110 protein-coding genes, 2 tRNA genes and 1 other RNA gene (1 of these 113 running past the window's edge) are annotated in these 112,382 nt (G+C 57.4%); 54 read left to right on the top strand and 59 right to left on the bottom strand.

What is annotated here, in order from left to right:
- Positions 1–315: 315 nt before the first annotated feature.
- The gene (locus AC2CGQ_RS06080) at positions 316–960 is read right to left on the bottom strand and encodes a YchE family NAAT transporter (RefSeq protein ID WP_015378089.1); all 645 of its coding nucleotides are present in this window, start codon (positions 958–960) and stop codon (positions 316–318) included.
- Positions 961–1,491: 531 nt separating this feature from the next.
- On the opposite strand from AC2CGQ_RS06080, the gene adhE reads away from it, so the two are divergent.
- Positions 1,492–4,164, top strand: coding sequence for a bifunctional acetaldehyde-CoA/alcohol dehydrogenase (adhE, locus tag AC2CGQ_RS06075; protein WP_342578917.1), 2,673 nt, complete (start codon positions 1,492–1,494; stop codon positions 4,162–4,164).
- 119 nt (positions 4,165–4,283) lie between these two features.
- On the opposite strand, the gene AC2CGQ_RS06070 is transcribed toward adhE, so the two are convergent.
- The gene (locus tag AC2CGQ_RS06070; protein WP_154870282.1) at positions 4,284–4,868 is read right to left on the bottom strand and encodes a thymidine kinase; all 585 of its coding nucleotides are present in this window, start codon (positions 4,866–4,868) and stop codon (positions 4,284–4,286) included.
- A gap of 700 nt (positions 4,869–5,568) precedes the next feature.
- Here AC2CGQ_RS06070 and hns point away from each other — a divergent pair.
- Positions 5,569–5,976, top strand: a complete 408-nt coding sequence (gene hns, locus AC2CGQ_RS06065; RefSeq protein WP_004932170.1) for a histone-like nucleoid-structuring protein H-NS — start codon at positions 5,569–5,571, stop codon at positions 5,974–5,976.
- Positions 5,977–6,162: 186 nt separating this feature from the next.
- Here hns and AC2CGQ_RS06060 read toward each other — a convergent pair whose 3' ends face one another.
- The 5 genes from AC2CGQ_RS06060 to rssA all read right to left on the bottom strand — a co-directional run bounded on the left by AC2CGQ_RS06060 (position 6,163) and on the right by rssA (position 11,717).
- Positions 6,163–7,173, bottom strand: coding sequence for an NAD-dependent epimerase (locus AC2CGQ_RS06060; RefSeq protein WP_015378092.1), 1,011 nt, complete (start codon positions 7,171–7,173; stop codon positions 6,163–6,165).
- A gap of 9 nt (positions 7,174–7,182) precedes the next feature.
- Complete coding sequence (locus AC2CGQ_RS06055) at positions 7,183–8,526, bottom strand: UDP-glucose dehydrogenase family protein (protein ID WP_004932175.1); 1,344 nt, start codon at positions 8,524–8,526, stop codon at positions 7,183–7,185.
- A 40-nt stretch (positions 8,527–8,566) separates the two neighbouring features.
- Complete coding sequence (galU, locus tag AC2CGQ_RS06050; protein WP_004932177.1) at positions 8,567–9,484, bottom strand: UTP--glucose-1-phosphate uridylyltransferase GalU; 918 nt, start codon at positions 9,482–9,484, stop codon at positions 8,567–8,569.
- A gap of 213 nt (positions 9,485–9,697) precedes the next feature.
- Complete coding sequence (rssB, locus tag AC2CGQ_RS06045; RefSeq protein ID WP_004932178.1) at positions 9,698–10,711, bottom strand: two-component system response regulator RssB; 1,014 nt, start codon at positions 10,709–10,711, stop codon at positions 9,698–9,700.
- Positions 10,712–10,814: 103 nt separating this feature from the next.
- Positions 10,815–11,717, bottom strand: coding sequence for a patatin-like phospholipase RssA (gene rssA, locus AC2CGQ_RS06040; RefSeq protein WP_015378095.1), 903 nt, complete (start codon positions 11,715–11,717; stop codon positions 10,815–10,817).
- A 118-nt stretch (positions 11,718–11,835) separates the two neighbouring features.
- Here rssA and AC2CGQ_RS06035 point away from each other — a divergent pair, with 118 nt between their 5' ends.
- The 8 genes from AC2CGQ_RS06035 (at position 11,836) to AC2CGQ_RS06000 (ending at position 15,940) form a co-directional block, all read left to right on the top strand.
- Positions 11,836–12,300, top strand: coding sequence for a YchJ family protein (locus AC2CGQ_RS06035; RefSeq protein WP_265260785.1), 465 nt, complete (start codon positions 11,836–11,838; stop codon positions 12,298–12,300).
- Between the two features lie 68 nt (positions 12,301–12,368).
- Positions 12,369–13,217 (top strand): formyltetrahydrofolate deformylase, encoded by an 849-nt coding sequence (gene purU / locus AC2CGQ_RS06030; protein WP_016927485.1) that lies wholly within the window; start codon positions 12,369–12,371, stop codon positions 13,215–13,217.
- Between the two features lie 175 nt (positions 13,218–13,392).
- Positions 13,393–13,477: transfer RNA gene (locus tag AC2CGQ_RS06025), tRNA-Tyr, on the top strand.
- 97 nt (positions 13,478–13,574) lie between these two features.
- Positions 13,575–13,659 (top strand) — tRNA-Tyr (locus tag AC2CGQ_RS06020).
- Between the two features lie 48 nt (positions 13,660–13,707).
- Positions 13,708–13,835, top strand: a non-coding RNA gene (locus AC2CGQ_RS06015) — RtT sRNA.
- Positions 13,836–14,014: 179 nt separating this feature from the next.
- Positions 14,015–14,587, top strand: coding sequence for an LOG family protein (locus AC2CGQ_RS06010; protein WP_004932190.1), 573 nt, complete (start codon positions 14,015–14,017; stop codon positions 14,585–14,587).
- Positions 14,588–14,688: 101 nt separating this feature from the next.
- The gene (gene xthA, locus AC2CGQ_RS06005) at positions 14,689–15,495 is read left to right on the top strand and encodes an exodeoxyribonuclease III (protein WP_004932192.1); all 807 of its coding nucleotides are present in this window, start codon (positions 14,689–14,691) and stop codon (positions 15,493–15,495) included.
- Positions 15,496–15,538: 43 nt separating this feature from the next.
- Entirely contained in the window at positions 15,539–15,940 is a 402-nt protein-coding gene (locus AC2CGQ_RS06000) for a pyrimidine (deoxy)nucleoside triphosphate diphosphatase (protein WP_021503849.1), read from the top strand.
- A gap of 21 nt (positions 15,941–15,961) precedes the next feature.
- Here AC2CGQ_RS06000 and AC2CGQ_RS05995 read toward each other — a convergent pair whose 3' ends face one another.
- The 5 genes from AC2CGQ_RS05995 to AC2CGQ_RS05975 all read right to left on the bottom strand — a co-directional run bounded on the left by AC2CGQ_RS05995 (position 15,962) and on the right by AC2CGQ_RS05975 (position 21,050).
- Positions 15,962–16,258 (bottom strand): YnjH family protein, encoded by a 297-nt coding sequence (locus tag AC2CGQ_RS05995; protein ID WP_033632870.1) that lies wholly within the window; start codon positions 16,256–16,258, stop codon positions 15,962–15,964.
- Positions 16,255–18,180, bottom strand: coding sequence for a DNA topoisomerase III (locus AC2CGQ_RS05990; protein WP_380691675.1), 1,926 nt, complete (start codon positions 18,178–18,180; stop codon positions 16,255–16,257). Before AC2CGQ_RS05990 ends, AC2CGQ_RS05995 begins: the two co-directional genes overlap by 4 nt.
- Entirely contained in the window at positions 18,180–19,289 is a 1,110-nt protein-coding gene (mnmH, locus tag AC2CGQ_RS05985) for a tRNA 2-selenouridine(34) synthase MnmH (protein WP_380694152.1), read from the bottom strand. The genes AC2CGQ_RS05990 and mnmH overlap by 1 nt, the downstream gene beginning before the upstream one ends.
- Positions 19,290–19,297: 8 nt before the next feature.
- The gene (selD, locus tag AC2CGQ_RS05980; RefSeq protein ID WP_004932201.1) at positions 19,298–20,341 is read right to left on the bottom strand and encodes a selenide, water dikinase SelD; all 1,044 of its coding nucleotides are present in this window, start codon (positions 20,339–20,341) and stop codon (positions 19,298–19,300) included.
- A gap of 157 nt (positions 20,342–20,498) precedes the next feature.
- Entirely contained in the window at positions 20,499–21,050 is a 552-nt protein-coding gene (locus AC2CGQ_RS05975) for an NAD(P)H nitroreductase (RefSeq protein WP_004932204.1), read from the bottom strand.
- Between the two features lie 160 nt (positions 21,051–21,210).
- Here AC2CGQ_RS05975 and sppA point away from each other — a divergent pair, with 160 nt between their 5' ends.
- The 4 genes from sppA to chiD all read left to right on the top strand — a co-directional run bounded on the left by sppA (position 21,211) and on the right by chiD (position 26,343).
- Entirely contained in the window at positions 21,211–23,067 is a 1,857-nt protein-coding gene (gene sppA, locus AC2CGQ_RS05970) for a signal peptide peptidase SppA (RefSeq protein WP_484593513.1), read from the top strand.
- 93 nt (positions 23,068–23,160) lie between these two features.
- Positions 23,161–24,177, top strand: a complete 1,017-nt coding sequence (gene ansA, locus AC2CGQ_RS05965) for an asparaginase (protein ID WP_016927477.1) — start codon at positions 23,161–23,163, stop codon at positions 24,175–24,177.
- 22 nt (positions 24,178–24,199) lie between these two features.
- The gene (gene pncA, locus AC2CGQ_RS05960; RefSeq protein WP_015378100.1) at positions 24,200–24,832 is read left to right on the top strand and encodes a bifunctional nicotinamidase/pyrazinamidase; all 633 of its coding nucleotides are present in this window, start codon (positions 24,200–24,202) and stop codon (positions 24,830–24,832) included.
- Between the two features lie 233 nt (positions 24,833–25,065).
- Positions 25,066–26,343, top strand: a complete 1,278-nt coding sequence (gene chiD / locus AC2CGQ_RS05955; protein ID WP_164122430.1) for a chitinase ChiD — start codon at positions 25,066–25,068, stop codon at positions 26,341–26,343.
- Between the two features lie 43 nt (positions 26,344–26,386).
- Here chiD and AC2CGQ_RS05950 read toward each other — a convergent pair whose 3' ends face one another.
- Together AC2CGQ_RS05950 and msrB are read right to left on the bottom strand one after the other, a co-directional pair.
- Positions 26,387–26,659, bottom strand: coding sequence for a YeaC family protein (locus AC2CGQ_RS05950; RefSeq protein ID WP_004932218.1), 273 nt, complete (start codon positions 26,657–26,659; stop codon positions 26,387–26,389).
- Between the two features lie 63 nt (positions 26,660–26,722).
- Complete coding sequence (gene msrB, locus AC2CGQ_RS05945; RefSeq protein WP_004932219.1) at positions 26,723–27,136, bottom strand: peptide-methionine (R)-S-oxide reductase MsrB; 414 nt, start codon at positions 27,134–27,136, stop codon at positions 26,723–26,725.
- Positions 27,137–27,484: 348 nt separating this feature from the next.
- Here msrB and gapA point away from each other — a divergent pair, with 348 nt between their 5' ends.
- Together gapA and AC2CGQ_RS05935 are read left to right on the top strand one after the other, a co-directional pair.
- Positions 27,485–28,480, top strand: coding sequence for a glyceraldehyde-3-phosphate dehydrogenase (gene gapA, locus AC2CGQ_RS05940; RefSeq protein ID WP_004932222.1), 996 nt, complete (start codon positions 27,485–27,487; stop codon positions 28,478–28,480).
- An 83-nt stretch (positions 28,481–28,563) separates the two neighbouring features.
- A complete protein-coding gene (locus AC2CGQ_RS05935; RefSeq protein WP_021503854.1) occupies positions 28,564–29,439 on the top strand; it encodes a D-hexose-6-phosphate mutarotase in 876 nt (291 codons plus the stop codon).
- 94 nt (positions 29,440–29,533) lie between these two features.
- On the opposite strand, the gene AC2CGQ_RS05930 is transcribed toward AC2CGQ_RS05935, so the two are convergent.
- Complete coding sequence (locus AC2CGQ_RS05930; RefSeq protein WP_015378103.1) at positions 29,534–30,298, bottom strand: MipA/OmpV family protein; 765 nt, start codon at positions 30,296–30,298, stop codon at positions 29,534–29,536.
- Between the two features lie 426 nt (positions 30,299–30,724).
- Between AC2CGQ_RS05930 and yeaG the strand changes: the two genes are divergently transcribed.
- The 3 genes from yeaG to AC2CGQ_RS05915 all read left to right on the top strand — a co-directional run bounded on the left by yeaG (position 30,725) and on the right by AC2CGQ_RS05915 (position 34,628).
- A complete protein-coding gene (yeaG, locus tag AC2CGQ_RS05925) occupies positions 30,725–32,659 on the top strand; it encodes a protein kinase YeaG (RefSeq protein ID WP_004932230.1) in 1,935 nt (644 codons plus the stop codon).
- A 132-nt stretch (positions 32,660–32,791) separates the two neighbouring features.
- The gene (locus AC2CGQ_RS05920) at positions 32,792–34,060 is read left to right on the top strand and encodes a YeaH/YhbH family protein (protein ID WP_004932234.1); all 1,269 of its coding nucleotides are present in this window, start codon (positions 32,792–32,794) and stop codon (positions 34,058–34,060) included.
- Between the two features lie 337 nt (positions 34,061–34,397).
- Entirely contained in the window at positions 34,398–34,628 is a 231-nt protein-coding gene (locus AC2CGQ_RS05915) for a hypothetical protein (protein WP_004932237.1), read from the top strand.
- 181 nt (positions 34,629–34,809) lie between these two features.
- Here AC2CGQ_RS05915 and AC2CGQ_RS05910 read toward each other — a convergent pair whose 3' ends face one another.
- A complete protein-coding gene (locus AC2CGQ_RS05910; RefSeq protein ID WP_004932239.1) occupies positions 34,810–35,499 on the bottom strand; it encodes an alpha/beta hydrolase in 690 nt (229 codons plus the stop codon).
- Between the two features lie 826 nt (positions 35,500–36,325).
- Between AC2CGQ_RS05910 and AC2CGQ_RS05905 the strand changes: the two genes are divergently transcribed.
- Positions 36,326–36,502, top strand: coding sequence for a GhoT/OrtT family toxin (locus tag AC2CGQ_RS05905; RefSeq protein WP_015378105.1), 177 nt, complete (start codon positions 36,326–36,328; stop codon positions 36,500–36,502).
- A 264-nt stretch (positions 36,503–36,766) separates the two neighbouring features.
- Here the strand turns inward: AC2CGQ_RS05905 and AC2CGQ_RS05900 are convergent, their stop codons facing one another.
- Positions 36,767–37,060 (bottom strand): hypothetical protein, encoded by a 294-nt coding sequence (locus AC2CGQ_RS05900; RefSeq protein ID WP_015378107.1) that lies wholly within the window; start codon positions 37,058–37,060, stop codon positions 36,767–36,769.
- 225 nt (positions 37,061–37,285) lie between these two features.
- Here AC2CGQ_RS05900 and AC2CGQ_RS05895 point away from each other — a divergent pair, with 225 nt between their 5' ends.
- The 3 genes from AC2CGQ_RS05895 (at position 37,286) to AC2CGQ_RS05885 (ending at position 39,906) form a co-directional block, all read left to right on the top strand.
- A complete protein-coding gene (locus tag AC2CGQ_RS05895) occupies positions 37,286–37,768 on the top strand; it encodes a hypothetical protein (protein ID WP_004932246.1) in 483 nt (160 codons plus the stop codon).
- Positions 37,769–38,074: 306 nt separating this feature from the next.
- Positions 38,075–38,635: a 3'-5' exonuclease gene (locus AC2CGQ_RS05890; protein WP_033632864.1), complete on the top strand. Its 561-nt coding sequence runs from the start codon at positions 38,075–38,077 to the stop codon at positions 38,633–38,635.
- Between the two features lie 77 nt (positions 38,636–38,712).
- Positions 38,713–39,906, top strand: coding sequence for a multidrug effflux MFS transporter (locus AC2CGQ_RS05885; RefSeq protein WP_015378110.1), 1,194 nt, complete (start codon positions 38,713–38,715; stop codon positions 39,904–39,906).
- A gap of 8 nt (positions 39,907–39,914) precedes the next feature.
- Here the strand turns inward: AC2CGQ_RS05885 and dadX are convergent, their stop codons facing one another.
- Positions 39,915–40,988, bottom strand: coding sequence for a catabolic alanine racemase DadX (dadX, locus tag AC2CGQ_RS05880; protein ID WP_015378111.1), 1,074 nt, complete (start codon positions 40,986–40,988; stop codon positions 39,915–39,917).
- A gap of 76 nt (positions 40,989–41,064) precedes the next feature.
- Positions 41,065–42,369 carry a D-amino acid dehydrogenase gene (locus AC2CGQ_RS05875; RefSeq protein ID WP_028127472.1) on the bottom strand — a complete coding sequence of 435 codons (1,305 nt, stop codon included), beginning with the start codon at positions 42,367–42,369 and terminating at the stop codon, positions 41,065–41,067.
- A 538-nt stretch (positions 42,370–42,907) separates the two neighbouring features.
- Between AC2CGQ_RS05875 and AC2CGQ_RS05870 the strand changes: the two genes are divergently transcribed.
- The gene (locus AC2CGQ_RS05870) at positions 42,908–43,225 is read left to right on the top strand and encodes an antibiotic biosynthesis monooxygenase family protein (RefSeq protein ID WP_015378113.1); all 318 of its coding nucleotides are present in this window, start codon (positions 42,908–42,910) and stop codon (positions 43,223–43,225) included.
- 46 nt (positions 43,226–43,271) lie between these two features.
- On the opposite strand, the gene zinT is transcribed toward AC2CGQ_RS05870, so the two are convergent.
- Complete coding sequence (zinT, locus tag AC2CGQ_RS05865; RefSeq protein ID WP_021503861.1) at positions 43,272–43,922, bottom strand: metal-binding protein ZinT; 651 nt, start codon at positions 43,920–43,922, stop codon at positions 43,272–43,274.
- 298 nt (positions 43,923–44,220) lie between these two features.
- Between zinT and AC2CGQ_RS05860 the strand changes: the two genes are divergently transcribed.
- On the top strand, positions 44,221–45,756 hold the full coding sequence (locus AC2CGQ_RS05860) for a SpoVR family protein (RefSeq protein WP_015378115.1): 1,536 nt from the start codon (positions 44,221–44,223) through the stop codon (positions 45,754–45,756).
- Between the two features lie 57 nt (positions 45,757–45,813).
- Here the strand turns inward: AC2CGQ_RS05860 and fadR are convergent, their stop codons facing one another.
- The gene (gene fadR, locus AC2CGQ_RS05855; protein ID WP_004932271.1) at positions 45,814–46,533 is read right to left on the bottom strand and encodes a fatty acid metabolism transcriptional regulator FadR; all 720 of its coding nucleotides are present in this window, start codon (positions 46,531–46,533) and stop codon (positions 45,814–45,816) included.
- A gap of 243 nt (positions 46,534–46,776) precedes the next feature.
- Here fadR and nhaB point away from each other — a divergent pair, with 243 nt between their 5' ends.
- The 3 genes from nhaB to AC2CGQ_RS05840 all read left to right on the top strand — a co-directional run bounded on the left by nhaB (position 46,777) and on the right by AC2CGQ_RS05840 (position 50,457).
- Complete coding sequence (nhaB, locus tag AC2CGQ_RS05850) at positions 46,777–48,342, top strand: sodium/proton antiporter NhaB (protein WP_033632859.1); 1,566 nt, start codon at positions 46,777–46,779, stop codon at positions 48,340–48,342.
- Between the two features lie 120 nt (positions 48,343–48,462).
- On the top strand, positions 48,463–48,993 hold the full coding sequence (gene dsbB / locus AC2CGQ_RS05845; protein ID WP_004932277.1) for a disulfide bond formation protein DsbB: 531 nt from the start codon (positions 48,463–48,465) through the stop codon (positions 48,991–48,993).
- 702 nt (positions 48,994–49,695) lie between these two features.
- Positions 49,696–50,457 (top strand): aspartyl/asparaginyl beta-hydroxylase domain-containing protein, encoded by a 762-nt coding sequence (locus tag AC2CGQ_RS05840; protein ID WP_166445181.1) that lies wholly within the window; start codon positions 49,696–49,698, stop codon positions 50,455–50,457.
- 113 nt (positions 50,458–50,570) lie between these two features.
- On the opposite strand, the gene AC2CGQ_RS05835 is transcribed toward AC2CGQ_RS05840, so the two are convergent.
- The 4 genes from AC2CGQ_RS05835 to AC2CGQ_RS05820 form a co-directional block, all read right to left on the bottom strand.
- The gene (locus AC2CGQ_RS05835; protein ID WP_004932284.1) at positions 50,571–51,017 is read right to left on the bottom strand and encodes a YcgN family cysteine cluster protein; all 447 of its coding nucleotides are present in this window, start codon (positions 51,015–51,017) and stop codon (positions 50,571–50,573) included.
- 122 nt (positions 51,018–51,139) lie between these two features.
- A complete protein-coding gene (locus tag AC2CGQ_RS05830) occupies positions 51,140–51,796 on the bottom strand; it encodes a fumarylacetoacetate hydrolase family protein (protein ID WP_004932286.1) in 657 nt (218 codons plus the stop codon).
- Positions 51,797–51,854: 58 nt separating this feature from the next.
- Positions 51,855–52,817, bottom strand: coding sequence for a lytic murein transglycosylase (locus tag AC2CGQ_RS05825; RefSeq protein WP_228392594.1), 963 nt, complete (start codon positions 52,815–52,817; stop codon positions 51,855–51,857).
- An 88-nt stretch (positions 52,818–52,905) separates the two neighbouring features.
- Complete coding sequence (locus tag AC2CGQ_RS05820) at positions 52,906–53,178, bottom strand: YcgL domain-containing protein (RefSeq protein WP_004932294.1); 273 nt, start codon at positions 53,176–53,178, stop codon at positions 52,906–52,908.
- 136 nt (positions 53,179–53,314) lie between these two features.
- Between AC2CGQ_RS05820 and minC the strand changes: the two genes are divergently transcribed.
- From minC to minE, 3 genes are read left to right on the top strand one after another with little or no spacing between them, the layout of a single operon-like run.
- Positions 53,315–54,010: a septum site-determining protein MinC gene (minC, locus tag AC2CGQ_RS05815; RefSeq protein WP_004932297.1), complete on the top strand. Its 696-nt coding sequence runs from the start codon at positions 53,315–53,317 to the stop codon at positions 54,008–54,010.
- A gap of 25 nt (positions 54,011–54,035) precedes the next feature.
- The gene (gene minD, locus AC2CGQ_RS05810) at positions 54,036–54,848 is read left to right on the top strand and encodes a septum site-determining protein MinD (RefSeq protein WP_004932300.1); all 813 of its coding nucleotides are present in this window, start codon (positions 54,036–54,038) and stop codon (positions 54,846–54,848) included.
- Between the two features lie 3 nt (positions 54,849–54,851).
- Positions 54,852–55,121, top strand: coding sequence for a cell division topological specificity factor MinE (minE, locus tag AC2CGQ_RS05805; protein WP_004932303.1), 270 nt, complete (start codon positions 54,852–54,854; stop codon positions 55,119–55,121).
- Positions 55,122–55,358: 237 nt separating this feature from the next.
- Here minE and rnd read toward each other — a convergent pair whose 3' ends face one another.
- The 5 genes from rnd to yoaA form a co-directional block, all read right to left on the bottom strand.
- Positions 55,359–56,480: a ribonuclease D gene (rnd, locus tag AC2CGQ_RS05800; RefSeq protein ID WP_015378121.1), complete on the bottom strand. Its 1,122-nt coding sequence runs from the start codon at positions 56,478–56,480 to the stop codon at positions 55,359–55,361.
- Positions 56,481–56,561: 81 nt separating this feature from the next.
- Positions 56,562–58,250 (bottom strand): long-chain-fatty-acid--CoA ligase FadD, encoded by a 1,689-nt coding sequence (fadD, locus tag AC2CGQ_RS05795; protein ID WP_004932309.1) that lies wholly within the window; start codon positions 58,248–58,250, stop codon positions 56,562–56,564.
- Between the two features lie 209 nt (positions 58,251–58,459).
- A complete protein-coding gene (locus AC2CGQ_RS05790) occupies positions 58,460–59,050 on the bottom strand; it encodes a Slp family lipoprotein (protein ID WP_075684569.1) in 591 nt (196 codons plus the stop codon).
- Between the two features lie 101 nt (positions 59,051–59,151).
- On the bottom strand, positions 59,152–59,853 hold the full coding sequence (gene tsaB / locus AC2CGQ_RS05785) for a tRNA (adenosine(37)-N6)-threonylcarbamoyltransferase complex dimerization subunit type 1 TsaB (protein WP_021503868.1): 702 nt from the start codon (positions 59,851–59,853) through the stop codon (positions 59,152–59,154).
- 79 nt (positions 59,854–59,932) lie between these two features.
- A complete protein-coding gene (gene yoaA / locus AC2CGQ_RS05780; RefSeq protein ID WP_004932318.1) occupies positions 59,933–61,849 on the bottom strand; it encodes a DNA repair helicase YoaA in 1,917 nt (638 codons plus the stop codon).
- 133 nt (positions 61,850–61,982) lie between these two features.
- Between yoaA and AC2CGQ_RS05775 the strand changes: the two genes are divergently transcribed.
- Complete coding sequence (locus tag AC2CGQ_RS05775; protein WP_015378124.1) at positions 61,983–62,327, top strand: RidA family protein; 345 nt, start codon at positions 61,983–61,985, stop codon at positions 62,325–62,327.
- Between the two features lie 62 nt (positions 62,328–62,389).
- On the opposite strand, the gene mdtI is transcribed toward AC2CGQ_RS05775, so the two are convergent.
- The 4 genes from mdtI to zwf form a co-directional block, all read right to left on the bottom strand.
- Positions 62,390–62,719 carry a multidrug/spermidine efflux SMR transporter subunit MdtI gene (mdtI, locus tag AC2CGQ_RS05770; protein ID WP_004932324.1) on the bottom strand — a complete coding sequence of 110 codons (330 nt, stop codon included), beginning with the start codon at positions 62,717–62,719 and terminating at the stop codon, positions 62,390–62,392.
- Complete coding sequence (gene mdtJ, locus AC2CGQ_RS05765; RefSeq protein WP_004932327.1) at positions 62,706–63,074, bottom strand: multidrug/spermidine efflux SMR transporter subunit MdtJ; 369 nt, start codon at positions 63,072–63,074, stop codon at positions 62,706–62,708. The genes mdtI and mdtJ overlap by 14 nt, the downstream gene beginning before the upstream one ends.
- A gap of 552 nt (positions 63,075–63,626) precedes the next feature.
- Positions 63,627–64,268: a bifunctional 4-hydroxy-2-oxoglutarate aldolase/2-dehydro-3-deoxy-phosphogluconate aldolase gene (locus tag AC2CGQ_RS05760; RefSeq protein WP_075684568.1), complete on the bottom strand. Its 642-nt coding sequence runs from the start codon at positions 64,266–64,268 to the stop codon at positions 63,627–63,629.
- Positions 64,269–64,421: 153 nt separating this feature from the next.
- Positions 64,422–65,897 carry a glucose-6-phosphate dehydrogenase gene (gene zwf / locus AC2CGQ_RS05755; RefSeq protein WP_004932333.1) on the bottom strand — a complete coding sequence of 492 codons (1,476 nt, stop codon included), beginning with the start codon at positions 65,895–65,897 and terminating at the stop codon, positions 64,422–64,424.
- Positions 65,898–66,344: 447 nt separating this feature from the next.
- Here zwf and AC2CGQ_RS05750 point away from each other — a divergent pair, with 447 nt between their 5' ends.
- From AC2CGQ_RS05750 to AC2CGQ_RS05740, 3 genes are all read left to right on the top strand, one after another.
- A complete protein-coding gene (locus AC2CGQ_RS05750; protein WP_021503871.1) occupies positions 66,345–67,217 on the top strand; it encodes a MurR/RpiR family transcriptional regulator in 873 nt (290 codons plus the stop codon).
- Between the two features lie 189 nt (positions 67,218–67,406).
- Positions 67,407–68,849, top strand: a complete 1,443-nt coding sequence (gene pyk / locus AC2CGQ_RS05745) for a pyruvate kinase (RefSeq protein ID WP_004932339.1) — start codon at positions 67,407–67,409, stop codon at positions 68,847–68,849.
- Between the two features lie 85 nt (positions 68,850–68,934).
- Positions 68,935–69,816 carry a leucine-rich repeat domain-containing protein gene (locus AC2CGQ_RS05740; protein ID WP_015378126.1) on the top strand — a complete coding sequence of 294 codons (882 nt, stop codon included), beginning with the start codon at positions 68,935–68,937 and terminating at the stop codon, positions 69,814–69,816.
- A gap of 49 nt (positions 69,817–69,865) precedes the next feature.
- Here AC2CGQ_RS05740 and lpxM read toward each other — a convergent pair whose 3' ends face one another.
- The 3 genes from lpxM to znuA form a co-directional block, all read right to left on the bottom strand.
- Positions 69,866–70,834 carry a lauroyl-Kdo(2)-lipid IV(A) myristoyltransferase gene (lpxM, locus tag AC2CGQ_RS05735; protein ID WP_015378127.1) on the bottom strand — a complete coding sequence of 323 codons (969 nt, stop codon included), beginning with the start codon at positions 70,832–70,834 and terminating at the stop codon, positions 69,866–69,868.
- Positions 70,835–70,983: 149 nt separating this feature from the next.
- Positions 70,984–72,306, bottom strand: coding sequence for a murein DD-endopeptidase MepM (gene mepM, locus AC2CGQ_RS05730; RefSeq protein ID WP_004932347.1), 1,323 nt, complete (start codon positions 72,304–72,306; stop codon positions 70,984–70,986).
- 21 nt (positions 72,307–72,327) lie between these two features.
- Complete coding sequence (gene znuA / locus AC2CGQ_RS05725) at positions 72,328–73,272, bottom strand: zinc ABC transporter substrate-binding protein ZnuA (RefSeq protein ID WP_041922343.1); 945 nt, start codon at positions 73,270–73,272, stop codon at positions 72,328–72,330.
- A 78-nt stretch (positions 73,273–73,350) separates the two neighbouring features.
- Between znuA and znuC the strand changes: the two genes are divergently transcribed.
- Positions 73,351–74,109: a zinc ABC transporter ATP-binding protein ZnuC gene (gene znuC, locus AC2CGQ_RS05720; protein WP_380691713.1), complete on the top strand. Its 759-nt coding sequence runs from the start codon at positions 73,351–73,353 to the stop codon at positions 74,107–74,109.
- The gene (gene znuB / locus AC2CGQ_RS05715; protein WP_015378131.1) at positions 74,106–74,891 is read left to right on the top strand and encodes a zinc ABC transporter permease subunit ZnuB; all 786 of its coding nucleotides are present in this window, start codon (positions 74,106–74,108) and stop codon (positions 74,889–74,891) included. The genes znuC and znuB overlap by 4 nt, the downstream gene beginning before the upstream one ends.
- Before the next feature lie 61 nt (positions 74,892–74,952).
- Here znuB and ruvB read toward each other — a convergent pair whose 3' ends face one another.
- The 7 genes from ruvB to AC2CGQ_RS05680 all read right to left on the bottom strand — a co-directional run bounded on the left by ruvB (position 74,953) and on the right by AC2CGQ_RS05680 (position 80,542).
- Positions 74,953–75,957: a Holliday junction branch migration DNA helicase RuvB gene (gene ruvB / locus AC2CGQ_RS05710; protein WP_004932364.1), complete on the bottom strand. Its 1,005-nt coding sequence runs from the start codon at positions 75,955–75,957 to the stop codon at positions 74,953–74,955.
- Positions 75,958–75,976: 19 nt separating this feature from the next.
- Positions 75,977–76,591, bottom strand: coding sequence for a Holliday junction branch migration protein RuvA (gene ruvA, locus AC2CGQ_RS05705; RefSeq protein WP_004932365.1), 615 nt, complete (start codon positions 76,589–76,591; stop codon positions 75,977–75,979).
- Between the two features lie 112 nt (positions 76,592–76,703).
- Complete coding sequence (ruvC, locus tag AC2CGQ_RS05700) at positions 76,704–77,225, bottom strand: crossover junction endodeoxyribonuclease RuvC (protein ID WP_004932367.1); 522 nt, start codon at positions 77,223–77,225, stop codon at positions 76,704–76,706.
- 57 nt (positions 77,226–77,282) lie between these two features.
- The gene (locus AC2CGQ_RS05695; RefSeq protein ID WP_004932370.1) at positions 77,283–78,026 is read right to left on the bottom strand and encodes a YebC/PmpR family DNA-binding transcriptional regulator; all 744 of its coding nucleotides are present in this window, start codon (positions 78,024–78,026) and stop codon (positions 77,283–77,285) included.
- Between the two features lie 19 nt (positions 78,027–78,045).
- On the bottom strand, positions 78,046–78,492 hold the full coding sequence (gene nudB / locus AC2CGQ_RS05690; RefSeq protein WP_004932373.1) for a dihydroneopterin triphosphate diphosphatase: 447 nt from the start codon (positions 78,490–78,492) through the stop codon (positions 78,046–78,048).
- Entirely contained in the window at positions 78,492–80,276 is a 1,785-nt protein-coding gene (gene aspS / locus AC2CGQ_RS05685; protein ID WP_166445186.1) for an aspartate--tRNA ligase, read from the bottom strand. The genes nudB and aspS overlap by 1 nt, the downstream gene beginning before the upstream one ends.
- Positions 80,277–80,350: 74 nt before the next feature.
- On the bottom strand, positions 80,351–80,542 hold the full coding sequence (locus AC2CGQ_RS05680) for an FmdB family zinc ribbon protein (RefSeq protein WP_033632845.1): 192 nt from the start codon (positions 80,540–80,542) through the stop codon (positions 80,351–80,353).
- A gap of 254 nt (positions 80,543–80,796) precedes the next feature.
- Between AC2CGQ_RS05680 and AC2CGQ_RS05675 the strand changes: the two genes are divergently transcribed.
- From AC2CGQ_RS05675 to cmoB, 5 genes are all read left to right on the top strand, one after another.
- On the top strand, positions 80,797–81,375 hold the full coding sequence (locus AC2CGQ_RS05675; RefSeq protein WP_004932381.1) for a hydrolase: 579 nt from the start codon (positions 80,797–80,799) through the stop codon (positions 81,373–81,375).
- A gap of 53 nt (positions 81,376–81,428) precedes the next feature.
- Positions 81,429–82,244 (top strand): DUF72 domain-containing protein, encoded by an 816-nt coding sequence (locus tag AC2CGQ_RS05670; RefSeq protein WP_031299685.1) that lies wholly within the window; start codon positions 81,429–81,431, stop codon positions 82,242–82,244.
- Between the two features lie 102 nt (positions 82,245–82,346).
- On the top strand, positions 82,347–82,742 hold the full coding sequence (locus AC2CGQ_RS05665; RefSeq protein ID WP_004932387.1) for an MAPEG family protein: 396 nt from the start codon (positions 82,347–82,349) through the stop codon (positions 82,740–82,742).
- A 102-nt stretch (positions 82,743–82,844) separates the two neighbouring features.
- Positions 82,845–83,588, top strand: coding sequence for a carboxy-S-adenosyl-L-methionine synthase CmoA (gene cmoA, locus AC2CGQ_RS05660; protein ID WP_015378133.1), 744 nt, complete (start codon positions 82,845–82,847; stop codon positions 83,586–83,588).
- Positions 83,585–84,556 (top strand): tRNA 5-methoxyuridine(34)/uridine 5-oxyacetic acid(34) synthase CmoB, encoded by a 972-nt coding sequence (gene cmoB / locus AC2CGQ_RS05655; protein WP_015378134.1) that lies wholly within the window; start codon positions 83,585–83,587, stop codon positions 84,554–84,556. Before cmoA ends, cmoB begins: the two co-directional genes overlap by 4 nt.
- A 36-nt stretch (positions 84,557–84,592) precedes the next feature.
- Here cmoB and AC2CGQ_RS05650 read toward each other — a convergent pair whose 3' ends face one another.
- Together AC2CGQ_RS05650 and AC2CGQ_RS05645 are read right to left on the bottom strand one after the other, a co-directional pair.
- A complete protein-coding gene (locus AC2CGQ_RS05650; RefSeq protein ID WP_230857991.1) occupies positions 84,593–86,566 on the bottom strand; it encodes an FKBP-type peptidyl-prolyl cis-trans isomerase N-terminal domain-containing protein in 1,974 nt (657 codons plus the stop codon).
- A complete protein-coding gene (locus AC2CGQ_RS05645; protein WP_015378136.1) occupies positions 86,563–86,967 on the bottom strand; it encodes a hypothetical protein in 405 nt (134 codons plus the stop codon). Before AC2CGQ_RS05645 ends, AC2CGQ_RS05650 begins: the two co-directional genes overlap by 4 nt.
- Positions 86,968–87,405: 438 nt before the next feature.
- On the opposite strand from AC2CGQ_RS05645, the gene AC2CGQ_RS05640 reads away from it, so the two are divergent.
- Positions 87,406–89,226, top strand: a complete 1,821-nt coding sequence (locus AC2CGQ_RS05640) for an exopolysaccharide biosynthesis protein (protein ID WP_484593512.1) — start codon at positions 87,406–87,408, stop codon at positions 89,224–89,226.
- A 131-nt stretch (positions 89,227–89,357) separates the two neighbouring features.
- On the opposite strand, the gene cutC is transcribed toward AC2CGQ_RS05640, so the two are convergent.
- Positions 89,358–90,116, bottom strand: a complete 759-nt coding sequence (gene cutC / locus AC2CGQ_RS05635) for a copper homeostasis protein CutC (protein ID WP_015378138.1) — start codon at positions 90,114–90,116, stop codon at positions 89,358–89,360.
- A 101-nt stretch (positions 90,117–90,217) separates the two neighbouring features.
- Between cutC and AC2CGQ_RS05630 the strand changes: the two genes are divergently transcribed.
- The gene (locus tag AC2CGQ_RS05630) at positions 90,218–91,366 is read left to right on the top strand and encodes a MalY/PatB family protein (protein ID WP_118891960.1); all 1,149 of its coding nucleotides are present in this window, start codon (positions 90,218–90,220) and stop codon (positions 91,364–91,366) included.
- Here AC2CGQ_RS05630 and AC2CGQ_RS05625 read toward each other — a convergent pair.
- Positions 91,363–91,929, bottom strand: a complete 567-nt coding sequence (locus AC2CGQ_RS05625) for a VOC family protein (protein WP_004929646.1) — start codon at positions 91,927–91,929, stop codon at positions 91,363–91,365. The genes AC2CGQ_RS05630 and AC2CGQ_RS05625 overlap by 4 nt on opposite strands.
- An 830-nt stretch (positions 91,930–92,759) precedes the next feature.
- Between AC2CGQ_RS05625 and argS the strand changes: the two genes are divergently transcribed.
- Positions 92,760–94,490: an arginine--tRNA ligase gene (gene argS / locus AC2CGQ_RS05620; protein ID WP_015378141.1), complete on the top strand. Its 1,731-nt coding sequence runs from the start codon at positions 92,760–92,762 to the stop codon at positions 94,488–94,490.
- Between the two features lie 62 nt (positions 94,491–94,552).
- Here the strand turns inward: argS and murJ are convergent, their stop codons facing one another.
- From murJ to rimJ, 4 genes are all read right to left on the bottom strand, one after another.
- A complete protein-coding gene (murJ, locus tag AC2CGQ_RS05615; protein ID WP_015378142.1) occupies positions 94,553–96,088 on the bottom strand; it encodes a murein biosynthesis integral membrane protein MurJ in 1,536 nt (511 codons plus the stop codon).
- A 106-nt stretch (positions 96,089–96,194) separates the two neighbouring features.
- On the bottom strand, positions 96,195–97,115 hold the full coding sequence (locus AC2CGQ_RS05610) for a Gfo/Idh/MocA family protein (RefSeq protein WP_004929639.1): 921 nt from the start codon (positions 97,113–97,115) through the stop codon (positions 96,195–96,197).
- Positions 97,108–97,755 carry a YceH family protein gene (locus AC2CGQ_RS05605; protein WP_099982279.1) on the bottom strand — a complete coding sequence of 216 codons (648 nt, stop codon included), beginning with the start codon at positions 97,753–97,755 and terminating at the stop codon, positions 97,108–97,110. The genes AC2CGQ_RS05610 and AC2CGQ_RS05605 overlap by 8 nt, the downstream gene beginning before the upstream one ends.
- Positions 97,756–97,764: 9 nt before the next feature.
- Positions 97,765–98,349 (bottom strand): ribosomal protein S5-alanine N-acetyltransferase, encoded by a 585-nt coding sequence (rimJ, locus tag AC2CGQ_RS05600; RefSeq protein WP_004929636.1) that lies wholly within the window; start codon positions 98,347–98,349, stop codon positions 97,765–97,767.
- A gap of 346 nt (positions 98,350–98,695) precedes the next feature.
- Here rimJ and mdtH point away from each other — a divergent pair, with 346 nt between their 5' ends.
- The 5 genes from mdtH (at position 98,696) to AC2CGQ_RS05575 (ending at position 103,387) form a co-directional block, all read left to right on the top strand.
- The gene (gene mdtH / locus AC2CGQ_RS05595) at positions 98,696–99,901 is read left to right on the top strand and encodes a multidrug efflux MFS transporter MdtH (protein ID WP_033632833.1); all 1,206 of its coding nucleotides are present in this window, start codon (positions 98,696–98,698) and stop codon (positions 99,899–99,901) included.
- A 73-nt stretch (positions 99,902–99,974) separates the two neighbouring features.
- Positions 99,975–100,223 (top strand): hypothetical protein, encoded by a 249-nt coding sequence (locus AC2CGQ_RS05590; RefSeq protein WP_004929632.1) that lies wholly within the window; start codon positions 99,975–99,977, stop codon positions 100,221–100,223.
- A gap of 127 nt (positions 100,224–100,350) precedes the next feature.
- Complete coding sequence (gene grxB / locus AC2CGQ_RS05585) at positions 100,351–100,998, top strand: glutaredoxin 2 (protein ID WP_021503889.1); 648 nt, start codon at positions 100,351–100,353, stop codon at positions 100,996–100,998.
- 32 nt (positions 100,999–101,030) lie between these two features.
- Complete coding sequence (locus AC2CGQ_RS05580) at positions 101,031–102,671, top strand: ABC1 kinase family protein (protein ID WP_172574769.1); 1,641 nt, start codon at positions 101,031–101,033, stop codon at positions 102,669–102,671.
- Between the two features lie 152 nt (positions 102,672–102,823).
- Positions 102,824–103,387 (top strand): lipoprotein, encoded by a 564-nt coding sequence (locus AC2CGQ_RS05575; protein ID WP_004927555.1) that lies wholly within the window; start codon positions 102,824–102,826, stop codon positions 103,385–103,387.
- A 57-nt stretch (positions 103,388–103,444) separates the two neighbouring features.
- Here AC2CGQ_RS05575 and yebF read toward each other — a convergent pair whose 3' ends face one another.
- The 5 genes from yebF to cspE all read right to left on the bottom strand — a co-directional run bounded on the left by yebF (position 103,445) and on the right by cspE (position 106,375).
- A complete protein-coding gene (gene yebF, locus AC2CGQ_RS05570) occupies positions 103,445–103,804 on the bottom strand; it encodes a protein YebF (RefSeq protein ID WP_015378148.1) in 360 nt (119 codons plus the stop codon).
- A gap of 71 nt (positions 103,805–103,875) precedes the next feature.
- The gene (gene yqfB, locus AC2CGQ_RS05565) at positions 103,876–104,184 is read right to left on the bottom strand and encodes a N(4)-acetylcytidine aminohydrolase (RefSeq protein ID WP_021503892.1); all 309 of its coding nucleotides are present in this window, start codon (positions 104,182–104,184) and stop codon (positions 103,876–103,878) included.
- Between the two features lie 39 nt (positions 104,185–104,223).
- Positions 104,224–104,547, bottom strand: a complete 324-nt coding sequence (locus AC2CGQ_RS05560; protein ID WP_004927565.1) for a YebG family protein — start codon at positions 104,545–104,547, stop codon at positions 104,224–104,226.
- An 88-nt stretch (positions 104,548–104,635) separates the two neighbouring features.
- Positions 104,636–106,018, bottom strand: coding sequence for an ATP-dependent RNA helicase DbpA (gene dbpA / locus AC2CGQ_RS05555; RefSeq protein WP_031299688.1), 1,383 nt, complete (start codon positions 106,016–106,018; stop codon positions 104,636–104,638).
- 147 nt (positions 106,019–106,165) lie between these two features.
- Positions 106,166–106,375: a transcription antiterminator/RNA stability regulator CspE gene (gene cspE, locus AC2CGQ_RS05550; protein ID WP_004927572.1), complete on the bottom strand. Its 210-nt coding sequence runs from the start codon at positions 106,373–106,375 to the stop codon at positions 106,166–106,168.
- Positions 106,376–106,621: 246 nt separating this feature from the next.
- Between cspE and purT the strand changes: the two genes are divergently transcribed.
- Positions 106,622–107,800 carry a formate-dependent phosphoribosylglycinamide formyltransferase gene (gene purT, locus AC2CGQ_RS05545; RefSeq protein ID WP_075684559.1) on the top strand — a complete coding sequence of 393 codons (1,179 nt, stop codon included), beginning with the start codon at positions 106,622–106,624 and terminating at the stop codon, positions 107,798–107,800.
- Positions 107,801–107,834: 34 nt separating this feature from the next.
- Here the strand turns inward: purT and AC2CGQ_RS05540 are convergent, their stop codons facing one another.
- Together AC2CGQ_RS05540 and AC2CGQ_RS05535 are read right to left on the bottom strand one after the other, a co-directional pair.
- Positions 107,835–108,074 (bottom strand): YoaH family protein, encoded by a 240-nt coding sequence (locus AC2CGQ_RS05540; RefSeq protein WP_015378151.1) that lies wholly within the window; start codon positions 108,072–108,074, stop codon positions 107,835–107,837.
- A 70-nt stretch (positions 108,075–108,144) separates the two neighbouring features.
- The gene (locus tag AC2CGQ_RS05535) at positions 108,145–109,146 is read right to left on the bottom strand and encodes a glycosyltransferase (RefSeq protein WP_015378152.1); all 1,002 of its coding nucleotides are present in this window, start codon (positions 109,144–109,146) and stop codon (positions 108,145–108,147) included.
- 521 nt (positions 109,147–109,667) lie between these two features.
- Between AC2CGQ_RS05535 and pabB the strand changes: the two genes are divergently transcribed.
- From pabB to sdaA, 3 genes are all read left to right on the top strand, one after another.
- The gene (pabB, locus tag AC2CGQ_RS05530) at positions 109,668–111,041 is read left to right on the top strand and encodes an aminodeoxychorismate synthase component 1 (RefSeq protein ID WP_160125563.1); all 1,374 of its coding nucleotides are present in this window, start codon (positions 109,668–109,670) and stop codon (positions 111,039–111,041) included.
- Positions 111,038–111,616 (top strand): CoA pyrophosphatase, encoded by a 579-nt coding sequence (locus AC2CGQ_RS05525; protein WP_099982275.1) that lies wholly within the window; start codon positions 111,038–111,040, stop codon positions 111,614–111,616. The genes pabB and AC2CGQ_RS05525 overlap by 4 nt, the downstream gene beginning before the upstream one ends.
- A gap of 446 nt (positions 111,617–112,062) precedes the next feature.
- Positions 112,063–112,382 carry the start of an L-serine ammonia-lyase gene (gene sdaA / locus AC2CGQ_RS05520; protein WP_380691737.1) on the top strand. The gene runs 1,045 nt beyond the window's last position, so 320 of the gene's 1,365 nt are visible here — the first part of the coding sequence; its start codon is at positions 112,063–112,065; the stop codon falls past the right edge of the window.

Raw genomic sequence — 112,382 nt, 5'->3', positions numbered from 1 at the left:
CTGCCTATGGTCGGTTAATCACTAATAACACCTGGATGAAAGTGAGACAAGCCCCACAGAATGATGTGATTAATTTAACAACAGCTTTACCGTTGAGCGGGGGCAAAACGCGCGGAAATGGGGGAAGAAAAGTGTCTGAAATAACGCTTAGCGTTTTTTTTGCACAGCAACATGAGATTTATGCAACATAAGAGTGCAACCGCATAAATTTTATTCATCCTGTGCACTATAACAATGCGAACCAATAAATAATTTAAACTTTAAAATTAATTTTAGCCGCGCCAAGGCGAAAGGTGCGCGGCTAAACAAAGGGTATTACAACAGGCCGGGGAATATCGCCTTAATGCCGGTAACGATAAACTCGATCCCGAGCGCCATCAGCAACAGACCCATGATACGGGTGATCACGTTGATGCCGGTCTGCCCAAGCAAACGCACCAACAGCGGCGCGGCGCGGAACAACAACCAACAGCAAAAGGCGAACAAGGCGATCGCGACCGTAAAGCCGAGCAGGCTTTGCCAGTTGTGATAACGGGAACTCCACACGATGGTGGAACTGATCGCCCCCGGCCCCGCCATCAGCGGCAGTGCTAACGGCACCACGCCGATGCTCTCGCGGATCGCGCTCTCCGATTTTTCCTGTTTGTTCTGTTTGTCTTCTCCCAGCTTGCCGCTGATCATCGACATGGCGATGGTCACCACCAGAATACCGCCGGCGATGCGGAACGAATCGATGGAGATGCCGAACATCCGCAAGATCCCTTCGCCCAGGAACAGCGATGTCCACAAAATAATGGCGACCGACAGGTTAGCGGTCAGGTTGGTTTTATTGCGCCCTGCTTCCGCCTGGTAGCTGGTCATGCTGATAAACACCGGCAAGATGCCCACCGGGTTGACCAGTGCAAACAGACCGACAAAGAACTTGATAAAGCCGGAAAGATCCAACAGAGATTGGCCCACAGATGGCTCCGCGTTAAGTGCTATAAAAAGGTGTGCTGCCTATGCGCGCTAATGTAATGGAATTGCCGCGGGTAATCCATCCAGCCAGAGCAGCATTTTTGACTACCAGCAAGTTAGGCAACAAAACAAATGCCCTTTGTTAAAGTGATGTATGGCCTTTTGATTTTTTATGTTGAAAAAAGAGTCATCGATCACAGTTATTGATAATCACTCTCAACACCGTCAAGCTGAAAGGTGTCAGCTTGCACTTTTCATGATTTAGATCACAAATCAACTACCCAACAGTGGGTAAGCTCTTAGTCGTAGTCAGGGAGTAGAACAAAGTCGGTGGCAATCCAGCCGGTTCCGTTCTCTTCACTGCCTGCCCCTCAGGTTGGCGCAGGGTAAAGCTCTTTAAGCAAATCAGCAGCATGCGAAGAAATAACGCGGGAAACCCCCGGTATTCGAATCACCGTTTATTCCCGTTATGACTATACTAGTGGCTCGCACGGCTTATTTACTGAAAGAGTTTAACATTATCAGGAGAGCATTATGGCTGTAACGAATGTCGCTGAACTGAACGAGCTTGTCGCACGTGTCAAAAAAGCCCAGCGCGAATATGCCAACTTCACTCAAGAGCAAGTGGATAAAATCTTCCGCGCTGCCGCCCTCGCCGCTGCTGATGCCCGTATCCCGTTGGCCAAAATGGCCGTGGAAGAATCCGGAATGGGTATCGTCGAAGACAAAGTGATCAAAAACCACTTCGCTTCCGAGTACATCTACAACGCCTATAAAGATGAAAAAACCTGTGGCATCCTGTCTGAAGATGACACTTTCGGTACCATCACCATCGCCGAACCTATCGGCCTGATTTGCGGTATCGTCCCTACCACCAACCCAACTTCTACCGCGATCTTCAAAGCGCTGATCAGCCTGAAAACCCGTAACGGCATCATCTTCTCGCCGCACCCGCGTGCGAAGAATGCCACCAATAAAGCCGCCGATATCGTGCTGCAAGCCGCTATCGCCGCCGGCGCACCAAAAGACATCATCGGTTGGATCGACCAACCTACCGTCGAGCTGTCCAACCAGCTGATGCACCATCCTGACATCAACCTGATCCTGGCCACCGGTGGCCCGGGCATGGTGAAAGCCGCCTACAGCTCCGGCAAACCGGCCATCGGCGTCGGCGCCGGTAATACGCCGGTCGTGGTAGACGAAACCGCAGACATCAAGCGCGTGGTCGCCTCTATCCTGATGTCCAAAACCTTCGACAGTGGCGTTATCTGCGCTTCCGAACAGTCGGTCATCGTCGTTGACGCTATCTATGATGCGGTACGCGAACGCTTCGCTTCCCACGGCGGCTATCTGCTGCAGGGTAAAGAACTGAAAGCGGTGCAGGACATCATCCTGAAAAACGGCGGCCTGAATGCGGCCATCGTCGGGCAATCCGCACCGAAAATCGCCGAAATGGCAGGCATCAAAGTGCCGGCCAACACCAAAGTGCTGATCGGTGAAGTGAAGCTGGTCGACGAGTCCGAACCTTTCGCACATGAAAAACTGTCGCCTACCCTGGCGATGTACCGTGCCAAAGACTTCGAAGACGCCGTCGCCAAAGCCGAAAAACTGGTCGCCATGGGCGGTATCGGCCACACCTCCTGCCTGTACACCGACCAGGATAACCAAACGGCTCGCATCGCCTACTTCGGCGATAAAATGAAAACGGCTCGCATCCTGATCAACACCCCGGCTTCTCAGGGCGGTATCGGCGACCTGTATAACTTCAAACTCGCGCCTTCGCTGACGCTGGGTTGCGGTTCCTGGGGTGGCAACTCCATCTCTGAAAACGTCGGACCTAAACACCTGATCAACAAGAAAACTGTAGCGAAGCGAGCAGAAAACATGTTGTGGCACAAACTTCCGAAATCGATCTACTTCCGCCGTGGCTCGCTGCCTATCGCGCTGGAAGAAGTGGCGACCGACGGGGCGAAACGCGCCTTCATCGTGACCGACCGTTTCCTGTTCAACAACGGCTATGCTGACCAGATCACCAAGGTTCTGAAGTCTCACGGCATCGAAACCGAAGTGTTCTTCGAAGTGGAAGCCGATCCGACGCTGAGCATCGTGCGCAAAGGCGCCGAGCAGATGAACTCCTTCAAACCGGACGTCATCATCGCGCTGGGCGGCGGTTCGCCGATGGACGCCGCGAAAATCATGTGGGTGCTGTACGAACATCCTGAAACCCACTTCGAGGATCTGGCGCTGCGCTTCATGGACATCCGCAAGCGTATCTACAAATTCCCGAAAATGGGCGTGAAAGCGAAAATGATCGCCATCACCACAACCTCAGGTACCGGTTCAGAAGTCACGCCGTTCGCGGTCGTGACCGACGACGCCACCGGGCAGAAATACCCGCTGGCCGACTATGCGCTGACCCCGGACATGGCGATTGTCGACGCCAACCTGGTGATGAACATGCCGAAATCCCTGTGCGCCTTCGGTGGCCTGGATGCGGTGACCCACGCGCTGGAAGCCTACGTCTCGGTGCTGGCGAACGAATACTCCGACGGCCAGGCGCTGCAGGCGCTGAAACTGTTGAAAGAGTATCTGCCGGCCAGCTACAAAGAAGGCGCGAAAAACCCGGTTGCCCGTGAACGCGTGCACAACGCCGCCACCATCGCCGGTATCGCTTTCGCCAACGCCTTCCTCGGGGTTTGTCACTCCATGGCGCACAAACTGGGTTCGGAGTTCCACATTCCGCACGGCCTGGCCAACGCGATGCTGATTTCCAACGTCATTCGCTACAACGCGAACGACAACCCGACCAAGCAGACGGCCTTCAGCCAGTACGACCGCCCTCAGGCGCGCCGCCGCTACGCTGAAATCGCCGACCACCTCGGCCTGAGCGCACCGGGCGACCGCACCGCGCAGAAGATTGAGAAACTGCTGGCCTGGCTGGACGAGCTGAAAACCGAGCTGGGCATCCCAACCTCCATCCGTGAGGCGGGTGTGCAGGAGGCAGACTTCCTGGCGAAAGTCGACAAGCTGTCGGAAGACGCGTTCGACGACCAATGCACCGGCGCCAACCCGCGCTATCCGCTGATTGCCGAACTGAAGCAAATCATGCTGGATACCTTCTACGGCCGCGAATTCAACGAAGCAGTCGAAGAGGAAGCGGCAGCTCCGGCTGCAGCCAAAGCCGCGGTAAAGAAGCCCAAGAAATAACGGTTTCGTGAACCGATAAAAAAACCCGCCAAACGGCGGGTTTTTTATTGCGCCGGAGGCGCTGCATTTCGACTCACGCCGCCAAAACGCCTCAGCGGGCTTTGGCGGCGTTTTCTCCCCTACTCCTGGGAGTGAATCGCCTCTTTATAATGCTTGCGGCAGACGGAGACATAGCTCTCGTTACCGCCAATCACCACCTGCTCACCGGCGTGCATCGCCTGGCCGTTTTCATCCAACCGCAACACCATATTGGCTTTGCGCCCACAGTGACAGATGGTTTTCAATTCCACCAGCTTATCGGCCCAGGCCAGCAAATATTGGCTGCCGGTAAACAGCTCACCGAGAAAATCGGTACGCAGGCCGTAGCACAATACGGGAATGTCCAGTTGGTCCACCACATCGCACAATTGCTCAACCTGCGCCTTGGTCAGGAACTGGCTTTCATCCAGCAGTACACAATGCACCGGCTGCTGTTGATGCTCTTGCTGAATCATGGCGTACAGCATCGAGTCGTTGTTATAGAGCTGGGCCTGCGAGGATAAACCGATGCGCGAGCTGACCTTACCTACGCCAAAGCGGTGATCGATCTCCGCAGTGAACACCAGCGTGCGCATACCACGTTCTTGATAGTTATATGAAGACTGTAGCAGCGCAGTGGACTTGCCGGCATTCATCGCAGAGTAATAAAAATAAAGTTGAGCCATGGCCCCGCAACTCCGATGGTATAAGAAATATTCAAATGTCGATTAGGACGGTAAGTGTACCATAAGCCGCCCCCCAGGCTCAGCCCAAAGCGAACGAATATTGCGTTCGCCGTAATAATGCGCTTTCAAGCGAAACATATCGTTCTGTCGGCCCGTTCTTTTTACAGCTATTTACAGGATAATGTATGCCTGTCATCACTATTAATTCTTGCTAATGGTTAACCGCGATCATTTGCCCATTAATGCATAATCACCCTTTCGCCGCGGCGGGTGCCGCAACCGCAACGGCGCGCCAGTCTATTATACACAGGGCCAATACAGGGCATTTAATCACCTCCACTGTCCCCGAGGTTTCCTGACGCAATCTTTACCTATATACCCCTATTGTTTACAATGTCTGCCTTGCCATGACGTGATTAAGCCCACAGAACCCATTGTAATATTGATATAAATTACGGCGATAACTTATCGATGAAAGCCTTGCGACACGCGCCTTTTAAAGCATGCCTGCTGAAATTTTGACTTAAGTGCGACAAGGGTAATAGTTAACAGCCCTTCCTATATTAGTCGGACAGATCCGATTAACGGTTTTTTAAAAGGTAAATTTGAGTATTCAAGTCAATTTGGCTATTGCAGAAAAGAAAATAGCGCTCTATTATTATCGAGACGCCCCCCACCAATATAATTTGAGACTAGGACAATGAGCGAAGCATTAAAGATTTTGAACAACATCCGCACTCTGCGCGCCCAGGCAAGAGAATGCACACTGGAAACGCTGGAAGAAATGCTCGAGAAACTGGAAGTTGTTGTGAACGAACGTCGCGAAGAAGACAGCCAGGCTCAAGCAGAAATCGAAGAACGCACCCGTAAACTGCAGCAATACCGCGAAATGCTGATTGCTGACGGTATCGATCCGAATGAACTGCTGCAAACCATGGCTGCCAACAAGGCTGCCGGTAAAGCAAAACGCGCAGCACGTCCTGCTAAATACCAATATAAAGACGAAAACGGCGAATTGAAAACCTGGACCGGCCAAGGCCGTACTCCAGCGGTGATTAAGAAAGCTATCGAAGAGCAAGGTAAATCTCTGGACGATTTCCTGCTGTAATAGCGATTCAGCCCGTATCTGAAAGGCTCCCTGCGGGGGGCCTTTTCATTTTAAAGCTTATCGCCGCGATCCTGCCTCATCCCTTTCCTTTTAGTAAATATCCTAATTCGCATTTTGTTCCTTGCATGAGGTTCCAGCGATAAAAAAGGGCCCTAAGGCCCCTTTGTCGCATATACCCTCGTTCAATTATTGAACCTGGTAGAATGCCTTATACCAATCAACAAAGCGCTTCACACCCTCTTCAACGCTGGTTTCCGGCTTAAAACCAATGTCACGATAAAGCTCCGCGGTATCCGCGCTGGTATCCATCACGTCGCCAGGTTGCATTGGCAGCATATTCTTGCGGGCAGTTAGCCCCAAAGCCTGCTCCAACGCCGTGATATATTCCATCAGTTTAACGGGGGTGTTATTGCCGATATTATAAACATGATACGGCGCGGAACTGGTCGCCGGCGATCCCTGTTCAACGGTCCATGACGGATCTGCCTGCGGAATAACCGCCTGCAGCCGCACAATCGCCTCGGTGATATCATCAATGTAAGTAAAGTCACGGTGCATTTCACCGTGGTTATATACATCGATACTCTCCCCCGCCAATATGGCCTTGGTAAACTTGAACAGCGCCATATCCGGACGCCCCCAGGGACCATATACGGTAAAGAAGCGTAGCCCCGTCGTCGGGAGACCGTATAAATGAGCGTAACTGTGTGACATCAGCTCATTGGCTTTTTTGGTTGCCGCATACAGTGACACAGGGTGGTCGACCGAATCTTCGGTAGCAAACGGCAACTTGCGATTGAGGCCATAAACAGAGCTGGAGGAAGCGTAAAGTAAATGCTCGACCTTATTATGACGGCAGCCTTCCAGAACGTTCAAATGACCGATCAGGTTAGCGTCCGCATAAGCCAACGGGTTGACCAGCGAATAACGCACGCCGGCTTGGGCACCCAAATGAATGACTCGTTGGAACTGATGCTCGGCGAACAATGTCGCCATGCCTTCACGATCGGCCAAATCCAACTTGATGAAGCGGAATCCCGGCTTATCCGCCAGTCTGTCCAGACGGGCCATTTTCAGGCCCACGTCATAATAGTCATTCAGGTTATCGATGCCGACAACCTGATGCCCGGCGGTCAACAAACGCTCTGCAACGTGATAACCAATAAACCCTGCGGCGCCTGTAACCAGGAATTTCATGCCCACTCCTTAAATAACCGGTTTAATCGAGGCACCGCGGCCAATCGCATAGTAGGTAAAGCCGCGATTCGCCAAACGCTCAGGATCGTACAGGTTACGTCCATCGAAGATCACCGGCTGCTTCAACGCGCCCTTGATCACATCAAAGTCCGGCGCGCGGAAATTCTGCCATTCGGTGCAGATCACCAGAGCATCGGCGCCGTGCAACGCAGCCTCTTTGGTACCCATCAGCTTCAAGTCGTCGCGCTGGCCATAGATGCGCTGAACTTCGTTCATCGCTTCCGGATCGTAGGCCTGAACGGTGGCGCCGGCAGCCCACAGCTGCTCCATCAGCACACGGCTGGACGCTTCACGCATGTCATCGGTATTCGGCTTGAACGCCAGACCCCACAGTGCGAAGGTTTTGCCCTTCAAATCGCTGCCGAAATAGTCTTTGATAAAGCTGTTCAGCTTGTCTTTTTGTTGGTAGTTGACCTGCTCTACCGCCTGCAACAGCTTCGGTTGGTAACCGATCTGCTCCGCCGTGCGGATCAGCGCCTGAACATCTTTCGGGAAGCAAGAACCACCGTAGCCACAGCCAGGATAGATGAAGTGATAACCGATGCGTGAATCGGAACCGATGCCCTGACGCACTTTCTCGATGTCCGCGCCCAACATTTCCGCCAGGTTGGACATTTCGTTCATAAAGCTGATTTTGGTCGCCAGCATGCAGTTGGCGGCATATTTGGTCAGCTCCGCGCTGCGGATATCCATCATGATCATACGATCGTGATTGCGGTTAAACGGCTCGTACAGCTCGCGAATAGGCTCGATCACTTCTTTATTATCGGTGCCGATCACGATGCGCTCAGGGCGCATGCAGTCAGCCACCGCAGCGCCTTCCTTCAGGAATTCAGGGTTGGACACTACGTCGAACGGCACGTTGCTGCCGCGTTTTGCCAGCGTTTCCGCCATCACCTGACGCACTTTGTCCGCCGTACCGACCGGCACGGTAGATTTGTCGATCACCACTTTGCGATCGGTCATGTGCTCGGCGATAGTGCGCGCCACTGCGGTGACATATTTCAGATCGGCGGAACCGTCCTCATCCGGCGGCGTACCAACGGCGATAAACTGGATATTCCCGTGCGCCACGCCCGCTTTGGCATCGGTGGTGAAATGCAGGCGGCCGGCCTCATAGTTTTGCTGTACCAGCGGCGTCAGGCCCGGTTCAAAAATCGGGATATTCCCTTTTTTCAGGTTCTCGACTTTTCGTTCGTCAACATCGATGCACATAACGTCATGGCCAACTTCAGCCAGCACGGCGGCCTGTACCAGCCCCACATAACCAATACCAAAAACTGTTACTTTCATGTGAAAATCCTAGTTTTTCAAATTAAGACGAAAGATCAAATTACTTCTTGTCAGCGGCAACAACCTGTTGCAGCCACTGAGAAAACTCTTTGCCCAGGCTGGCATGACGCATGCCGTACTCCACGAAGGCCTGCATGTAACCCAGTTTGTTACCGCAGTCATGGCTCACGCCTTTCAGGTGATACGCTTCCACCGTTTCCTGCTGCATCAGCATTTCGATGCTGTCAGTCAGCTGAATTTCATCGCCGGCGCCAGGAGGCGTTTTCGCCAACAGCGGCCAAATATCGGCGGACAACACATAACGACCAACAATCGCCAGGTTGGAAGGGGCTTTATCCGGTGACGGTTTCTCAACCACGCTGACCATCGGCGCGCTTTCGCCCGGTTGCAAATCAACGCCCTTACAGTCGGCTACGCCGTAGTTTCCGACATCCTTATGCGGCACGGGTTCAACCATGATCTGGCTGACGCCGGTGGCTTCGAAGCGCTGCAGCATTTCGTGCAGGTTGTCTTTTTGCGGATCGGCGCTGTATTCGTCGAGGATCACGTCCGGAAGCACCACCGCGACCGGTTCATCGCCCACCATCGGGTAGGCACACATAATCGCGTGCCCCAGGCCTTTGGCATTACCCTGACGAACCTGCATCACGGTAACGCCTTTCGGGCAGATCGACTGCACTTCGTCCAGCAATTGGCGCTTGACGCGTTTTTCCAGCATCGCTTCGAGTTCGAAACTGGTATCAAAATGGTTTTCGATCGAGTTCTTGGAGGAGTGGGTGACCAGCACAATCTCGTTAATCCCCGCCGCAATGCACTCATTGACGACGTATTGGATCAGAGGTTTATCAACCAGCGGCAGCATTTCTTTCGGAATGGCTTTGGTGGCCGGCAACATCCGCGTACCCAAGCCTGCAACCGGGATCACGGCTTTTCTGACTTTGCGATTTACAGCAGGCATTATTTCCTCTCTTAAAGCTAAAGCGCTCATTTTATGAGCTTGGGCTCGATATAAAAAAACCTTCGGAGTATACCAGCTTATGCGCGCCGAGCATTAACCAGAACACAAATAGAAAACATTTAGGACTATTACCCGTTCGGATAATCCGGAGAATAAATAAACGGTTTAATTACAGATAAGTAAATAGCTTAAGATCGCGCCGATCGCTGCCTGCTATTCAGCGCTGAGCATCAGTCGCAATCGGCCACCGCTGCCCCATACCTGACATTGCCAGGCGGTACAACGCTGGCTGATCTGATTCATGTAGGTAGCCCCCAGCGTCCCCAGTGGCACGCCGTTGCTCAGCTGGATTTGATTGTCACCGGTATTGACGTTGGCATGCAGCCCGGCGGAAACCAGAATCAGGTTTTTATTTTCGGCGTGATAATATCCCAACAACAGAGGGAATTGACCGTCTAATTTCCCCTGCCGCAATAATTGATTAACCTGCTTTAACAATGCCGACATTTGCGGCAAACGATGCTGTTGATTAGCCAGATGGTCCTGCAGCAGCCCATTAAATAATGCGCGCAACAGCAGCGCCGCCAATACGCCATTATCGCCGGCGCGCGTGACGTCCAGACAATAGAATGCCAGATCCTTTTCTGACAAGGCGGCGATATCCAGCACCAGGCCGGGATTTTCGCCGGTGGTTAACTGCCGATAGTTGATCCGGCAATGCGCAATGGTCTGCTGTACCGGCGGCTGCAGTTGCTTAAGCAGTTTGACGGCTTCGGAAGGATTTTTGCTCAACGCATCCCAATCCTGAAACAGTTCAACCTCTTCAATCGCCTGGGAGGTGAACATATTGGGGTATAAGCACGCCAGCACCGCTTCACGCAGGCGATTGAGATCGGTCAGCGGCTTGAGCAGCACATCCTGCACGCCCAACCGCAGCACCTTGGCGATGTCCGCCATCTTGTCGGTGGCCGAGATCACCAGCACCGGGATCTGCAGCCCCTGCAAACGCAGGTGTTCAACGAATTCGATACCGCCCATTTCCGGCATCGCGAGATCGCACAGAATCAGATCCGGCTTGAAGTCATCGACGGCACTCAGCGCCTGTAAACCGTTGGTCGCCTCGCCGGTTTCAGCGCCCAGCGAGGTCAGATAACCGACCAGCACGGAACGAAAAACCTGTTCGTCCTCAACGATCAAGATGCGCTTGTGAGTGAGTGGTAATGCCATCAGCCGAGCCTCGTCCCTTTCCATAGTGTAATAGTGGCTCAAAAAGGTCACTTATGCTCGTCTGAAACAGACCAACTGCGCATTGCCAACCAAGAACCGAGAATTATCTATTTTTTATCAACGGCAACAACCGATCCAGTTGTTTTTCAACCGCCAGCAACCCCGCCTCGATCGCTTCATCGGCGCGATGGAAATCCAGCGTTGAGATTTGCGGGCAAAAAGGCTGGATCAAGACATCCGGCGGATCGCTCGCCATCCGGTTGCGCTTCAGGCGATTCTCCAGCATTTGAATCGATGTGCTCATAATCTCCATCGCCGTCGGCGCCGTCGCCGGTTTGCGCTTGCGCATTCTGCCAACGCGTTCCCGCAGACGCCCGCGCCAGGTAGCCGCAGGCGCATCGTCCGGGCTTTCTTCCTCGATACGTATCGAGAACAGATCCTGCTGCATCAGGTGCGCGTCATGCTGCAGATCGACCGCAATGACGATATCGGCACCCATGGCGCGGCAAAGCGACACCGGCACCGGATTGACCACCGCGCCATCCACCAGCCAATAGCCGTCGGCCCATACCGGCGCCAACAGGCCGGGCATGCTGCAGGAGGCGCGTATCGCCTGATGAATATCGCCTTCGGTCAGCCACAGCTCACGCCCGGTGCTGAGATTGGTCGTCACGGCACCGAACTTCAACGCACAATCGGCGATATCATTGATCTTCAGCAGCTGTCCAACGGCGTTAAACACCCGCTCGCCGCGCAACAGGCCGCCGCGCTGCCAGGAAAAATCCATCAGGCGAATCACGTCCCAATAGCTGAACGATCGCACCCACTGCTCCATCGCCGGCAGGCGATGGCTGGCGAACGCGGCGCCCACCAACGCGCCGACAGAGCAGCCGGCAACGATATCGACCTCAATCCCCAGCTTCTTTAACGCATTGATCACGCCGATGTGCGCCCAGCCTTTAGCCGAGCCCGCTCCCAACGCCAGTCCGATCTTGATTTGCCGCATCGCGTCATCCTCTCGGTAAACGGTGTTCTCTGCTTTCAGGGTAGATTGTCACTGACGAATATTGTTAGGTAACATATGCGCTAAATTCATTTTCAGCCTCGTTTTCTCAGGAGTCATTTTGCCCGAATCATGCCCATGCGGCAGCGGACTGGCGTATAACACGTGCTGCGCCCCTTTTATCAGCGGCAGTCAGCTGGCGCCAACGCCCGGCCAACTGATGCGTTCACGCTTCACCGCCTACGTGAATCATAACGTCGACTATCTGATCGCCACCTGGCACCCCGACTGCGGCGCCGAAGCGTGGCGCAATGCCATCGTCGACAGTTTTAAGAATACCGAATGGCTGGGCCTGACGATCGTGGAAGAGAAAGCCGGTCATGAGCCGGATGAAGGCTTCGTCGAATTCATCGCCCGTTTCACCGATGGCGAAAGCGGCGAGCCGCAGGCGATGCATGAGCGCTCGCGCTTCCTTCGTCGCGATCAACGTTGGTATTATATCGATGGCACCAAACCCCAGCCCGGCCGAAATGCGATGTGTCCCTGTGGCTCAGGGAAAAAATACAAGAAGTGCTGCGGGCGCTAACCGGCCGGCGCTTCACGTTTACGCCTGCGCAGACAGGCCGTTCAGTATCAGACAGGATCCTCAAACCCATGCCACACCAAAATGTACAACGGAAAGTGTTACGCACCATCTGCCCGGACGCCAAAGGGCTGATCGCCAAGATCACCAACATCTGTTACAAGCACGAACTCAATATCGTCCAGAACAATGAGTTCGTCGATCACCGCACCGGGCGTTTCTTCATGCGCACCGAGCTGGAAGGCATTTTCAACGACAACACGCTGCTGGCCGATCTGGACAGCGCCCTGCCGGAAGGTTCGCTGCGTGAACTGCACAGCACCGGGCGCCGGCGCATCGTGGTGCTGGTCACCAAAGAGGCGCACTGCCTGGGCGATCTGTTGATGAAAAGCGCCTATGGCGGCCTCGACGTTGAGATCGCCGCCGTAATCGGCAACCACGACACGCTGCAATCGCTGGTGGAGCGTTTCGATATTCCTTTCCATCTGGTGAGCCACGAAGGCTTGACGCGCGAACAGCACGACCGCGAAATGACGGCCAAGATCGATCAATATCAGCCGGATTACGTGGTGCTGGCCAAATATATGCGCGTGCTGACCCCGGCCTTCGTGCAACATTATCCGAATCAGGTAATCAACATTCACCATTCGTTCCTGCCGGCGTTTATCGGCGCACGGCCTTATCACCAGGCCTACGAGCGCGGGGTAAAAATCATCGGCGCCACCGCCCATTACGTTAACGACAATCTCGACGAAGGCCCGATCATCATGCAGGACGTGATCCACGTCGATCACACCTATTCCGCCGAGGATATGATGCGCGCCGGCCGCGACGTGGAGAAAAACGTGCTCAGCCGCGCCCTGTATCAGGTGCTGGCGCAGCGCGTCTTCGTCTACGGCAACCGCACCGTTATTCTGTAATCGTTCAATAAATCGGTGCATTTCGTTCAGGGATGCACCGCCAAGAATAAAAAAACGGCAAACGATTCATTTTCTGCATTTCAATACTTTACACATCCGCTTCATTTGATATGATGCGCCCCGCTTACCGAGACAGCGCTCTCGCAAGCAAGGCCAGTTAAATAGCCATGTATATGGTGGGGTTCCCGAGCGGCCAAAGGGAGCAGACTGTAAATCTGCCGTCACTGACTTCGAAGGTTCGAATCCTTCCCCCACCACCATCTTTTCTCCGCCAGGAGCGAAGACGCAGTAAAAGAAACCGGCCAGGTTTCTTCCGGATAAAACCGGAACAACAATTTGTAAATCCATGAATACCATGGTGGGGTTCCCGAGCGGCCAAAGGGAGCAGACTGTAAATCTGCCGTCACAGACTTCGAAGGTTCGAATCCTTCCCCCACCACCATCCCTTGCAGAAAATCCCCGAACCTAATTAAAAGCACATCACTTACATAATGCTCCGCATTGGGGAAGGATGAGAAGCTTCGACCAAGGTTCGAGTCTCACGCAGTGAGACAACGCGCTTCAGCGCGGCCCGCAGGGTGAGTCGCGCAGCGACGAATCATCCTTCCCCCACCACCATCCCTTGCAGAAAATCCCCGAACCTAATTAAATAACCCTCGTATCAATAAACTCAATTTATCTCCCCTTATCGCCGCTTTCACCTTGATGTTTTATCTCCTCACTCCCAGCCGTAACTTGAACTCCGGCCGACAATTCGCTATACCACTGGCTTCTTTAGTGCAGTAAGGAACAGGTGGATGCGAAACAATATTTGCGTTTTTTGTGGCGCCAGCGAAGGCGTCAATCCCGCTTATGCCGAGCAGGCTCGTCAACTGGGGCAACTGCTGGCCGCACAGGGGCGCCGTTTAATCTATGGCGGCGGCAAAAAAGGATTGATGGGGATCGTGGCGGACGCGGTGTTGGCCGCAGGCGGTGAAGCGGTCGGCATTATCCCCGAGCGTCTGGTTGAAGCGGAAACGGCGCATCGCGGCCTGACTGAATTGGAAGTGGTGCCAGACATGCATACGCGCAAAGCCCGTATGGCAGCGCTGGCGGACAGTTTTATCGCCCTGCCCGGCGGCATCGGCACGCTGGAAGAGCTGTTTGAAATCTGGACCTGGGGGCAAATCGGCTATCACAACAAGCCGGTCGGCCTGCTGAACGTCAACGGATTCTACCGACCGCTGAGCCAGTTCCTCGAGCACGTCGCCGATCAGGGCTTTATGCGTCACGACTATCTCGGCACCCTGCACATCAGCGAATCGGCACAGACGCTGCTGCAACAATTTGACGACTATCAACCTAAAAATTACGACCGCTGGGCGAAATAAACCCGCTGCGCAGTCAGCGGTCCTGCCGCTGTCTGCGTTACATTTCCCGCCAAACTCTGCTACTATCACAGCACATTTTTCTCGTGAAAACGGCACCGCTCATGAAGTTTGTCTCTTTTAATATCAATGGACTGCGCGCGCGTCCGCATCAGCTGGCGGCAATTATCGAACAGCACCAGCCCGACGTGATCGGTCTGCAGGAAACCAAAGTTCACGATGACATGTTCCCATTGGAAGAAGTCAGCCAGCACGGCTATCACGTGTTCTATCACGGGCAAAAAGGCCATTACGGCGTGGCGCTGCTGACCAAAGCGGAGCCCCTAGCCGTGCGCCGCGGTTTCCCAACCGATGAAGAAGACGCGCAGCGTCGCATCATCATGGCCGATCTGGCTACGCCACAGGGCACGCTGACGGTGATCAACGGCTACTTCCCGCAAGGTGAAAGCCGCGACCACCCGATCAAATTCCCGGCTAAAACACGCTTTTATCAGGATCTGCAAAACTACCTGGAGCAGCAGCTGTCGGCGGAATCCCCGGTGCTGATCATGGGCGACATGAATATCAGCCCGAGTGATTACGATATCGGCATCGGCGAAGACAACCGCAAACGCTGGCTGCGCACCGGCAAGTGCTCCTTCCTGCCGGAAGAGCGCGAATGGATGGATCGCCTGCTGAACTGGGGCCTGGTGGATACCTATCGCCACGCCAACCCGGGGCGCAACGACGAGTTCTCATGGTTCGACTACCGCTCCAAAGGGTTCGACGACAACCGCGGCCTGCGTATCGATCTGCTGCTGGCCAGCACCCCGCTGGCTTCTCGCTGCATCGCCACCGGCATTGATTACCAAACCCGCGGCATGGAGAAACCTTCCGACCATGCGCCGGTCTGGGCGGAATTCACGCTGTAACCCCATCCCCCGGCGCTCGCCGGGGTTTTATTCTGTGAAGCCAATGAAAATTATCGACGTAGTAGCCGCCATTCTGGAACAAAATGGGCGTATTTTGCTGGCCCAGCGCGGCGCAGGCAGCGATCAAGCCGGCCTGTGGGAGTTTCCCGGCGGCAAGGTTGAAACCGGCGAAAGCCAGCCGGAGGCGCTGACGCGCGAGCTGGATGAAGAATTGGGGATTAGCGCCCGTATCGGCAACTATGTGGGCAGCAATCAGTGGCGGCAAGGCGAACGCATCATCCGACTGCATGCCTGGCGAGTCGCGGAGTTCTCCGGTGAACTGCAACAGCGCTGCCATTCGGCGCTGGTCTGGGTCACGCCGCAACAGGCGCAGGAATACCCCCTGGCGCCCGCTGACGTTCCACTGCTGGCGGATTATCTCGCCGCGCAAGGCGAGGCGCGCTGAGCACGGTGACAGGTTACATCGTCACTTCTTTAATCGTACCCAAATCAAGGGGTTGGTGCCGATAGTATTAGGCTCACGCACGCACTGCAGCACTTCCCCTTCGACTTTGAGCACCGCCCCCTCGGAATAGTTCTGATTCTGGTAGACGCAACAACGGCTGCAGGGCTGCGCCGGCGGCGGATTATCGCCGCTTTTGGCCGCGCCCCAGATCTCCGGCGAAACCGGTAGCACCACGTCCACATCGCCGCGATTGGCGGCTGCCAGGCCGGAAAACATCAGGGCCGCGGCAGCCAATACACCAGTGAGTCCACGCTTCATTCACTCTTCTCCTGCGCCTTGCCGGCGCTTTTCCTGCGTTTTTTGCCTCCGCTGGAGGGCGGCGGCGGCAATCCACGAAACGCCATGCTCGCCCGGCTCTGCTTGGCCTGATAAATCAGCTCTTGCAGCGTGCCGACCAACGGCTGCATAAAGTCCTGATAGCGGCAGGATTTCTCGCTGATTTGCGTCAGCGTGGCTTCCCAGTTGGCCGTCATATCAGGGCGTGCAGCAAGATCCGGTAGCGAGTGAATCAATGCGCGCCCGGTTTCGCTGGAGTGAATATAGCGTCCCTTCTTGTACAGAAACGCCCGCTTGAACAGCAATTCGATGATCCCCGCTCGCGTCGCTTCCGTACCTAAACCATCGGTCGCCCGCAGGATTTTCTTTAGCGCTTTATCTTGTACGAACCGCGCGATACCGGTCATGGCCGACAACAGGCTGGCGTCAGTAAACGGCCGCGGCGGCTGCGTCTGGCGCTCCACCACTTCACCGCGCTCGCACAACAGCTCATCATCTTTAGCCACCACCGGCAGCGGCGCACCTTCGTTCTCCTCGTCGCGCTCCTTGCTGCCCAGCAGCGTACGCCAGCCGGCTTCCGCCAGGAATCGCGCCTTGGCGATAAATTTGCCGCCGGCGATATCCAGCTCGATCACGCATTTGCGGAATACCGCATCCGGACAGAACTGCATCAGATACTGGCGCGCCACCAGCCCATACACGTTCCGCTCATCCTGCGTCAGATTAATCTTGCCGGCGCGGGCGGTGGGAATGATGGCGTGGTGCGCGTCGACCTTTTTATCGTCCCAGCAACGGTTGCGGCGATCGCTGTCGATCACCGGCTGCGGATACAGCTCGGGCTGGTGCACGCTGATGGCGTTCAGCACCGCGTGGCGGCCGGCGAAATGCTCTTCCGGCAGGTAGCGACAGTCGGAACGCGGATAGGTAATCAACTTGTGGGTTTCGTACAGCCGCTGGCAAACGTCCAGCACCTGTTGCGCGCTGAGGTTATAACGCCGGGCCGCTTCGATTTGCAGCGTGGAGAGCGAAAACGGCAGCGGCGCGGTATCCGATTCCCGTTTATCATTATAAGACGTGACCAGAGCCGGCTGGTCTTCAATGCGCTTGACCACATGCTCCGCCAACGGCCGGTGCAGCAAACGCCCCTCTTCGTCCTGATAAGGCTCACAGGACTCACTGGGCTGCCACAGCGCCACGAAGCGTTCTTCTTTCGGCGTGACGATGTGCGCCTTGACCTCAAAGAAGTCTTTTGGCACGAAGTTTTCGATCTCTTCATCACGCCGTACCACCAATCCGAGCACCGGCGTCTGTACCCTGCCTACCGACAGCACGCCGTCGTAACCGGCGTTGCGGCCCAGCAGCGTGTAGGCGCGGGTCATATTGATGCCGTACAGCCAGTCGGCGCGCGAACGCGCCAGCGCAGACACGCACAGTGGGATGAAGTCACGGTTGTCGCGCAGGCGTTCAACCGCGCGCTCCACCGCCTGCGGGTTGAGATCGTTGATCAGACAGCGGCGCACGTTCTGGCGCTTTTCCGCCGTCAAATCCAGGTAGTCCAGCACCTCATCCACCAGCAGTTGCCCTTCGCGATCCGGGTCGCCGGCGTGAACCACTTCATCGGCTTCGAGCAGCAACTTTTTAATGGCGTTGAGCTGTTTGCTGACCGAAGGCCGCGGCTGCAACCGCCATTTTTCGGGAATGATCGGCAGGTCTGCCAACGACCAGCGCGCATAGCGGCTGTCATAGGCGTCAGGCTGGGCCTGCTCCAACAGGTGGCCGACGCACCAGGTCACCACGTCGTTGTTGCCACAGGCGATATAACCGTCGCCGCGGCGATGCGGCTTGGGCAAGACGTCGGCAATGGCGCGCGCCAAACTCGGTTTCTCGGCTATGAACAGTCGCATTAATCACCGTTTTTCTGGCTGAACGTCATCAAGAATTCTCTTACTTCTGCATAGTTACCACGGAAGACGATCCGCCGGGCTTTCTTTTCCAACTGATAGCAATACATCGGATCGTAGTACTGCTGCAACAAGGGCGCCAACCACTCGCGGTGCGCGTCACCCTGGCCGCTGAGACGCTGTGCCCGCAACGCCGCTTCCAGCCGCTGCGTCAGCTGCTGGAAGCGCTCCAGGCCCAGCCGGCGGCGAATGGCGAACAGGCCGTGATGCAGATAGTCGTCGTACTGCCGCCAGCCTTCTTCCACGCCATAGGCCTGTTCGAACTGTTCACGCATCCCGTCGATATATTCGGCCTGCAGGCGTGCCAGGCGAATATCAAACGGATCGTCGATCACCGCCACCGGCGCCTGCTGCATGCCGTTGAACAACGGCAACGGCAGATTGTTGCTGCCGATGATCCGCCCTTCGTCTTCCAGCACCCAACGGCGGCTGCCACCATGCTGTTTTTTCAGCAATAACACAGCCAGACGATTCTCAAAATCGATCTGTGAGCTTTGCCCCGCCAGCGTTCGGCCAAAAGATGAACCGCGATGGCGCGCCGCGCCTTCCAGATCGACGCCGTCGGCCAGTTCGTTGACCAGCAACGTCTTGCCGCTGCCGGTATTGCCGCCCACCAGGGCCATCGGCAATGCCGCGCTTTGCGCCAACACGCCGAGCAGATAATTGCGCAGCGCCTTATAACCGCCAGTGATACGCGGGTACTCGACGCCGGCCTCATGCAGCCATTGCTGCACCAGCTGTGAGCGCAGCCCGCCACGGAAGCAGTAAATATAACCTTCGGGTCGCTGCGCACAGGCCGCCAGCCAGGCGGCGGTACGCTGTTCGCGCAGTTTGCCGTTCACCAGGCTGTGGCCGAGCGCAATCGCCGCTTGCTGACCATGCTGCTTATAGCAGGTGCCCACCGCCTGCCGCTCGCTGTCGACCATCAGCGGCAGGTTCACAGCCTGAGCGAAGGCGCCCTGCTGAAACTCGATCGGCGCACGCACGTCAATCAGCGGCACGTCGTGCAGAAAAATGCGTTGATAATCGGCGCTGTCCGGCCTGCCTTGCATCTTGGACACTACACAACCTCGATCAGCGGTTTACCTGCCTGTGCGGCATGCAGCTCACCGATAGGATTGAGCGTGATGCCGTGCTGCTCGGCAATCGCCAGCACCTGCGCCTGCGCCTCCGGCAATACCGCCAACAGCAAACCGCCGGAGGTTTGCGGATCGCACAGCAGCTGACGCTGCAAATCGCTCATCTCGCCCACCAGATGGCCGTAGCTGTCGAAGTTGCGCCCGGTGCCGCCCGGCACGCAGCCCTCGGCGATGTACGCCTCGACATCCGGCAGTTTCGGCACCCGATCGAACCAGACCGTCGCCTGCAGACCGGAGCCCTGACAAACCTCGCTCAGGTGGCCCAACAGGCCAAAGCCAGTGATGTCGGTCATCGCCGTGACGCCCGCCACTTCGGCAAAGTCGGCGCCCGGCTTGTTAAGACGACACATCACGTCCGTCGCCAGCCCTTGATGTTCAGGGCGCAGCTTGCTTTGCTTCTCGGCGGTCGTCAGCACGCCAATGCCCAGCGGCTTGGTCAGATAGAGTTGCGCCCCGGCCTGTGCGGCGCTGTTCTTTTTCACTCGCTCGGTATTGACCACGCCGGTGACCGCCAGGCCGAAGATAGGTTCCGGCGCATCGATGGAATGGCCGCCGGCCAGCGCGATCCCCGCCTGCTGGCAAGCGAAACGTCCGCCGTCGATCACCTGCTGCGCCACCTCCGGCGGCAGTTTGGCGATTGGCCAGCCGAGAATGGCGATCGCCATGATCGGTTTGCCGCCCATGGCGTACACGTCGCTGATGGCGTTAGCGGCGGCGATACGGCCGAAATCAAACGGATCGTCGACGATCGGCATGAAGAAGTCGGTAGTGCTGATGATGCCGACGCCGTTGCCGATGTCATACACCGCCGCGTCGTCGCGGGTTTCATTGCCGACCAACAGACGCGGATCGACAAATTTCTCCCGCTCGCTGTGCAGGATGGTTTCGAGAACTTTCGGTGAGATTTTGCAGCCGCAGCCAGCGCCATGGCTGTACTGGGTTAAACGGATCGCTGGCGATGTCATAGTCCACTCCCTTCGATAACGGCACTCAAGATAACATAGGGTAGCGCTTGCCGAGGGGATTGATAAGAGCGGGCCGCCGATAAGCGAACGGCCTGCTCAGAAACCATGCAATTTTGCGGGGTTTGGCGCATTTTCGCCGCGCCCCGTTGGATAATACTTAGAAATAGCTGACGAAAGGCGTGCTGTCCGGCGGCGTCACTTTAGTGGCGGCCTTCAGCTGCGGCGTGCCCAGATAGAGGAAACCGACGATCTCGTCCTGCTCGCGGCAACCGAAGGCTTCACGCACCAGCGCATGCTCGGTCCAGGCGCCGGTGCGCCAGATGCCGTTAAAGCCCTGCGCCAGCGCCGCCATCTGCATCGCCTGCACGGCGCAACCGGCGGAAACCACCTGCTCCCAGCGCGGCACCTTGGTCTCTTCAGTGCAATGCGCGATGACGGTGATGATCAGCGGTGCGCGGAACGGCGCCTTGGTGGCTTTTTCGATCGCCGCTTCATCCAACTGATCCTGCTTCGCCGCCGCCTGCAGCAGCTGACTGAAGCGCTCCAGGCCCTGATTCTCGATCATCACGAAACGCCACGGCTGCAGCGCACCGTGATCGGGCGCACGCAGGCCCGCGTTGATGATGTTTTGGCGCACTTCCCCCGCCGGCGCCGGTTCCGCCAGGCGCGAAGCCGAGCGACGATTCAATAAAAGATCCAGAGCATCCATCGTAAACTCCTGATAACAATTTTCATTCCGGCCACGTTAACATAGCTAAACGGCGAGTTACAGCCTCGGCGATAGCGTCTGTGTGCCACGATTTAAAGCTGACATTTACCCGGCCGCTCATTAGGATAGCGGAACATTCTCGACTCTTGTTGGAGAGCACATGCGCACATTGTGGCAAATTATTGCCGGCATTTTCCGGTGGACATGGCGTCTGCTGAATTTTATCAGGGAACTGATCCTTAACCTGTTCCTGGTCCTGCTGATCCTGGTTGGGGTCGGCATCTATCTGTCCTTCCAAAGTTCCTCCACCTCGACGGCCCCGGCGCGCGGCGCGCTGTTGGTCGATTTAAGCGGCGTGGTGGTCGATCAGCCTTCGGTAAACAACCGGGTGCGGCAATGGGGGCGTGAACTGTTGGGCGCCTCCAGCAGCCGCCTGCAGGAGAACTCGCTGTTCGACGTGGTGGACAGCATCCGCAAGGCCAAAGACGACAAAAACATTACCGGCATGGTGTTGCAGCTGAATGACTTCGCCGGCGCCGATCAGCCGTCGCTGCGCTATATCGGCAAAGCGCTGCGCGAGTTCCGCGACAGCGGCAAACCGATCTTCGCCATCGGCGACAGCTACAACCAAACGCAATACTACCTGGCCAGCTACGCCAACAAGGTCTTCCTGTCACCGCAGGGCGCGGTCGATCTGCACGGTTTCGCCACCAACAACCTGTACTACAAGTCGTTGCTGGACATGCTCAAGGTCACCACCAATATCTTCCGCGTCGGCACCTATAAATCGGCGGTCGAACCGCTGATCCGCGACGATATGTCCCCGGCGGCGCGCGAAGCGGACAGCCGTTGGATCGGCGGCCTGTGGCAGAACTACCTGGAGACCGTGGCCGCCAACCGCCAACTGACGCCGCAGCAGCTGTTCCCGGGCGCAGCCGGCGTGCTGAACGGCCTGCAGGCGGCCGGTGGCGACACCGCCCGCTATGCGCTGGACAATAAGCTGGTGGACGAGCTGGCGTCGCGCACCGCGATCGAAAATCAGCTGGTCAAGACCTTCGGCTGGGACAAACAGGCGAACGATTTCAACGCCATCAGCATCTACGACTATCAGCCGAAGCCGGACGCCAACCAGGGCGGCAAGATCGCCGTGGTGTTCGCCAACGGCGCCATCATGGACGGCCAGCAGACGCCGGGCAACGTCGGGGGGGACACCACCGCCGCCGAGCTGCGCCAGGCGCGTCTGGATCCGGCCGTCAAGGCCGTGGTGTTCCGCGTCAACAGCCCAGGCGGCAGCGTCAGCGCGTCCGAAGTGATCCGCTCCGAGCTGGCCGCCGTGCGCGCCGCCGGCAAACCGGTGGTGGTGTCGATGGGCGGCATGGCCGCGTCGGGCGGCTACTGGGTCTCGACGCCGGCCGACTATATCATCGCCAGCCCGAGCACCCTGACCGGTTCTATCGGCATTTTCGGCATCATCAATACCTACGAGAAAACCCTGGATACGCTGGGTGTGCACACCGACGGCGTGGCGACCTCGCCGCTGGCCGATATCGCGGTCACCAAGGCGCTGCCGCAGGAGTTCTCGCAGATGATGCAGCTGAATATCGAAAACGGGTATAAGAACTTCCTCGAGCTGGTCGCCAAATCACGCAAGATGACCCCGCAGCAGGTTGACCAAATCGCACAGGGCCACGTCTGGCTCGGCAGCGACGCCAAGGCCAACGGCCTGGTCGATCAGTTGGGTGATTTCGACGACGCGGTGAAGAAAGCCGCCGAGCTGGCAAAGCTGCAGCAGTGGCAGCTCGACTGGTTCGTCGATACCCCAAGCCTCAGCGATATGGTGCTCAGCCAGTTTGGCGTTTCCATTCACGCCATGCTGCCGGCCGCGATTCAGGCCATACTGCCCGCCCCGCTGGCTTCGGTCGCCAACGCGGTGAAAGAGCAGCCGGGTTTGTTCAATAACCTGAACGATCCGCAGAACCGTTACGCGATCTGTCTGACCTGCGGAGAAGTCCGCTAACAAATAATTCTGCAGCCCGGCCACCGCCGGGCTTTTTTTCTGCCGCCATGTCCCTATAATTCAGCCCATCTTATCTTTGTTAAAATCATAACCATGCAAAAGAAATCCATTTACGTCGCCTACACCGGCGGCACCATCGGCATGCAGCGTTCCGATCACGGCTACATCCCGGTTTCCGGCCACCTGCAGCGCCAGCTGGCGCTGATGCCCGAATTCCATCGGCCGGAGATGCCGGATTTCACCATTCATGAATACGCGCCATTGATTGACTCTTCAGACATGACGCCGGAAGACTGGCAGCACATCGCCGACGACATCAAGCAGAACTACGATCGCTACGACGGCTTCGTGATCCTGCATGGCACCGACACCATGGCGTTCACCGCCTCGGCGCTTTCCTTCATGCTGGAAAACCTGGCCAAACCGGTGATCGTCACCGGCTCGCAGATCCCGCTGGCGGAGCTGCGCTCCGATGGCCAAACCAACCTACTCAACGCGCTGTATCTGGCGGCCAACCATCCGGTGAACGAAGTCAGCCTGTTCTTCAACAACAAGCTGTTCCGCGGCAACCGCACCACCAAAGCGCACGCCGACGGCTTCGACGCCTTCGCTTCCCCCAATCTGCCGCCGCTGCTGGAAGCCGGCATCCATATTCGCCGCCAGCAAGGCATCGACAGCCCGGCTTGCAACGGCGCGTTGCAGGTGCATGACATCACGCCGCAGCCGATCGGCGTGGTCACCATCTATCCGGGCATTTCCGGCGCGGTGGTGCGTAATTTCCTGTTGCAGCCGGTCAAGGCGCTGATCCTGCGCTCCTACGGCGTCGGTAACGCGCCGCAAAAGGCCGAGCTGATCGACGAGTTGCGTGCGGCCTCTGAACGCGGCATCGTGGTGGTCAACCTGACGCAGTGCATCTCTGGGCGCGTCAATATGGAAGGCTACGCCACCGGCAACGCGCTGGCGCATGCCGGGGTGATCAGCGGTTTCGACATGACGGTGGAAGCCGCCCTGACCAAGCTGCACTATCTGTTGAGCCAGCCGCTGACGCCGGAACAAATCCGCGCCCTGATGCAGCAAGATCTGCGCGGCGAGCTAAGCATCAACGGTTAACCTACTGAACTCTGGAGCGGCGATGAAAACGGCCCTGTTGTTGATCGATCTGCAAAACGATTTCTGCCCCGGCGGCGCGCTGGCGGTCACGGAGGGCGACGCCGTCATTCCGGTCGCCAATCAGGCGATCGCCGCCTGCCTGGCGCGGGGCGAGCCGGTGGTGGCCAGCCAGGACTGGCATCCCGCCAATCACCGCAGCTTTGCGGTGAACTCCCATGCGCAGGTCGGCACCCTCGGCGAGCTGGAAGGTCTGCCGCAGGTGTGGTGGCCGGTGCACTGCGTGCAAGGGAGCCACGGCGCCGATTTTCATTCTCAATTGCAGCGGCAACACATCGATGCCGTTTTTCGCAAAGGGCAGGATACGAGCATCGACAGCTACAGCGCGTTCTTCGATAACGGCCACCGGGCGCAGACCGAACTGCACGATTGGCTGCAATCGCAGGGCGTCCGGCGGCTGGCGATCATGGGCCTGGCGACCGACTACTGCGTGAAGTTCAGCGTGCTGGATGCACTGGCTGCCGGCTATCCGACGCAGGTGATCGTCGACGGCTGCCGCGGCGTGAATCTGCAGCCGGGCGACAGTGAGCAAGCGCTGCAGGACATGGCGCGCGCCGGCGCACAGCTAGTTACCCTGTCACAGTTTCTCGCCAACTAAATCCTCTCGGGCGCCACCGGCGCCCTCTCTACGCAGCGGCGAAATTATCGACGCCGCTCACAATACCACCTTTCTTCTTCCCCAACGGCTTGTGACCGGCAGGCGCTTTTGCTGTTATGGCTGCGACGCTTTTGGCGTCAATCGGTTATACGCATCCGGGGCCCACTGAGCCCGGCTTTATTGTGCCCGCCCCTGGCGGTACGGTCGGCCTTGCCGACCACAAGGAGACAGACATGAAAATAACCCGAAAACTGCTGCCTTTGCTGGCGGCGGTGCAATTGGCTATGGCCGGCGCAAGCACGGCCCAGGCGGCCTATCTCTCCGTCGGCTACTTCAACGGCGGCGGCGACGTTACCGCCGGCCCCGGTGGTGACATCGACAAGCTGGACGTGACGCAAATCACCCATCTCAACTATTCGTTTGGCCTGATCTACAACGACGAGAAAGACGAAACCAATGCGGCGCTGAAAGACCCCGCTCGCCGCCACCAGATCTACCTGTCGCCGAAAGTCACAGCCGATTTGCAACGGCTGCCGGTGCTGCGCAAACAGAACCCCGAGCTGAAAGTGCTGTTGTCGGTCGGCGGCTGGGGCGCACGCGGTTTCTCCGGCGCTGCCGCCACCGCGGGAAACCGGGTGATTTTCATTCGCTCCGCGTTGCAGGTGATCGAGCAGTACGGGCTGGATGGGATCGATCTGGACTGGGAATACCCGGTAAACGGCGCCTGGGGTTTGGTGGAAAGCCAACCGGCAGACCGCGACAACTTCACCCTGCTGCTGAGAGAGCTTCATCAGGCGCTGGGTAAAGGCAAGCTGTTAACCATCGCCGTCGGGGCCAACGTCAAAAGCCCGCAGGAATGGGTCGATGTGAAAAGCATTGCCCCTTACCTCAACTACATCAATCTGATGACCTACGACATGGCTTACGGCACGCAGTACTTCAATGCCAACCTGTACGATTCAAAGCGCTGGCCAACCGTAGCCGCCGCCGACCGCTACAGCGCCGATTCCGTGGTAAAACATTATCTGGCCGCCGGATTAAAACCGGCGCAGATGAACCTGGGTATCGGTTTCTACGGCCGGGTGCCGAAACGAGCGACCGAGCCGGGCATCGACTGGGACAAGCCGGACGCCGCCAAACATCCGGTGACGCAGCCTTATTTCAGTGCGCGAGAAACCGCTCTGTTCCGCACGCTGGGGTTGGATCTCAGCAAAGACACTTACTTTAAATACCACGATATCGTCAGCAAATTGCTCAACGATCCGCAGCAGCGTTTTCGCGAACACTGGGATGACGACGCCAAAGTGCCATACCTGACGCTGCAATCCGCCGAAGGCAAACCGCTGTTCGCCATCTCCTACGAGAACCCGCGTTCGGTGGCTATCAAAGCCGAGTACATCAAAAGCCAGGGATTGGGGGGAGCGATGTTCTGGGAGTACGGCGCGGACGACAATAACCGGCTGGCGCAACAGCTGGCGGAGTCGCTGGGAATAAAAGGCGAGAAACGGTAAATCGACGGGGGCGATGGCGACATCGCCCCGCTTTAGGGACAGCTTACTGCGGTTTAAGTTTGACCAGCGGCTCGGCAACAAACTGCTGCTTCAGTTCTTGCTTGCTCTTCATCACGATCTGCCCGTCGGTGCCGATGCTCATGTGCTGCGGATCGACGTTGTTCATCGACTGCCACAGCATCACCGCCTGCAGGCTGTTTTCCTTCTGCTCAGGCGTCAGCGCCACGCCGTCCGGCCACTTGCCCAGCTCAACCGCCTGCACCAGGCGCTGGTATATCTCGGGCGTCATCGCCGCAATCAGATCTTTCACGTCCATCAGAGCCCTTCTCGCTTACAGATGAATAATTAGCTGAATCGATTTTGTTGATTAAATTACCACTTAACCAGCCGTTTGGTCGCCATTTTCGCCATCGGTGAAACTCAGCGAGGCGGAGTTGACGCAGTAGCGGTCGCCAGTCGGCTGCGGGCCATCAGGGAAAACGTGCCCCAGATGCGCGTCGCAGTGGCCGCAGCGGATTTCAACACGATGCATATTATGTGAATTATCATCAAGATAACGGATTGCATCGGCGGAAACCGGCTCATAAAAGCTCGGCCAGCCGCAGCCGGAATCGTATTTGGTTTCGGAATAGAACAGCGGCTGGTTACAGCACAGGCAATGGTACACGCCCTCGCGCTTGTTGTGCAGCAATTTGCCGCTGAACGGCGCTTCGGTGCCACGCTGTTGCGTCACATAACGTTGGATTTCATTCAGTTCCGTGACCGGATGACCGGGGGTTGTCTCTTTAGCCATTTGTGCTTATCTCTGAATGTGGATAATGTCAACGAAAACAATGATTAATAATAACAAAAAATTAACACCGCTGCAGGGGTTTTTGGCCTAAACTGTAGCCCATAAAGGCCACGTCACGATGATATGTGATAACGATCACACATCTTGCGTATGCTGACTTTATACTTGGCGGCTTGTCCCCATATAACGGATGAGGCCGAGCGCAAATGGACTGTGCAATAAGCGTGCAAAACCACCCTTCCGGTTTGACTTGCCGCAAGTATTGACACGATTCCGCTTGACGCTGGGTAAGGTTTTTGTAATTTTACAACCAACCTTTTATTCACTAACAAATAGCTGGTGGAATATATGACTATCAAAGTAGGTATCAACGGTTTTGGCCGTATCGGTCGCATTGTTTTCCGTGCTGCTCAAGAGCGTTCTGACATCGAGATCGTTGCAATCAACGACCTGTTGGACGCAGAGTACATGGCTTACATGCTGAAGTATGACTCTACTCACGGCCGTTTCAACGGTACGGTAGAAGTTAAAGACGGCCACCTGGTTGTTAATGGCAAAACCATCCGTGTTACCGCAGAGAAAGACCCGGCTAACCTGAAGTGGAACGAAGTGGGTGTTGATGTGGTTGCTGAAGCGACCGGTATCTTCCTGACCGACGAAACCGCGCGTAAACACATCACCGCCGGCGCTAAAAAAGTGGTTCTGACTGGCCCATCCAAAGATGCGACCCCAATGTTCGTTCGCGGCGCCAACTTTGACAAATATGCCGGCCAGGACATCGTGTCCAACGCCTCTTGCACCACCAACTGCCTGGCGCCACTGGCTAAAGTCATCAACGACAACTTCGGTATCGTTGAAGGCCTGATGACCACCGTTCACGCCACCACCGCTACTCAAAAAACCGTTGATGGCCCGTCTCACAAAGACTGGCGCGGCGGCCGCGGCGCATCCCAGAACATCATCCCTTCTTCTACCGGCGCAGCGAAAGCGGTTGGCGTGGTTCTGCCAGAGCTGAAAGGCAAACTGACCGGCATGGCGTTCCGCGTACCGACCCCTAACGTGTCCGTTGTTGACCTGACCGTGCGTCTGGAAAAAGCGGCTACCTACGAAGAAATCAAGAAAGCCATCAAAGACGCCGCTGAAGGCTCTATGAAAGGCGTTCTGGGCTATGTTGAAGACGACGTGGTTTCCACCGACTTCAACGGCGAAGTACTGACTTCCGTGTTCGATGCCAAAGCCGGTATCGCACTGAACGACAACTTCGTGAAACTGGTTTCCTGGTACGACAACGAAACCGGCTACTCTAACAAGGTTCTGGATCTGATCGCTCACATCTCCAAGTAATGGCATGATGTTAAGCTGATAATGAGGGCGACATTTTTGTCGCCCTTTTTTATTTGTATCTCCGGCAAACAATAGGTCATGAAATGAACGAGAAAATTTTCACCCTGCCCGTTTCCGAACAAATTTCTCCTTATATCAGCCAGCGGCAACTCGATGAGCTGGGCGTGGTTGTGGTGTCGCACCCGAAAGTGCGCGCGGCCGTCGCGCTGCAAGGCGCGCATTTGCTGGCCTGGCAGCCCAGCGGTGAGCAGCCGGTGATTTGGCTCAGCAACAACACGCCTTTCGCCACAGGCAAGGCCATCCGCGGTGGCGTGCCGATCTGCTGGCCGTGGTTCGGCCCGGTGGCGCAACCCTCCCACGGCTTTGCCCGCAACCAGCCCTGGAGCCTGACGGCGCACGATGAAGATGAGAACGGCGTCATCCTGACCTTTACGCTGAAAGACAATGAGCAGACCCGCAAACTGTGGCCGCACGCCTTCACGCTGATTGCTCGCTTCAAGCTGGGTGAAGAGTGCGAGATCGAGCTGGAATCGCACGGCGATTATCAAGCCACGGCGGCGCTGCACAGTTACTTCCAGGTCGGCGACATCGATCGGGTCAGCGTGGCGGGCCTGGGCGAGCCTTATATCGACAAGGTGGCGGGCGGCGCAGAGGCGCATCAGACGGGTGAAGTGACATTCATCGGCCAAACCGACCGCGTCTATACCCGCCCGGAAGCTTTCAGCCAGATCCGCGATCCGGCACTCGCTCGCACCATCGAGGTTCACCACCATCATATGAGCGACGTCATCGCCTGGAACCCCGGCGTGGAACTCTCCTGCAGCATGGGGGATATGCCGAACGACGGTTACAAGACCATGGTCTGCATCGAGACCGGGCGCGTCAGCAAACCGCTGGTCGCTGCCGGCGAGCAACCCGCCCGTTTGGGTGTCACCTTCCGCAGTCGTAAGAAGGCCTGAGGAACCGTGCGCGGAAGCGCACTACAGATGTGCAAAAGGGGCGCCAGCGCCCCTTTTTGATGCACGACACGCACGATAATTGTGCAATGCGTGATTAGAAGGTGTAGCTCACACCCGTCATCAATAAACCGGTGTAAGATTTATCCACCATCGGGCTGTCTTTCACTTCATCCGACAATTTCACATAGCGGCCGACGAAGAAGGCGTTCCAGCTTTTGTTGATCTGATAATTGGCGCTCAGCTCGAGATACGGAGCCCAGCTATCGCCAGGGGTGTAGCTGTCCAGGCCGCTGCGGCGTGATTCATTGGCGCTGACGCCGTAGTAATATTTGTTCTGGTTCTTACTGTTCCACATCACGCCCACGCCCGGGACCAGCGTCAGCGCGTCCAGATCAAACTTGTACAGATAAGCGACATCGCCCACCAGCCCGTTGCTGTTGTTCAGCGTGTCGCCGGTGAACGTGGTACGAAGGGTGCCCCACTCTGCGTTGTGTGAATAGGCCAGGCCGGCCATCAGCGTGCCGCGACGCTTGTCGAGACGCTTCATGCGATCGTCGTCGCTGTCGCCCGGACGGTAGCCCCATGGCGTGTAATACCCCATGATGCTCAGCTGATTTTCTTGATCTTTCCACAGGTAGTAACCGGCGGTCAGAGTACGGAAGTAGAAGTCGTCACCTTCATAGTCGATGACGGGCACCGGATAAACGCGGTCCTGATAACCGCGATACGCGTCCGGGCTAACCAGCGCGGCAGCACCGAGTGACCAGGTCCCCGCCTGAGCACTTTGCGCACAAACCATTGCGGAAGCGATAATTGCTAGCGTTTTGAGTTTTGAAATCTTCACTGGTTCTTTTTCCATAAATTACAGGGTTAATAGCCGCGATAGTTTATGTGAAAATTTAGTTGCGCGCCTAATCTTTACAATAGAAAACGACCAAGATCGAATAACTTATAGCGGAATTATGAATTAATCATGGCGGAACGATGACGATTCATGCCGCAGGCCGCGCCAGACAAGGCATTTGGTTATCCCGGCAATAACTGAGTCATTGATATGACTTAAAAAAAGCTTTTTCTACGGCAGGAAATTTTCCGGCAAGCAAACTAAGCTTAAATCAGAAGGTGAATTTATCCTGGGCCCAGTGGCATACAGCGCAACTCGCGATAATAAGCGCACCAAGTTGGCATACGGGTTGCTGTACTCAGGCGTATTCTCATCTTTCGGGAGCCAGAACACTATCACACGCTCTCTTTAACCTGTGCTAATAACGAAAGGACGGGCATCATGAACATATTTGACCACTATCGCCAGCGCTACGAAGCTGCCAAGGACGAAGAGTTCACACTGCAGGAATTTCTTACCATTTGCCGGCAAGATCGCAGTGCCTATGCCAACGCGGCCGAACGTCTGCTGATGGCTATCGGTGAACCTGTGATGGTCGACACTGCGCTAGAATCACGCCTGTCGCGCCTGTTCTCCAACCGCGTGATCGCACGCTATCCGGCCTTCGAAGAATTCTACGGCATGGAAGAGGCCATCGAACAGATCGTCTCTTACCTGAAGCACGCCGCGCAGGGCCTGGAAGAGAAGAAACAGATCCTTTACCTGCTGGGCCCGGTGGGCGGCGGTAAATCCTCGCTGGCAGAACGCCTTAAAGCGTTGATGCAGCGCGTGCCCATCTACACCCTCAGCGCCAACGGCGAACGCAGCCCGGTCAACGATCATCCGCTGTGCCTGTTCAACCCTCAGGAAGATGCCTCAATCCTGGAAAAAGAGTTCAACATCCCAAGTCGCTATCTCGGCACCATCATGTCGCCGTGGGCGGCGAAGCGCCTGCACGAGTTCGGCGGCGATATCACCAAGTTTAAAGTCGTGAAGGTGCGCCCTTCCATCCTGGAGCAGATCGCCATCGCCAAAACCGAACCGGGCGATGAGAACAACCAGGACATCTCGGCGCTGGTCGGTAAAGTGGACATCCGTAAGCTGGAGAACCACGCGCAGAACGATCCGGACGCCTACGGCTATTCCGGCGCACTGTGCCGCGCCAACCAGGGGATTATGGAATTCGTCGAGATGTTCAAAGCGCCGATCAAAGTGCTGCATCCGCTGCTGACGGCGACTCAGGAAGGTAACTACAACGGCACCGAGGGCATCTCCGCCCTGCCGTTCAACGGCATTATTCTGGCGCACTCCAACGAATCCGAGTGGGTGACCTTCCGTAACAACAAGAACAACGAAGCGTTCCTCGACCGCGTGTACATCGTCAAGGTGCCTTACTGTCTGCGCGTGTCGGAAGAGATCAAGATTTACGACAAGCTGCTGGATCACAGCGAGCTGACTCACGCGCCCTGCGCGCCGGGCACCCTCGAAACGCTGGCGCGCTTTAGCGTGCTGTCGCGGCTGAAAGAGCCGGAAAACTCGAGCATTTACTCGAAAATGCGCGTGTATGACGGCGAAAGCCTCAAGGATACCGATCCGAAAGCCAAGTCCTATCAGGAGTACCGCGACTACGCCGGGGTTGACGAAGGCATGAACGGCCTCTCCACCCGTTTCGCCTTTAAAATCCTCTCGCGGGTATTCAACTTCGATCACGCCGAGGTGGCAGCCAACCCGGTGCACCTGTTCTATGTGTTGGAGCAGCAGATCGAACGCGAACAGTTCCCGCAGGATTTGGCCGAGAAATACCTCGAACATCTGAAAGGCTATCTGATCCCGAAATACGCCGAGTTTATCGGCAAAGAGATCCAGACCGCCTATCTGGAATCCTACTCGGAATACGGACAGAACATTTTTGACCGTTACGTGACCTACGCGGACTTCTGGATCCAGGATCAGGAGTATCGCGACCCCGACACCGGTCAGCTGTTCGACCGCGAGTCTTTGAACGCCGAACTGGAGAAAATTGAAAAACCGGCCGGTATCAGCAACCCGAAAGATTTCCGCAACGAAATCGTGAACTTCGTGCTGCGCGCCCGCGCCAACAACAACGGCCGCAATCCGAACTGGACCAGCTACGAGAAGCTGCGCACCGTGATCGAGAAGAAAATGTTCTCCAATACCGAAGAGCTGTTGCCGGTGATTTCATTTAACGCCAAAACCTCGACAGACGAGCAGAAAAAACACGACGACTTCGTCGACCGCATGATGGAGAAAGGCTATACCCGCAAGCAGGTGCGCCTGTTGTGTGAATGGTATCTGCGGGTCAGAAAATCCTCATAACGCCTCAGGTAAGCGGCATTATCAGGGCCATGTCCACAGTCATGGACGTTGCAGCGCAGCCCAAGGAGGGGCTTACACATTGCGCTGTCGCGACCGGGACATGAAGAGTTGGCAACGTCGTTTGGGGGAAGTATGGCCTATTTCATTGACCGACGGCTGAACGGCAAAAACAAGAGCATGGTGAACCGCCAGCGCTTCTTGCGCCGTTACAAGTCGCAAATCAAACAGTCGATTGCCGAAGCCATCAACAAGCGTTCGGTCACCGACGTAGACAGCGGGGAGTCGGTCTCCATCCCCACTGACGATATCAACGAACCGATGTTTCATCAGGGGCGCGGCGGCACACGCCATCGTGTTCACCCAGGCAATGACCACTTCGTGCAGAACGATCGCGTTGAGCGGCCTCAGGGCGGCGCAGGCGGTGGCGGCGGCCAGGGCAACGCCAGCCAGGACGGTGAAGGCCAGGATGAATTCGTCTTCCAGATCTCCAAAGACGAGTACCTCGATCTTTTGTTCGAGGATCTCGCCCTGCCCAATCTGAAAAAGAATCAGTACAAGCAGTTGACCGAGTTCAAAACCCATCGTGCCGGCTATACCGCCAATGGCGTGCCGGCCAACATCAGCGTCGTGCGTTCGCTGCAGAATTCGCTGGCGCGACGAACCGCCATGACCGCCGGTAAAAGACGCGCGTTGCACGAGCTGGAAGATGCGCTGACCCAGTTGGAAAATACCGAGCCGGTGCAATTGCTGGAAGAGGAGCGGCTGCGCAAGGAAATTGCCGAACTGCGCAAGAAAATCGAAAGCGTGCCGTTTATCGATACCTTCGACCTGCGCTACAAAAACTATGAGCGCCGGCCGGAGCCCTCCAGCCAGGCGGTGATGTTCTGCCTGATGGACGTGTCCGGCTCGATGGACCAGGCGACCAAAGACATGGCCAAGCGTTTTTACATTCTGCTCTATTTGTTCCTGAGCCGAACCTATAAAAACGTCGAGGTGGTCTACATTCGCCATCACACCCAGGCGAAAGAGGTGGACGAACAGGAGTTCTTCTATTCGCAGGAAACCGGTGGCACCATCGTTTCCAGCGCGCTGAAGTTAATGAATGACGTAGTCGAAGAACGTTATGACCCGGCGCAATGGAATATCTATGCCGCGCAAGCGTCGGACGGCGACAACTGGGCCGACGATTCACCGCTGTGTCATGAGCTGTTGGCGAAAAAGATCCTGCCGATGGTGCGTTATTACAGCTACATAGAAATCACTCGCCGCGCTCACCAAACGCTGTGGCGCGAATACGAGGATCTGCAGGCGAAATTCGACAACTTCGCCATGCAGCATATCCGCGAACCGGACGATATCTATCCGGTATTCCGCGAACTGTTCCGTAAACAGACCGTGTGAATAACGCCGCGTGAATGTCACCACAGCCGGAAAGCACCGTTTTCCGGCTGTTTCTTTTTCGCATTATACATTTGCAAAACCCATGTTTATTTTTTAAACAATGGCAACAACAATAATAAGTCAGATTCCCCAGAACGGTTCTCTCTATTATTTGTTCTTCTGAGGTTATTCCTAAACATCCGCCGCTACCCCCGCACGGCTTGATAGGAATATTCCCATTCAGTTATCGTTACCCCATCGCTTAAGTCTCTTCCTAAGCGAAATTTGCATCATTTTATTTTTCTATGGCTTCTCAGCCCGCTGCGGCGGGCATTTACCTGTCAGCAGGTTAGACATCATGATCGACTACACCCTCTATGGCCTCAACAAGCACGATGTTGATGAATACCATAAGCAAATATGTTGCCTGCTCGGCAAAAACGTGCTGCTGGTGTTGACCGCCAACAAGCCGATAACCAAACAGAACCTGCTCGCCAGCCTTATCCAGGAGATAGAAAAGCAGCCCGATGACTATTTTCAGCGGCTGCATCGCGCGGCAATAGAAATGATCGGCGTTAACGGGCGCTAAGGCGATATGCGTAAGGCAGACCTCTACGCCATTATTACCGCCGCCGTCGTGTTGATGATGCTGTTATAACGATATCAGCGCTTATCCCTAATTAGCGCCTATTACGCCGGCTCTTTCGTCCGGCGTAATAGGCAGCGAAGGGATAATCTGCCGCAGAATGTCGAGCCTTCCTGCCCCTGCTTTATTTCAAACCTGCCGCTTCGTCAATCAAACCCGCCACCTCATCGGCATGGGAAACCAGCGAGGCATGGCTGGCATTCAGCACCATCACTTTCTTGGCCTGCAGCCGCTGCGCCATGCGCCGCTGATTCTCCGGCGCTATCATGCGATCGTCGCTGGAAAGTTGATACCATGACGGCTTATGTTTCCAGGCGGGCTCGCCGATGGTGTTGCCAAAGGTATCGGCCAGCGGGGCCTTCTGCGCCACCGCCATCACCAATGCCTCGTCGGCGGTCAGATCCTGGCAAAAGCTTTCGTGAAACTTGTCGGTTTTAATCCACAGATAACCGTCGCTGTCCGGGGCCAGATTCTCGACTGCCGCAGGAGGATGCGCTTGCGTAATACCGCCGGCACTTTCACCGGCATCCGGCGCAAACGCGGCGATGTAGACCAGGCCAACCACGTTAGGCTGGTTGCCCATTTCCGTGATCACGGCACCGCCGTAAGAGTGCCCGACCAACAATACCGGTCCCGCTTGCTGCGCGACCATCTTACGCGTACGTTCCGCATCCTCAGCCAGCGACGTCAACGGCATTTCCACCGCATGAATCGCCGTATATCCCCTGCGCGACAACTCGATGATGACCTTACTCCAGTGCGCGGCGCCGCCCCAGAATCCGTGTACCAGCACGATAGTTGGTTTTGTGCTCATTGCCGACTCCTTCATCTCATAGGAAAGCGCCGCAGGCAGATGAACGGCCCCGCAAGGGGCGAGCCTGGCTGCCTTCGACGCCACGCAGTCCCCCTTTTATATAGTCAGCCTCATGGCGTTCAGCAATAGCTACGACGAGTTAACGTCCCCGATTTCCCACCGCCGCCACGGCTTATCGAAGCGGCTTACGCCGCAAGGCCGGGAAAAAACAGGATTAAAACTAGGATTTTTACCCATACCGATCTAAAATTTCGCGCAAAAACAAAGAGAAGTAAATTTGGCTCACCGGGAAAAGGAATGAAGTTGTGAAGGAAATGATCTCCATCGTTTTTATGGCATGCCTGCTGGCGCTGCTGTTTTCGTGGCTGTTCGTCTACGGTCTTAACATTCATTAAACCCGTAACGACAACCATCCCCCTCCCTGGCGGGCAAGCGGCGCATCGCGACCGATGCGCTAAAACCGGCGCCTGAAGGGTTCACGTACCGCCAAACCCGACGCCACCTCACCTTAGCCTTGCCGTCCGCAAATACATCATTAATTTTTATGAGTCATAACCCCACCGCGTTTCCCCCTTCACCGACTCTTTAACTGCTCAGCGGAGTTCACTCCAGAGGGATGGCTTGCCTGACGCAAGATGTTACCGGTAACTATGCTGTTGATTTCTTTTGGCAATAAACATAAAGCCGCTAATAACCCTACGTTCTTTATAGAAATAAATTATGCATACTTATGGATAAAGGTTTGAATAAAGGGCCTTTGGTCATTGATTATCACCCGCCAAGCTCCTAGAATTCGCGCGTAAAAATACAACTGGGATCGGGTTTCATGTCGCCGCTGTGGGTTGCAACGCAATACTGTTATTTTATTGGTCTGTTAGTTTCTATGGTTTTCACCTACCTGGTTAGCCGGGACACCGTCAAAATTCGCTGTATCAGCGCACTGACCATCGGGTTAACCTGGCCGTTGAGCCTGCCGGTGGTGTTGCTGTTTTCGCTGTTCTAACGCCCCAATGCCGCGCGCTGGCTTTTAAACAGTCATATTAATGAAAAGAGGCTGACCACCGGCGTCATGGTTTTTGGCGTGGGATAAAAAAGTGCCAGCGCAAGGCTGGCATGAAAACGGGAAGCAATGTGAGCAATGTCGTGCCGGATCGGGGGGCACAGAAGGAGACAACCCTTTTCCCCTCACCGGCGAATAAAATGATAATACGTCTCATTATTGAATGCAAAGTCATTTCCCCAGGCAACTTTCCCCTTTGAGAAACTATCAGCCGCGCGGCGATCGCCAGCGCTGATACAATCGCCCCGCCCCCCACACCAGCAGCCAGAGCAAAGCGTTCAACCCCAACCATAGCATCAGCAAGTAGAAGAAAGTCTGATAGCCGGGTATGCCCCGATCGGCCAAAAACGGGTTGAAGTGAAAAAATTTGACGATCGCGAACGGATTAAGATTGAAACGGTTGAACACGACCGCCGTCAGCAACGGTGGCAATAGCGTATAAAACGCCAGGCTGAACAGCAGCAGAATTTTTGTGCCCGAAGTGTTTTTATAATCTTTCATATCAATAAATTATATCTGTCATCATAATGCAAAAACCGCCAGGCATTCGTACGCCAATCGACCCCGCGGGCGCAAAAGAGTTCCAGGCCAACGCGGAAATAAAGCCGATCCCGCGTTTAATTGTCATTTAGCGCTCGGGTGATATATACCCTGTGGATTTTAAATTACGATGTCGCCGCGCCGTCTTCAAGCACAGCGTTTACATGGCATCATCAGGAGGCATTAATGAAACCGGACGCACTCTCCCTGCCGCCGACCCCGAAAAAGCTCAAGGTCATCTACGGCTGGTATATTTATGTGATCTATATCCTGCTGGTTTTCAACATTTATATGGCGGTCTACAACGTCTGCGTTCGGCACCCGATCGAGGCCCCGCTGCTGTCGCTGTTTCACAGCCTGTTTCTCGCGTTGATGCTGCAGCAGGTGCTCAAGAAGAACGTCGTTTTCGCCTGGATCTTGCTGAGCTATTTTATTCTGATGCGCCTGTATTACGCCAATGTGCTGCATGTTGAGTTCACGTTGGTGAGCCGTTGCCTGGTGCTGCTGATTCTGACGCTGCTGCTGACCGGCGCCGTAGCCGTCGGGCAACTGTCCACGCCGCCGCAGCGGCATGACTGGCTGGCGCGGCTGGGCTGGCGGCAATGGGGGGCGCTCACGGCGCTGGCGGCCATCCTGACGCCGCTGATTACCACCGACTATCTGGGATAAACTGGGGGCTATTTGGGAATATGAGGTTCGGAAATGTCTACGACGCGGCATATTTTGGTGTAGTTACCCGCCTTCTCACAGATCTTGTCCGTGACGAACATGCTAAGGTAGCCCAGCAACAGCAAGTAGCCGGCCATGCACAGAATAAAGATAAGCGTTCTCACCGATAGCGACCAACCTGACAAGAGTATCACGAGCATCATAACCTGAACGAGGCGCTTTAAAAGGATTTCATGTGCGCACCGGCCGCATCGGCGCACGTTCTGTAGTAACATTAAGCCACCACGCCCACCACCGGAAACGCCGATGCACCATCTGATGTTAGACATTGAAACCCTGGATATAAAACCCAGCGCCGTCATTCTGGTGGTTGCGGCGGTGTTTTTCGATCCCCGGACCGGGGCGCTGGGCGCCGAATTCGAAACCGCCGTCAGCAGTCAGAAAGACCAACCGGGCCGTACCATCAGCCTGGACACGGTCGCCTGGTGGGCGAAACAGTCCGATGAAGCGCGCAAACAGGCCTTCGGCGGCACCGAGAGCCTGAAGCGCGTGCTGAGCAGCCTCAGCCGCTTTATCCATATGAACAGCACCGACACGGTGAAAGTCTGGGGCAACGGCAAAGAGTTCGACTGCGCGATCCTCGAACACGCCTTCCAGCAGTTGGAAATGCCCTGCCCGTGGAAGTTTTGGGATACTCAGGACGTGCGCACGGTGATCACGCTGGCGGAACTGCATGGCTTTAACCCGAAAAAGGCTCGCCCGTTCGAAGGTATGCCGCATCGTGCGCTGGATGATGCTCGCCACCAGGCCCGTTATGTGGCCGATACCGTCTCAGCGCTCTATTATCGTCAGGGGGCGCAGCGCTGACCCGCTTTGCCCCTTTTCATTTGCCGCCAGAGTCTCTACTCTAGCCCTCTTTGTCACTCGGACGTGCCTTTTCTGTTATGCAAAAGTTTCTGTTTATGCTTCTCAGCCTGGTGCTGCTCGGCCCATTAGGCATCGATCTTTATCTGCCGACGATTCCCGCTATTGCCGTCGGTCTGGGCAGCAGCGAAGCGCTGATCCAATCCACCATATCGCTATTTATTCTGGTGCTTGGCCTCGGCCAGGTCATCGCCGGCCCGCTGGTGGATAACTATGGCCGCAAACCGGTGGCGCTGGCCGGCATTATCCTCTACATGATCGGCGCCGCGATGGCGGCGCTGGCCACCAGCCCGACGATTTTCATCGCTTCGCGTCTGCTGCAAGGGGTGGCCGTTTGCTGTACCGCCGTCGTCGCCTTCAGCGGCGTGCGCGATCGCCTGAATGGCGATGACGCCGCCCGCGCTTTCGGCTTTCTTAACGGCACGCTGAACATCATCCCGGCGCTGGCGCCGCTGCTCGGCGGCCTGCTCGCCGAAGCCTTCGGCTGGCGCGCGCCCTTCTGGTTCCTGGTCGGCTACGCGCTGCTGGTGTTGGCGCTCATCGCGCTGCGCCTGCCGGAAACTCGCCCCGCCGACACCGTGCCGGTCAAGGGGTTGCCGGTGCGTCAATACGCGCGCATCCTCAGCGAACGGCGTTTCCTCTCTTTTGCGGTGGTGAACTCCGGGGCGATGGGCATGGCGCTGACCTACGTTTCTCTGGCACCGAACGTGCTGATGGGCACCGCCGGCCTGACGCCGCTGCAATTCTCGCTGGTGTTCGGCGCCAACGGTTTCTGGATCATGCTGGTCAGCTTCTTCGCCAACCGCATCATCCACAAGGTCGGCCGCCCGGTTTGTCTGGCGACCGGCGGCATGTTGATGGGACTGGGCTGTCTGGGCCTGCTGCTGGGCGTCATGCTGCTGCCCGCGACGGCGCAAACGCACTGGCTGACGTATATGCTGCCAGTCGCCAGCGCCTGCGCCGGGTTGGCATTCGTGATGGGCCCGGCCACCAGCTACGCGTTGGAACCCTACTCCAATGAGGCCGGCGTCGCGTCCGCGCTGGTCGGTTTCGTGCAGATGGCGGGCGGCGCCGCGCTGGGTCTGGTGGCGATGGCGTTGCCGCTGCAACCCAAGCTGTCGCTGGCGCTGGTGATGCTGGCGGGCTGCCTGCTGGCGCTACACGCGCGGCGGCTCAGCAAGCAGATTAAAGGGCAGATCAGAAAAGTCGCCTGAGCCCCGGCTCAGGCTTCGATGGCGACCGGCACTCGCGCCGCTAACGCCGACAGCAGTTCATAGCCTAACGTCCCTGCCGCCGTGGCCACCTCATCCACCGGCAGGCGTTTCCCCCACAGCTCGACTTCGGCGCCCAGTTCGACTTGCGGACAGGGCGTCAGATCCACCGCCAGCATATCCATCGATACCGTTCCCAGGGTGCGCGTCAGCACGCCGCCAACCCATACCGGCGTACCGGTCGGCGCATGACGCGGATAGCCGTCGGCGTAACCGCAGGCCACCACACCGATACGCTGTGCGCCTGCGGCGCTGTAACGGCCACCGTAACCCACACGATCGCCAGACTTCAGCTGCTGAATGCCGATGATTTCACTGCTCAGCGTCATCGCGGGCTGCAGCCCCGTCGCCGCAATGTCATTCCAGCAACCGCTCGGCGAAGCGCCATAGAGAACGATCCCAGGACGGATCCAACTGCCGTGGGTCGAAGGGTGCCACAGCGTGGCGGCCGAGTTGGCCAAGCAGCGCGGCAACGGTATATCGTTAGCCGCCGCCTCGATGGTGGCCATCTGCTGCGTCACGCCTTCGGGGCCGTCGGCGGTGGCGAAATGGCTCATCAGCGTAAGCTCGGCAATGTTGGCTACCGCCTGCGCCCTGCGCCACACCTCATGCAGCCGCTCGGGTGCGAACCCCAGCCGATTCATGCCACTGTTCACTTTCAGATAGACATTGAGCGGCGCGTTCAGCGTGGCGTCGGCGATCGCCGCCAGTTGCCAGTCGCTGTGCACCGCCGTCGTCAGGCGATAACGGTCAAGCAACGCCAGATCCTGCGGCTGGAAGAAGCCTTCCAACAACAGGATAGGCCCTTGCCAACCCGACTCGCGCAGCAGCACCGCTTCGGCCAGATCCAGCATGGCGAAGCCGTCGGTTTGCGCCATGCTGCGCCAAACGTGTTTGATGCCGTGGCCATAGGCGTTAGCCTTGACCACCGCCCAGACTTTGGCGCCGGGGGCGAAACGGCGCACCACCTGCAGGTTATTTTCAATCGCGCCGAGATGCATCGTGGCGGTTATGGGACGGGGCATCGCTTCTCCTTGGGGCAGCGTACGGCGGCCACGCGCGCCTGCGCGTGGCCGGGAAAGTCTATGACAGAGTCAACGATTAACGTGCGGGATGCACGTCGTTCAGCGGAACCGCGTGTTGCTGACGAAACCCGGCGCTGTAACGCGCCACCGCCAAGTCATCGGAAGGGATCGCCGGCGTAATGCCGGACATCAGATCGGACAACAACTGCCCGGAGCCACAGGCCATCGTCCAGCCCAACGTGCCATGCCCGGTATTGAGATACAGGTTCTTCAGCGAGGTGCGGCCGACAATTGGCGTACCGTCCGGCGTCATCGGCCGCAGGCCGGTCCAGAACGTTGCCTCTTCCACTCGGCCGCCGTTCGGGTAGAGATCGCGCACCACCATTTCCAGCGTTTCGCGCCGTTTTTGCTCCAGCTGCGTATTGAAACCGACGATCTCCGCCATGCCGCCAACGCGAATGCGCTGGTCGAAGCGTGTGATGGCGATTTTATACGTCTCATCCAATACCGTAGAGAACGGCGCCGCCGCTTCGTCGGTGATAGGAATGGTCAACGAATAGCCCTTCAGCGGGTAAACCGGAATGGACACCAGGCCGCGCAGCAGTGCCGTGGAGTATGAGCCGAACGCCACCACATAGCTGTCGGCCTTGAACACTTCCTCGCCGCACTGCACGCCGGCGATCTTGTCGCCCTCCACCAGCAGACGATCGACGCTGCGGTTGAACAGGAAGGTGACGCCCGCCTGCTCTGCCATCTTCGCCAACTGTTGCGTAAACAGCTGGCAATCGCCGGTTTCGTCGTTCGGCAACTGCAGGCCACCGGTCAGCTTGTGCGCCACCTGCGCCAGCGCCGGCTCGACGCTGCCGAGCTGGCCGGCTTCCAGCAATCTGTAAGGCACGCCGGCATCTTCCAATACCGCAATGTCTTTCGCGGCGTTTTCGAACTGTTGTTGAGTGCGAAACAGCTGCAGCGTGCCGCCCTGACGACCTTCGTACTGGATGCCGGTTTCCTGACGCAGCGCCTTGATACAATCGCGGCTGTATTCCGCCAGGCGCACCATGCGGCCTTTGTTGGTCATGTAGTGTTCGGTGTTGCAGTTTTTCAACATCTGCCACATCCAGCTCAGCTGGAAGCTGCTGCCGTCGAGGCGGATGGCCAACGGCGCATGGCGCTGGAACATCCACTTGATGGCCTTCAGCGGCACACCCGGCGCCGCCCAGGGGGCAGCATAACCCGGTGAAATCTGCCCGGCGTTCGCCGCGCTGGTTTCCAGTGCGGGGCCTGGCTGACGATCGATCACCGTCACCTCATGCCCCGCCTTCGCCAAATACCAGGCACTGGCTACGCCCACCACTCCACTACCTAAAATTACCACTCGCATCGCTGACTCCAGCCCAAGGCTTCACAAAGCATAATCTTCTGCTTACAGGAAATTAACTCAGTGAAAAAATCCGTCCAACAACTTCGTCATCAAACGTGACAATATTCACAATTAATTTATCGTCGATGGGTCATGTATTTGCAATAGCCGTCTGCAAATAGCGATAAGATGCGGTTTAGAGGGGATTATGGCGTCATACCGCCACTGAATTGATATCAACGCTATCAATGATAGCACTCAAAAAAGGCGTAATAAGCAACATTGATTTAACAGAATATAAAAATACCAGCCAACATTTAAATAGAATAAAAATCTAATAAAATAAAAAATACCAACATAACAAACAAAGAGAGCCCCCTCCCTCCGCAGCAGAAAAATCGCGCAAAATTTCAGCTGCCGTTAACCTTGCTTTCAGTGCCGGAATAAAACACCCGAGCCCTTGGCCCGCCGTTTATGTTGAACGCTGCAGCACGATATGAACGTTAAAGCCAGAAGCAGCGCCTAAAGTTCACACTGTCGCTATTGTGGAGAACGTCTTATGTTCATCGCCATCTACCAGTTTTCAGTCAAACCCGGACACGAGCACGCCTTTCGCCAGGCTTGGCTAGCGTTGACCCAAGGTATCTATCTGCAGCGCGGCAGCCTTGGCTCGCGCCTGCATCGGGATGTGGGCGGGCAGTTTATCGGCTATGCGCAATGGCCAAGCCGAGTCGCATGGGAAAGCGCCGGTGATATTCAGTTGGATGAACGCTACCTGCAAGCCCGGGAACGAATGCGTGCGACCTTGTTGGCAGATAAAACGCTATTTGAAATGGAAGTGACGGACGATTACCTGCAAATCAGACCGTTTGACTGAGCACAAGCCCACACAGGCGGGCTTGTGGTTGCGGGAACGAGCAGCATCAATGATGCAGCATCTCATCCACGACTTCTTTGGTTTGCAGTTGGAATGGGTAGTAAGTCGGCCAGTTATCCATCTCTTTCAGCAACGCTTCCTGCGACGTGTTGCCCATAAAGATATGGAAATGCGCCGATTTGCGCGGGCCGATAATGTGATCGCTGAACTGCACGAATTTCGGCGCCAGGCTGCCGGCATCCTGGCATTCAAACAGATAACGCACGCCCTTTTTACCGGAAACATACGTCAGGATCTTATGCCCGGCGTACTTATACTGACAGGCGCTGGATTGGTCACCGCGGTGAAATTCCATGATGCCGTTTTCAATGCCGATGGTATCCACATCGGTGGCATACCCTTTGCGGTAATACGCCTTCACCTCTGCGAAGGTTTTGCTCTTATCCTGCGCCGCTTTCTTCTTGAACACCGGGTCAAGATCCCCATTAAGCAGATAGGGATACACGGATTGCCATACGCCCTCCCAGTCGGCCAGATCGCGATCTTTGACGTCCTTATCGTCGAACACGCCTCCCTCCGCCTTTTTTTCCGCCTCCGTCAGCGGCTTGCCATGTGAATGATGCCCGTGGGCGCATGCCTGCCCGCTGATAAACAACGCGGCCAGCGCCACCGCCAGTTTGCCAAAATGCCTCGCCAAAATGCGCTCCTTGTCCGTTATCGAGAAAAATTAAAAGTTACAATATAACATAACAATTTTCAATCCTTGTCGTGCATCAGGCATTGTGTTGCGCCCCCCTGCCGCAGGGTTATACTCGAAGAGGAAGTGCGGTGCCGCACCGCCTTCTGCCGGGACAGGCGCCGGATTGACCGCCGTTCGCTCCTTTGCGTACCGGCATTTTTATTTCACTGATTTGCAATGGTTAATTATGACTTGAACTATGCTTGTTACAGGGTCTGCCGTTTGAGCAAGACCCGTGAATAATGAGGGTGCGCTGATGACTACTTCAACACATGAAAAGGTTAAGGATGATAAACGTCTGAGCGATGGACCGGACTGGACGTTCGAACTGCTGCAGGTGTATTTGGAGCAGATCGACCGCGTCGCCAAGCATTACCGACTCGACACCTACCCCCATCAAATCGAGGTGATCACCTCCGAGCAGATGATGGACGCCTATTCGAGCGTCGGCATGCCGATCAACTATACCCATTGGTCCTTCGGCAAGAAGTTCATCGAAACCGAACAGCGCTACAAACAGGGCCAGCAAGGGCTGGCGTATGAAATCGTCATCAACTCCAATCCCTGCATCGCCTACCTGATGGAGGAGAACACCATCACCATGCAGGCGCTGGTGATGGCGCACGCCTGCTATGGCCACAACTCGTTCTTCAAGAATAACTATCTGTTTCGCAGCTGGACCGACGCCAGCTCCATCGTCGATTATCTGCTGTTCGCCCGCCACTACATCAGCCAGTGCGAAGAGCGCTACGGCGTCGATGAAGTGGAGCGACTGCTGGACTCTTGCCATGCGCTGATGAACTATGGGGTCGACAGGTACAAGCGCCCGCAGAAAATCTCCCTGGTGGAAGAGAAAGCGCGCCAGAAAAGCCGCGAAGAGTATCTGCAAAGCCAGGTGAATACGTTATGGAAGACCTTGCCACGCGTTGAACGCGAAGAGTCGCCGGAGCAGGCGCGCCGGTACCCGAGCGAACCGCAGGAAAATATCCTCTATTTTATCGAAAAGAATGCACCGCTGCTGGAACCCTGGCAGCGTGAGGTGTTGCGCATCGTGCGCAAGGTCAGCCAGTATTTCTACCCGCAAAAGCAGACTCAGGTGATGAACGAGGGTTGGGCCACCTTCTGGCATTACACCATCCTCAACCATCTGTACGACGAGGGCCGAGTGACCGAGCGGTTTATGCTGGAGTTTTTGCACAGCCACACCAACGTGGTGTATCAGCCGCCGTACAACAGCCCGTACTATAACGGCATCAACCCTTATGCGCTGGGCTTCGCCATGTTCCAGGATATCAAGCGCATCTGCCAGTCGCCGACCGAAGAAGACCGCTACTGGTTCCCGGACATCGCCGGAAAAGACTGGCTGGAGACATTGCACTTCGCCATGCGCGACTTCAAGGACGAGAGCTTTATCAGCCAGTTCCTGTCACCCAAAGTGATGCGCGATTTCCGGTTGTTCACCGTGCTGGACGACGATCGCAACAACTATCTGGAGATTGCCGCAATCCATAACGAAGCCGGTTACCGGGCGATCCGCCAGGAGCTGTCAGCGCAATACAACTTGAGCAACCATGAGCCGAACATTCAGATCTGGAACGTGGATCTGCGCGGTGACCGCTCGCTGACATTGCGCTACATCCCGCAGGAACGCGCGCCACTGGATAAGAGCCGCCGCGACGTGTTGAAGCACCTGCATCGCCTGTGGGGCTTCGACGTGATCCTCGAGCAGCAAAATGATGACGGCAGTGTAGAGTTGCTCGATCGCTGCCCGCCGCGGCCTACGCCGCTGTAACCGCCACAACGACAAAGGGCGCCGCATGGCGCCCTTTCTTATTTCATTGACTCGCGATTAACGACGCGCTTCGGTCAGATCGCTCGGCATGGTGCCCTGCATGCTCTGCCAAATCGCTCCGCTGTCTTTACCGTAGCTGCGCACGGTATCCATCACCTGGTCGTACAATTTCTCATGGCACAGCGTGGACAGCTTGCTGTAGAAGGCCAGCGCCAGCTTGCGCGCTTCCGGATTGGAGAAGTAGTAACGGCCCACGCGGGTGTACAGCCCTTTCAGACCGTTGAAGATCAGGCCGTAGATCGGGTTGCCGGAAGCGAACGCCAGACCGCGGAAGATCTCGTAATCGAGCAGATTGAAAGCGTCCGCCTGATCTTCTACCTCGGCGGCCTTCGCCAACACTTCCTGGGCCTGCTCAGGATGATTGCGCACCGCGGCGCGAATAAAGATCGACGCGATATTGGTGCGCACGGACAGCAGGTTATCGATCAGCTGAGGGACGCTTTTGTGATCGAGACGGGCCACCGTCTCAAGGATATTGAGGCCGGACGTTTCCCAAAAATTGTTCACTTTGGTCGGTTTACCATGCTGAATGGTCAACCAGCCATCGCGGGCCAGACGTTGCAACACTTCACGTAACGTGGTGCGCGTGACGCCAATCAACTCCGAAAGCTCACGCTCCGCGGGCAAAATAGAGCCAGGGGGGAAGCGATTATTCCAAATACTCTCAATAATGTACTCTTCCGCGAAACCGGCAGGACTCTGCGCCTTTATGACCATGTGTTTGACGTTCCGTTGCGACGATAAAATCAGTAAAAGTAATCAGCTCATCATACCAGATCGTGCTGACATGACATAGCGTGAGCGAAAAACAATAAACGAAAGTGTGCATAACGTGGCAAAAAACGCGCAAAAACACCGGCCCTGAGAAATTTGCCGCCGTAAAACAAGCTCCGGTTGCGCCCGCCCCCGCCGCGTTGTTAGGGTACGTGCTACGACTGATTGAAGGATGCATAGAGCACAATGGAAACAACCCTGCGTAGCGCCCTGCTCAAAAATTTTCTGGGGCAATCTCCCGACTGGTACAAACTGACCATTCTCATTTTTCTGGCGATCAACCCCCTGGTGTTCTTTTTCGCCAGCCCGTTTATCGCGGGTTGGCTGCTGGTGGTCGAGTTCATCTTTACCCTGGCGATGGCGTTGAAATGTTACCCGTTGCTGCCTGGCGGCCTGCTGGCGCTCGAGGCCGTGGCCATCGGCATGACCAGCCCGGCGCAGGTCTCGCAGGAAATCGAACATAATCTGGACGTGTTGCTGCTGCTGATCTTTATGGTGGCCGGCATCTACTTTATGAAGCAACTGCTGCTGTTCGTGTTCACCAAGCTGCTGCTCAACATCCGCTCGAAAACGCTGCTGTCGCTGGCGTTCTGCCTGGCCGCTGCCTTTCTTTCCGCCTTCCTCGACGCGCTGACGGTCGTGGCGGTGGTGATCAGCGTGGCCACCGGCTTCTATTCCATCTATCACAACGTGACATCGAATCGCCCCGACGGCGACATCGGCGATGACAGCGATTTTACCGGCGAAGAGCGCAAACAGACGCTGGAGCAATTCCGCGCCTTTCTGCGCAGCCTGCTGATGCACGCCGGCGTCGGCACCGCGCTCGGCGGTGTCATGACCATGGTAGGCGAGCCGCAAAACCTGATCATCGCCAAAAACGCTGGCTGGGGTTTTATCGATTTCTTCCTGCGAATGGCGCCGGTCACGCTGCCGGTGTTGGTGTGCGGCCTGCTGGTTTGTTGGCTGGTAGAACGTTTTCGCCTGTTTGGCTACGGCGCGCAGCTACCGGAAGCGGTACGCGACGTGCTGAAAGAGTATGACCGCAAGGCCACTGCGGGTCGTAGCAAACAAGAACGACTCAAACTGGTGATGCAAGCGCTGATCGGCGTTTGGCTGGTGCTGGCGCTGGCCTTCCACCTGGCTGAAGTGGGGCTGATTGGCCTGTCGGTCATCGTTCTCGCCACCTCCCTGTGCGGCGTGAACGACGAGCACGCCATCGGCAAAGCGTTCCAGGAAGCGCTGCCGTTCACCGCGCTGCTGACGGTGTTTTTCACCGTGGTCGCGGTCATCATCGAGCAGCACCTGTTCAGCCCGGTGATCCAGTTTGTGCTGCGCGCCGAGCCCGCTTCTCAGCTTTCGCTGTTCTACCTGTTCAACGGCCTGCTGTCGTCGGTTTCCGACAACGTGTTCGTCGGCACGGTTTACATCAACGAGGCGCGCACCGCGCTGGAAACCGGCGCTATCGGGCTGAAGCAGTTCGAGCTGCTGGCGGTCGCCATCAATACCGGCACCAACCTGCCCTCGGTCGCCACCCCTAACGGGCAGGCGGCGTTTCTGTTTCTGCTGACGTCTGCGCTGGCGCCGCTGGTGCGTTTGTCGTATGGCCGCATGGTATGGATGGCCCTGCCTTATACGGTGGTGCTGACGGTGGTTGGCCTGCTGTGCGTCCAGTTCACCTTGGAACCGGCGACCGAGCTGTTGACGCAGTGGCATTGGCTGACGCTGCCGTCCATCGACGCCGTCGGCCACTGAGACGGCGCCGGCAGGGTGAACCGACTATTTTTACGCTGAATCCGGCCCAGGTGGCTGGCAGCGAAGAGGAATTGGTTTACACTGCCGGTTCAATTGCTTACTGCATGGAAGAATCTAGATATGTTGCAATTCTTTAACCGCTGTTCACAAGGACGCGGCGCCTGGCTGCTGATGGCCCTGACAGCGTTGGTGTTGGAACTGGTCGCGCTCTATTTCCAGCACGTTATGCTGCTGCAGCCGTGCGTGATGTGCATTTACGAGCGTTGCGCGCTGTTCGGTATCCTCGGCGCCTCGCTGGTGGGCGCCATCGCGCCGAAAACGCCGCTGCGCTACGCGGCGATCTTGCTGTGGATCTACAGCGCCTGGGAAGGCGTACAGCTGGCGTGGAAGCACACCATGATCCAGTTGCATCCTTCGCCATTCAATACCTGCGATTTCTTCGTCAGCTTCCCGTCATGGCTGCCGCTGGACAAATGGCTGCCGGCGGTGTTCCACGCTTCCGGTGACTGCTCCGTGCGTCAATGGCAATTCCTGACGTTGGAAATGCCGCAATGGTTGGTCGGCATCTTCGGCGCCTATCTGCTGGTGGCGCTGATTGTGCTGATCGCGCAGTTTGTTCGCCCACGCCGCCGCGACCTGTTCGGCCGCTGATCGGCAGACAAACAAAAAACGGCGCCGGAAGGCGCCGTTTTTTTAGGTATTGCTGCCACATTCCGAGATAAAGCCACCTCAGGTATGTGTAAGGAAGTAAACGAGCACGATCAGCGCTCCAGCTACGGCAAACAGGCGGATCATTTTCATTGTTATACTCTCGAACTTGCGGGAGAGCGGCCAAATTACCCAACTTATCGTTTAAAAAGAAGCATCCCGGCACAGTTAAGCGCGTAATTTACATAACATTAAGCTTCTGCGATATCGGCGACTAAAAACTGGCCATTCTGGCACCTTCCTTTCAGCCTTCGAGCATCAATAAATTACCGTTACTTATGAACGACTGCACCTTTGTCACATTCAGAGCACAATATTTTGGTGAAGTTTACCCATAAAATCCTTATAGTATCGGCAAAGTGAGTACTACCGATTTCCCTGGTGTTGTTGTGTGTCTTGCCCCTCATCTTTGCAGGGGCTTTTTTCCCCCCCTCCTCCCTCACACAAGCCCTTACCATCCTTAAATAAATTGTTGGAATTTGCCTCTATCCGGCAGCAAGCATCAACGCTATTCGCGCACTAAAGATTAAAATCGTTCGCGATGCTTTCCCTATGCTAAATGACGTGTTGACTTTCACCCTTTCTTCCTGTGAGCCAGGTTTTGGCTGACTACAGCACAACATATGACATCAAGGACACGATACTATGCCGGATACCACATTGCCCCCTTCGTCTCAGCGCCCCTTCCTGCGGCGCATGCTGCTCAAAGCCGGGAAAAAATTCCTGCGCTGGAACGGCGAATTTCAGACTCGCCATTCGCTCATCTCCACCACGCCGCGGATCGGTAATCATGAATTTCATTGGGTGACGGCGCTGGAAGCCCGTTGGCCGGCCATTCGCGAGGAGTTGGATCGGTTGCTGGAGCACCCGGAGGATATCCCAGCGTTCCACCAAATATCGCCGGATCAGAAACGCATCTCTAAAGGAGATAACTGGAAAACCTTCGGGCTGTTTGTCTACGGGCAACGGGTTGATGAAAACTGCGCCATCTGCCCGCGCACGGCAGAGGCGGTCAGCGAGATCCCGGGCATGCGCACCGCCATGTTTTCAATCCTCAAACCGCACTATCACATCGTGCCCCACAAGGGCCCGACTCGAGCCGTCGTGCGCGCGCATCTGGGATTGATCGTGCCAAAGGATCGGGACAAGCTCTGGATCCGCGTTGACGACCAAATTCTGCACTGGGATGAAGGCAAGGTGATTTTGTTTGATGATTCTTATGAACACGAGGTCCGCAATGATACCGACGAGCTGCGTGCGGTGCTGTTTCTCGATGTCGACCGGCCAATGGACAAAGTGGGCACGGCGGTGAATAAACTGCTGTTCAGCCTGATCAAAGCCAGCCCGTATGTGAAGCAGCCGCTGAAAAATCTGGCCAACTGGCATCGCCGAGATAAAAAAGTGTGAAGCAAGAGTCTCACGCGCGTAAGCTCAATAACCAAGAGGGCGGAATGTCTTAACACGCCGCCCTCTGGCATTAAAACTCGTGTTGCCTAGCAACATCTGTCAAGGTATCCGCGTTATCTGGCCCAGTCCGGCTTGTTGAGGATATGATCCTGCCAGTCCACCACTTCACTCTCGCGCACCGCAATATGCCGCACCGTGATGCGCTCGCCGTGCATCGCCGCTTTGGAGCCGCTGATCAGCGGGTGCCAGGGAAACAGCGGCTTGCCTTCGCCAATAAGGCGATAGGCGCAGGTCGGCGGCAGCCAATCGAAGGTAGTGAGGTTCTCGCGCGTCAGTTTGATGCAGTCTTCTTCCAGCTCGAAGCGCCGCTCATAGTTACGGCATTGGCAGGATTTGATGTTGAGCTGGTTGCAGGCTACGTTGGTAAAATAAATCTCGTCGGTATCTTCGTCGATCAGCTTATTCAAACAGCATTGCCCGCACCCGTCGCACAGCGATTCCCACTCTTGTTCTGACATTTCCGCCAGCGTTTTCTGTTGCCAAAAAGCGAGTTGTGACATGTTAGCGTCCGGTTTCGGTAAATGGATAAGTCACCTGCGCGCAGGTTCGAGGGGGGACTATATAGACATTTTAGCCACAAGATGCAAGCTTTGCCGCCGACGATGCCGGCGGCAAGGAGAAATCAGATCACCCGGGTGCTGAGCGTTTTGCCGTTCAGGCTGATTTTCAGCATGTCGCCGGAAGCCATCGGCCCCACGCCCTGCGGCGTGCCGGTCAGGATGATGTCACCGGCGCGCAGCGTGAAGAAGCGGCTCATGTAGCTGATAAGCGGCAGGATTGGCGTGATCATGTCGCGCGTATTGCCCTGCTGGCGCAATTGATCGTTGACGGTCAACGACAGCTCGGCGTTTTGCGGATCGCCGAATTCCGCCACCGGGATAAATCCCGACATCGGGCAGGAACCGTCGAAGGCCTTGGCCTTTTCCCACGGCTGACCGGCCTTTTTAAAGCCCGCTTGCAGATCGCGCAGCGTCAGATCGAGCGCCACACCGTAACCGGCGATCGCCCGCGCAACGCGATCTTCGTTGGCCTGTTTCAACGGCGTGCCGATCAATACCGCCAGCTCCACCTCATGATGCACCGCACCGAACTCTTTGGGGATGGCCACCGGCTGGCGAATATCACACAACGCCGTTTCCGGTTTGATAAACACCACCGGTTCGACGGACACCGCGCTGCCCATTTCCTTGATGTGATCGGCGTAGTTGCTGCCGACGCAGACCACCTTGTTCACCGGGAAATCGAGCAACGAACCCTGCCAGTCTCTATGTTGATACATACCGCTTCTCCCAAACTGTAGAGGCTTGGCGCGCCAAGCCGATTATTGGTGTGCCGGATCAATGCCCGATCGCGTCTGCCATCATACCCACGGCGAGAGCGAAATAGTAAGAGCGATTCCAGTGCATGAGGGTGCGGAAATTATCATAGACCAGGAACGTCCGCCCCTGCAGATCATCCGGCGCGATAATCCAACCGCGCTGCACGGCATGCGGCAACGCACTGCCATCCGCGCGGCGCACGCCGCGTTTCTGCCAGTCGTTGACGCTGCGCGCCTGCGCGTCTTTCAGGCCCAGTTCGGCCGGGTTGAAACCGGCGGGCAATTTGACCTCGCGCCCCCAACCGATGCCGGGCTGCCAACCCTCTTTGGACAAATAGCTGGCTGTAGACGCGAAAACGTCGTCAATGTTATTCCAGATATCGATGCGCCCGTCGCCGTCGCCATCCGCAGCGTAGCGCAAGAAGGAGCTCGGCATAAACTGGCATTGCCCCATCGCGCCGGCCCAGGAGCCTTTCAGCGGCGTATCGCCGACGTGCCCCTGCTCAACTATCTGCAGCGCCGCCATCAGTTCCTGGCTGAAAAAAGCTTCACGGCGCCCTTCAAACGCCAAGGTCGCCAGCGCAGACACCACGTCTTCCCGCCCCTGAATCTTGCCGTAGGCGCTCTCCATCCCCCACAGCGCGATGATATAACGCCCTGGCACCCGATAGCGCTCGCTGGCCCGTAACCATTGCGCATGGCGCAGCCGATACAGTTCGCGCCCCTGGCGCACCTTGGCGGGCGACATCACCCGCCGTAGATAGTCGTCCAGGGTTACCTTCTGCTCCGGCTGATTGCGATCGGCCTTGATCACCCGATCGACGAAATGGATTTGCGCAAACGCGCGATCAAGGGTGGCCTGACTGATGCCCTGTTCCCGCGCCCGGCGCTTAAGTTGATCGACATACGCCGGGAACTGCGCCGGATCGCGGCCGCTCGCCGCCAGCGTCGTCTCCTGCGCCGCCTGCGATGCGCCGGGCATCAGCACCCCGCCCAGCGCCAACCAGGCGGCCAATACGGTCTTTCTCGCCGAACGTGTCATCGCGCCTCCCCTGGCCGTGGCGACTGTCTCAGGCCTTATCGCCCGCCAGATGCTGATTGAGCAGGTTTTCAACCGGCGGCGGGAACTGCAGATAATAGCCTTCGTCTTTCAACGCCTGCTTCACCTTTTCGATATCCGCCGAGGCCAATTTTTTGCGCTCATCGAGCGACAGCATCATGGCGAATTGCGGCACGCCGAAACTTTTCATCAGCTCTTCCGGCACACGAGAGAAATCGTCTTTTTTTTCGACATAAAGATAAGTTTGATCGCGTTTCGGGCTTCTATAGATCACACAAAGCATTTTTTTAACTCTATTTAATTGAGGGAGCGTCTTGCCTGGATATAACTCTGACTATAACATGCTTATAGTACATCGGAATATCGCACCCCGAGTGGTATTCCGGGGATTTAAAGTTGCTGAGACTGAGTCAGGATAGATGTCACAATCGCCAATTGAGCTAAAAGGCAGCAGTTTTACCCTATCGGTTGTTCATTTGCATAATTCGCAGCCCGAGGTAATACGCCAGGCGTTACAGGAAAAAGTTGAGCAAGCGCCCGCTTTTCTGAAAAACGCCCCTGTTGTTATCAACGTCGCAACGCTGGAAGGCGATGCGAACTGGAAAGAACTTCAACAGGCTGTCGCGGCAGCAGGTCTGCGCGTTGTGGGTATCAGCGGTTGCAGAGATGAGCGTCAAAAGCGCGCGATAGCCCGCGCCGGGCTGCCGCTGCTGAGCGAAGGCAAAGGCCAGAAAATGGCGGCGCCGGAGCCTGCGCCAGCGCCCGTGGTGGCGGATAACGCCCCCGCCAAAACGCGCATCATCAGTACGCCTGTCCGCTCCGGCCAACAGATTTACGCCCGCAACAGCGATCTTATCGTGACCAGCAGCGTCAGCGCCGGCGCCGAATTGATTGCCGACGGCAATATTCATGTCTACGGCATGATGCGCGGTCGCGCACTGGCAGGCGCGTCAGGCGACACGCAATGTCAGATTTTTTGCACCCACCTGGCGGCTGAGCTAGTCTCTATCGCAGGGCAGTACTGGTTGAGCGACCAAATCCCGTCCGATTACGTCGGGCAGGCCGTACGACTCAGCCTGTTGGATAACGCTTTAACCATACAACCTTTAAATTAAGCCCTTTTGACAAGGAATCCATTTCATGGCACGCATTATTGTTGTTACATCGGGTAAAGGGGGCGTTGGCAAGACCACTTCGAGCGCGGCCATCGCTACCGGCCTGGCCCAAAAAGGCAAGAAAACCGTCGTGATCGATTTCGATATCGGTCTGCGTAATCTTGACCTGATCATGGGCTGCGAACGTCGGGTAGTTTATGATTTCGTGAACGTGATTCAGGGCGATGCCACGCTGAATCAGGCGTTGATCAAAGACAAACGCACTGAAAACCTCTATATCCTGCCGGCTTCGCAGACACGCGACAAAGACGCGTTAACCCGTGAAGGCGTTGAAAAAGTCCTCAACGATCTCGGCGAGATGGATTTTGACTTCGTGGTCTGCGACTCACCGGCCGGTATCGAAACCGGTGCGCTGATGGCGCTGTATTTCGCCGACGAAGCTATCATCACCACCAACCCGGAAGTGTCTTCGGTACGCGACTCCGACCGTATCCTGGGCATTCTCTCTTCCAAATCACGCCGCGCTGAGAAAGGCGAATCGCCTATCAAGGAACACCTGCTGCTGACCCGTTACAACCCGGGCCGCGTCAGCCGTGGCGACATGCTGAGCATGGAAGACGTGCTGGAAATCCTGCGCATTCCGCTGGTGGGCGTAATCCCGGAAGACCAGTCCGTACTGCGCGCTTCCAACCAGGGTGAGCCTGTCATTCTGGATGCCGAGTCAGACGCCGGTAAGGCGTATGACGATACCGTTTGCCGCTTGTTGGGGGAAGAACGCCCATTCCGCTTCATTGAAGAAGAGAAGAAGGGTTTCCTGAAACGCCTTTTTGGGGGATAAACCATGGCCTTATTAGACTTCTTTCTGTCCCGCAAAAAACAGACAGCCAATATAGCCAAGGAACGGCTGCAGATTATCGTCGCTGAGCGTCGCCGCGGGGACAGTGAGCCCCCGTATCTGCCTGATTTGAAACGCGATATTCTGGCGGTTATTTGCAAATACATTCAGATCGATCCTGAAATGCTGCATGTGCAGTTCGAGCAGAAAGGGGACGATATTTCGGTACTTGAACTTAACGTGACATTACCGGAATCGGAAGAAGCAGCTAAATGATTGCGACGCATTAATTACCCCCTGTATATTTTATGCAGGGGGTAACTGTATGTGCATCCAGTTATTAAGCATTATCGGCAGCAAAAAATCGATTTTTCCCTTTGGGACAATTCCCAATTAACTTTGCCGCCACCTCGTTTAAAGTAAATTCTGGCCAGATTTACCTTCAACGCATTATTTCCTGCCTATATTCACCCGAGCAGAGTTTCCCTACCCTGCCCTGGTGATAACCAGCGATTAATAATCTTTCAGGATGTCCTGCAACGGCACCATTAATAAATCGCCGCGCCAGCCGCTGATTAATTCAGGGCGACTCTCGCCGTCCTTCAGTTTCCAATGCCAGTTCAACAATTGGTTAATTTGGCGACGGGATGCCAGCAGCTCGCTGCTCAACCCGCTTTGCTCGCTGACGGTAGCGATCGCCGCCTTGATGTCTTTGAACACCTTCTTGTAGCCCGGCTGATCGATAAGGTTGGCCAACGGCGCCGGCAACTCGGACTCGTCCAGCGCTTCGGCCTCCGCCACCAGCGCCAGCAGCGTTTTACCGTGATAACGGATCTCCGGCCCGCTCAGACCCAGCGAATCCAGTTCTCCCAGCGAAGACGGCATATAGCGCGCCACCTGCCACAGGTTCTCCTCACGCACCACAAAGTTCACCGCCAGATCGCGCTCACGCGCCTGGCGCAGCCGCCATTCCGCCAACTTCTGCAGACAACCGAGCTGACGCGGGCGCAGCTGCCAGGCGTTGCTGATTTCGCGATAGGCCAATGCCGGCGCCAGCGTCTCGCTACGGCGCTGGCACAGCAGCAGGCACTCGTTATTGGCCGCCGCGGTCCAACCGGCCTCTTCGGTCTCCTGCACCAACTGTTTAGCCATCGGCAGCAGATAGAACACGTCGGCGGCCGCGTACACGCATTGCCTTTCGGTCAGCGGGCGCGCCAGCCAGTCGGTGCGCGACTCGCTCTTGTCCAGCTCAACCTTCATATACTCCGCCACCAGCGTCGCGAAGCCACAGGAGAGCGGCCGGCCGGTAAAGGCAGCCAGGATCTGAGTGTCGACCATCGGCGTCGGCAGCGTTTTAAAGGCGTTGAGAAACACTTCGAGATCTTCACTGCCGGCATGCAGGAACTTCACCACGGCGGTGTCGGCCAGCAGGTCGACAAACGGCTGCCATTGCTTGATCGGCAGAGGATCGATAAGGGAGAGTTGTTCACCGTCGTAGAGCTGGATCAGGCCCAGCTGCGGATAGTAGGTGCGCGTTCTGACAAACTCGGTGTCCAGCGCAATCTGGGCATGCTTTCTCGCCTGCTCGCAGACCTGCTGCAATCCGGCATCGGTAGTGATCAACTGATAATTCAAAACATCATTCTCTTGTAGGATTCAAACACAACAACGCCGGCATTCACCGGCGTTGTTGATAGTCAGGCGCGAGAGCGACACCTAGGCGGCATCGGCCGGCTTCGGCGTTTTTAGCTCATCGCGCAGTTCTCGCCGCAAAATCTTGCCGACGTTAGACTTCGGCAGTTCATCGCGGAACTCAACAATTTTAGGCACTTTATACCCGGTCAGGTGCCGACGGCAATGGGTCAACAGCTCTTCCTTGGTCAGCGAGGCGTCTTTCTTCACCACGCAGATCTTCACCGTTTCGCCGGAGACCTCGCTCGGCACACCGATCGCCGCACATTCCAGCACTTTCGGATGCTGGCTGACCACGTCCTCGATCTCGTTCGGGTAAACGTTGAAACCGGAGACCAGGATCATGTCTTTCTTGCGGTCGACGATGCGCACGAACCCCTGCTCGTCTACGGTCACCACATCGCCGGTCGCCAACCAGCCATCTTTCAGCACTTCGTCGGTGGCGTCCGGACGCTGCCAATAGCCTAACATAACTTGCGGCCCTTTGACCCACAGTTCGCCCGGTTCGCCCGGCGGTACATCCTGGCCATTGTCGTCCACCAGACGAATGTCCGTCGACGGCACCGGCAGGCCGATGCTGCCGCTGTAGTGTTTCAGATCGTAAGGGTTACCGGCCACCAACGGCGCGCACTCCGTCAGGCCATAACCTTCCAGCAGGTGTTTACCGGTGGTTTTCTCCCACTTCTCGGCCACCGCTTTTTGCACCGACATGCCGCCGCCGACCGAGAAACGCAGCGTAGAGAAATCGAGCTTGTGGAACTCTTCGTTGTTCAGCAACGCGTTGAACAGCGTATTCACCCCGCTCATGGCGGTGAACGGATATTTGCCCAGTTCTTTCACCAGCCCCGGAATGTCGCGTGGGTTGGTGATCAGCAAATTGCGCCCGCCCAGATCGATAAACAGCAGGCAGTTCACCGTCAGCGCGAAAATGTGATACAGCGGCAACGCCGTCACCACCAGTTCCTGCCCTTCGCGGAACAGCGGCGAATAGGCGGCCTTGGCCTGCTCGAGGTTGGCCTGCATGTTGCGGTGCGTCAGCATCGCGCCCTTCGCCACCCCGGTGGTGCCGCCCGTATATTGCAGGAAGGCCAGATCGGCATTAATGATGTCCGGTTTTACATACTGCAGGCGGCGGCCGCGCTGCAGCGCGCTGCGGAAGGAAATGGCGTCCGGCAGGTTGTATTTGGGCACCAGGCGCTTGACGTACTTGACCACGAAGTTGACCAGCGTACCTTTGGCGGCCGACAGCTGATCGCCCATGCGCGTCAGGATCACGTGTTTGACCTGAGTGTTGAACACCACTTTTTCCAGCGTATGGGCAAAGTTGGAAACGATGACGATGGCGCTGGCGCCGCTGTCGTTCAACTGGTGCTCCAGCTCACGCGGGGTATACAGCGGGTTGACGTTGACCACCACCATGCCGGCGCGCAGAATGCCGAACAGGGCGATGGGGTATTGCAACAGGTTAGGCATCATCAGTGCGACGCGGTCGCCCTTCTTCAGGCCCAGTTCATTTTGCAGGTAAGCCGCGAAAGCCCGGCTGCGTTCTTCCAGTTTGCGGAAGGTCATCACCTCGCCCATATTGATAAAGGCGGGCTGATCGGCATAGCGCTGCACGGCATGCTCAAACATTTCGATCAACGACGAATAGCGATCGGCATCAATCTCTGCGGGCACATCTGCCGGATACCGTTTTAACCAGACCTTATCCAAGGTATTACTCCTGAAATCATTACTAATTATCATCGCAGCCCTCAAACTCGCAGCCTAACCATAACAATATTTTAACTCAGCAGACCAGTTCGGGTTTTAAACATTATTCAGGTTGCGATGTACGTCACTAATTGTCGGATATTCCTTATCCCAAAAAACAAAAGGGCGGCCTGAGCCGCCCTGTCAAATGTGTTCACATCAAGCGTATGCTACTCGGTTACGATGGTTTGCACCTGTGCCGGGCCAGGGTTGTACCAGCCATAGCCTGCGCCCCAACCGGGTCCCCACGGACCTCCGCGCCAGCCCCAAGGGCCCATCGGCGCCGGCGGCATCACCACCTGCTGTACCAGATGCCAGCGCTTGAAACCTGTCACGTTCATCGTTACGAAGCGATATGGCGTCATGCCGATCCGTCCCTCTTTCAGGCCGGTGATAGGGCCGATGACGGTCACCAGCTGGCCTTTGAAATCGACCGGTTCGAGGAAGCCGTTCACCGTGGCCAGCAAGCGGCCGTTCGACGGTTCACCCAGTATCGGCCGTGCACCGCTGTCGAGCGGCACCGCCGCGATCTCCAGCAGCGTGCGCCCTTGTTCGTTGGCGACGTTCACCACGGTGCCGCCGAAGCGGGCTTCCGCGCCGGTAAACAGGTTCGGTGCATTTTGTACCGAGGAAAGCTGAGTCACCGGAGAAGGGCTGGAGCCTTTGATCGCATCCGGTACGGTGACGCACCCGGTCAGAACCAGCGCGCCGCAGGCGACGGCCAGCAGCGACAGCTTTTTACTTGCAGTGCGGATTAACATGGTCGCAATCTCCTGAAATGCCTGTAACTTTGACCGCGTTTCAGCGTTCAAGTTGCAGGCCTTCATCGCCCGGCATCAACATCAGCACAATAACGCCGCGATTACTCGCGGCCCGGCAGTTTTTTCCAGGTCACTTCATTGCGCAGATAGGTCGGCTCGGCGTTTTCCACCGCTACCGCCAGCCCTTCTTGCCAGTCCTGCAGCGCCAGCGGCAGCATGTCTTGCGCCTGCGGCAACAGCATCTGGCCATCGCGCACGCTCAGCGTGGAACCGTTGACCAGATCGGGGTAGGTTTGCCAGCCGGTGCCGACGTGGGCCCATTCGCCCTGCAGGCGCTGCGCACGCTCCAGCGCCTGCGCCGGCGACAGCACGGCCTCGCCTTCGCTTTCCAACCAGCGGCCGTCCGCCTGGCGTTCGAACTGCCCCCAGTAAACTTCACCCATGCGCGCATCGATCGCCGCCAGCACACGCTCCGCGCCGCTGACGCGCCAGGCGCCCTGCGCCATGGTTTGCAGCGTGGAGACGCCAATCATCGGCAGATCGGCGCCCAGCGCCAGGCCCTGAGCGATGCCGATGCCGATGCGCACCCCGGTAAAACTGCCGGGGCCGCGGCCGAAGGCCAGCGCATCGAGCTGGTTGAGCGCCAGGCCAGATTCCGCCAGCACCTGCTGCACCATAGGTAAAATACGTTGCGTATGCTCGCGTGGGCACAGCTCAAACAGGGCGTGGATTTCGCCTTGATTCCAGACGGCGACGGAACAGGCTTCCGTCGCGGTATCGATCGCTAAAATTCGCGTGGACATGCCAACCTCTGGCGGGAATAAAACTGGGTTTTTCATACAGGGCGCGCATTGTAGCACAGCCCCGTAAGCCCTTCATCTTTCACGTGGCCGACGTGTCGGCGGCCTGCAGGAAGGCGATTGCCTGCTTCAGATCGCGGGTGCGCGGCGTGGGCGGCAGGCTATTGAGGAACACCTCGCCGTAAGGGCGCATCACCAGACGGTTATCGCAGATCACCAGCACGCCGCGATCGTCGGTGTCGCGGATCAAACGGCCGACGCCCTGTTTCAGGGTGATGACCGCATCCGGCAACTGCACATCATTGAACGGATCGCCGCCACGCAGGCGGCAATCTTCAATACGCGCCTTCAGCAACGGATCGTCCGGTGACGTGAACGGCAGTTTATCGATGATGACGCAGGACAGCGCATCGCCGCGCACGTCCACCCCTTCCCAGAAGCTGCTGGTCGCCACCAGCAGCGCGTTACCGGCGGCGACAAACTGCGCCAACAGCTGGCCTTTACTGGTTTCCCCCTGCAACAGCACCGGCAGCGTCATCGTGGCGCGAAACTCTTCCGCCAGCTCACGCATCATCTGGTGCGAGGTGCACAAGAAGAAGCAGCGGCCGTTGTTGGCTTCGATTAATGGCCGCAGCATGCGCGCCAGCTGGCGCGCCCCGCCGGGCTGATTCGGCGAAGGCAAAAAGCGCGGCACGCACAGCAACGCCTGTTTGGCATAGTCGAACGGGCTCGGCAGCAGCAGCGTTTTGGCCTTGGTCAGTCCCAAGCGTTCGGTGAAGTGACCCAACTGATCGTTGACCGACAGCGTGGCCGAGGTAAAGATCCAGCTGCCCGGCTTCTCGTCCAGCATTTCGCGGAACCGGTCGGCCACCGTCAACGGCGTCAGCGCCAACACGAAGTGGCGCGAATTGCACTCATACCAATAGCTGTAGCCCGGCTCCGTCACCGCCTTGAGGCGTTTGAGACGCGCGCGGTACAGCGTGGCGCGCTCAAAGGCGGCGTCCAGCAGCGCCGAACGCCCCAGCGACAGCTTCATCACGTCGTAACACAGCTCCAGCGCGTCATCGAGCAGCAATAAAGCGCGCTGCACGTTCGGTTCCCCGAGCACATCGCGCAGATTGCCGCGAAAACCCGGCTCTCCCAGATTAAGGCGAAAATCTTGCGTGCTCAGGCTGAGACGGTCGGCGCTTTTTTGCAGTTGGGCGGCATCGCGCACCTCGGTGCGGTAGGCGATGGTGATGTCCTTCGCCAGATCCAACAATTGGCGGCTGGTGAGCTGCTGGCCGAAATACTGGCTGGCGATGTCGGGGATTTGGTGCGCCTCATCGAAAATCATCACCTCGGCTTCCGGGATCAGCTCGGCGAAACCGCCCTCTTTCACCACCATATCCGCCAGGAACAGGTGATGGTTCACCACCACCACATCCGCATCCATCGCGCGGCGGCGCGCTTTGACCACGAAGCAATCCTGATACAGCGGGCAGTCGCTGCCGAGACAGTTGTCATTGGTGCTGGTCACCAATGGCCAGACGAAACTGTCCTCCGCCACTTCGCTGCAGGTGCTGATGTCGCCTTCTTTGGTCTGCGACGACCACTTGCGCAGCTGCACCAAATCGATCAGCGTCTGCCCCGCCAGCTCCCCGCCGGCCATCGACTGTTGCTCCAGCCGCTCCAGACACAGGTAGTTGGAGCGTCCCTTCAGCAGCGCCAGCTTGCCTTTGTACTTCAGCGCCTTGGCGACGGTGGGCAGATCGCGCGCATACAGCTGATCCTGCAACGCTTTCGAACCGGTGGAGATGATCACTTTGCGATCGGCGCGCAGCGCCGGCGCCAGATAAGCGAAGGTTTTGCCGGTGCCGGTGCCGGCTTCCACCACCAGCTCCTGCTTGAAATTGATCGCCTCGGTGACGGCCTGCGCCATCTGCCGCTGCGGCTCACGCGGTTTGAATCCCTTGATAGCCTGCGCCAATGCGCCGTCTGTTGCAAAATCGTCTGTCACGCTGTCTCTCTGCCGGTGTCATTCAGCGGTGATTATGCCAAGCCTGCCGCCCGGCTACCACCCACTTTATCGCCGCGCTTTTTCATCACCGGCTGTGCTACCCTTAGCGGGACTATGATATGGAGATAAGCAAATGAATATCGAAAGAATTGATCCCGATCAGCGCTGGTCCGAAGCCGTGGTGCACAACGAGACCGTTTACTATACCAGCGTGCCGGAGAACCTGGATGATGACGCGACCGCGCAGACCGCCAACGCCCTTGCAGCCATCGACGTGCTGCTGGCGCGCGTAGGCTCGGATAAAAGCCGCATTTTGGACGCCACCATCTTCCTGGCCAATACCGCCGACTTCGCCGCGATGAACGCCGCCTGGGACGCCTGGGTCGTTGCCGGCAGCGCGCCGGTACGTTGCACCGTGCAGGCGCAGCTGATGAATCCGAAATATAAAGTGGAAATCAAAATCATCGCCGCGCTGTAAGCCTGAGCGCAGACGAAAAAAAACCGCAGACGGCAACGCCTGTGGTTTTTTATTGCCCGCTATCAGGACAGTTTAAGGATCACCATCCCCGCCAGCAACAGCGCCAGGCCGATCCAGCCTTTGGCGTTTAACCGCTGGCCGAACATGATCCAGCCCGCAGCGATAGTGGCGGCGATACCGAAACCGCCCCACAACGCATAAGCGATCGACAGATCGATGCCCTTCACCGCTTGCGCCAGGGCGCTGAACGCACCGAGTACCGACAGCAGCGACAGCAATCCCAGCCAAATTTTACGGAAACCGTCCGACATCTTCAGGAAGATATTGGCGATGATTTCCAGCACGATGGCCAATCCCAGGAACCCAATGTGGTACAACTCAAACTGTTGCATGGTTGTCACCTCGCGGGCTGACCTGTTTTCGCTCTTTGCGGGTACCGGATTTCACCAGCATGATACCGGCGATCAGCGTAGCCAGACCCAGTACCTTCAGCGCGGAAATGGGCTCGTCGAACCACAGCACGCTGAACAGGGTAATGAACAGAATGCCGATACCTTCCCACAGCGCATAGGCCACGCCCAACGCCACGCGTTTTACCGCTACTGACAGCAACACATAAGACGCGGTGATCATCACGTACATCACGATATGCCCGATCATGCCGCCATTGACGCTGGCGTATTTCATCGACAAGGTGCCGATGATTTCGGTCATGATGGCCAAACCTAAAAAGATCCAATAAATCATAATTTTTCTCCCAAACGGCGAATAACGCGCGCCAAGGCATATTTATCCCGATTTATCTCGTCGAACGGCCGCAGTACGGCGCGCAAGACGCAGAGATCCCTGGGGATAAACTGACCCAAACGCAAAAAGAATGTTTGCCCGGCTGAACGGTAGAACGAAGGCCTAAGCCCGCTACCTGCACCGGTTAAGGGAGAAAGACGCTATAGCTCGCTGCACCAGTGATGCTCACTGGCAAGGATCGCAGACAGGAAGAGTTGGCACGTAGAGGTTCTGAGGGTAGTTCCGTTAATAGTCATCATAATAGTTCTCTATTATCAGCCGCACACCGTGCGATTTGCCCAATATCCTCATAAAAGTAAAATTTTCAACTGAGATATTTTTACCACAGCCAAAATAAGAAAGCAAACTGCCGTTTTCATCAAAAAGCAGAAAAAAACGGGTTAAAAATAAGAAAGTTAATCGCGATAAAAATTAAAAAAGGCTCAACGGAGCGTTGAGCCTTGCGATATCCGCGGGTGAGCAAATAAGCGCCAACCCCAGGCCTGGCGCGGGTTACAACGCGGCGCCGCTGACGGCGCTGCGCGCCAGTTCAGTGATGCGCGCATAGTCGCCTTTTTCGAGCGCGTCCGCCGGCACCAGCCAGGAACCGCCGATGCAAAGCACGCTTTTCAGCGCCAGATAATCGCGGTAATTATTTGGCGTAATGCCGCCGGTCGGGCAAAAACGCACCTGCGGGAACGGGCCGCCGATCGCCTGCAGCGCCTTCACGCCGCCGTTGGCTTCCGCCGGGAAGAATTTGAATTCCCGCAGACCGTGATCCATGCCCTGCATCAGTTCAGACACGGTGCTGATGCCCGGGATCAGCGGGATGGGTCCCGCCGTCGCCGCCTGCAGCAAGGCCTCGGTCAGCCCTGGGCTGATGGCGAACTGCGCCCCGGCTTCGGTCACCTGCCGCAGCTGCTGCGGGTTGATCACCGTACCGGCGCCGATGATCGCCTCCGGCACCTCTTCGGCGATAGCGCGGATAGACTCCAGCCCGCAGGTGGTGCGCAGCGTCACCTCCAATACCCGCACGCCACCGGCAACCAGCGCTTTCGCCAGCGGCACCGCCTGCTCCAGCTTGTTGATCACGATAACAGGCACCACCGGCCCCGCCGTCAGGATCTGCTCGGCGCTGGTTTTCCAGTTTTTCATCGTTATTTCTCCATTACTCGCGGTTAACAATGGCACGCCCCTGCCACAGGGCTCCGCACAAATGCGCGGACGTCCGGCCGTACCGTAAGTGATGAGGCCCACGCGCAGATCGCAGGCAAAAAAAGCCGGCAGACAGGCTGCCGGCATTACGCATTATTCGAACTCGTTCCAGGAGCGGCCGTCGCGGGTGATCATCGCCACCGAGGCCACCGGTCCCCAGGTGCCCGCCTGGTAAGGCTTAGGCGCCTCGTTGTCGGCTTTCCATGCGTCCATGATGGAGTCGACCCACTTCCAGGCTTCTTCCACTTCATCGCGGCGCACGAACAGCGCCTGAATGCCGCGCATGGTCTCCAGCAGCAGGCGCTCGTAGGCGTCCGCCACGTGCTCCTGGTTAAAGGTTTCCGAGAAGCTCAGGTCCAGCTTGGTTGTCTGCAGACGGTGCTTGTGATCCAGCCCCGGCACCTTGTTCAGCACCTGAATTTCGATGCCTTCGTCCGGCTGCAGGCGGATGGTCAGCTTGTTCTGCGGCAACTGCTGGTAAGAATCGCTGAACAGGTTAAGCGGCGGGTTTTTGAAGTACACCACCACTTCCGAACATTTGGTCGGCAGACGTTTACCGGTACGCAGGTAGAACGGCACGCCGGCCCACTGCCAGTTGTCGATATCCACGCGGATAGAGACGAAGGTTTCGGTGCTGCTGCTCTTGTTCGCCCCTTCCTCTTCCAGATAACCCGGCACTTTCTTGCCCTGGACGAAGCCGGCGGTGTACTGACCACGCACGGTGGTTTCCCGGACATTGGTCTGATCGATGCGGCGCAGCGAGCGCAGCACCTTCACCTTCTCGTCGCGGATGCGGTCGGTGGTCAGATCCGCCGGCGGCGACATGGCGATCATGGTCAGGATCTGCAGCAGGTGGTTCTGGATCATGTCGCGCATCTGGCCGGCCTGGTCGAAGTAACCCCAACGCCCTTCGATGCCTACCTCTTCCGCTACGGTGATCTGCACCGAATCGATGGTGCGGTTATCCCAGTTGGAGGCGAACAGCGAGTTGGCGAAACGCAGCGCCAACAGGTTCAGCACTGTCTCTTTGCCGAGATAGTGGTCGATACGGTAAACCTGGGATTCGTTGAAGTACTCCGCCACCTGATCGTTGATCACGCGTGAGGACGCCAAATCGGTGCCCAGCGGTTTCTCCATCACCACGCGCGCCGGCTCATGGTTCAGCTTGGCTTCGCCCAGCCCTTTGCAGATGGCGCCGAAGGTGCTTGGCGGCATGGCAAAGTAGTTGATGGTGGTGCGGTGCTTCTGATCCAGCATTTTACCCAGTTTGGTAAAGTTCTTGCTGTCGTTGACGTCCAGGTTGCAGAAGTCCAGGCGCGCGCTCAGCGTGGCCCAGAGTTCGTCATCCAGTTTTTCCTTCATGAAGGTGCCAAGCGCTTCCTTGACCACTTCGGTATAGGCTTGTTTATCCCACTCCGCGCGGCCGACGCCGATGATCCGCGTATCCGGGTGGATGTGTCCGGCTTTCTCTAACTGGTACAGGGAAGGCAGCAGCTTACGGCGCGCCAAATCACCTTTCGCGCCGAAAATAACCAGGTCACACGCCTGGGCTGTAGAGGTTACCGCCATGTTCATCTCCTCGTTGCAGGATATTTGTAATTTTCTTACATTACTAATGTACTCTGTTTGACTACGGCCAGCAAACCCGGAGCAAAGCAGAAAAAAAGGCCTCAAGATTCCAGTGGAAAGCGCCAATGTACGCCAACGCCCTCACCACGGGCAAAACTGTAATTTTTCGTCTTTTTTGACGCTCTGTTACCATTATGAAAGTTAGACACAGGTCATATTCTGGTGAAAAAACCCTGCATACGCCGTGTCGAGACTGCCAACGGTTACCAGCACGTAGTATATTTTCACTAAACCGGCATTGATTTCTCCTTTGTTTGAAATCGACATACCCTATCGATTCCAGGTTACAGCCGCTCGTTTGGCGTCTGCTCGCACGGCGAACACGGGCGAAATTCGACGCTGTTGCTTGAAAGCCACAGGGATAAAACCATGAGTGACTCTCGTTATATGAATACGCTGGACAAAATCCAGAGCCATCTGGAACGCCTGAGCAAATCTGAAAGGAAAGTCGCCGAGGTGATCCTGGCCTCCCCGCAGACCGCCATTCACTCCAGCATCGCCACGCTGGCGCGCATGGCCGACGTCAGCGAACCTACCGTCAACCGTTTTTGCCGCCGCCTTGATACCAAAGGCTTTCCCGATTTCAAACTGCATCTCGCCCAAAGCCTGGCTAACGGCACGCCCTACGTAAACCGTAACGTTGAGGAAGATGACAGCGTCGATTCCTATACCAGCAAGATCTTCGAATCGGTAATGGCCAGCCTGGATACAGTAAAGGCAAATTTGGATATTGCCGCAATCAATCGTGCGGTTGACCTGCTCACCCAGGCAAAAAAGATCTCTTTCTTCGGGCTGGGCGCCTCCGCGGCGGTGGCGCACGATGCGATGAACAAATTTTTCCGCTTCAACATTCCGGTGGTCTACTTTGATGACATCGTCATGCAGCGCATGAGCTGCATGAACTCCAGCGAAGGCGACGTGGTGGTGCTGATCTCACACACCGGCCGCACCAAGAATCTGGTGGAGATGGCCCACCTGGCGCGGGAGAACGACGCCACGGTACTGGCTATCACCTCGCGCGACACCCCGCTCGCCCAGGCGGCGACCCTGGCCCTGCTGCTCGACGTGCCCGAAGACACCGACGTTTACATGCCGATGGTGTCGCGGATCGCGCAATTAACGCTCATTGACGTGCTCGCCACCGGATTTACCTTGCGCCGAGGGGCTAAATTCAGAGATAACTTGAAGCGGGTCAAAGAAGCGCTCAAAGAATCGCGCTTTGATAAAGGCGTGGTCATTCCCAACAGTTTTGATTCGTGACCCGACGAAGAAAAAATCGCCGTTCAACAGACATTTGAATGACGGCATCAGAGGCGGTACCCTGTTAACATGCTCATACGGGTAACCCGGGTGAAATATCAGTGTTGTAAAATTACATTTCACGCCTGGTTTCGTTATCCGACGTTATCGCAACACCAATATTTGCTTCACCAGTCAACGGAGTAATACATGTCCAGACGGCTCAGAAGAACCAAAATCGTTACCACCCTGGGTCCGGCTACAGACCGCGACAATAATCTGGAAAAGATCATTGCCGCCGGCGCCAACGTAGTTCGGCTTAACTTCTCCCACGGCAGCCCGGAAGATCATCAGGCTCGCGCTGACAAAGTGCGCGAAATCGCTGCCAAGCTGGGGCGTCACGTCGCTATCCTCGGCGATCTGCAAGGGCCGAAAATTCGCGTCTCCACCTTCAAGGAAGGCAAAATCTTCCTCAACGTGGGCGATAAATTCCTGCTGGACGCCAACCTGTCAAAAGGCGAAGGCGATAAAGAAAAAGTTGGTATCGACTATAAAGGCCTGCCAGCCGATGTGGTACCGGGCGACGTCCTGCTGCTTGATGACGGCCGCGTTCAGCTGAAAGTGCTCGAAGTTCAGGGCATGAAAGTGTTTACCGAAGTGACCGTCGGCGGCCCGCTGTCCAACAACAAGGGCATCAACAAACTCGGCGGCGGCCTGTCGGCCGAAGCCCTGACCGAAAAAGACAAGGCGGACATCGTGACCGCCGCCAAGATTGGCGTCGACTACCTGGCGGTCTCCTTCCCGCGTACCGGTGAAGATCTGAACTATGCCCGCCGCCTGGCGCGCGATGCCGGCTGCAACGCCAAGATCGTGTCCAAGGTTGAGCGCGCCGAAGCGGTTTGCACCGACGAAGCGATGGACGACATTATTCTGGCCTCCGACGTGGTGATGGTGGCCCGTGGCGACCTGGGCGTCGAAATCGGCGATCCGGAACTGGTCGGCATTCAGAAGAAACTGATCCGCCGCGCCCGCACCCTGAACCGCGCGGTGATCACCGCGACCCAGATGATGGAGTCGATGATCACCAACCCGATGCCGACCCGCGCCGAAGTCATGGACGTAGCCAACGCAGTGCTGGACGGCACCGACGCCGTCATGCTGTCGGCGGAAACCGCCGCTGGCCAATACCCGGCGGAAACCGTGGCGGCGATGGCGCGCGTTTGTCTGGGTGCCGAGAAGATCCCGAGCATCAACGTTTCCAAACACCGCCTGGACGTACAGTTCGACAACATCGAAGAGGCGATCGCCATGTCTTCGATGTACGCCGCCAACCACCTGAAAGGCGTCACCGCGCTGATCGCCATGACCGAATCCGGCCGCACTGCGCTGATGATGTCGCGCATCAGCTCCGGCCTGCCGATCTTCGCCATGTCGCGGCATGAGCACACGCTGAACCTGACCGCGCTGTATCGCGGCGTGACGCCGGTGTATTTCGACAGCCACAAAGACGGCGTGATCGCCGCCAATGAAGCCGTCAATCGCCTGCGCGACAAAGGCTTCCTGGTCTCCGGCGATCTGGTGATCGTCACCCAGGGCGACGTGATGGAAACCGTCGGCACCACCAATACCAGCCGTATCCTGCGCGTCGAGTAATCCACGCCGCAGACGACATGCCGGCCGGCTCACGTTGGCCGGCATTTTTTTTGCCCTGACACCGCCATAAACGACGGAGAACGCCATGCTCCACCAACGCAATCCAGCCTCGACCGGTGATGCGCTCGATCTCGATGGGCGCGGTCTGACGCAGCTCGACGAATCGCAGCTAACCGGCCACGCGCTGCGCAAAATCAGCCTGTACGACAATCTGCTGACGGCCTTCCCCGCCTCCATCTTGCAACACCGCAACCTGCAGGTGCTGAACATCTCCTGCAATCAGCTCGACCGCCTGCCGCCGGAGATTGGTCAGTTGCAACAGCTTGAGATGTTCGACTTCGGTCACAACCGCGCAAGCGAACTGCCTGAAACATTGGGGCAACTGCACCGGCTGAAATACCTCTACCTGAGCGATAACGGCTTTAGCGACCTGCCGCGTGCGCTGGCGCAACTGCAGCAGTTGGTTTACCTCAACGCGACCGATAACCAACTGACCGCCTTGCCGCAGGCAATACCGAGTCTGGCGGCATTGCAGGAGCTGCGTTTATACAACAATCGCATCGGCAACCTGCCCGGCGAAATCGGGCAGCTGCGCGCGCTGCGCGAGTTGCATATCATGAAAAATGCCCTGACCGCGCTGCCGGCGGAAATGGCTCTGCTCGGCGAGCTTGAGATACTCGATGCGGCCAACAATGCCATCACCGAACTGCCGGCATCCTTCTGCCGCCTGCCGCGATTGAGCGAGCTGAACCTGCGTTTTAATCAGCTGACGCGCCTGCCGGAAAATATCGGTGAGCTCACGGCGCTGAGAAGCCTGGATCTGCGCGCCAACCGCCTGAGCAATCTGCCGGAAAGCCTCGGTGAACTGAGCCGGCTGCGCAAGCTTGATCTGCGCTGGAATGATTTCACCCACACGCCTAAAATCGTCGACATCCTGCGGGCTCGCGGCTGTAGGGTGCACATCTGAAGAGACGCCGGCCGGGTTGTGGCCCTGCCGGCGTTAGCGGTAGAAAGGATTAACGATACAGATCGTCGCGCGAGTAAGGCTCAATCTCCCCTTCTTTGCGCGTCTTCAACAGTTTGAGGATCCAGGTGTACTGCTCCGGGTTCGGGCCCACCAGGTTTTCCACTTCTTCATTCATACGGCGGGCAATGCGCGGATCGTCCGCTTCGGCCAGATCGTCCATCGGCTCGCGAATATAGATATCCAGCATGCTGGTTTTGCCGTCGTACACCGGGAACAACGGCACGATCGCCGCACGGCATACCTTCATCAACCGCCCGACCGCCGGCAAAGTCGCCTTATAGGTGGCAAAGAAGTCGACAAACTCACTGTGCTCAGCGCCGTGGTCCTGATCGGGCAGATAATAACCCCAATACCCCTGGCGAACCGAACTGATAAACGGTTTGATGCCGTCATTGCGCGCGTGCATGCGGCCGCCGAATTTACGACGCACGGCGTTCCACAGGTAGTCGATCAGCTGATTGCGCTGGTTGTGGAACATCGCCGCCATCGGTTGGCCGCGCGCGGCCATCAACATCGCCGGCACATCCACCGCCCAGCCGTGAGGCACCAGGAAAATCACGTTGCGCCCTTCCGCCCGGATCTTGTCCAACACCTCTTCACCGTGCCAACGCACGCGCTTGAGCACTTTCTCGGGCTTGGTGCAGGCCAGCTCAGCCATCAGCACCATCGACTGCGGCGCGCAGGCGAACATCTGGTCGATAATGTGCTCGCGTTCGCTTTCAGGCAACTCAGGCAAGCAATACAGCAGGTTGATGCGGGCACGACGGCGCGCGCCCTTCGCCAACTTGCCGGCCAGTTTGCCGACCGCACCCAGCACCGGATCGCGCAGGCGCGCAGGCACCAGCGAAATGCCGGCCATCAGACCGGTTCCCAACCACACGCCCCAGTAGCGCGGATATAAAAAGGCTTTTTGAAACTGCGGAATGAACTCTACGTTCGATTTCTTCTCGTTTTGCATGCACATGCTCTTGGCTTAGCGATTCGGCTAATCATAATTGCCAGCACCGATTTTGCAATTAACAACCGCGAACCGCCCAGATAAAACAGCATCGGCCCGCAATCAGGCCGATGAAATTAACGGCGCCGAAGCGCCGGAAAAAGGGGGCGTTAATCCAACTGCAGCTGAGGAACCACTTCCTTCACCTGCGCCAGATAATCGCTGCGGTCTTTGCCGCCCAGCCCTTCGGAACGCGGCAGTTTAGCCGTCAGCGGGTTCACCGCCTGTTGGCCGGTCCACAGTTCAAAGTGCAGATGCGGCCCGGTGGAACGGCCGGTGTTGCCGGAGAGCGCAATGCGATCGCCGCGTTTCACCTTTTGGCCTGGTTTCACCAGCAGTTTTTTCAGGTGCATATAGCGCGTGGTGTACTGACGACCGTGGCGGATCGCCACATAGTTACCCGCTGCGCCGCTGCGTTTGGCGATCACCACCTCACCGTCACCGACCGCCAGCACCGGCGTGCCGACCGGCATGGCGAAATCGACGCCCTTGTGCGGCGCCACGCGGCCGGTCACCGGGTTCACGCGGCGCGGGTTGAAGTTGGAGGAGATGCGGAACTGTTTCATGGTCGGGAAACGCATGAAGCCGCGCGCCAGGCCAGAGCCCTGGCGATCGTAGAATTTGCCGTCTTCGGCGCGGATCGCGTAGTAATCCTTGCCGCCGGTGCGCAAACGCACGCCCAACAGCTGGCTTTGCGATTTCTTGCCGTCGAAATGCTCACGCGACATCAGCACGGAGAACTGATCGCCTTTGCGCAGCTTGCGGAAATCGAGCTGCCACTGCAACGCCTTGATCACCGAGTTGATTTCGTTACGGCTCAGCCCGGCGTCGCCGGCGCTGCTGACGAAGCTGCCGTTGACCCGGCCGCTGATCACGTTGTTGCGCCATTCGCCCTGCTGCGCCTCTTTTGACTCCTTGAAGCTGTTGCCGACGCGATCATAGGTGCGAGTTTCGCGGCGGGAAACCTCCCAGGTCAACTGCTGCAAATCGCCTGCGTCGTTCACGGTCCACGACAACTGTTGGCCGATCTTCAGGTTACGCAGATCGCGGTTTTGCGAAGCCAGCAAGGTGACATCCGACATATCAATGCCGTACTGCGTCAGAATGCTGCCAAGGGTGTCGCCGGTGGAAACCACATATTCATGCACGCCATCATCGCCGGCATCCTTCTGGTCCAGCTCATCCTGCGGGATTTCGTCATCGGGGGTGGGTTGGTCGACATCTATCGGTTCACTGGCTTCAGGGAGCAATGACCGCATCTGGCTGGATTCTAACTCGACGCTCTTGGCGATGGGGTTGTGTTCTGGGTGGTAAACAAAAGGCCGCCAAACAGCGACGGCCAATGTGACGACTGTCAGCGACCCCAGCATGACGCGGTGGGGCCGTGGCAGGTTGTTATACGCCAGAGCGATAGTTCGGACTATCTGCTGCACTCGATATTATCCTCATAAGCTTTACTTCAGGCAGCTCACGTACTGGTTTGACAGCTGAGTCAGGAATTTCCCGTAGCTGTCCTTCTCCAGCGCGATGCCGGTGCCCAGCGGGTCCAGCGTTCCGGAACGCACTTTGGTACCCTTGGCGACGGCATTGATTACGGCCGGCCTGAATTGTGGCTCAGCAAAAACGCATACCGCTTTCTGCTCAACCAACTGTGTTCGAATTTGGTGTAGGCGCTGTGCTCCAGGCTGAATTTCGGGATTGACGGTGAAATGGCCCAGCGGACTCAAACCGTAGTGTTTTTCAAAGTAGCCGTAAGCATCATGAAAAACAAAATAACCCTTACCTTGCACAGGCGTAAGCATGTTACCAACATTTTTGTCAGTTTGCGTCAGCAGATTCTCGAACTGGCGCAGGTTTGCGTCTAATTTGTCCTTATTTTGCGGCATAAGTTCCAACAATCTGTCGTGAATCGCGATCGCGGTCACTTTTGCTATCTCCGGCGACAGCCAAACGTGCATATTGTACTCGCCGTGATGATGCCCATGATCGTCATCGGCATGGTTATGCGCTTCGCCTGCATGTTCATGATCGTCGTCCTCTTCGCCTTTCATCAGCAGCGGCTTCACCGCCGGCAGTTCGCTGATAGCCAGCTTTCGCGTCGCCGAGATCGGCACCAGCGCCTTGGTCAGGAACGCTTCCATGTCCGGCCCGACCCACAACACCAGGTCAGCGGAACGCAGGCGCTGGATATCGGAAGGGCGCAACGCAAAATCGTGTGGCGAAGCGCCGTCCGGCAGCAACACCTCGGTCGGCGTCACGCCGTCGGCGATGGCCGCAGCGATAAAGCCTAAGGGGCGAATCGAGGTCACCACCGCAGCGGAAGCGCTGCTCAGCGGGCCGGCCATCAACAGTGCGCTGGCCAGCAGCGTGCGCTGCAGCCATTTATTTTTCTTTGCCATCATCAGTAATCCCATCGTTTTCATCAACAAGGCGTGATATTATAACATCCGCTTCGTTCTGCAACCTGTAATCTCGAGATGTCTACACTGATAACGCTAAAAAATATCTCCGTCGCCTTCGGCAGCCGCAAGGTGCTGTCGAACATTTCCCTCAGCCTGCAGCCCGGCCGTATTCTCACGCTGCTTGGCCCGAACGGCGCGGGCAAATCCACACTGGTACGCGTGGTGCTGGGATTGGTCAAACCAACCGCCGGCACGCTGGAGCGGGAGCCCGGCCTGCGCATCGGCTACGTGCCGCAAAAACTCCACCTCGACGCCACCCTGCCGCTGACCGTTAGCCACTTTATGCGTCTTAAACCCGGCGTAAAGAAAGCCGACATTCTGCCGGCGCTCAAGCGCGTGCACGCCGCCCACCTGCTCGACCAGCCGATGCAAAAGCTCTCCGGCGGCGAGAACCAACGCGTACTGCTGGCGCGAGCGCTGCTGAATAAACCGCAGCTGCTGGTGCTGGACGAACCCACGCAAGGGGTGGACGTCAACGGCCAACTGGCGCTGTACGATCTGATCGATCAGCTGCGCAAGGAGCTGGGCTGCGCCGTACTGATGGTCTCGCACGATCTGCATCTGGTGATGGCGAAAACCGACGAGGTGTTGTGCCTCAATCAGCATATCTGCTGCTCCGGCGCGCCGGAGGTGGTCTCGATGCATCCCGAATTCATCGCCATGTTCGGCAACCGCGGCGCAGAGCAGCTGGCGGTGTATCGCCACCATCACAACCATCGCCACGACCTGCAGGGAAGAATTGTCTTGAAGAAAACCGGGAGCCACGAAGCATGATCGAATTGTTACTTCCCGGCTGGCTGGCCGGGGTGTTGCTGGCTAGCGCCGCCGGGCCGCTGGGCTCCTTTGTGGTTTGGCGCCGCATGTCCTACTTCGGCGACACCCTGGCGCACGCCTCGCTGCTCGGCGTCGCCTTTGGTCTGCTGCTGGACATCAATCCTTTCTATGCGGTGATCGCCATTACGTTGCTGCTGGCCCTGGCCCTGGTGTGGCTGGAACGCCGCCCGCAGCTTTCGGTAGATACCCTGCTCGGCATTCTGGCCCACAGCGCCCTGTCGCTGGGTCTGGTGGTGGTGGCGCTGATGTCCAACGTGCGGGTCGATCTGATGGCCTACCTGTTCGGCGATCTGCTTTCGGTCACGCTGAGCGACATCGTGATGATCGCCGGCGGCGTCGCCGTGGTGCTGTTGGTGCTGTGGTGGCAATGGCGCGATCTGCTGTCGATGACCATCAGCCCGGAGCTGGCGCACGTCGACGGCGTCAATTTGGCGCGGGCGCGTACCGTGCTGATGCTGGTCACCGCGTTGACCATCGGCCTGGCGATGAAATTCGTCGGCGCGCTGATCATCACCTCGCTGCTGATCATTCCGGCGGCCACCGCTCGCCGTTTCGCGCGCACGCCGGAGCAGATGGCGGGTGTCGCGGTACTGCTCGGCATGGTGGCGGTTACCGGCGGCCTGGCCTTCTCGGCATTTTACGATACGCCGGCCGGCCCTTCGGTGGTGCTCTGCGCTGCCGTGCTGTTCACGCTGAGCCTGTTCAAAAAACAACAGGCTTGATTAAAGCCCGGATATGACAAGGGCCGCATCTGCGGCCCTTTTTTATTGGCGGATTAAAAATTTACTCTTCGCGTTCGAGACCAAAGTGCCGGTAGGCGTGCTGCGTCGCCAGACGGCCGCGCGGCGTGCGCTGGATAAAGCCCTGCTGGATCAGAAACGGTTCAATCACGTCTTCAATGGTTTCGCGCTCTTCACCGATCGCCGCCGCCAGATTATCCAACCCGACCGGGCCACCGGTAAACTTGTCGATAATCGCCAGCAGCAGTTTGCGATCCATATAGTCGAAGCCTTCGGCATCGACGTTGAGCATATCAAGCGCCTGCGCCGCCACCGAACCGCTGATCACGCCGTTGGCGCGCACTTCAGCGAAATCGCGCACCCGGCGCAACAGGCGGTTGGCGATACGCGGCGTGCCGCGCGCACGGCGAGCCACTTCATGGGCGCCCTCGTCGGACAGCTCCAGCCCCAGGCACCCGGCGCTGCGCGAGACGATGTGCTGCAGATCCGCCACCTGATAAAACTCCAGCCGCTGGACAATGCCGAAGCGATCGCGCAGCGGCGAGGTCAGCGAACCGGCGCGGGTGGTGGCTCCCACCAAGGTAAACGGCGGCAGATCGAGCTTAATCGAACGCGCCGCCGGCCCTTCGCCGATCATGATATCCAGCTGGTAGTCTTCCATCGCCGGATACAATACTTCTTCCACCACCGGTGACAAACGGTGAATTTCGTCGATGAACAACACGTCGTGCGGTTCGAGGTTGGTCAGCATCGCCGCCAAATCGCCCGCCTTCTCTAACACCGGGCCGGAAGTGGTGCGCAAATTTACGCCCATTTCGTTGGCCACGATGTTGGCCAGGGTGGTTTTCCCCAGCCCCGGCGGGCCGAAGATCAATAAATGGTCGAGCGCGTCGCCGCGCTGCTTGGCCGCCTGAATGAAGATCTCCATCTGCTCGCGCACGTGCGGCTGGCCGACGTATTCAGTCAGCAGCTTGGGACGAATGGCGCGATCGAGGATCTCCTCTTCGTTGATCGGTTCGGCGGAAATCAGGCGATCGGCTTCAATCATTATCTACCCCTTTTCGGCCTTACAGGGCGGCGCGCAGCGCGTCGCGGATCAGGGTTTCGCAGTCGGCGCCCGGCTTGGCAATCTTGCTGACCATGCGGCTGGCTTCCTGCGGTTTATAGCCCAGCGCCACCAGCGCCGAGACAGCTTCGGCTTCTGCGTCCGCTTCCGGCGTTTTGTCGGCGGCGGCCGGCAGGCTGATCTCGCTGCTGTTGTTGAACAGATCGCCGTTCAGCCCTTTGAAGCGGTCTTTCATCTCGACCACCAGGCGCTCGGCGGTTTTTTTGCCCACGCCCGGCAGCTTGACCAGTGCGGTGATCTCTTCGCGCTCCACCGCGCTGACGAACTGCTGCGCGGACATGCCCGACAGGATGGCGAGCGCCAGTTTCGGCCCGACGCCGTTGACCTTAATCAGCTCGCGGAACAGCGCGCGCTCCTGCTTGTCGTTGAAACCGTACAGCAGCTGCGCGTCTTCACGCACCACGAAGTGGGTAAACACGATGGCCTCTTGCCCCAGTTCCGGCAGCTCGTAAAAGCAGGTCATCGGCATGTGCACTTCATAACCCACGCCGTTCGCCTCCAGTAACACCAGCGGCGGCTGCTTTTCCAGAATATTTCCTCTGAGACGACCTATCATTTACCCTCCTGCAGAATGACCGGGCATGGCGCCCTGCCATGCCGTTGCTGGTAAAGCTTATAACATAAAAAAGGCTGGATGAATATCCAGCCTGAGCAATCATCGTTTTGCGTCAGCGCAAACGCCCGCGCGCCAGGTTCAGCCGCCCTTCGCTCATTCGCAGCACGTTCTGGCTGAGGTGGCAATGGGTGATGGCGATGGCCAGGGCATCCGCGGCATCCGCCTGCGGGTTGGCCGAGAGTTTGAGCAGCGAGCGCACCATGTGCTGTACCTGCGCCTTTTCGGCCGCGCCGGTGCCGACCACGGTTTGTTTGACCTGCCGCGCCGCATACTCGAACACTTCCAGGTTCTGATTAACCGCCGCCACGATCGCGACGCCGCGCGCCTGGCCGAGCTTGAGCGCCGAATCCGGGTTCTTGGCCATAAACACCTGTTCGATGGCGAAGAAATCGGGCTGAAACTGGGTGATGATCTCGCTGACGCCGGCGTAAATCAGCTTCAGCCGCGTCGGCATGTCGTCCACCACCGTGCGGATGCAGCCGCTGGCGATATAGCTCAACTGGCGCCCCTGCTGGCGGATAAGGCCATAGCCGGTGACGCGCGAGCCGGGATCGATACCGAGTATGATCGCCATATCTACATCCACCTTGCATGCACGGCGCCGCCGAACGGCGGCGCCCGTTTTACCGGATTACAGCGTCGCCGCCACTTCGTCGGAGATTTCACCGTTATGGTAAACTTCCTGCACGTCGTCGCAGTCTTCCAGCATATCGATCAGGCGCAGCAGCTTAGGCGCGGTTTCCGCGTCCATGTCGGCCTTGGTCGATGGGATCATCGACACTTCCGCCGCTTCGGCTTCGAAGCCCGCCGCGGTCAGCGCGTCTTTCACCGCGCCCAGGCTTTCCCAGGCGGTGAACACGTCGATGGCGCCATCGTCATAGGTCACGATGTCTTCCGCACCGGCTTCCAACGCCGCTTCCATTACGCTGTCTTCATCCAGGCCCGGTGCGTAGGTGATCACGCCCTTCTTGGTGAACAGATAAGCCACGGAACCGTCGGTGCCGAGGTTGCCGCCGCATTTGGTAAAGGCGTGGCGCACTTCCGCCACGGTGCGGTTGCGGTTGTCGCTCAGGCATTCGATCATGACGGCGGTGCCGCCAGGACCGTAACCTTCATAGATGATGGTTTCCATATTGGTATCATCATCGCCGCCCACGCCGCGCGCGATTGCACGGTTCATGGTGTCGCGCGTCATGTTGTTCGACAGCGCCTTGTCCATCGCCGCACGCAGACGCGGGTTGGAATCCGGATCGCCGCCGCCCAGCTTGGCGGCCGTGACCAGCTCACGAATAATCTTGGTGAAAATTTTACCGCGCTTGGCGTCCTGCGCCGCTTTACGGTGCTTTGTGTTGGCCCACTTACTATGACCTGCCATAAAAAATCTCCGAAAAAAACTACTGGACTGAATTGATCACGAACTCTTCAATCGCCTGCTGATTGCTCCACGACTTGGTCAACTTCACGGCCTCGGCCGCCTCAAGCCATTGGTAAGCGTGATGCTCGGTAATCACCGGATCGCGCTCCTCGGGCAACGCCAGACAGAACCAGTGCTCTTTATTGCGCGTGGTTCCCGGCGCATAGCGATGTCGCAAATGGACAAAGAGTTCAAACTCCACGCAGCGCTGGCAATCGAACAACGGCAGGTGCTCTGCTTCGATATCGATGCCCACTTCTTCCATGACCTCACGCCGCGCGGCATGCGGCGGCGACTCATCCTGTTCCAGGCTGCCGGTGACCGACTGCCAGAACTCGGTATCGTCGCGCCGCTGTAACATCAGCACCCGACCACTGGATTTCGCGTAAATCACTACCAGGATAGATTCAGGGCGCTTGTAACTCATCACTCGCTCTCTTGTTCCGCACCGGCTTTCTTTACCACGCTGATCGCCAGCTCCTGCAGCGCCGCCGGGTTAGCGAAGCTCGGTGCGTCGGTCATCAGACAGGCCGCCGCGGTGGTTTTCGGGAAGGCGATAACGTCGCGGATGTTGTCGGTGCCGGTCAGCAGCATCACCAGACGGTCCAGGCCGAAAGCCAGGCCGGCGTGCGGCGGCGTGCCGTACTTCAGCGCGTCCAGCAGGAAGCCGAACTTCTCGCGTTGTTCGTGTTCGTCGATGCCCAGAATGCTGAATACCGTCTGCTGCATTTCGCTGCGGTGAATACGCACCGAACCGCCGCCCACTTCGTAACCGTTGATCACCATGTCATAGGCGTTGGCGATGGCGTTGACCGGCGCTGCGGCCAGCTCTTCCGGGCTCATGTCGCGCGGCGAGGTGAACGGGTGGTGCATCGCCGCCAGGCCGCCCTCTTCGTCTTCTTCGAACATCGGGAAGTCAACCACCCACAGCGGTGCCCAGCTGTCGAGTTGGGTCAGCCCCAGATCGCGACCCAGCTTCAGGCGCAGCGCGCCCATCGCATCGGTGACAATCTTGAAACTGTCTGCGCCGAAGAACAGGATGTCGCCTGTCTGCGCGTCGGTGCGCGCCAGGACGGCTTCCAGCACTTCCGCACTGAGGAATTTGGCGATCGGGCTCTGCACGCCTTCCATGCCGGCGGCGCGGTCGTTGACCTTCAGCCAGGCCAGGCCTTTGGCGCCGTAGATGTTGACGAAAGCGCCGTACTCGTCGATCTGCTTGCGGGTCAGCTGTGCGCCGCCCGGTACGCGGATCGCCGCCACGCGGCCTTTGGCGTCGTTGGCCGGGCCGGAGAACACTTTGAACTCGACGTCCTTGACCAGGTCGGCCACGTCCACCAGCTCCAGCGGGTTACGCAGGTCCGGCTTGTCGGAACCAAAGCGACGCATCGCTTCGGCGAAGGTCATGACCGGGAAATCGCCCAGATCCACGCCCTTCACGTCCAGCCACAGTTCGCGCGCCAGCTTCTCCATCACTTCACGCACCTGCTCGGCGGTCATGAAGGAGGTTTCGACGTCGATCTGGGTGAATTCAGGCTGACGGTCCGCACGCAGGTCTTCGTCACGGAAGCATTTGACGATCTGATAGTAACGATCGAAGCCGGACATCATCAGCAGCTGTTTAAACAGCTGCGGAGACTGCGGCAGCGCGTAGAATTTGCCCTTGTGCACGCGGCTCGGCACCAGGTAATCGCGGGCGCCTTCCGGCGTCGCTTTGGTCAGCATCGGCGTTTCGATGTCGAGGAAACCGTGGCTGTCCATAAAGCGGCGTACGAAGCTGGTGATTTTGGCGCGAGTCTTCAGACGCTCGGCCATTTCCGGGCGACGCAGATCGAGGTAACGGTATTTCAGGCGCGCCTCTTCGCTGTTGACCTGGTTGGAGTCCAGCGGCAGCGGCTCGGAGCGGTTGATGATCTCGAGCGCGTGGGCGAACACTTCCACTTCGCCGGTAGCCATATCTTTATTGATCTGGCTGTCCGGACGCGCACGCACGGTGCCGACGATCTGGATGCAGAACTCATTGCGCAGGTCATAGGCCTTGTCGAACGCCACTTTCTGGTCCGGATCGAAGAACACCTGCACGATGCCTTCGCGGTCGCGCATATCAATAAAGATCAGGCCGCCCAGATCACGACGACGATTGACCCAACCACACAGAGTGACTTCCTGGCCCACGTGGGACAGATTCAACTGCCCGCAATATTCAGTACGCATACGCTATCCTTTTACACAGCCGATGCCGCGCCGGGCTACTGCGCCCCTGTCGCGCGGCTGTTATCTGATAAATTCTACTTGTTGCCCGGTTTAAAATCCGTCGCATACCAGCCGGTGCCCTTAAGCTGGAAACCGGAAGATGAAATCAACTTGGTCAACGCGGGCTGCCCACACGCCGGGCAGTCTGCCAGCGGCGCATCGGAAAATTTTTGCAATTTCTCTAACCGATGGTTGCAAGCACCACATGCATATTCATAAATCGGCATAGGTCGTTGGATTAAAGAGTGTTGAAAAAAGGGAGTCATTATAAAGGAAATTCATCCGCCCGATAAGTGCGAACACAGCATTGTTACTGCACTAAATGGCGCGTTTTTGTTCGAATCAACACATCGGTTAACAAATTTCCCATTAACCTGCGACAGTTTTTTCACGTAGCCTGATTCTCCCCCGGTTTTGCGCCGAACGCAGCTCGCCCGACGCGCCGAACAGTTTTTATCCACTTCGCAACGAGATGAAATCCATGCTGAAACTTGACGCCCAAACCACCGCTCTGGTGCTGATCGATTTGCAAAACGGCATTCTGCCTTACGCCGGCGGCCCGCACAGCGCCGGCCAGGTGGTGGCGAACGCCGCCCTGCTGGCCGCCCGTTTTCGCATGCTGGGCGCGCCGGTGCTGTTGGTGCGCGTCGGTTGGTCAGACTCCTTCGCCGAAGCGCTGAAACAACCGGTGGATAAACCGGCTCCCGCGCCCGCCGGCGGTTTGCCGGCCAGCTGGTGGGAATTCCCCGCGCCGCTGGCGGTCTGCGACAACGATATTCTGATCACCAAACGCCAATGGGGCGCCTTCTACGGCACCGATCTGGACTTGCAGCTGCGCCGCCGCGGCATCAAGTCCGTGGTGCTGGGCGGCATTTCCACCAATATCGGCGTGGAGTCCACCGCCCGCGCCGCCTGGGAGCACGGCTATGAACTGGTGATCGCCGAAGACGTCTGCAGTGCGCAGAACGCGGAAATGCACCGTTTCGCGTTCGAACACATCTTCCCGCGTTTGGCGCGGGTGCGCGACACCGGCGAAATTCTTGCCGCGCTCGAGCGGTAACGTTAAGTTGTAGCCTGATAAGCCAAGCACAAGTAAAGGAAGACGACGCCGTGATCTACATCGGACTGCCGCAGTGGCAACATTCAGCCTGGAATCGTATCGGGCTGCGTGATTTGGCGGATTACAGCCGCTACTTCAACTGCGTGGAAGGCAACACCACCTTCTACGCGCTGCCGAAACTGGAAATCGTGCAGCGCTGGCGCGACATGACCGGCGACGATTTTCGCTTCTGCTTCAAATTCCCGTCGGACATCAGCCACAAGGCCGCCCTGCGCAACTGCGCCGCCGAGCTACAGGCGTTTTACCACTGCCTGAGCCCGGTGCATCAGCGCATCGGCCAGTTGTGGCTGCAGCTGCCCGCCGCCTTCGGCCCCGATGAGCTGCCGCGCATGTGGCAGTTCTTCGAAAGCCTGCCGCAGGAGTTCACCTACGGCGTAGAAGTGCGTCATCCGGCGTTTTTCGCCAAGGGTGAGGAAGAGCGCGCGTTGAATCAGGGGCTACACCAGCGCGGCATCAATCGGGTGATCCTCGACAGCCGCCCGGTGCATCACGCCGCCCCCAATACCGCCGCCGTGCGCGATGCCCAGCAGAAAAAACCGAAGCTGCCGGTACACGCTCTGGTCACCGCCGACCAACCGTTGGTGCGCTTTATCGGCGGTGACCAACTGGCCGATAACCTGCGCTGGTTCGAAGCCTGGCAACAAAAACTGCCGCTGTGGCAGCAACAGCATCAGCCCTATCTGTTTATTCATACGCCGGACAACGGCGATTCGCCCCAGCAGGCGCAAAAAATTTGGCAGCAGTTGCGTCTGGCGATCCCTGATTTGCCTGCGCCGCCAGACTGGCCAGAACAAGATGCACTGTTTTGACCTATTAATCTGACCAATAACATCAAATATTTCCCCGCGACAGTGAATACAATGACGGCTATGATGCTGGCTGCCAGTTTTGGTTAGGGAACGGAGTTAAAAATGGTAAGCGCGCTTTATGTGGTGCTCGGCGCATTGTTGTTGATCAAACTCTCTTATGACGTAGTCAGGTTAAGGATGCAGTACCGCGTAGCCTACGGCGACGGCGGTTTCTACGAATTGCAGACCGCCATACGCGTGCATGGCAACGCCGTTGAATACATTCCTATCGCTGCCGTATTGCTGGTGATCATGGAAATGAACGGCGCGGAAATCTGGATGATTCACCTCTGCGGCCTGATGCTGATGGCCGGGCGGTTGGTGCATTACTACGGTTTACGCAACCGCGAGGTTCGTTGGCGCCGTTCAGGCATGGCCGCGACCTATATCTCTTTGTTGTTGATGGTTCTGGCAAATATCTTCTATCTGCCTTGGGATCTGATTTTCAGCCTGCACTGATCCCGTTTTATCATCAGGCGGCCGCGCCGCCTGCTTCCGCTCCGCTTTTTTGCGCTTTTCTGTTAGACTACGCAGCTTCGAATTCTGAACTGATTTGCCGCTATGCCAAACCGCGATACTCTTTTCTCCGCCCCCATCGCCAAACTGGGCGACTGGACCTTCGACGAACGCGTCGCCGAAGTGTTCCCCGACATGATCCAACGCTCCGTTCCCGGCTATTCCAACATCATCTCGATGATCGGCATGCTGGCCGAACGTTTTGTGCAACCCGACAGCCGGGTGTATGACCTGGGCTGCTCACTGGGCGCGGCGACGCTGTCAATGCGGCGGAATATCAAGGTGCCCGGCTGCCATATCGTCGCCGTCGACAATTCGCCGGCGATGGTGGAACGTTGCCGCCGCCATATTGACGCCTTCCGCGCCGACACGCCGGTTGAGGTTATCGAAGCCGACATTCGCGACATCGACATCGAAGACGCCTCGATGGTGGTACTGAACTTTACGCTGCAGTTCCTCGAGCCGGCCGATCGCCTGCGCCTGCTGGAGAAAATCTATCGTGGCCTGCGCCCAGGCGGCGCGCTGGTGCTGTCGGAGAAGTTCAGCTTTGAAGACGCCGAAGTCGGCGAGCTGCTGTTCAACATGCACCACGATTTCAAACGCGCCAACGGATACAGCGAGCTGGAGATCAGCCAAAAACGCAGCATGCTGGAAAACGTGATGCTGACCGATTCGGTGGAGGCGCACAAGGCGCGTCTGCAACAGGCCGGATTCGAGCATGCTGAAGTGTGGTTCCAGTGCTTCAACTTCGGTTCGCTGATCGCCCTGAAAGCGGGGGATGCGCAATGATCGAATTCGGTGATTTCTATCAGCGCATTGCCAAGAGCCCCCTCAGCCACTGGCTGGATACGCTGCCCGCGCAGCTGAGCGCCTGGCAACGCGAATCGCTGCACGGCAAATTCAAGCAGTGGTTCAACTCGGTGGAGCATTTGCCGACGCTGACCCCCACCCGTCTCGATCTGCTGCACGGCGTGCGCGCTGAGATGGAGCCTGGCCTGTCGCCGGGCCAGCGTGAAGGCGTCGAGAAAATGCTGCGCACCCTGATGCCGTGGCGTAAAGGGCCGTTCTCGCTGTATGGCATCGATATCGATACCGAATGGCATTCCGACTGGAAGTGGGATCGCGTGCTGCCGCACATCTCCCCGTTGGCCGGACGCACCATTCTCGACGTCGGCTGCGGCAGCGGTTATCACCTGTGGCGCATGATCGGCGCCGGCGCACACTTTGCCGTAGGCATCGATCCGATGCAGCTGTTCCTGTGCCAGTTTGAAGCGGTGCGCAAACTGTTGGGCGGCGATCAGCGCGCCCATCTGCTGCCGCTCGGCATCGAGCAGTTGCCGGAACTGGCGGCGTTCGACACCGTGTTCTCGATGGGCGTCCTGTATCATCGCCGCTCGCCGCTCGATCATCTGTATCAGTTGAAAAATCAGCTGGTAGCTGAAGGCGAACTGGTGCTGGAAACGCTGGTGGTGGAAGGCGATCGCCACCAGGTGCTGGTGCCGGGCGACCGTTATGCGCAGATGCGCAACGTGTATTTCATTCCTTCCGCCGAAGCGCTGAAATGCTGGCTGGAGAAATGCGGCTTCGTTGACGTGAAAATCGCCGATATGTGCGTCACCAGCCTCGAAGAACAGCGCCGTACAGACTGGATGACCAGCGAGTCGCTGGCTGAATTCCTCGACCCGAACGACCGCAGCAAAACGGTTGAAGGCTATCCTGCGCCGCTGCGCGCCGTGTTGACCGCCAAAAAGCCCTAGCGCTTGCTAATTGGGCCGGCCTGCGCCGGCCTCAACTTACCCGTTGCCGGCATCGACAATCCGCAGCTCATACACCATCGTCGCGTTCGGCGGAATCTGCGGCGCATAGCCCGTTTCACCGTACGCCAACGCCGGCGGCACCACCATCGTCAGCGAGCCGTGATTTTTCAGATGGCCGATCGCCTCGCGGAACAGCGGCGGATAGGCAGAGAGCGGCTGTGACATCACCTTTCCACTGCGATCCATATCCTGGATCACGCTGCCGTCGGTCAAGCTCTCTTTCACCACGATGTCTACCCGCGCGTTTTCCGCAATGGTTTCATCCCCCATATAATCGATGCGATACCAGAAGCCGGAAGGCGATTTCTGCGTGCCCTTCTTCTTTTTGAACTCGGCAACAAACGCTTCGCCTTTGCTGGTTTGCGCCTTCGCCGCCTGGCTTCTGGCGTCGTTCACCGCTTTTTCCGACTCCGCCAATGCGCTGGCCAGCTGCGCATCGCTCAACTGGTAATGGCCGTTGAAGGTATCAATTACACCCGCCAGCAGCACAGTTTTATCGGGTGTGATACCCCAATTTTTACGCTCCGCCAGCATCGTTTGAATGTCGCGCCCCAGGGCGACGCCGGCAGCATAGCTCTGTTGTTCCGGCTTTTTCTTCAGCGTTTTCACCTCCGGCAACCATTTGGCCCGCGATCTCAGCCCGCTCAATTCGTCTTGCAAAGCTTGCTGAGCCTGATGGGCGGCAGCCAGCTCCGCCGCCGTTTTATCCGCCCGTTGCGTCGCTTCATCCCTCTTCTGCGCTGCCTGCGCGCTTTCCGCCGTCACCGCCGCCAGACGTTGTTCCAGCGTTTTGGCCTGCACGGTTTGCGTTTTGTTTTTTTCCTGCAGTTGCGCCAACTGCCGCTGCAGTTCCTCCGTCGCTTTGGCGGCTTCTATCGCCTGCTTTGCCAGCGCCGCCTTCAGGCTGTTCTCTTGCTGCTCGGCCTGCTGGCGTTGGCCATCACGCTCTTTTTGCAGCGCTGCCAGTTGCTGCTGAAGTTCCCCCGTCGCTTTGGCGGTCTCGGTCTTTTGCTGCTCCAGCGCCATCTTCAGGTTTTTCTCCTGTTGTTCGGCCTGATGACGTTGAACACCCTGTTCTTTCTGCAGCTGTGCCAGCTGCCGCTGCAGTTCCCCCGTCAACTTGTCGGCTTCGGCCTGTTGCTGCGCCAGCGCTGTCTTCAGGCTTTTCTCTTGTTGCCCCTCCAGCTGACGTTGGACACCCTGTTCTTTCTGCAGTTGTGCCAGCTGCCGCTGCAGTTCCCCTGTCAACTTGGCGGCTTCGGCCTTCTGTCGTTCCAGCTCAGCGGCGGCCGCTTTTTTGTCCTGTTCATAACGCTGACGCGCTTTATCGTTGGCGGTTTGCGCCGCCGCCAGCTTCTCCTCCCAAACCTGCTGCCGAACGTTTTCCGCCGGTTTAGGCAAGGCCGCCAGCCGTTGTTCCAGCAAGGCAATGCGCCGATCTCGCTCCGCGGTTTGTTGCTTTTGCCGCGCTAACGCGGCTTGCGCTTCGGCGATCTGCGCCTGAGCCTTGCGCTCCTGCGGCGTCAGATTCAGCGCCTGTCGCACGCCGCTGGCGAAGTCGCTCAAGGCGCTCAGATCGGGAGCAGGTGCCGGTTTATCGGCAGCCGTCAGGGATGACGCAACGCGCAGCGCGGTCAGCTCCTGCTGCAGTGATTGAATAGCGGCTTGCTGTTGTTCCAATCGAGTCTCTTTCTCACGCAGCGCCTTTTGCAACTGCGTCAGTTGCTTTCTCTGCGCAGCCGTTTCACGAATCTGAACCGGCCGGGACGCCGGCTTTTGGGTTTCCTGAGATGGGGTAACCACGGTATCAGCCGCCGGTGCGTCCTGCCGCTGATAACGCTCGGCAAACTGCAATAACGCCGGCACATCGTCATCCGCCGCGGCCACCGCTGGCGCAAACGCCAGCGGTATCATCAGGCTCAGTAATGCCTTTCTTGCACGAGGGGTCATTGGGCGCGTTCTCCGCGCTCAGCCAGGCCGGTCATCATGGCAGAACTGATGTCTGCGCAGAGGCGGCTGGTGCGATAACGATACAGCGCGTCGACGGTTTCCTGCGTGCCCGTGTTGACCCGCTGGCGTACCCCGGCATACTGCGCGGCGCCGCTCATCAAGGTATCGAACTCGCGTTTGAATTTCTGATATTTCTCGTTATCCATGCCGCGCATGGCATCCAGTTCGCGCTGGCACTGTTGCATGCGCTCGGCCTCACGCTGCCGCTTATCTTGCTCCGCAACTTCTTCTGCACTGGGCGGCTTACTCAATGTAGAAACGGGCCGCTTGGCGGTCTGGCAGCCGGTCAGGGCCAACGTCAGTAAAAGCGCCGCGGTCCAACAGTGTGCCGTTCGGGTCATTATCATTATCTCCTTGTTAAATCCGCCGCCAACGCGCTCTGCAGTCGAGCTGACGGCTCTCCTCATTGATGCTGTGATGTTCCGGCCATCAGCCAAGCTGTGTTCGGACATGAAAATGCAGACGCAGCATTGAGAGGCATGGCGCCAATCATTTACTGCATCAATACATATCAAAAAATCATTTAATGTTATGATATTTAAAGGATTTTAACTCACAAACTTATCAGCAGGACATGACGATCGCAAGAAGAGATGGGGGGTTGGTCGACCGAGATACCACGTTGAAACGGGCGAATGGTCTTTACAAAACATAAAAAAAGCCCCGGCAAAACGCCGGGGCCTGACTTTACGCTGTATCAGCGTCCTACAAACCTTATCGACTGTTTCAATCGTCCCATCTGATTGACAATCATGTTGCCAACCTACAGGAGAAATTCCATGAGCAATATGATTAGTGTAAATAATATCAGTGAATTGCGTAATCTGACGCCAGTTACAGATGACCAGATTGTCTTTTTAGTTTCTCACGCCGCCGGACGTTTCGCCGGCGGCGGAGAATTCTATTATGCGAAAACGGATACAACCAGTGCGGATAATAACGGCACCGTGGTGGTTACATCGGGAGGAGCCCGCTGGAAACGACTGGAGCAGAAACTTAGTTTCGATCACTTCGGCGCCGATCCCAGTGGTGCCTCCGCCTCGGATGCAGCAATCAGCGCGACATTAAACTATGCCTCGAGTTTAAAAAACAAAGTGGTCTATGCTTCGGAAAATGCTCAATATCTGCTGACCAGTGCTCAACCTATCAACGTCGCTAGCGGCGTCACTGTGAGAGGCTCCCGTCGCGGTATTGCTCAAGGCCCTGCAAGCCTCACAAGCAATGGCCCTAATCGGGCAGGCCTTGCGGACGACAGTGCTTTCATTATCAAAAAACCCGCGGGTACGGTTTGTTTCGCCTGCGATAAGAATGTTGTCTTTGATGGTTGGTCGTTCCTCTACCCGGATCAAAAATATACTGCCACCCAGCCGGAGACATTCGTTCAATACGGTGCCACCATTACCGCAGGTGGCGCTCTGTCAGTCGCCAACTGCCGTTATGTAGGCGCCTATGACTTTGTTGAAGCTCGAGGAGAAGCCAACAACTTTGAGAATATCTACGGTTGGGCAGTCCGCTGCGACTACAGGGTTTATGAAAGCAGGGACATCAACAGATTTACCAATGTTCACGTCAATGCCAATGTCGTGCGTCCGACAGAAAACGCGGTTACTGCCTCTATCGCCGTAGCCGGTTCTTGTGCTTTCAATTTCGATCGCCACGACAATACGTTTATGGTGAATGTATTCTCTTATGGCAAAAAGATCTTTATCAAAACCACAACACAAGGAACTTCCTATTTAGGCGGTCTCAGCCTAAGCAATTTCATGGCAGACAGAAATGGTACCGGCATCGATATCGACTCAGATTCCTCCGCCAATATTCAAATCGCCAACGGTTCCTACATCAATGATTATGGTGATGCCGTTGGGGGATTCCTGGTATTAAGAAAATCCACCAGCCAATCTAATATCACCCCAGTTCAAATCAGTAATGTTAACTTCGCTACCGCCAATGGGCCCAAGGGCACACTGTCGCCCCAGGCTATTCGCTTCGAAGCTAACGCTGGGTATCAACTCTCATTCAGCAACACCGTTATGCCAATGTGGACAAACGGCAGTCTGAACAATGAAGCTGGTTACAACATTCTCAGAGGCACACTGGGCATTGCACAGCGCAGTTATCAGCTGCATGAGGCCCCGCTAAATTATTTGACGAACAGCAATCTGATCGCCATCGGTGCTGACAATCAGCCTACAGGCTGGTTTATCGACGGGAAACTGACGGTAGACAGCAATCTTCTGACAGCCACTGGCGACAACCCGGCCTACAAAGGTTTGGGTCAACGTATTCATCGGAGCATGGGACCGAGGACATTCTGGGCCATCGCATCCTCTATCGGCGATCAATCTACCGCGCAAGCTTCGACTGGCATTTGGGCCCGCTCGTTCAACGATAACTATACCGACACTGTCGAGAGCAATCAGGCTATTCCCTGGATACGCATCGGCAACCTTTACTACGCGCGTTTTGTCATGAACAACAATCGCACTATCCACGATATCTTGGTCAATCCCGGCAGTGGCAATAATACGGTGCGCATTTTAGCCTGCGGCATTAGCCCGGGTGAAATCTTCGACTTCTCGCCTGACACGTTGCAATAGTCTCTCGCGGCATAAAAAAAGCCCCGGCAAAACGCCGGGGCCTGGTACTTGCGTGATCGCCGAGGGCTCAGTGACACGCAAAGGGGTCTTACGGCCCGGAAACCGGTTGTCAAACGCGGCTAACTGCGTGCTTATGCGCTTTGCGCCAGAGGATCAACCAAGGCCAGCGCGTTTTTCATCGCCTCCACCATTTCGCCATCTACGCAATAATGGCTAAATTCGTCAAACTCGTTATCGGAGCACATGGTGACGCCCGCCTTGCGATAACGCATAGTCGACGGCACCAGATGGCCGGAAGAGCTGTGCAGTTCATGCAGGCCGATATCGACAAACTTGTGCAGATTGCTGAGGCGCACGCCGGCACCCGCCATGATCACCGGACCCTGGCTGGCCTGGCGCAAATCGCGCAGCAACGGCAGGCCAAGTTCGGCGCTCTGCTGCTGGCCGGAGGTCAGAATGCGCGCCACCCCCAGTTCGGTCAGTTGCTCCAGCGCCACCATCGGGTTCTGGCACATGTCGAACGCGCGATGGAAGGTCACCGCCATGCCCTCGCACAGCCTCATCACTTCGCGCATGCGCGGCAGATCGATGTGCCCTTCGTCGTCCAGCATGCCAACCACCACGCCGGGGAACCCCATCTCGCGAATTTGGCGGATATCTTGTTTGATCACTTCGAAATCCACCGCGCCGTAGCAGAAATCGCCACCGCGCGGGCGAACGATCGGATGCACCGGGATCGCAACCCGCTCACGCGCCAGACGCAGCGTGCCATAGCTCGGCGTCAATCCCCCTTCGCTCTGGCTGGCGCACAACTCGATGCGATCGGCGCCCGCCCGTTCGGCCGTCAGCGCACAGTCGACGCTAAAGCAACAAACTTCCAGTTTTATCATTGTCACCCCCAGATAACGGCCAACATACGGCGGCAATTGTTCATTTCTTCATTTCTCACGTAGGCTCATGCATAGGCATAAACCGGCTCAGGGTTATCACTATGGCATTCAATTTTGATCAATGGGTAGACCGCAGTCACAGTGACAGCGTTAAGTGGGATAAATATCGCGGCAGCGACATCATCCCGCTTTGGGTCGCCGACAGCGATTTCACCTCACCGCCGGCGGTGATCGAAGCCTTGCAGCGCCGCGTAGCACACGGCGTATTCGGCTACACCCACCCATCCCCTGATCTTATTGAGGTTTTTACCCGCCGTATGGTAGAGCGCTATGATTGGCACATCAAGCCTGAATGGATCATTTTCCTGCCTGGCCTGGTGTGTGGCCTGAACCTGTGCGTGCGGGCCTGCACCGAACAACATCAGAGCACGCTGGCCCCCTCGCTCATTTATCCGCCGTTTCGCAAAGCTGCCAAATTCGCCGGGCGTAAACACCTTCCGGTATCGCTAACAGCGGTCAACCAGCGTTGGGGACTGGATTTTTCCTCGATGCATGATCAGCTCAACGGCAACGAAAAACTCCTGTTGCTGTGCAACCCGCAGAACCCCGGTGGCACCGTGTATCGCCGAGAGGAGTTGTTGCAGCACCATCAGTTCGCTCGCGAACACGATTTAATCGTCTGTTCGGATGAAATCCACTGCGAACTGCTGCTTGAGCCCGGCGCGCGGCATATCCCCTTCGCCACCCTGAATGAAGACGCGGCCCAACGCAGCGTGACGCTGATGTCACCGTCAAAGACGTATAATCTCGCCGGGCTCGGCGCCTCACTGGCGATCGTTCCCAACGAAGCATTGCGACAAAAGCTGAAACGCGCGCGCAGCGGCATCGTGCCGGAGGTCAATCTGTTGGCGCTGGTGGCGGCGCAGGCGGCTTATCAATACGGACAACCCTGGCTGGATGAGCAGTTGATTTATCTGCGCGCCAATCGCGATCGGCTGACAAAACGTATCAACGCCATGCCGGGATTGACGTTGCTGCCCGTCGAGGCCACCTACCTGGCCTGGATAGACTGCAGCGCACTGCCGGTAGATAACCCGCATCAGTTCTTCGAACGTGCGGGCGTTGGGTTAAGCGCCGGCCTGGACTTCGGCGATCGGCGCTTTGTACGGCTTAACTTTGGTTGCCGATGGGCTCTGCTCGATGAAGCGCTCGATCGCATGGCGCGCGCCTGTGCGGCGCTGCCTGGCTAACCTTGTTCGCTGGCGACGATGTCTCGAATGGAATACGGATGAAACTTGATCGTAACCGTTCCGTCGGTGATGGCCAGCGTCGGGTTCGGTAGCCGCTCGCCCTCGCCTTTTGGCGAGCTTTGCTTCAGCTTGATCCCCGGCGCCAACAATGCCTCATCGGCAAGGTGGCTCAACGCCCGAGCGTACAGCGTCTGAGGATCGCCACTGAGCACTAATTCGACGTGTTCCCAGCCTTCGTGCGGATAGCGTTTCTCCCCAGGATACGGCAGCTCGATGCAGTCTATCCGCCACGGCCCTACGGCCAGCGGCTGAGACAAATCGAACAGACAGATAGGCCGCCCGTTGATCATCGATTCGGATAGCAGTGTCCCGCACTGCATCAGCCCCTGGCGCCAACGTTCGGCGGTGGCATTCTGGTGACAGCGCAAAGAGATGTGATCGGCGGTGAACGCGGCCAGATCAAGCCGCAATTTGGCGGCAAATTGATGCAGCGCCTGCTCGAAACGCGGCAAATCGAGCTTCAGATCGTCAAGCTCGGCAATGGCCTGCAAGGGAGTGGTCATAGAAACCTCAAAACAACGGAGCGCAAAGTTAAACGCGGTAATTTACACGGTGGCGGCAGTGCTCGCCACCGTTACGACGTTTTTCGGCGTCAGTTCAGAATGATTTTTGGTTGCGGACGGGTAGAATGAAAAAACCAGTCCCTTATTAAGATGACTGCTTATTAAAACAACAGAAAAATAAAAAATAAGATTTTTCGCAAGCCATTATACCTTTTCTTCATGACGCTATGATTTAAGTTATTTTGCACAAAACTCTCTGCAGCCCATTGGTCAACTCGATTGAATAGTCTGGTTTAATCAAACCTGATCCACTTATCGAAACCACATAAAACCATAAGCATAACCTATTGTAAAAGAAGGCAATAAACCCCATTAATTGATGGGAAGCTAAGGATTATCTTAATTTTCCCCCGGGCAATTGATTCACCAAGACAACTCAGCTACTTTGGAGGAAATTTAAATTCGAGATGATCATTATGTTATTGCTGACGATATCCTTGGTGTTGATAATTATCGCCGTATACGCCATCTACCGTCATTTCAAATCACGCAGCGCCAACACGCTGGATGCCGGTCGCCGCAATAAAAAGCGCTAGCTTCGCAACTCTCCCCTTCGTACATTCTGTTCAGATCATTCTGCTTTCACCTTCCGGCAATCAACGCGCCGCCCTCGACAACTGTTTCATCGCAGCGGCCGCGCCAACTGCTGACGGGCTCCGTCAGATCGGTTACAATTACAGGCTGTTTTGTGGCGGTCGCCCATCGCGCCCGCCACCGTTGAATCCCGCAGGGGCTGGCTTCAGCCCCTCGTTCGTCATTAAGGTAACCCGGTGAATATTCAGGTTCTTCTTTCAGATAAAGTCAGCCAGGCGCTGATCGCCGCTGGCGCGCCAGCCGATTGCGAAGCGCAGGTCCGCCCTTCCGCCAAGGCGCAGTTTGGTGATTACCAGGCCAACGGCGTGATGTCAGTCGCCAAAAAGCTGGGCATGCCGCCCCGTCAGCTGGCGGAAAAAGTGGTGCAACTGCTGGATCTCGGCGACGTCGCCGGTAAAGTGGAAATCGCCGGTCCCGGCTTTATCAACATTTTCCTGAACAGCGATTGGGTCGCCCGCCAGGCCGATCAGGTGCTGAACGCACCGAAGCTGGGCATTGCGCCGGTTGAGCCCCAAACCATCGTTATCGACTACTCCGCACCGAACGTGGCGAAAGAGATGCACGTCGGCCACCTGCGCTCCACCATCATCGGCGACGCCGCGGCGCGTACCCAGGAGTTTTTGGGCCATAAAGTGATTCGCGCCAACCACGTCGGTGACTGGGGCACTCAGTTCGGCATGTTGATTGCCTACCTGGAAAAAATGCAGAACGAAAACGCCAGCGACATGGGCCTGTCCGATTTGGAACAGTTCTATCGCGAAGCCAAGAAACACTACGACGAAGACGCCGAGTTCGCCGAGCGCGCGCGCGCTTACGTCGTGAAGCTGCAGGGCGGCGATCAGTACTGCCTGAAAATGTGGCGCAAGCTGGTCGACATCACCATGGCGCAAAACCAGCTGACCTATAACCGACTGAACGTCACGCTGACCGAAGACGACGTGATGGGCGAAAGCCTGTATAACGCGATGCTGCCGGGCATCGTCGCCGATCTGAAAGCCAAAGGGCTGGCGGTGGAAAGCGAAGGCGCCACCGTGGTGTTCCTCGACGAATACCAGAACAAGGACGGCGACCCGATGGGCGTCATCATCCAGAAAAAGGATGGCGGCTACCTCTACACCACCACCGATATCGCCTGCGCCAAGTATCGCTACGAAACTCTGGGCGCCAACCGCGTTCTGTATTACATCGACTCCCGCCAGCATCAGCACCTGATGCAGGCCTGGACCATCGTGCGCAAAGCCGGTTACGTGCCGGAGTCCGTCTCGCTGGAACACCACATGTTCGGCATGATGCTGGGCAAAGACGGCAAGCCGTTCAAAACCCGCTCGGGCGGCACGGTGAAGCTCTCCGATCTGCTGGATGAAGCCATCGAACGCGCCGAACAGCTGATCGCCGGCAAAAACCCGGATATGCCGCAAGACGAAATGAAGACCGTGGCCCGCGTGGTCGGCATCGGCGCGGTGAAATACGCCGATCTGTCGAAAAGCCGCACCACCGACTATGTCTTCGACTGGGACAACATGCTGGCCTTCGAGGGCAATACCGCGCCTTATATGCAATACGCCTATACCCGTGTGGCATCGGTATTCAAGCGCGCCGGGATCGACGAAAGCAGCCTGACACTGCCGCTGACGCTGACCGAAGAGCGTGAGATTGCGCTGGCTACCCGCCTGCTGCAGTTCGAAGAGGTGCTCACCACCGTCGCACGTGAAGGCACGCCTCACGTCATGTGCAGCTACCTGTATGATCTGGCCGGCTTGTTCTCCGGCTTCTACGAGCACTGCCAGATCCTGAACGCCGACAGCGAAGAAACCCGTCAGAGCCGCCTGAAGCTGGCGCTGCTGACCGCTAAAACGCTGAAAACCGGCCTGGATACGCTGGGCATCGAAACCGTCGAACGTATGTAAACCGCACCGCGCGGAAAGTAAAAAGGTCGCCAAGGCGACCTTTTTTTGTTCTTGCATTCGGCTCAGGCGACGCGGCGCGCAAAATCACGCGGGCGGAAGCCCAACCCGGCCAGCACGCCAAAGTAGGCCACCACACCGGCCACCACCACCGCCGCCAAACGCAGCAAACGTTCCAGCATATTGCCCTGATCCCAGGCCGGCATCAGCCACATCACGCCAATCAGCACCGCCGACATCGCCAGCACGGCGATCACCAGCTTAGTGAGGAAAAGCGCCCAACCCGGCTGTGGCTGGAAGATCTTCTGCTTGCGCAGCTGCCAATACAGCAGCGAGGCGTTCAGGCAAGCCGCCAAGCCGATCGACAGCGCCAGGCCGGCATGCTTCAGCGGACCAATAAACGCCAGGTTCATCACCTGCGTCATGATCAGCGTGATGATAGCGATCTTGACCGGCGTTTTGATGTCCTGCCGCGAATAGAAGCCCGGCGCCAGCACTTTAACCACAATCAGCCCCATCAGCCCTACCGAGTAAGCCACCAGCGCGCGTTGCGTCATCGCCGCGTCAAAGGCGCTGAACTTGCCGTACTGGAACAGCGAGACGGTCAACGGTTTGGCCAAAATGCCCAGCGCGATGGCGCTCGGCAGCGCCAGCAGGAAACACAGGCGCAGCCCCCAATCCATCAGGCGCGAATACTCATCGTGGTTGCCGCTCGAGAAGCTTTTGGCCAGCGACGGCAGCAGGATGGTACCCAATGCCACGCCCAACACGCCGGAAGGAAATTCCATCAGGCGGTCGGCGTAGTACATCCAGGACACCGAGCCGGATACCAGGAACGATGCGAAGATAGTATTGATGATCAGCGAGATTTGGCTGACCGACACCCCAAGGATCGCCGGCCCCATCTGACGCATTACCCGCCAGACTCCGGCATCGCCCAATTTGATGCGCGGCAGCACCAGCATGCCGATCTTGCGCAGGTGCGGCAGCTGGTAGCCCAGTTGCAGCACGCCGCCCACTACCACCGCCCACGCCAGCGCCAGCACCGGCGGGTGGAAATACGGCGCGGCGAACAGCGCGAAGCCAATCATGCTGACGTTAAGCAGCGTTGGCGCAAAGGCCGGGATCGAGAAGCGGTTCCAGGTATTGAGGATCGCCCCCACCAGCGACGCCAGCGAGATCAACAGAATATAGGGGAATGTGATGCGCAGCAGCGCCGACGTCAGGGCAAACTTGTCGGGCGTATCGGTAAAGCCCGGCGCGGTGAGATAGATAACCCAGGGCGCGGCCAACATCCCCAGCACCGTCACCACCGCCAGCACCAGCGTCAGCAGCCCGGAGACATAGGCGATAAAAGTGCGTGTCGCCTCGTCGCCCTGCTGGCTTTTGTATTCGGCCAGGATCGGTACGAAGGCCTGCGAAAATGCCCCTTCGGCAAAGATACGGCGTAACAGATTCGGGAGTTTGAACGCCACGAAGAAGGCGTCCGTTGCCATGCCGGCCCCGAACACCCGCGCGACGATCGCATCGCGGGCAAAGCCCAGCACCCGCGAAAACATCGTCATCGAGCTGACGGCAGCCAAGGATTTGAGTAGGTTCATGTGGTTGTCTGATAGGTACCGTAAATATCAACGCCTGCAACAGCAGGCGTCAGTGAAACAATCGGCTCAGTTTACGCATCCGGAAAAGAATAGCTACCGCCAGATGTTACATAGAGTTATCCCGCAGCAAACGCTCGACCACCCGCTGGGCAAGCAGCGCCTGTTCGCCGCCGGTTTCCGGCGCGCTCTGATTGGCGACGGCATCAAGGAAATGCCGCACCGCACCGTCGAAGCCGCGTTGCACCAGCGTGCTTTGCCAGCCCGGCACCGGTTGTTCCAACTCGCCCTGCGCATCTTCACGCAGCCAGTGGCGCATATCGGTCAACTGATACAGCGCGCCGTCTGTCACCGCCTGCACGCTTTCGCGCTGGCTGCCGCCGCGGCGATGCATGCTGGTCGTCACCTGCGTATCGCCGCAGGCGAAGTGATGCTCGGCGTACAGCATTTCGCCTGCGGCGTTGGTGCGCACGCTGCCGCTCAGCAGTTGCTCGCCGCCGCCCGCCAGCCACAGCGCCGTGTCCACCACGTGCAGGTAATCATCCAACAGGGTAAAACGCAGATCGTGCGGGCCGACGCTGTCCGCCCGATGTTTATCCATGCGAATGGAGGCCGGCTGGTTCATTTGCTGCTTGAGCTGCCGGTAAAGCGGCGCGAAACGCCGGTTGAACCCCACCATCAACGTTTTGCCTCGCCGCTCGGCCAGCTCAAGCAACTGCTCGCCCTGCTCCAGCGTCTCCGCCAGCGGTTTATCGACGTAAACGTGCACGCCGCGGTTCAGCAGCTCGCCTATTACTGAAAAATGGCTGGCGGTGCTGCTGTGAACAAAGACCGCGTCGCACTGTTCGGCCAGGCTGTCCAGCCGGGAGAAACAGGCCATGCGGTAGCTGTCGCACAGCGGCTGCGCTTTTTGCTGATTGGGCGAAAAACCGCCCACCAGCGTCCAATCCGCCGCCTGGCCGAGGATTGGCAGATAAGCCTTCTGCGCGATACTGCCCAATCCCACCACGCCTACACGCAATTTAGTCATTCGCATCCCTCACCAACAGATGTTGCAACTGCCGTTTCAGTTCCGCCACTTCGCTTTCCAATGCGCTAACCCTGGCGCTCAGTTCGCCGTCGAACTCGGATTCGAACGCCGCCGCCGGCGCTTCATCAATCTGGCCGCTGAACAGATGCATGAATCGGCTTTCGCGCTTGCCCGGCTCACGCGCCAGGCGCACCACGAACGGACCATCTTCCCGAGTGGCCAGCTGTTGCAGCACCTGTTCAACCTCGCTGACATCGCTGAACTCGTGCATTCGGTTGGTGCGCGTGCGCAGCTCGCCGGGCGTTTGCGCGCCGCGCAGCAGTAAGGTGGCGATCACCGCCAGTTCGGCGGGCGAAAGTTTCAGTTGGCCGAACTCGGAGTTGCAAAACCGCTGCTCGTATTTCACAACCCGATTGCCGAACCCGCTGAGGGTGCGCAGGAAATGTTTGCGCAGCAACAGATCGAGCAGCTGCTGCACTTCGCTTTCGCTCAGATCCATCACCGGTTCACGATTGGTTTTTTGGTTACATGCCAGCGTAATGGCATTCAGCGAAAGCGGGTATTGATCCGGGGTCGTGACCTGTTTTTCCAACAGGCAGCCGATAACCCGAGCCTCTTTGGCGTTCAATTCATATTTCATCGTTTGGCCTCAACGTGGGGGTAGCCACTCTTTATTGGTGTATGCCGTCAAAACGTGGTCTTGCCACTGGCCGTCGATCAGCAGGTAATCCTTGGCGTAACCTTCGCGTTCGAATCCCAGACGCGTCAGCAATGCGCCACTGCGCTGGTTGTGCGGCATATAGTTGGCCATGATGCGGTGCATGCGCTGTTGGCGCAGCATATAGCGGATGGCGGACTGCAAGGCTTCGAACATCAGCCCCTGCCCCTGCCATTTCTCCCCCAGCGAATAACCGAGGAAACAGGCGTGAAACGAACCGCGCAGCACGTTGCTGAAGTTCGCCACGCCGCGCACTTCCTGCTCTTCTGGATCGAGCAGGATAAAATAGTAGGCGCTGCCCTGCTTTTGCATTTCAGCGATCATCCCCAGACGCGCCTGCCAGCCGGAAGGATAACAATGGCTTTCGTCGCGCACCGGCTCCCAGGGTTTGAGAAAGGCTCGGTTCTCGGCATAATAATCCGCCAGACGATAGGCATCCCGTTCATGCACTAAACGGACCACCATCCGGTCGGTAGTAAGACGTACTTTTGGCGATGCAGAGCGGTAGCCGAACATCATTTCCCCCGCAGTCAAAACGGTTCGATAAGAAGTATTTATTGGGAAGCCGCGTGGATAATCATCCGATGCCGATCTGATGGCATGATTTTATTTTGCCAATAGCGCTTCAGAACCGCACTTCCCTGCATTCAATATAACCGTAGCCCGCCCCCGAGGTAAAACCTCGGTCGCTCAGTAAATCGCCGAATACGCGTTTTACGGCGTTTTTCCGCCCATTTTGCAGCACAGGTAACACCTTGACGATAAAAAAATATTATCTACTCCGCCCCTGTCGCCGTCCGGCAATTGGGTAGAGAATGGTGGGGTTGCCTTCCCCCTCTCTCTTAATTGCTCATGGTGATGCATGTCTCTGGTGTCGCAAGCGCGCAGCTTGGGTAAATATTTTCTGTTGCTCGACAACCTGCTGGTGGTTTTAGGCTTCTTTGTCGTTTTTCCGCTTATTTCGATCCGCTTCGTCGATCAATTGGGATGGGCGGCGCTGATCGTCGGCATCGCGCTGGGTTTGCGTCAGCTGCTGCAACAAGGGCTCGGCATCTTTGGCGGCGCCATCGCCGATCGCTTCGGCGCCAAGCCGATGATCGTCACGGGCATGTTGCTGCGCGCCGCCGGTTTCGCCACCATGGCGATGGCCGATGCCCCCTGGATCCTGTGGTTCTCTTGCGCACTGTCCGCCCTCGGCGGCACGCTGTTCGATCCGCCGCGCACCGCTTTGGTGATCAAGCTGACCCGCCCGCACGAACGCGGCCGTTTTTTCTCGCTGCTGATGATGCAGGACAGCGCCGGCGCGGTCGTCGGCGCGCTGATCGGCAGTTGGCTGCTGCAGTACGACTTCCACTTTGTCTGCTGGGTCGGGGCGGCGATCTTCGTGCTGGCCGCCGGCTGGAACGCCTGGCTACTGCCGGCTTACCGCATCTCAACCGTGCGCGTGCCGATGAAAGAAGGCATGCTGCGGGTCGTGCGCGATCGCCGCTTCCTCACCTATGTCCTGACGCTGACCGGCTACTATATGCTGGCGGTACAGGTGATGCTGATGCTGCCGATCGTGGTCAATGAAATCGCCGGCTCACCGGCGGCGGTGAAATGGATGTATGCGATTGAAGCGGCGCTGTCGTTGTCGCTGCTCTATCCGCTGGCGCGTTGGGGAGAAAAACACTTCCGGCTTGAGCAGCGCCTGATGGCGGGCCTGCTGCTGATGACGCTCAGCCTGCTGCCGATCGGCCTCGCCAGCAGCCTGCAAGGCGTGTTCACGCTGATCTGCTGTTTCTACCTGGGTTCGATCATCGCCGAACCGGCGCGCGAGACGCTGAGCGCTTCGCTGGCCGATCCACGTGCGCGTGGCAGCTATATGGGCTTTAGCCGCCTTGGTCTGGCGCTGGGTGGCGCGTTAGGTTACACCGGCGGCGGCTGGATGTACGATACCGGACGCACGATGAACATGCCGGAGCTACCCTGGTTGCTGCTTGGGGCAGTGGGCTTCGCTACGTTGCTGGCGCTGTACTGGCAGTTCAGCCCGCGACGCAGTGCATCGATGATGCTGCGCGGCGGTTAACGCCATAGAAATCCGGCCGAATCGGCAACAGCTGCTATCCTGTTAGTAAAAACCCCCACAGGAGCCCGTCGGCATGAGCGAAGAAGCAAAATTACCGCAACTACTCGAACATATGATACTGAACTTGCGCATGATTTATGCGCGTTCCACCCTGGTGGAAAAGGCCCTGGCCCATATCCTCGCCAGCGACGCCGGCCTGAAAAACGATATTATCAAACAGCTGCAGGTCGTCACCGCCGCCAACGAACGTGACAAAATCGACCTGGAAGAAGCTCGCATTCACCTGATCGATGTGCTCAACTCGGTACCGGCCAAGAAATAACGCCCCCTAGCCCGCGCCGGTGCGCGGGCAATATCGCAATAACGCACCATCCAACACACGCACGTCAAGACAGCCTCGATAAGCTGTGGTAACTATTGCTGTTAAAACCTGACAACCCGGAGCAAGCATGAAACTGTTCATTTACGATCATTGCCCATTCTGCGTTAAAGCCCGCATGATTTTTGGCCTGAAACGTCTGCCGATTCGCCTGGTCACGTTGCTCAACGACGATGAGACGACTCCGTTCAACCTGATCGGCCAAAAAATGGTGCCTATCCTGGTCAAAGACAACGGCGAAGCGATGCCGGAAAGCCTGGATATCGTGCGCTATGTCGATAACCTGGACGGCAAGCCGGTGCTGACCGGCCGCACCAACCCGGCCATTGCCGAGTGGCTGCAGCGAGTCGGCGGGTACAGCGCAAAATTGCTGTTGCCGCGTATTGCGCATGCCGATTTCGAAGAGTTCGCCACCGACAGCGCCCGCCGTTATTTTATCGATAAAAAGCAGGCGTCAATCGGTGATTTCGCCGAGCATCTCGCCAACAGCGCCGATCTGATCGCCCAGCTGGAGGCCGATCTGCAAACCCTGTCACCGCTGATCGTCTCCGCCGAAGCGGTAAACGGCGAACTGTCCGAGGACGATATCCACCTGTTCCCGCTGCTGCGCTCGTTGTCGATCGTCGCCGGGGTTGCGCTGCCGGAGAACGTGGAAACCTACCGCAACCGCATGGCGCAGCGCAGCGAGGTGCCGTTGCTGCTGGACATGGAACAATAACGTTTGAATAACCCAAAGGATAGGGCGTACTGATGCTGAAAATGGTGCTCGCCACCGCTCGCGATCGGGCGCGGCTGAAGGAAATTACCTCCGTTCTGATTCGTTACGGCCTGCAAGACGTTCTGCGTCTGCTGGGCCTGGGGGCTTTGCTGCGCGGCGCCCACGCAGGATCCGTCCAACAGGACGCACAAACCCTGCCCGAGCGGCTGCGCGAAGCGCTCGAGGCGCTGGGCCCGACCTTCGTCAAATTCGGCCAGATCCTGGCCACGCGTTCTGATCTTCTGGATCCGGCCTGGACCGACGAACTGGATCGCCTGCACAGCCAGGCAACGGTGCTGCCATGGGAAACGCTGGCGCCGCAAATCATCGCCGATCTGGGCGGCAAACCCGAGCAGCAGTTCGCCGAATTCGATCGCACGCCGCTGGCGGCGGCGTCGATGGCGCAAATCTACCGCGCACGCCTGCACAACGGCGAACAGGTGGTGGTGAAAGTGCTGCGGCCCGGCCTGGCGAAAACCATCCATGCCGATCTGCGGCTGCTGGCCTCGCTGGCGGAAACCGTGGAGCAGCAGAGCCCCGCGTTGGCGCGCTATCGGCCGCGGCAGATGGTCAGAGCGCTGGCGACGGCGCTCAATCATGAGCTGGATTTGACTCACGAAGGGCATAACTGCGATCGCGTCGCCAAGATGTTCGCGCATGAACCCGATGTGGTCGTGCCGAAAATCTATTGGCAATGGTCTTCCCCGCGCCTGTTAGTGCAGGAGTACTTGCCCGGCACCGCGCCGGAGAACCCTCAGCAATTGGCGGCGGCGGGCTTTGACGGCCCGCTGCTGGCGCAACGCGGCGCGCGCGCCTTTATGAGCATGGTGCTGGAGCATCGGTTGTATCACGCCGATCCTCACCCCGGCAACGTCATGGCGCTGAGCGGGGACCGCGTTGGCTTTATCGACTTCGGCATGGTGGGCCAACTGTCTGAGCGGCGGCGCAATCAGTTGCTTCTGCTGCTGCAGGCCATTGCCGATCGTCAGTCCGAAGGCATCGTCAACACGCTGATCGCCTGGTCGGACAGCGAACCGCTGGATCTGATGGATCTGGAGCTGGCGGCGCAAAACTTTCTCGACAAACAGGCCGCCGCCACCCTGACGTTGGGCAAGGCTCTGACCGACCTGCTGGTGATGGCGCGTGAACACCAGTTGGCGCTGCCGCCCGATCTGGTGCTGCTGTTCAAGGCGTTAATCACCGCCGACGGCGTGCTGCACCGATTGGATCCCGCCTTCGATATCGTCGCCACGCTCAAACCGATGCTGCAACAAACGGTGCTGCAACGCTATGCCCCTGACGCCGTGCGCCAGCGGTTGTTGGCCCTGGGCGGGGAAGCGCTCGACGCCGGGGAAGAACTGCCGCAAACCCTGCGGCTGTTGGTGCGCCGCCTAAAACGCGGGCAGCTCAATGCCGATATCAACGTCAGTAATCTCGGCCAGTTGAACAAAGCGCTGGAACGCGCCGCCGTCACCCTGGCTATCGCCATTGTCACCGCCGCTTTCGCCCTGGGCCTGGCGCCTTATCTGATGCACTCCTCACTGCAGTTGTGGGGCATTCCGCTGTTCCCGCTGTTGGGGGCCGCGGCCTGCCTGGCCGGCGTGATCCTCCTGGCGCTGCGATTGCGGCGCTGACGCTTTCGGCGTTATCCGATAGGTGTCGCCCGTTTTTGCGCGCACTATCCTCTGCACATCGCCGCCTGCCGTTTTCACGCGCAGGCGGAACGTTTATAATGATTAATCAATTATCTGCAGCACTTTTCGCCAGCAGTCGCAATGAGGCATTAATGAAGAAGATCCTGATGGGCGCAGCCGCCCTGCTGTTCGCCGGCGTATTGGCCGGTTGCAATCAACTGACCCAGTACACCCTGAGCGAGCAGGAAGTGAATGATTACCTGCAGAAACATAACGACTATCAGAAGCAGATCGGCGTGCCCGGCCTGGTGGACGCCAACATCGTGCTGACGCAGCTGCAAAGCCAGATCGGCCGCAGCGAGCCGGGTAAAGTCACCCTTTCCGGCGACGCCAAGGTCAACATCACGTCGATTCTCGGCCCGCAGGCGGCGGATCTGAAGCTGACGCTGAAAGCGCAGCCGGTTTACGACCGCGCACAGGGCGCCATTTACCTGAAAGACATGGAACTGACCGATTACAGCGTGCAGCCGGAAAAAATGCAGACGGTGATGAAAGCGCTGACGCCATATCTGAACCAGTCACTGAAGTCTTACTTCGACCAAAAACCGGCTTATGTGCTGAATCCTGACAACAGCAAAACCGAAGCGCTGGCGAAAAAACTGGCGAAGGGATTGGAAGTGAAACCGGGTGAGTTGGTGATACCGTTCAGCGACTGACGCCGTCTGGGGACATCAAGCCCGCCGCCAGGCGGGCTTTTTATTGCCAAAAAAGCGTTACTGCGGCGCGCTGTAGGCGATCTCGCCGGTGTTGCAGTTGAGCGTCACGTTGTAGGTTTTATCTGCCTTGGTGCCACGCACCGTCAACGGCACCTGCCATACCTGATCCTTGCCGGTGATGGCATCCGGGCTGACCCAGGCGATCGGGGTGGCGGTGCCCAGCAGCTTTTTGTCCGATTCCCAGCGCGTGATGCGGTTCTGCAAGAAGTCGCGCTTGACCTGGGCGGCGATATCCGCCGGCTGCAGACCCGCACACTGCCCCACCTTGGCGGCGCGCTGCTCGTGATCCTGCGCCCACACCGCAGTCGATGCTCCCATCATGGCCAACAAGGCGATAGCCAAACCCGTTTTTTTCATATCTCCTCCCGTTGTGATTAGCGCTATCCGGGCGCCCATCCCTGGCTCACAACAGGGTTTCGGCAAAGGGTTTACCGTTTGACGAACTCGATGACAAACAGCGAATCCAGGCCCGGATAGATTTCCTTGATCACCTGCTTCAGTTCGCCGAGCGACATGTTCTCCTGCTGTGCGTGGCGTTCAGTCAGCGCGTCCAGGCGCACCGGCGTTACCGACAGCACTTCGATAAAGCAGAAAAATACGCCGTCTTCATTGCGGCTTACGCGCAATACCTCGCCCGGTTCGAAGTGCGACTCACTGGCATCCCGAATGGTGATGGTTTTGCGCCCGGCCAGAATATCTTGCTCAAAGCGGCTGAAGAAAGTTATTTCACGGCTCATTTTAGATCCTTTTTCATCACAACACCGCAACATAAGTCATTATGCCGCTTGCTTTTCTGACGCAGATCCCTCTTTTGAGTTAGAGGCCGCTTTTTTCGCTTTCGCTTCCGCCGGTTTCTTGAGGGTTTCCGCCGGTGAAGCGCCGCGCAGAATCAGACCCAGCGCATCTTTATTCTCTGCCAGGAAGAAGCTCAGCCCTTCGCGCTGTTCGTCGTCCAGGTTCAGCGGCGCCTGTTGCAGCCACTCTCCGAGGTTATCCGCCAGATCCAGCATTTTGTCGTAGGCGTCGGCTTCTTTCTTGCTCGCGAAAGTCATTTTTTCCTCACCGTTTCTCACCACCACATATTTAACTTCAACCGCCATGCGTGCGTCCTCAAATACTCAAATAACTGTAATTACATACAGTATAAATAGATAATGGCGGGAGGGCAAACCGCCGCCCGCCTTCGGCTTATTTCAGCAGCCGCACCTTGCAGCTCTTGCCTTTGATTTTGCCCTGTTGCAGCTGTTGCAACGCCTTGCGCGCGCTGGCTTTACGGATCGCGACGTAGGCATGCACCGGGAACATGTCGATCTTGCCCACTTCCGCCGCCGTCAGCCCGGCATCGCCGGTCAGCGCGCCAAGGATATCGCCGGGACGGATCTTCGCCTTGCGGCCGCCGTCGATGCACAGCGTCACCATCTCTGCCTCCAGCGAGCCGTTGGCCGCCCCGCTCAGCTCGGACACCGGCGCCCAATCGACGGTCATCTGCAGGTAGTCTTCAATCGCATGCGCCCGCGCCATCTCCTGCGGCGTGCACAGGCTGATCGCCAGCCCGCTCATGCCGGCGCGGCCGGTGCGGCCGATACGGTGCACATGCACTTCGGGATCGAACGCCAGTTCGTAGTTAACCACCAGCTCCAGCTCTTTGATGTCCAGCCCGCGAGCGGCGACGTCGGTCGCCACCAACACTCGGCAACTGCGATTGGCGAAGCGCACCAACACCTGATCGCGGTCGCGCTGCTCCAGATCGCCATGCAGCGCCAGCGCGCTGATGCCGCGGGCCTCCAGGGCCTCAAGCACTGTCTGACAATCGCGCTTGGTATTGCAGAACACCACGCAGGACGCGGGTTGATGGTAGCGAATGGCCGACACCAGGAGCGCCGGACGCTGCTCGCGCGTAGTCTCATAAAAGCGTTGTTCGATAGCGGTCTGCGCTTCGTCATCGTCCACTTCGACGCTCAGCGGCTGACGCTGAACACGCTCGCTGATGCGTTCGATGCCCGCCGGATAAGTGGCGGAAAACAACAGCGTCTGACGCTGCGGCGGCGTGTAGCTGATCACATCGTCGATATCGTCGGCGAAACCCATATCCAACATGCGGTCGGCCTCATCCAGCACCAACACCTTCAGCTCGTCCAGCAGCAGCGTTTTCTTGCGCAGATGCTCCTGAATGCGCCCCGGCGTCCCCACCACGATGTGTGGCGCGTGCACCAGCGAGTCGAGCTGCGGCCCCATCGGTTGGCCACCGCACAGCGTCAGAATTTTGATGTTTTGCGTGAAACGCGCCAGGCGACGCAGCTCTTTGCTCACCTGATCGGCCAACTCGCGAGTGGGGCAGAGCACCAGCGCCTGCGTGGCAACCTGAGTAACGACGATGTTATTCAGCAAGCCAATGCCGAATGCCGCCGTTTTGCCGCTGCCGGTTTTCGCCTTGGCGCGCACGTCTCGCCCTTGCAGGATAGCGGGCAACGCGGCGGCCTGCACCGGCGTCATTTTGGCGTACCCCAGTTCGTTGAGGTTGGCCAACTGTTCGGCTGGCAGAGGCAGAGAAGAAAAAGAAACTGTGCTCACGGCGATAACTCTTATAAGACGAATGGAATGGCGGCGCGCCCGCAGGTTGGCGCCGAATCAGCGGTAAATGATAACAGAGATGGGCGGCGTTACGGGCTGCGGGCATAAAAAAACCCGCCGGCGGCGGGTTTCTTGGCGGCTCAGTCGTTAAATCGCAACGACGTTGGCTGCAGCTGGGCCACGTTGGCTGTCCTGGATGGAGAATTCAACCTGCTGGCCTTCAGCCAGAGTCTTGAAACCATCGCTAACGATAGCGGAAAAATGAACGAAAACGTCTTTAGAGCCGTCGGCAGGCGTGATGAAGCCGAAACCTTTGCTTTCGTTGAACCATTTAACGTGACCAGTGATCTTGCTCATTTGTGTTTCCTTTACTTGATAAACCTGCCTTGACGGCACGAGACGCGAAAACCTTGCTATATATAGGCCTTCTTTCGCCGTCGCTTATTAACGCACAATCGCCCAGGCAGGGCAAATATTTCTGCTTGTTATAAAAACAGTAAGTTAGCAACAAACCTGGCGCGGTGGCTGTGAACGCAATCGTTTTCGTATATACTGCCCGCCGATCATCAATCCGCTTACTTTCACCGATCCAGGTACGAAACTATGTTAACGATTGGAACCGCCCTGCGCCCTTCCGCCACCCGCGTTATGTTGCTCGGCTCCGGGGAGCTGGGTAAAGAAGTCGCCATTGAATGCCAGCGCCTCGGTCTGGAAGTGATCGCCGTCGATCGCTATGCCGACGCCCCCGCCATGCATGTGGCGCACCGCAGTCACGTCATCAATATGCTGGACGGTGACGCGTTGAAAGCCGTTATCGAACAAGAGCGGCCGGACTATATCGTTCCCGAAATCGAAGCGATCGCCACCGCCATGCTGGTGGAACTTGAACGTCAGGGCCACCGCGTGGTGCCCTGCGCCGAAGCCACGCGCCTGACCATGAACCGCGAAGGCATCCGCCGTCTGGCGGCGGAAGAACTTGGCCTGCCCACCTCCAGCTATCGCTTTGCCGACAGCGAAGCGGCTTTCCGGCAGGCGGTCGAGCACATCGGCTACCCGTGCATCGTCAAACCGGTGATGAGTTCTTCCGGCAAAGGGCAAAGCCTGATCCGCGCGCCTGAGCAGCTGCAAAGCGCCTGGGATTACGCGCAACAGGGTGGACGCGCCGGCGGCGGCCGGGTGATCGTCGAAGGGTTGGTAAGATTTGATTTTGAAATTACGTTGCTGACCATCAGCGCCGTGGACGGCGTACATTTCTGCGAGCCGATCGGCCATCGTCAGGAAGACGGAGATTATCGCGAATCCTGGCAACCGCAGCGCATGTCAGCCACGGCGTTGAGCCGTGCTCAGGCTATTGCGGAGAAGGTGGTGAAAGCCCTGGGCGGGTTCGGCCTGTTCGGCGTGGAGCTGTTCGTCTGCGGCGACGATGTGATCTTCAGCGAAGTGTCTCCGCGGCCGCACGATACCGGCATGGTTACGTTGATCTCACAGGATCTGTCCGAGTTCGCCCTGCACGTTCGCGCGTTTCTCGGGTTGCCGATTGGCGCCATCCGCCAGTTCGGCCCTTCCGCTTCGGCGGTGATCCTGCCGCAGCTCACCAGCAGCGATGTGCGTTTCAGCGGACTGGAAAATGCGCTGCACGGGCACAACCAGCTGCGCCTGTTCGGCAAACCGGAGATCGCCGGGCAACGTCGTTTGGGCGTAGCGCTGGCGACGGCGAACACGACGGAACTGGCGGTGGAGCAAGCGAAACAAGCCGCCGCCGCCGTGACGGTCAACGGCTGATACTCACGGGGCCGCTTGCGCGGCCCCGATAACGTCAATAGTCTTCGTCTTCTTCAGCATCGTCATCCCGCGACGCCTCCGGTGCGGCCTCATGTTGCTCGTCTTCGTCATCGAACAATACCGCAACCTGAGCACCCTGATGCTTCTCGCGAATTTCCTGCGCAACGCGAGCAATGGCCTCACCGCTGCTCATGCCCTGCTCCATCAGTTGATGGATGCGATCCGCCGCTTCCTGCTGCTCCGCGTGATTCAGTAATGGCATACCTGCATGCATGTGTCGTTCTCTCCGGCAAAAGGGAGAAGGAGTATACGCGCTAACGCGGCGGATCCCAACGTCTGGTGCGTCAGGCCGGTTGCGAACAGCCGTTATCGTTGCGCCACTGCTTCAGGCGATGCCGCCACAGCATGACATGCCACCCCTGCTTCAGGCCGCGCGCATTGGCGAACATCGCTCTGTCGATACCACGCTGATAGAACTCTTCGGTGATCTGACTCTGAGCGGCCGGTTCCGGCTCGCGACGAATGCTGTGGCAAATGCCCAGCGCTTCGCGGGTGATTTGCCAATGGAAAGCCGGACGAATGACGATAGTGCCCGCATAGCGCTGGTTGAGCCGCTCCAGCATGTCGACGATTTTCATATAGTGGCGTTGATACTCCACGTTCGCCTTACCGATGCGACGACGATTACTGATCGACTTGTCGTGCACCCGTTGACGGTACAGCGGCGTACTTAAATATTTGACCCGTTTGGCATTAAACATGACTTCTGTCGTCCAGGGAATATCCTGGTGATGTAACCCCGGCTCGAAATAAAGCCGATGCTGGCGAATAAAGTCGAGGCGATATATTGCCAGCCATACAACGTGAATAAACTTTCGCGATTTCAGCGCACGTTCAAACCACTGCACGCCACTGATCACATCGGTGGTACGCAAACGCGCCTCGGGAAAAATCGGCTGCAATTCATCTTGGCTGGTGAAATAGCGCTCGCCATTACATTGCATCACGTCTAATTGGTGTTTTTCCGCCTGTTCCAGCAGCGTGGAATACATCTCCGGCGCCAGCAAGTCGTCGGCATCGGGAAACGCCACATATTTGCCTTGGGCAACGGCAAGCCCGGCATTACGCGCGTTAGAAACGCCGGCATTGGCCTGATCGATCACACGAATATGCGGATGTACCGCCGCGTAACGGTGCGCGATCTCTCCTGAACCGTCAGTGGAACCATCGTTGACGATGATCACCTCCAACCGTTGCTCGCGCTGGGCCAGCAGCGAGGCCAGGAAAGGCTCCAATAATTCCCCCGCATTGTGCATCGGGACGATCACGCTCAGCATTAACGACATAGTCAGCTCTTCAATGATAATGTAACAAAATAATAATTTTATTTTTCTAAAAGACTCATTCGGCCTGCGTAGGCTTGGGATAGGCGTGAAACACTGCAAATTCCCGCGCTGGCTAATGGGACCGAACTGGCCTTTCTTTCTCAAACCCACGCCAGAAAAGCGCTGAGTAATTAAGCCATTAATTCCAAAGGGCGGCGACGTTGCTAAAATCGGGCATAGCAACATCTCCCCCGCTTCTAATAACAAGCAGAAATAATAAATTTATGAAATTAACGAATCTATTTTATATTTCTCGGGTATTGCGCCCTCGATGAATAGGCTTCCAGTGCATTTGACGTTAAATTTTTAACATATCGAAGTATAATCAATGGCGCAAAAAATGCCTTATTTAATGTTTGTTGAGCTGCTGTTTATGTGAACTGTGCTTCATGTCGTGCATGGCAAAACATGCATGACGTGGCTGTCTATGGCACACTAGCCGCCAGATATCGCCGTCCTCACAGCCAGGTTTATTGACGTTCATGAGCGTAACCGCCCCAAACATAAAATCTTTGCCCTACAGCCGCCGTGCCCTGATGACGCTTTTCGCCCCGCTTTCATCGCAGCCTTGGGCGATGCTGCTGCATTCGGGCTTTGCCGACCATTCGCACAACCGCTTCGATATCCTGGTCGCACAACCGCGCGTGACACTCACCACCCGGGGTGCCGACACGCAAATCGAAAGTGACGGTGTCACCATTCAGTCGCAGGAAGATCCGTTCTCCTTGCTGCAGCAGCAACTGGCGGCGCAAGGCTGGCAGCCGGCGTTTAATCCGGACCTGCCGTTTCAGGGCGGAGCTCTGGGACTGTTCGGCTACGATCTTGGGCGCCGGGTGGAAACCCTGCCGCAGTTGGCCGAAGCCGACCTCGCTTTGCCGGATATGGCAGTGGGCATTTATGACTGGGCAGCGATCGCCGACCACCAATTGCAAACCCTGACGCTGCTCAGCTATGGCGATGTGGAGCAGCGCTGGCGCTGGCTCAATAGCCAAACCGCACCTACAGAACGCCCTTTCACGCTGCTGAGCGACTGGCGCGCCAATATGAGCCGGCGACAATACGGCGAGAAATTCCAACGTATTCAGCACTACCTGCGCAGCGGCGACTGTTACCAAATTAATCTGGCACAACGATTCTCCGCCGACTATCAGGGGGATGAATGGCAGGCGTTCTGCCGCCTGAGCGCCTGCAACCGCGCGCCGTTCTCGGCCTTCCTGCGCTTGCCGCACAACAGCGTACTGAGCGTCTCTCCCGAGCGCTTCCTGTGGCTGGAGCAGCAGCGTATCCAAACCCGCCCGATCAAGGGCACGCTGCCGCGGCTGGCGGACGCGGAACAGGACGCCGCGCAGGCTCGCCGTTTGGCCGATTCACCCAAGGATCGCGCTGAAAATCTGATGATCGTCGATCTGCTGCGCAACGATATCGGCCGCGTCGCCCAACCTGGCAGCGTACGGGTGCCGGAACTGTTCGCCGTGGAGCCGTTCCCCGCCGTGCATCACCTGGTGAGCACCATCACCGCGATCCTGCCAAACCATACCTCGGCGGCCGAACTGCTGCGTGCCTGCTTCCCCGGCGGTTCGATCACCGGCGCGCCCAAGGTGCGCGCGATGGAAATCATCGAAGAGTTGGAGCCGCAGCGCCGCAATGCCTATTGCGGCAGCATCGGTTACCTGAGCGCCTGCGGCACCATGGACACCAATATCACCATTCGCACGCTCGTCACCGAAAACGGTCGCATCCACTGCTCCGCCGGCGGCGGCATCGTGGCGGACAGCCAGGAGCAGGCGGAATACCAGGAGACCTTCGACAAGGTCGGCCGCATTTTGCCGCAGCTAGGGGAGTATGCCCTGTCGTGATCCCATCGAACGCACCGGCCTCACTGCACGCCTTTATCAGCCGTTTTCAACTGCAGCTGCCACAGGCGACGCAGATTTCGCACCATGTGCGCCCGGCGGCGGTGCTGATCCCGATCGTCTGCCGCGCCGAGCCGACGCTGCTGTTGACCCGCCGTGCCGACTCGCTGCGCAAACATGCCGGTCAAGTGGCCTTCCCCGGCGGCAAAACCGACGCCGAAGACGGATCGGCGATCGTCACGGCGCTGCGAGAAGCGCAGGAAGAAGTGGCGATACCGCCGCAAGCGGTGACTGTCCTCGGCCAAATGGCGCCGCTCGACAGCAGCACCGGATTTCAGGTTACCCCTATCGTCGGCCTCATCCCGCCGGACGTGCAGTTCCACGCCAATGAAGGCGAAGTGGCGGACGTGTTCGAGATGCCCCTGCGGGAAGCGCTGACCCTGTCGCGTTACTATCCGCTGGATATTCATCGCGCCGGCCATACGCACCGCATCTACCTCTCCTGGTATCACAGCCAGTTTATCTGGGGGCTGACCGCCGCTATCATTCGGCGCCTGGCGCAACAGGTCAGTATTTAGCCCGCATTACGTGATCTGACTCGCAATCTGGCACGGTTGCCGACCTCCGCGGCGGGTAAAGCGATCGCTATCACTTCATTTGATCGCTTTTTCAACTACCGTTCCGTTTGAATGGTTTTAAAAAAACTGTAAACCCTCTCTTAAACCTTACGAAATACCTGTAAAATACCACCGTCCGAGATAAACCACTGTAGAAACAGGGATTAAGCCGGCGGCGTTCAGCACGGCAAGCTGGCGCGATTACCGCTAATGGAGCTTGGGCGAAAGCGGATACCCCGCACAAGGGTTCGCCCCGGGTAATCAGTAAAAAAAGCGACACCACGGATTATTTAATTTCATGCGAAAAAGGCAGCCGAACCCGCACGGCCCTTTTACAATATCGCTGTTCCCTGCGCGGTTTTTGACCGCCGCAGCCATAACAATACGTCTCTTTAAGGAGTTTTAGCGTGATTAGCGTTTTCGACATGTTTAAGATCGGCATCGGCCCGTCCAGCTCTCATACGGTTGGACCGATGAAAGCCGGCAAACAGTTTGTCGACGATCTGGTAAATAAAGGCCTGATACCTTCTATCACGCGTGTTGCCGTAGACGTTTACGGCTCACTCTCATTGACCGGCAAAGGTCACCATACCGATATCGCCATCATTCTCGGCCTGGCCGGCAACATGCCGGACACCGTCGATATCGATAGCATTCCGGGTTTTATTCGCGATGTAGAACAACGTCAACGCCTGATGCTGGCCAACGGCCTGCATGAAGTCGATTT

It is taken from the genome of Serratia sp. DFXYC6 (assembly GCF_057196085.1).
The sequence above is the reverse complement of the archived record's forward strand: the minus strand, read 5'-3'. Positions and strand labels throughout refer to the sequence as shown.

What these genes read in the sequence shown, in the direction of transcription:
- adhE (WP_342578917.1), top strand. Translation starts at nt 1,492, where the DNA reads ATGGCTGTAACGAATGTCGCTGAACTGAACGAGCTTGTCGCACGTGTC.
- AC2CGQ_RS06070 (WP_154870282.1), bottom strand. Translation starts at nt 4,868, where the DNA reads ATGGCTCAACTTTATTTTTATTACTCTGCGATGAATGCCGGCAAGTCC.
- hns (WP_004932170.1), top strand. Translation starts at nt 5,569, where the DNA reads ATGAGCGAAGCATTAAAGATTTTGAACAACATCCGCACTCTGCGCGCC.
- AC2CGQ_RS06060 (WP_015378092.1), bottom strand. Translation starts at nt 7,173, where the DNA reads ATGAAATTCCTGGTTACAGGCGCCGCAGGGTTTATTGGTTATCACGTT.
- AC2CGQ_RS06055 (WP_004932175.1), bottom strand. Translation starts at nt 8,526, where the DNA reads ATGAAAGTAACAGTTTTTGGTATTGGTTATGTGGGGCTGGTACAGGCC.
- galU (WP_004932177.1), bottom strand. Translation starts at nt 9,484, where the DNA reads ATGCCTGCTGTAAATCGCAAAGTCAGAAAAGCCGTGATCCCGGTTGCA.
- rssB (WP_004932178.1), bottom strand. Translation starts at nt 10,711, where the DNA reads ATGGCATTACCACTCACTCACAAGCGCATCTTGATCGTTGAGGACGAA.
- rssA (WP_015378095.1), bottom strand. Translation starts at nt 11,717, where the DNA reads ATGCGGCAAATCAAGATCGGACTGGCGTTGGGAGCGGGCTCGGCTAAA.
- purU (WP_016927485.1), top strand. Translation starts at nt 12,369, where the DNA reads ATGCCACACCAAAATGTACAACGGAAAGTGTTACGCACCATCTGCCCG.
- AC2CGQ_RS06010 (WP_004932190.1), top strand. Translation starts at nt 14,015, where the DNA reads ATGCGAAACAATATTTGCGTTTTTTGTGGCGCCAGCGAAGGCGTCAAT.
- xthA (WP_004932192.1), top strand. Translation starts at nt 14,689, where the DNA reads ATGAAGTTTGTCTCTTTTAATATCAATGGACTGCGCGCGCGTCCGCAT.
- AC2CGQ_RS06000 (WP_021503849.1), top strand. Translation starts at nt 15,539, where the DNA reads ATGAAAATTATCGACGTAGTAGCCGCCATTCTGGAACAAAATGGGCGT.
- AC2CGQ_RS05995 (WP_033632870.1), bottom strand. Translation starts at nt 16,258, where the DNA reads ATGAAGCGTGGACTCACTGGTGTATTGGCTGCCGCGGCCCTGATGTTT.
- AC2CGQ_RS05990 (WP_380691675.1), bottom strand. Translation starts at nt 18,180, where the DNA reads ATGCGACTGTTCATAGCCGAGAAACCGAGTTTGGCGCGCGCCATTGCC.
- mnmH (WP_380694152.1), bottom strand. Translation starts at nt 19,289, where the DNA reads ATGCAAGGCAGGCCGGACAGCGCCGATTATCAACGCATTTTTCTGCAC.
- selD (WP_004932201.1), bottom strand. Translation starts at nt 20,341, where the DNA reads ATGACATCGCCAGCGATCCGTTTAACCCAGTACAGCCATGGCGCTGGC.
- AC2CGQ_RS05975 (WP_004932204.1), bottom strand. Translation starts at nt 21,050, where the DNA reads ATGGATGCTCTGGATCTTTTATTGAATCGTCGCTCGGCTTCGCGCCTG.
- sppA (WP_484593513.1), top strand. Translation starts at nt 21,211, where the DNA reads ATGCGCACATTGTGGCAAATTATTGCCGGCATTTTCCGGTGGACATGG.
- ansA (WP_016927477.1), top strand. Translation starts at nt 23,161, where the DNA reads ATGCAAAAGAAATCCATTTACGTCGCCTACACCGGCGGCACCATCGGC.
- pncA (WP_015378100.1), top strand. Translation starts at nt 24,200, where the DNA reads ATGAAAACGGCCCTGTTGTTGATCGATCTGCAAAACGATTTCTGCCCC.
- chiD (WP_164122430.1), top strand. Translation starts at nt 25,066, where the DNA reads ATGAAAATAACCCGAAAACTGCTGCCTTTGCTGGCGGCGGTGCAATTG.
- AC2CGQ_RS05950 (WP_004932218.1), bottom strand. Translation starts at nt 26,659, where the DNA reads ATGGACGTGAAAGATCTGATTGCGGCGATGACGCCCGAGATATACCAG.
- msrB (WP_004932219.1), bottom strand. Translation starts at nt 27,136, where the DNA reads ATGGCTAAAGAGACAACCCCCGGTCATCCGGTCACGGAACTGAATGAA.
- gapA (WP_004932222.1), top strand. Translation starts at nt 27,485, where the DNA reads ATGACTATCAAAGTAGGTATCAACGGTTTTGGCCGTATCGGTCGCATT.
- AC2CGQ_RS05935 (WP_021503854.1), top strand. Translation starts at nt 28,564, where the DNA reads ATGAACGAGAAAATTTTCACCCTGCCCGTTTCCGAACAAATTTCTCCT.
- AC2CGQ_RS05930 (WP_015378103.1), bottom strand. Translation starts at nt 30,298, where the DNA reads ATGGAAAAAGAACCAGTGAAGATTTCAAAACTCAAAACGCTAGCAATT.
- yeaG (WP_004932230.1), top strand. Translation starts at nt 30,725, where the DNA reads ATGAACATATTTGACCACTATCGCCAGCGCTACGAAGCTGCCAAGGAC.
- AC2CGQ_RS05920 (WP_004932234.1), top strand. Translation starts at nt 32,792, where the DNA reads ATGGCCTATTTCATTGACCGACGGCTGAACGGCAAAAACAAGAGCATG.
- AC2CGQ_RS05915 (WP_004932237.1), top strand. Translation starts at nt 34,398, where the DNA reads ATGATCGACTACACCCTCTATGGCCTCAACAAGCACGATGTTGATGAA.
- AC2CGQ_RS05910 (WP_004932239.1), bottom strand. Translation starts at nt 35,499, where the DNA reads ATGAGCACAAAACCAACTATCGTGCTGGTACACGGATTCTGGGGCGGC.
- AC2CGQ_RS05905 (WP_015378105.1), top strand. Translation starts at nt 36,326, where the DNA reads ATGTCGCCGCTGTGGGTTGCAACGCAATACTGTTATTTTATTGGTCTG.
- AC2CGQ_RS05900 (WP_015378107.1), bottom strand. Translation starts at nt 37,060, where the DNA reads ATGAAAGATTATAAAAACACTTCGGGCACAAAAATTCTGCTGCTGTTC.
- AC2CGQ_RS05895 (WP_004932246.1), top strand. Translation starts at nt 37,286, where the DNA reads ATGAAACCGGACGCACTCTCCCTGCCGCCGACCCCGAAAAAGCTCAAG.
- AC2CGQ_RS05890 (WP_033632864.1), top strand. Translation starts at nt 38,075, where the DNA reads ATGCACCATCTGATGTTAGACATTGAAACCCTGGATATAAAACCCAGC.
- AC2CGQ_RS05885 (WP_015378110.1), top strand. Translation starts at nt 38,713, where the DNA reads ATGCAAAAGTTTCTGTTTATGCTTCTCAGCCTGGTGCTGCTCGGCCCA.
- dadX (WP_015378111.1), bottom strand. Translation starts at nt 40,988, where the DNA reads ATGCCCCGTCCCATAACCGCCACGATGCATCTCGGCGCGATTGAAAAT.
- AC2CGQ_RS05875 (WP_028127472.1), bottom strand. Translation starts at nt 42,369, where the DNA reads ATGCGAGTGGTAATTTTAGGTAGTGGAGTGGTGGGCGTAGCCAGTGCC.
- AC2CGQ_RS05870 (WP_015378113.1), top strand. Translation starts at nt 42,908, where the DNA reads ATGTTCATCGCCATCTACCAGTTTTCAGTCAAACCCGGACACGAGCAC.
- AC2CGQ_RS05860 (WP_015378115.1), top strand. Translation starts at nt 44,221, where the DNA reads ATGACTACTTCAACACATGAAAAGGTTAAGGATGATAAACGTCTGAGC.
- fadR (WP_004932271.1), bottom strand. Translation starts at nt 46,533, where the DNA reads ATGGTCATAAAGGCGCAGAGTCCTGCCGGTTTCGCGGAAGAGTACATT.
- nhaB (WP_033632859.1), top strand. Translation starts at nt 46,777, where the DNA reads ATGGAAACAACCCTGCGTAGCGCCCTGCTCAAAAATTTTCTGGGGCAA.
- dsbB (WP_004932277.1), top strand. Translation starts at nt 48,463, where the DNA reads ATGTTGCAATTCTTTAACCGCTGTTCACAAGGACGCGGCGCCTGGCTG.
- AC2CGQ_RS05840 (WP_166445181.1), top strand. Translation starts at nt 49,696, where the DNA reads ATGCCGGATACCACATTGCCCCCTTCGTCTCAGCGCCCCTTCCTGCGG.
- AC2CGQ_RS05835 (WP_004932284.1), bottom strand. Translation starts at nt 51,017, where the DNA reads ATGTCACAACTCGCTTTTTGGCAACAGAAAACGCTGGCGGAAATGTCA.
- AC2CGQ_RS05830 (WP_004932286.1), bottom strand. Translation starts at nt 51,796, where the DNA reads ATGTATCAACATAGAGACTGGCAGGGTTCGTTGCTCGATTTCCCGGTG.
- AC2CGQ_RS05825 (WP_228392594.1), bottom strand. Translation starts at nt 52,817, where the DNA reads ATGCCCGGCGCATCGCAGGCGGCGCAGGAGACGACGCTGGCGGCGAGC.
- AC2CGQ_RS05820 (WP_004932294.1), bottom strand. Translation starts at nt 53,178, where the DNA reads ATGCTTTGTGTGATCTATAGAAGCCCGAAACGCGATCAAACTTATCTT.
- minC (WP_004932297.1), top strand. Translation starts at nt 53,315, where the DNA reads ATGTCACAATCGCCAATTGAGCTAAAAGGCAGCAGTTTTACCCTATCG.
- minD (WP_004932300.1), top strand. Translation starts at nt 54,036, where the DNA reads ATGGCACGCATTATTGTTGTTACATCGGGTAAAGGGGGCGTTGGCAAG.
- minE (WP_004932303.1), top strand. Translation starts at nt 54,852, where the DNA reads ATGGCCTTATTAGACTTCTTTCTGTCCCGCAAAAAACAGACAGCCAAT.
- AC2CGQ_RS05790 (WP_075684569.1), bottom strand. Translation starts at nt 59,050, where the DNA reads ATGTTAATCCGCACTGCAAGTAAAAAGCTGTCGCTGCTGGCCGTCGCC.
- tsaB (WP_021503868.1), bottom strand. Translation starts at nt 59,853, where the DNA reads ATGTCCACGCGAATTTTAGCGATCGATACCGCGACGGAAGCCTGTTCC.
- AC2CGQ_RS05775 (WP_015378124.1), top strand. Translation starts at nt 61,983, where the DNA reads ATGAATATCGAAAGAATTGATCCCGATCAGCGCTGGTCCGAAGCCGTG.
- mdtI (WP_004932324.1), bottom strand. Translation starts at nt 62,719, where the DNA reads ATGCAACAGTTTGAGTTGTACCACATTGGGTTCCTGGGATTGGCCATC.
- mdtJ (WP_004932327.1), bottom strand. Translation starts at nt 63,074, where the DNA reads ATGATTTATTGGATCTTTTTAGGTTTGGCCATCATGACCGAAATCATC.
- AC2CGQ_RS05760 (WP_075684568.1), bottom strand. Translation starts at nt 64,268, where the DNA reads ATGAAAAACTGGAAAACCAGCGCCGAGCAGATCCTGACGGCGGGGCCG.
- zwf (WP_004932333.1), bottom strand. Translation starts at nt 65,897, where the DNA reads ATGGCGGTAACCTCTACAGCCCAGGCGTGTGACCTGGTTATTTTCGGC.
- AC2CGQ_RS05750 (WP_021503871.1), top strand. Translation starts at nt 66,345, where the DNA reads ATGAATACGCTGGACAAAATCCAGAGCCATCTGGAACGCCTGAGCAAA.
- pyk (WP_004932339.1), top strand. Translation starts at nt 67,407, where the DNA reads ATGTCCAGACGGCTCAGAAGAACCAAAATCGTTACCACCCTGGGTCCG.
- AC2CGQ_RS05740 (WP_015378126.1), top strand. Translation starts at nt 68,935, where the DNA reads ATGCTCCACCAACGCAATCCAGCCTCGACCGGTGATGCGCTCGATCTC.
- lpxM (WP_015378127.1), bottom strand. Translation starts at nt 70,834, where the DNA reads ATGCAAAACGAGAAGAAATCGAACGTAGAGTTCATTCCGCAGTTTCAA.
- znuA (WP_041922343.1), bottom strand. Translation starts at nt 73,272, where the DNA reads ATGGCAAAGAAAAATAAATGGCTGCAGCGCACGCTGCTGGCCAGCGCA.
- znuC (WP_380691713.1), top strand. Translation starts at nt 73,351, where the DNA reads ATGTCTACACTGATAACGCTAAAAAATATCTCCGTCGCCTTCGGCAGC.
- znuB (WP_015378131.1), top strand. Translation starts at nt 74,106, where the DNA reads ATGATCGAATTGTTACTTCCCGGCTGGCTGGCCGGGGTGTTGCTGGCT.
- ruvB (WP_004932364.1), bottom strand. Translation starts at nt 75,957, where the DNA reads ATGATTGAAGCCGATCGCCTGATTTCCGCCGAACCGATCAACGAAGAG.
- ruvA (WP_004932365.1), bottom strand. Translation starts at nt 76,591, where the DNA reads ATGATAGGTCGTCTCAGAGGAAATATTCTGGAAAAGCAGCCGCCGCTG.
- ruvC (WP_004932367.1), bottom strand. Translation starts at nt 77,225, where the DNA reads ATGGCGATCATACTCGGTATCGATCCCGGCTCGCGCGTCACCGGCTAT.
- AC2CGQ_RS05695 (WP_004932370.1), bottom strand. Translation starts at nt 78,026, where the DNA reads ATGGCAGGTCATAGTAAGTGGGCCAACACAAAGCACCGTAAAGCGGCG.
- nudB (WP_004932373.1), bottom strand. Translation starts at nt 78,492, where the DNA reads ATGAGTTACAAGCGCCCTGAATCTATCCTGGTAGTGATTTACGCGAAA.
- aspS (WP_166445186.1), bottom strand. Translation starts at nt 80,276, where the DNA reads ATGCGTACTGAATATTGCGGGCAGTTGAATCTGTCCCACGTGGGCCAG.
- AC2CGQ_RS05680 (WP_033632845.1), bottom strand. Translation starts at nt 80,542, where the DNA reads ATGCCGATTTATGAATATGCATGTGGTGCTTGCAACCATCGGTTAGAG.
- AC2CGQ_RS05675 (WP_004932381.1), top strand. Translation starts at nt 80,797, where the DNA reads ATGCTGAAACTTGACGCCCAAACCACCGCTCTGGTGCTGATCGATTTG.
- AC2CGQ_RS05665 (WP_004932387.1), top strand. Translation starts at nt 82,347, where the DNA reads ATGGTAAGCGCGCTTTATGTGGTGCTCGGCGCATTGTTGTTGATCAAA.
- cmoA (WP_015378133.1), top strand. Translation starts at nt 82,845, where the DNA reads ATGCCAAACCGCGATACTCTTTTCTCCGCCCCCATCGCCAAACTGGGC.
- cmoB (WP_015378134.1), top strand. Translation starts at nt 83,585, where the DNA reads ATGATCGAATTCGGTGATTTCTATCAGCGCATTGCCAAGAGCCCCCTC.
- AC2CGQ_RS05650 (WP_230857991.1), bottom strand. Translation starts at nt 86,566, where the DNA reads ATGACCCCTCGTGCAAGAAAGGCATTACTGAGCCTGATGATACCGCTG.
- AC2CGQ_RS05645 (WP_015378136.1), bottom strand. Translation starts at nt 86,967, where the DNA reads ATGACCCGAACGGCACACTGTTGGACCGCGGCGCTTTTACTGACGTTG.
- AC2CGQ_RS05640 (WP_484593512.1), top strand. Translation starts at nt 87,406, where the DNA reads ATGAGCAATATGATTAGTGTAAATAATATCAGTGAATTGCGTAATCTG.
- cutC (WP_015378138.1), bottom strand. Translation starts at nt 90,116, where the DNA reads ATGATAAAACTGGAAGTTTGTTGCTTTAGCGTCGACTGTGCGCTGACG.
- AC2CGQ_RS05630 (WP_118891960.1), top strand. Translation starts at nt 90,218, where the DNA reads ATGGCATTCAATTTTGATCAATGGGTAGACCGCAGTCACAGTGACAGC.
- AC2CGQ_RS05625 (WP_004929646.1), bottom strand. Translation starts at nt 91,929, where the DNA reads ATGACCACTCCCTTGCAGGCCATTGCCGAGCTTGACGATCTGAAGCTC.
- murJ (WP_015378142.1), bottom strand. Translation starts at nt 96,088, where the DNA reads ATGAACCTACTCAAATCCTTGGCTGCCGTCAGCTCGATGACGATGTTT.
- AC2CGQ_RS05610 (WP_004929639.1), bottom strand. Translation starts at nt 97,115, where the DNA reads ATGACTAAATTGCGTGTAGGCGTGGTGGGATTGGGCAGTATCGCGCAG.
- AC2CGQ_RS05605 (WP_099982279.1), bottom strand. Translation starts at nt 97,755, where the DNA reads ATGAAATATGAATTGAACGCCAAAGAGGCTCGGGTTATCGGCTGCCTG.
- rimJ (WP_004929636.1), bottom strand. Translation starts at nt 98,349, where the DNA reads ATGTTCGGCTACCGCTCTGCATCGCCAAAAGTACGTCTTACTACCGAC.
- mdtH (WP_033632833.1), top strand. Translation starts at nt 98,696, where the DNA reads ATGTCTCTGGTGTCGCAAGCGCGCAGCTTGGGTAAATATTTTCTGTTG.
- AC2CGQ_RS05590 (WP_004929632.1), top strand. Translation starts at nt 99,975, where the DNA reads ATGAGCGAAGAAGCAAAATTACCGCAACTACTCGAACATATGATACTG.
- grxB (WP_021503889.1), top strand. Translation starts at nt 100,351, where the DNA reads ATGAAACTGTTCATTTACGATCATTGCCCATTCTGCGTTAAAGCCCGC.
- AC2CGQ_RS05580 (WP_172574769.1), top strand. Translation starts at nt 101,031, where the DNA reads ATGCTGAAAATGGTGCTCGCCACCGCTCGCGATCGGGCGCGGCTGAAG.
- AC2CGQ_RS05575 (WP_004927555.1), top strand. Translation starts at nt 102,824, where the DNA reads ATGAAGAAGATCCTGATGGGCGCAGCCGCCCTGCTGTTCGCCGGCGTA.
- yebF (WP_015378148.1), bottom strand. Translation starts at nt 103,804, where the DNA reads ATGAAAAAAACGGGTTTGGCTATCGCCTTGTTGGCCATGATGGGAGCA.
- yqfB (WP_021503892.1), bottom strand. Translation starts at nt 104,184, where the DNA reads ATGAGCCGTGAAATAACTTTCTTCAGCCGCTTTGAGCAAGATATTCTG.
- AC2CGQ_RS05560 (WP_004927565.1), bottom strand. Translation starts at nt 104,547, where the DNA reads ATGGCGGTTGAAGTTAAATATGTGGTGGTGAGAAACGGTGAGGAAAAA.
- cspE (WP_004927572.1), bottom strand. Translation starts at nt 106,375, where the DNA reads ATGAGCAAGATCACTGGTCACGTTAAATGGTTCAACGAAAGCAAAGGT.
- purT (WP_075684559.1), top strand. Translation starts at nt 106,622, where the DNA reads ATGTTAACGATTGGAACCGCCCTGCGCCCTTCCGCCACCCGCGTTATG.
- AC2CGQ_RS05540 (WP_015378151.1), bottom strand. Translation starts at nt 108,074, where the DNA reads ATGCATGCAGGTATGCCATTACTGAATCACGCGGAGCAGCAGGAAGCG.
- AC2CGQ_RS05535 (WP_015378152.1), bottom strand. Translation starts at nt 109,146, where the DNA reads ATGTCGTTAATGCTGAGCGTGATCGTCCCGATGCACAATGCGGGGGAA.
- pabB (WP_160125563.1), top strand. Translation starts at nt 109,668, where the DNA reads ATGAGCGTAACCGCCCCAAACATAAAATCTTTGCCCTACAGCCGCCGT.